At 68.0% G+C, this 100392-nt stretch carries 104 protein-coding genes, 3 tRNA genes and 1 other annotated feature (1 of these 108 cut by a window edge); of the genes, 65 read left to right on the top strand and 42 right to left on the bottom strand.

The window, feature by feature from the left end; all coding sequences use genetic code 11:
* Positions 1–11 precede the first annotated feature (11 nt).
* The 5 genes from gatB to gatC form a co-directional block, all read right to left on the bottom strand.
* The gene (gene gatB / locus LK533_RS07030; protein ID WP_229362065.1) at positions 12–1514 is read right to left on the bottom strand and encodes an Asp-tRNA(Asn)/Glu-tRNA(Gln) amidotransferase subunit GatB; all 1503 of its coding nucleotides are present in this window, start codon (positions 1512–1514) and stop codon (positions 12–14) included.
* Positions 1507–1926 (bottom strand): type II toxin-antitoxin system VapC family toxin, encoded by a 420-nt coding sequence (locus LK533_RS07025; protein WP_229362064.1) that lies wholly within the window; start codon positions 1924–1926, stop codon positions 1507–1509. Before LK533_RS07025 ends, gatB begins: the two co-directional genes overlap by 8 nt.
* A 17-nt stretch (positions 1927–1943) precedes the next feature.
* A complete protein-coding gene (locus LK533_RS07020) occupies positions 1944–2231 on the bottom strand; it encodes an AbrB/MazE/SpoVT family DNA-binding domain-containing protein (protein WP_229362063.1) in 288 nt (95 codons plus the stop codon).
* Positions 2232–2329: 98 nt separating this feature from the next.
* On the bottom strand, positions 2330–3814 hold the full coding sequence (gene gatA / locus LK533_RS07015; RefSeq protein WP_229362062.1) for an Asp-tRNA(Asn)/Glu-tRNA(Gln) amidotransferase subunit GatA: 1485 nt from the start codon (positions 3812–3814) through the stop codon (positions 2330–2332).
* Complete coding sequence (gene gatC / locus LK533_RS07010; RefSeq protein ID WP_229362061.1) at positions 3814–4101, bottom strand: Asp-tRNA(Asn)/Glu-tRNA(Gln) amidotransferase subunit GatC; 288 nt, start codon at positions 4099–4101, stop codon at positions 3814–3816. Before gatC ends, gatA begins: the two co-directional genes overlap by 1 nt.
* A gap of 150 nt (positions 4102–4251) precedes the next feature.
* On the opposite strand from gatC, the gene LK533_RS07005 reads away from it, so the two are divergent.
* Genes LK533_RS07005 through LK533_RS06985 form a run of 5 tightly spaced genes read left to right on the top strand, consistent with a single transcriptional unit; the run spans position 4252 to position 8680 of the window.
* Positions 4252–5361 carry a DUF3089 domain-containing protein gene (locus LK533_RS07005; protein WP_229362060.1) on the top strand — a complete coding sequence of 370 codons (1110 nt, stop codon included), beginning with the start codon at positions 4252–4254 and terminating at the stop codon, positions 5359–5361.
* Positions 5358–5819, top strand: coding sequence for a Holliday junction resolvase RuvX (ruvX, locus tag LK533_RS07000; protein ID WP_229362059.1), 462 nt, complete (start codon positions 5358–5360; stop codon positions 5817–5819). Before LK533_RS07005 ends, ruvX begins: the two co-directional genes overlap by 4 nt.
* Positions 5820–5871: 52 nt before the next feature.
* A complete protein-coding gene (locus LK533_RS06995) occupies positions 5872–6420 on the top strand; it encodes a hypothetical protein (RefSeq protein WP_229362058.1) in 549 nt (182 codons plus the stop codon).
* Positions 6421–6476: 56 nt separating this feature from the next.
* Positions 6477–7466 (top strand): aspartate carbamoyltransferase catalytic subunit, encoded by a 990-nt coding sequence (locus LK533_RS06990; RefSeq protein WP_229362057.1) that lies wholly within the window; start codon positions 6477–6479, stop codon positions 7464–7466.
* The gene (locus LK533_RS06985) at positions 7463–8680 is read left to right on the top strand and encodes a dihydroorotase (RefSeq protein ID WP_420705829.1); all 1218 of its coding nucleotides are present in this window, start codon (positions 7463–7465) and stop codon (positions 8678–8680) included. Before LK533_RS06990 ends, LK533_RS06985 begins: the two co-directional genes overlap by 4 nt.
* Positions 8681–8692: 12 nt before the next feature.
* On the opposite strand, the gene LK533_RS06980 is transcribed toward LK533_RS06985, so the two are convergent.
* On the bottom strand, positions 8693–9949 hold the full coding sequence (locus LK533_RS06980; protein WP_229362056.1) for an SPOR domain-containing protein: 1257 nt from the start codon (positions 9947–9949) through the stop codon (positions 8693–8695).
* 173 nt (positions 9950–10122) lie between these two features.
* Here LK533_RS06980 and LK533_RS06975 point away from each other — a divergent pair, with 173 nt between their 5' ends.
* Positions 10123–11082: an SPOR domain-containing protein gene (locus LK533_RS06975; RefSeq protein ID WP_229362055.1), complete on the top strand. Its 960-nt coding sequence runs from the start codon at positions 10123–10125 to the stop codon at positions 11080–11082.
* Positions 11083–11436: 354 nt separating this feature from the next.
* On the opposite strand, the gene serB is transcribed toward LK533_RS06975, so the two are convergent.
* The gene (gene serB, locus LK533_RS06970; RefSeq protein ID WP_229362054.1) at positions 11437–12378 is read right to left on the bottom strand and encodes a phosphoserine phosphatase SerB; all 942 of its coding nucleotides are present in this window, start codon (positions 12376–12378) and stop codon (positions 11437–11439) included.
* On the opposite strand from serB, the gene miaA reads away from it, so the two are divergent.
* The 6 genes from miaA to leuA all read left to right on the top strand — a co-directional run bounded on the left by miaA (position 12371) and on the right by leuA (position 19539).
* Complete coding sequence (gene miaA / locus LK533_RS06965; protein WP_229362053.1) at positions 12371–13306, top strand: tRNA (adenosine(37)-N6)-dimethylallyltransferase MiaA; 936 nt, start codon at positions 12371–12373, stop codon at positions 13304–13306. The genes serB and miaA overlap by 8 nt on opposite strands.
* 83 nt (positions 13307–13389) lie before the next feature.
* Positions 13390–15135 carry an acetolactate synthase 3 large subunit gene (locus tag LK533_RS06960; RefSeq protein WP_229362052.1) on the top strand — a complete coding sequence of 582 codons (1746 nt, stop codon included), beginning with the start codon at positions 13390–13392 and terminating at the stop codon, positions 15133–15135.
* 53 nt (positions 15136–15188) lie between these two features.
* Complete coding sequence (gene ilvN / locus LK533_RS06955; RefSeq protein WP_229362051.1) at positions 15189–15704, top strand: acetolactate synthase small subunit; 516 nt, start codon at positions 15189–15191, stop codon at positions 15702–15704.
* A 90-nt stretch (positions 15705–15794) separates the two neighbouring features.
* The gene (ilvC, locus tag LK533_RS06950) at positions 15795–16814 is read left to right on the top strand and encodes a ketol-acid reductoisomerase (RefSeq protein WP_229362050.1); all 1020 of its coding nucleotides are present in this window, start codon (positions 15795–15797) and stop codon (positions 16812–16814) included.
* A gap of 172 nt (positions 16815–16986) precedes the next feature.
* Positions 16987–17598, top strand: a complete 612-nt coding sequence (locus LK533_RS06945; protein ID WP_229362049.1) for a YceI family protein — start codon at positions 16987–16989, stop codon at positions 17596–17598.
* A gap of 270 nt (positions 17599–17868) precedes the next feature.
* Positions 17869–19539: a 2-isopropylmalate synthase gene (gene leuA / locus LK533_RS06940; protein ID WP_229362048.1), complete on the top strand. Its 1671-nt coding sequence runs from the start codon at positions 17869–17871 to the stop codon at positions 19537–19539.
* Positions 19540–19789: 250 nt separating this feature from the next.
* Here the strand turns inward: leuA and folE are convergent, their stop codons facing one another.
* Positions 19790–20413, bottom strand: coding sequence for a GTP cyclohydrolase I FolE (gene folE, locus LK533_RS06935; RefSeq protein ID WP_229362047.1), 624 nt, complete (start codon positions 20411–20413; stop codon positions 19790–19792).
* 335 nt (positions 20414–20748) lie between these two features.
* On the opposite strand from folE, the gene LK533_RS06930 reads away from it, so the two are divergent.
* Positions 20749–21027: an SWIB/MDM2 domain-containing protein gene (locus tag LK533_RS06930; protein ID WP_229362046.1), complete on the top strand. Its 279-nt coding sequence runs from the start codon at positions 20749–20751 to the stop codon at positions 21025–21027.
* A gap of 153 nt (positions 21028–21180) precedes the next feature.
* Positions 21181–21236, top strand: a sequence feature (sul1 is cis-regulatory element that is thought to sense ions involved in sulfur or methionine metabolism; They are found in Alphaproteobacteria).
* A 64-nt stretch (positions 21237–21300) separates the two neighbouring features.
* Entirely contained in the window at positions 21301–22794 is a 1494-nt protein-coding gene (locus tag LK533_RS06925; protein WP_229362045.1) for a SulP family inorganic anion transporter, read from the top strand.
* 7 nt (positions 22795–22801) lie between these two features.
* Here the strand turns inward: LK533_RS06925 and LK533_RS06920 are convergent, their stop codons facing one another.
* Entirely contained in the window at positions 22802–23740 is a 939-nt protein-coding gene (locus LK533_RS06920; protein WP_229362044.1) for a DUF4424 domain-containing protein, read from the bottom strand.
* Positions 23741–23941: 201 nt separating this feature from the next.
* On the opposite strand from LK533_RS06920, the gene LK533_RS06915 reads away from it, so the two are divergent.
* The 3 genes from LK533_RS06915 (at position 23942) to LK533_RS06905 (ending at position 25060) form a co-directional block, all read left to right on the top strand.
* Positions 23942–24229 carry a hypothetical protein gene (locus LK533_RS06915; protein ID WP_229362043.1) on the top strand — a complete coding sequence of 96 codons (288 nt, stop codon included), beginning with the start codon at positions 23942–23944 and terminating at the stop codon, positions 24227–24229.
* Positions 24230–24370: 141 nt separating this feature from the next.
* Positions 24371–24733 (top strand): hypothetical protein, encoded by a 363-nt coding sequence (locus LK533_RS06910; RefSeq protein ID WP_229362042.1) that lies wholly within the window; start codon positions 24371–24373, stop codon positions 24731–24733.
* Positions 24734–24826: 93 nt separating this feature from the next.
* Positions 24827–25060 carry a hypothetical protein gene (locus LK533_RS06905; RefSeq protein ID WP_229362041.1) on the top strand — a complete coding sequence of 78 codons (234 nt, stop codon included), beginning with the start codon at positions 24827–24829 and terminating at the stop codon, positions 25058–25060.
* 10 nt (positions 25061–25070) lie between these two features.
* On the opposite strand, the gene LK533_RS06900 is transcribed toward LK533_RS06905, so the two are convergent.
* Complete coding sequence (locus LK533_RS06900; RefSeq protein ID WP_229362040.1) at positions 25071–25529, bottom strand: MerR family transcriptional regulator; 459 nt, start codon at positions 25527–25529, stop codon at positions 25071–25073.
* Positions 25526–27220 (bottom strand): long-chain-fatty-acid--CoA ligase, encoded by a 1695-nt coding sequence (locus tag LK533_RS06895; protein ID WP_229362039.1) that lies wholly within the window; start codon positions 27218–27220, stop codon positions 25526–25528. Before LK533_RS06895 ends, LK533_RS06900 begins: the two co-directional genes overlap by 4 nt.
* Positions 27221–27448: 228 nt before the next feature.
* Here LK533_RS06895 and LK533_RS06890 point away from each other — a divergent pair, with 228 nt between their 5' ends.
* From LK533_RS06890 to LK533_RS06810, 18 genes are all read left to right on the top strand, one after another.
* Complete coding sequence (locus tag LK533_RS06890) at positions 27449–28588, top strand: thiolase family protein (protein WP_229362038.1); 1140 nt, start codon at positions 27449–27451, stop codon at positions 28586–28588.
* Positions 28585–30906 (top strand): 3-hydroxyacyl-CoA dehydrogenase/enoyl-CoA hydratase family protein, encoded by a 2322-nt coding sequence (locus tag LK533_RS06885; protein WP_229362037.1) that lies wholly within the window; start codon positions 28585–28587, stop codon positions 30904–30906. The genes LK533_RS06890 and LK533_RS06885 overlap by 4 nt, the downstream gene beginning before the upstream one ends.
* A gap of 44 nt (positions 30907–30950) precedes the next feature.
* Positions 30951–32741: an acyl-CoA dehydrogenase C-terminal domain-containing protein gene (locus tag LK533_RS06880; RefSeq protein WP_229362036.1), complete on the top strand. Its 1791-nt coding sequence runs from the start codon at positions 30951–30953 to the stop codon at positions 32739–32741.
* A gap of 16 nt (positions 32742–32757) precedes the next feature.
* Complete coding sequence (locus LK533_RS06875; RefSeq protein WP_229362035.1) at positions 32758–33663, top strand: NAD(P)H-dependent flavin oxidoreductase; 906 nt, start codon at positions 32758–32760, stop codon at positions 33661–33663.
* Positions 33660–34409, top strand: coding sequence for an electron transfer flavoprotein subunit beta/FixA family protein (locus LK533_RS06870; protein WP_229362034.1), 750 nt, complete (start codon positions 33660–33662; stop codon positions 34407–34409). Before LK533_RS06875 ends, LK533_RS06870 begins: the two co-directional genes overlap by 4 nt.
* Positions 34406–35341 (top strand): electron transfer flavoprotein subunit alpha/FixB family protein, encoded by a 936-nt coding sequence (locus tag LK533_RS06865; protein ID WP_229362033.1) that lies wholly within the window; start codon positions 34406–34408, stop codon positions 35339–35341. The genes LK533_RS06870 and LK533_RS06865 overlap by 4 nt, the downstream gene beginning before the upstream one ends.
* 123 nt (positions 35342–35464) lie before the next feature.
* Positions 35465–35593, top strand: a complete 129-nt coding sequence (locus tag LK533_RS17795; RefSeq protein ID WP_267495227.1) for a hypothetical protein — start codon at positions 35465–35467, stop codon at positions 35591–35593.
* Between the two features lie 141 nt (positions 35594–35734).
* The gene (sugE, locus tag LK533_RS06860) at positions 35735–36052 is read left to right on the top strand and encodes a quaternary ammonium compound efflux SMR transporter SugE (protein WP_229362032.1); all 318 of its coding nucleotides are present in this window, start codon (positions 35735–35737) and stop codon (positions 36050–36052) included.
* 277 nt (positions 36053–36329) lie between these two features.
* Positions 36330–36740: a DUF2147 domain-containing protein gene (locus LK533_RS06855; RefSeq protein WP_229362170.1), complete on the top strand. Its 411-nt coding sequence runs from the start codon at positions 36330–36332 to the stop codon at positions 36738–36740.
* Positions 36741–36770: 30 nt separating this feature from the next.
* Positions 36771–38072, top strand: coding sequence for an OmpP1/FadL family transporter (locus LK533_RS06850; RefSeq protein WP_229362031.1), 1302 nt, complete (start codon positions 36771–36773; stop codon positions 38070–38072).
* Positions 38073–38260: 188 nt separating this feature from the next.
* On the top strand, positions 38261–39133 hold the full coding sequence (locus tag LK533_RS06845; RefSeq protein WP_229362030.1) for a TorF family putative porin: 873 nt from the start codon (positions 38261–38263) through the stop codon (positions 39131–39133).
* A 110-nt stretch (positions 39134–39243) separates the two neighbouring features.
* Complete coding sequence (gene kdpF, locus LK533_RS06840) at positions 39244–39333, top strand: K(+)-transporting ATPase subunit F (RefSeq protein ID WP_037531783.1); 90 nt, start codon at positions 39244–39246, stop codon at positions 39331–39333.
* A gap of 13 nt (positions 39334–39346) precedes the next feature.
* Entirely contained in the window at positions 39347–41050 is a 1704-nt protein-coding gene (gene kdpA, locus LK533_RS06835) for a potassium-transporting ATPase subunit KdpA (protein ID WP_229362029.1), read from the top strand.
* Between the two features lie 12 nt (positions 41051–41062).
* Positions 41063–43099, top strand: a complete 2037-nt coding sequence (kdpB, locus tag LK533_RS06830) for a potassium-transporting ATPase subunit KdpB (RefSeq protein ID WP_229362028.1) — start codon at positions 41063–41065, stop codon at positions 43097–43099.
* A gap of 12 nt (positions 43100–43111) precedes the next feature.
* The gene (gene kdpC, locus LK533_RS06825) at positions 43112–43714 is read left to right on the top strand and encodes a potassium-transporting ATPase subunit KdpC (RefSeq protein ID WP_229362027.1); all 603 of its coding nucleotides are present in this window, start codon (positions 43112–43114) and stop codon (positions 43712–43714) included.
* Positions 43714–46386: a sensor histidine kinase gene (locus tag LK533_RS06820; RefSeq protein ID WP_229362026.1), complete on the top strand. Its 2673-nt coding sequence runs from the start codon at positions 43714–43716 to the stop codon at positions 46384–46386. Before kdpC ends, LK533_RS06820 begins: the two co-directional genes overlap by 1 nt.
* Positions 46387–47073: a response regulator transcription factor gene (locus LK533_RS06815; RefSeq protein ID WP_229362025.1), complete on the top strand. Its 687-nt coding sequence runs from the start codon at positions 46387–46389 to the stop codon at positions 47071–47073.
* A 63-nt stretch (positions 47074–47136) separates the two neighbouring features.
* A tRNA-Arg gene (locus LK533_RS06810) sits at positions 47137–47213 on the top strand.
* 343 nt (positions 47214–47556) lie between these two features.
* Here the strand turns inward: LK533_RS06810 and LK533_RS06805 are convergent.
* A complete protein-coding gene (locus LK533_RS06805; protein WP_229362024.1) occupies positions 47557–48258 on the bottom strand; it encodes an SOS response-associated peptidase in 702 nt (233 codons plus the stop codon).
* Positions 48259–48394: 136 nt separating this feature from the next.
* Between LK533_RS06805 and LK533_RS06800 the strand changes: the two genes are divergently transcribed.
* Together LK533_RS06800 and LK533_RS06795 are read left to right on the top strand one after the other, a co-directional pair.
* On the top strand, positions 48395–49894 hold the full coding sequence (locus LK533_RS06800; protein ID WP_229362023.1) for an ATPase domain-containing protein: 1500 nt from the start codon (positions 48395–48397) through the stop codon (positions 49892–49894).
* On the top strand, positions 49884–51935 hold the full coding sequence (locus tag LK533_RS06795; protein ID WP_229362022.1) for a PAS domain-containing hybrid sensor histidine kinase/response regulator: 2052 nt from the start codon (positions 49884–49886) through the stop codon (positions 51933–51935). Before LK533_RS06800 ends, LK533_RS06795 begins: the two co-directional genes overlap by 11 nt.
* A 161-nt stretch (positions 51936–52096) precedes the next feature.
* Here LK533_RS06795 and LK533_RS06790 read toward each other — a convergent pair whose 3' ends face one another.
* The 4 genes from LK533_RS06790 to LK533_RS06775 are packed head-to-tail and all read right to left on the bottom strand — an operon-like array spanning position 52097 to position 54373.
* Entirely contained in the window at positions 52097–52534 is a 438-nt protein-coding gene (locus LK533_RS06790) for a DUF1178 family protein (RefSeq protein WP_229362021.1), read from the bottom strand.
* Entirely contained in the window at positions 52531–53355 is an 825-nt protein-coding gene (locus LK533_RS06785) for a carbon-nitrogen hydrolase family protein (RefSeq protein WP_229362020.1), read from the bottom strand. Before LK533_RS06785 ends, LK533_RS06790 begins: the two co-directional genes overlap by 4 nt.
* Complete coding sequence (gene grxC, locus LK533_RS06780; RefSeq protein WP_229362019.1) at positions 53352–53609, bottom strand: glutaredoxin 3; 258 nt, start codon at positions 53607–53609, stop codon at positions 53352–53354. Before grxC ends, LK533_RS06785 begins: the two co-directional genes overlap by 4 nt.
* 32 nt (positions 53610–53641) lie before the next feature.
* Positions 53642–54373, bottom strand: a complete 732-nt coding sequence (locus LK533_RS06775) for a ComF family protein (RefSeq protein ID WP_229362018.1) — start codon at positions 54371–54373, stop codon at positions 53642–53644.
* A gap of 43 nt (positions 54374–54416) precedes the next feature.
* On the opposite strand from LK533_RS06775, the gene LK533_RS06770 reads away from it, so the two are divergent.
* Positions 54417–55253, top strand: a complete 837-nt coding sequence (locus LK533_RS06770) for a class I SAM-dependent methyltransferase (protein WP_229362017.1) — start codon at positions 54417–54419, stop codon at positions 55251–55253.
* Between the two features lie 145 nt (positions 55254–55398).
* Here LK533_RS06770 and LK533_RS06765 read toward each other — a convergent pair whose 3' ends face one another.
* The gene (locus LK533_RS06765) at positions 55399–55812 is read right to left on the bottom strand and encodes a (deoxy)nucleoside triphosphate pyrophosphohydrolase (RefSeq protein WP_229362016.1); all 414 of its coding nucleotides are present in this window, start codon (positions 55810–55812) and stop codon (positions 55399–55401) included.
* Positions 55813–55866: 54 nt separating this feature from the next.
* On the opposite strand from LK533_RS06765, the gene LK533_RS06760 reads away from it, so the two are divergent.
* Both LK533_RS06760 and LK533_RS06755 read left to right on the top strand, forming a co-directional pair.
* Positions 55867–56055, top strand: a complete 189-nt coding sequence (locus LK533_RS06760; RefSeq protein WP_229362015.1) for a Flp family type IVb pilin — start codon at positions 55867–55869, stop codon at positions 56053–56055.
* 132 nt (positions 56056–56187) lie between these two features.
* Positions 56188–56361 (top strand): Flp family type IVb pilin, encoded by a 174-nt coding sequence (locus LK533_RS06755; RefSeq protein WP_229362014.1) that lies wholly within the window; start codon positions 56188–56190, stop codon positions 56359–56361.
* 64 nt (positions 56362–56425) lie between these two features.
* Here the strand turns inward: LK533_RS06755 and LK533_RS06750 are convergent, their stop codons facing one another.
* The 4 genes from LK533_RS06750 to LK533_RS06735 form a co-directional block, all read right to left on the bottom strand.
* Complete coding sequence (locus LK533_RS06750; RefSeq protein ID WP_229362013.1) at positions 56426–57373, bottom strand: acetyl-CoA carboxylase carboxyltransferase subunit alpha; 948 nt, start codon at positions 57371–57373, stop codon at positions 56426–56428.
* Between the two features lie 78 nt (positions 57374–57451).
* The gene (locus LK533_RS06745; RefSeq protein WP_324255268.1) at positions 57452–58366 is read right to left on the bottom strand and encodes a tyrosine-type recombinase/integrase; all 915 of its coding nucleotides are present in this window, start codon (positions 58364–58366) and stop codon (positions 57452–57454) included.
* The gene (locus LK533_RS06740) at positions 58363–60135 is read right to left on the bottom strand and encodes a hypothetical protein (protein WP_229362012.1); all 1773 of its coding nucleotides are present in this window, start codon (positions 60133–60135) and stop codon (positions 58363–58365) included. The genes LK533_RS06745 and LK533_RS06740 overlap by 4 nt, the downstream gene beginning before the upstream one ends.
* Positions 60116–60349 carry a hypothetical protein gene (locus LK533_RS06735; protein ID WP_229362011.1) on the bottom strand — a complete coding sequence of 78 codons (234 nt, stop codon included), beginning with the start codon at positions 60347–60349 and terminating at the stop codon, positions 60116–60118. Before LK533_RS06735 ends, LK533_RS06740 begins: the two co-directional genes overlap by 20 nt.
* Between LK533_RS06735 and LK533_RS06730 the strand changes: the two genes are divergently transcribed.
* Complete coding sequence (locus tag LK533_RS06730; RefSeq protein ID WP_229362010.1) at positions 60335–60874, top strand: shikimate kinase; 540 nt, start codon at positions 60335–60337, stop codon at positions 60872–60874. The two genes, LK533_RS06735 and LK533_RS06730, sit on opposite strands and share 15 nt — an antisense overlap.
* On the top strand, positions 60871–61971 hold the full coding sequence (gene aroB / locus LK533_RS06725; RefSeq protein WP_229362009.1) for a 3-dehydroquinate synthase: 1101 nt from the start codon (positions 60871–60873) through the stop codon (positions 61969–61971). The genes LK533_RS06730 and aroB overlap by 4 nt, the downstream gene beginning before the upstream one ends.
* Before the next feature lie 154 nt (positions 61972–62125).
* On the opposite strand, the gene LK533_RS06720 is transcribed toward aroB, so the two are convergent.
* Genes LK533_RS06720 through LK533_RS06710 form a run of 3 tightly spaced genes read right to left on the bottom strand, consistent with a single transcriptional unit; the run spans position 62126 to position 64687 of the window.
* Positions 62126–62458 (bottom strand): DUF423 domain-containing protein, encoded by a 333-nt coding sequence (locus tag LK533_RS06720; RefSeq protein WP_229362008.1) that lies wholly within the window; start codon positions 62456–62458, stop codon positions 62126–62128.
* A 13-nt stretch (positions 62459–62471) separates the two neighbouring features.
* Positions 62472–64253, bottom strand: a complete 1782-nt coding sequence (locus tag LK533_RS06715; protein ID WP_229362007.1) for a cation:proton antiporter — start codon at positions 64251–64253, stop codon at positions 62472–62474.
* Positions 64253–64687 carry an iron-sulfur cluster assembly scaffold protein gene (locus LK533_RS06710; protein ID WP_229362006.1) on the bottom strand — a complete coding sequence of 145 codons (435 nt, stop codon included), beginning with the start codon at positions 64685–64687 and terminating at the stop codon, positions 64253–64255. Before LK533_RS06710 ends, LK533_RS06715 begins: the two co-directional genes overlap by 1 nt.
* Before the next feature lie 243 nt (positions 64688–64930).
* Between LK533_RS06710 and LK533_RS06705 the strand changes: the two genes are divergently transcribed.
* Positions 64931–65389: a DoxX family protein gene (locus LK533_RS06705; RefSeq protein ID WP_229362005.1), complete on the top strand. Its 459-nt coding sequence runs from the start codon at positions 64931–64933 to the stop codon at positions 65387–65389.
* 10 nt (positions 65390–65399) lie between these two features.
* The gene (locus LK533_RS06700) at positions 65400–65696 is read left to right on the top strand and encodes a hypothetical protein (protein ID WP_229362004.1); all 297 of its coding nucleotides are present in this window, start codon (positions 65400–65402) and stop codon (positions 65694–65696) included.
* Here the strand turns inward: LK533_RS06700 and LK533_RS06695 are convergent.
* From LK533_RS06695 to LK533_RS06685, 3 genes are all read right to left on the bottom strand, one after another.
* The gene (locus LK533_RS06695) at positions 65693–66232 is read right to left on the bottom strand and encodes a CvpA family protein (RefSeq protein WP_229362003.1); all 540 of its coding nucleotides are present in this window, start codon (positions 66230–66232) and stop codon (positions 65693–65695) included. The genes LK533_RS06700 and LK533_RS06695 overlap by 4 nt on opposite strands.
* A 67-nt stretch (positions 66233–66299) precedes the next feature.
* Entirely contained in the window at positions 66300–67670 is a 1371-nt protein-coding gene (gene radA / locus LK533_RS06690) for a DNA repair protein RadA (protein ID WP_229362002.1), read from the bottom strand.
* Positions 67671–67730: 60 nt separating this feature from the next.
* On the bottom strand, positions 67731–67943 hold the full coding sequence (locus LK533_RS06685; RefSeq protein WP_229362001.1) for a DUF2945 domain-containing protein: 213 nt from the start codon (positions 67941–67943) through the stop codon (positions 67731–67733).
* A 90-nt stretch (positions 67944–68033) separates the two neighbouring features.
* Here LK533_RS06685 and LK533_RS06680 point away from each other — a divergent pair, with 90 nt between their 5' ends.
* Positions 68034–69185, top strand: coding sequence for a glycosyltransferase family 4 protein (locus LK533_RS06680; RefSeq protein WP_229362000.1), 1152 nt, complete (start codon positions 68034–68036; stop codon positions 69183–69185).
* 21 nt (positions 69186–69206) lie between these two features.
* Here the strand turns inward: LK533_RS06680 and LK533_RS06675 are convergent, their stop codons facing one another.
* On the bottom strand, positions 69207–69536 hold the full coding sequence (locus tag LK533_RS06675) for a DUF2218 domain-containing protein (RefSeq protein ID WP_229361999.1): 330 nt from the start codon (positions 69534–69536) through the stop codon (positions 69207–69209).
* Positions 69533–70162, bottom strand: coding sequence for a PadR family transcriptional regulator (locus LK533_RS06670; RefSeq protein ID WP_229361998.1), 630 nt, complete (start codon positions 70160–70162; stop codon positions 69533–69535). Before LK533_RS06670 ends, LK533_RS06675 begins: the two co-directional genes overlap by 4 nt.
* Before the next feature lie 111 nt (positions 70163–70273).
* Between LK533_RS06670 and LK533_RS06665 the strand changes: the two genes are divergently transcribed.
* The 4 genes from LK533_RS06665 to xth all read left to right on the top strand — a co-directional run bounded on the left by LK533_RS06665 (position 70274) and on the right by xth (position 74252).
* A complete protein-coding gene (locus LK533_RS06665) occupies positions 70274–71605 on the top strand; it encodes a replication-associated recombination protein A (protein WP_229361997.1) in 1332 nt (443 codons plus the stop codon).
* A gap of 98 nt (positions 71606–71703) precedes the next feature.
* Positions 71704–72633: an ABC transporter ATP-binding protein gene (locus LK533_RS06660; protein ID WP_229361996.1), complete on the top strand. Its 930-nt coding sequence runs from the start codon at positions 71704–71706 to the stop codon at positions 72631–72633.
* Positions 72630–73391, top strand: a complete 762-nt coding sequence (locus LK533_RS06655) for an ABC transporter permease (RefSeq protein WP_229361995.1) — start codon at positions 72630–72632, stop codon at positions 73389–73391. The genes LK533_RS06660 and LK533_RS06655 overlap by 4 nt, the downstream gene beginning before the upstream one ends.
* 84 nt (positions 73392–73475) lie before the next feature.
* Complete coding sequence (gene xth, locus LK533_RS06650) at positions 73476–74252, top strand: exodeoxyribonuclease III (protein ID WP_229361994.1); 777 nt, start codon at positions 73476–73478, stop codon at positions 74250–74252.
* A 61-nt stretch (positions 74253–74313) separates the two neighbouring features.
* Here the strand turns inward: xth and LK533_RS06645 are convergent, their stop codons facing one another.
* Positions 74314–77175 (bottom strand): TonB-dependent receptor, encoded by a 2862-nt coding sequence (locus tag LK533_RS06645; protein ID WP_229361993.1) that lies wholly within the window; start codon positions 77173–77175, stop codon positions 74314–74316.
* Positions 77176–77490: 315 nt separating this feature from the next.
* Here LK533_RS06645 and LK533_RS06640 point away from each other — a divergent pair, with 315 nt between their 5' ends.
* From LK533_RS06640 to LK533_RS06630, 3 genes are all read left to right on the top strand, one after another.
* The gene (locus LK533_RS06640; protein ID WP_229361992.1) at positions 77491–78375 is read left to right on the top strand and encodes a hypothetical protein; all 885 of its coding nucleotides are present in this window, start codon (positions 77491–77493) and stop codon (positions 78373–78375) included.
* 18 nt (positions 78376–78393) lie between these two features.
* A tRNA-Thr gene (locus LK533_RS06635) sits at positions 78394–78469 on the top strand.
* Between the two features lie 48 nt (positions 78470–78517).
* Complete coding sequence (locus LK533_RS06630) at positions 78518–79069, top strand: sugar O-acetyltransferase (protein ID WP_229361991.1); 552 nt, start codon at positions 78518–78520, stop codon at positions 79067–79069.
* 20 nt (positions 79070–79089) lie between these two features.
* Here LK533_RS06630 and LK533_RS06625 read toward each other — a convergent pair.
* Positions 79090–79174 (bottom strand) — tRNA-Leu (locus LK533_RS06625).
* 79 nt (positions 79175–79253) lie between these two features.
* Positions 79254–80759 carry a YifB family Mg chelatase-like AAA ATPase gene (locus LK533_RS06620; RefSeq protein ID WP_229361990.1) on the bottom strand — a complete coding sequence of 502 codons (1506 nt, stop codon included), beginning with the start codon at positions 80757–80759 and terminating at the stop codon, positions 79254–79256.
* Positions 80760–80998: 239 nt separating this feature from the next.
* Between LK533_RS06620 and rpmH the strand changes: the two genes are divergently transcribed.
* From rpmH to yihA, 5 genes are read left to right on the top strand one after another with little or no spacing between them, the layout of a single operon-like run.
* Positions 80999–81133: a 50S ribosomal protein L34 gene (gene rpmH, locus LK533_RS06615; protein WP_229361989.1), complete on the top strand. Its 135-nt coding sequence runs from the start codon at positions 80999–81001 to the stop codon at positions 81131–81133.
* Positions 81130–81456: a ribonuclease P protein component gene (rnpA, locus tag LK533_RS06610; protein WP_267495251.1), complete on the top strand. Its 327-nt coding sequence runs from the start codon at positions 81130–81132 to the stop codon at positions 81454–81456. Before rpmH ends, rnpA begins: the two co-directional genes overlap by 4 nt.
* Positions 81457–81496: 40 nt before the next feature.
* Complete coding sequence (gene yidD, locus LK533_RS06605; protein ID WP_229361987.1) at positions 81497–81709, top strand: membrane protein insertion efficiency factor YidD; 213 nt, start codon at positions 81497–81499, stop codon at positions 81707–81709.
* Positions 81710–81734: 25 nt separating this feature from the next.
* Positions 81735–83435, top strand: coding sequence for a membrane protein insertase YidC (gene yidC, locus LK533_RS06600; RefSeq protein ID WP_229361986.1), 1701 nt, complete (start codon positions 81735–81737; stop codon positions 83433–83435).
* On the top strand, positions 83432–84091 hold the full coding sequence (gene yihA, locus LK533_RS06595) for a ribosome biogenesis GTP-binding protein YihA/YsxC (RefSeq protein ID WP_229361985.1): 660 nt from the start codon (positions 83432–83434) through the stop codon (positions 84089–84091). The genes yidC and yihA overlap by 4 nt, the downstream gene beginning before the upstream one ends.
* A gap of 160 nt (positions 84092–84251) precedes the next feature.
* Here yihA and LK533_RS06590 read toward each other — a convergent pair whose 3' ends face one another.
* Complete coding sequence (locus LK533_RS06590) at positions 84252–84872, bottom strand: exopolysaccharide biosynthesis protein (RefSeq protein WP_229361984.1); 621 nt, start codon at positions 84870–84872, stop codon at positions 84252–84254.
* 65 nt (positions 84873–84937) lie between these two features.
* Between LK533_RS06590 and LK533_RS06585 the strand changes: the two genes are divergently transcribed.
* The gene (locus tag LK533_RS06585) at positions 84938–85612 is read left to right on the top strand and encodes a glutathione S-transferase family protein (RefSeq protein ID WP_229361983.1); all 675 of its coding nucleotides are present in this window, start codon (positions 84938–84940) and stop codon (positions 85610–85612) included.
* Between the two features lie 11 nt (positions 85613–85623).
* On the opposite strand, the gene LK533_RS06580 is transcribed toward LK533_RS06585, so the two are convergent.
* The gene (locus LK533_RS06580) at positions 85624–86067 is read right to left on the bottom strand and encodes a cupin domain-containing protein (RefSeq protein ID WP_229361982.1); all 444 of its coding nucleotides are present in this window, start codon (positions 86065–86067) and stop codon (positions 85624–85626) included.
* Between LK533_RS06580 and dapE the strand changes: the two genes are divergently transcribed.
* Positions 86067–87218, top strand: coding sequence for a succinyl-diaminopimelate desuccinylase (gene dapE / locus LK533_RS06575; protein WP_229361981.1), 1152 nt, complete (start codon positions 86067–86069; stop codon positions 87216–87218). The two genes, LK533_RS06580 and dapE, sit on opposite strands and share 1 nt — an antisense overlap.
* 3 nt (positions 87219–87221) lie before the next feature.
* Here dapE and LK533_RS06570 read toward each other — a convergent pair whose 3' ends face one another.
* From LK533_RS06570 to LK533_RS06555, 4 genes are read right to left on the bottom strand one after another with little or no spacing between them, the layout of a single operon-like run.
* Positions 87222–88907, bottom strand: a complete 1686-nt coding sequence (locus LK533_RS06570) for a putative bifunctional diguanylate cyclase/phosphodiesterase (protein WP_229361980.1) — start codon at positions 88905–88907, stop codon at positions 87222–87224.
* Positions 88908–88957: 50 nt separating this feature from the next.
* Complete coding sequence (locus tag LK533_RS06565; protein WP_229361979.1) at positions 88958–89521, bottom strand: Smr/MutS family protein; 564 nt, start codon at positions 89519–89521, stop codon at positions 88958–88960.
* The gene (locus LK533_RS06560) at positions 89502–90770 is read right to left on the bottom strand and encodes a murein transglycosylase A (RefSeq protein WP_229362168.1); all 1269 of its coding nucleotides are present in this window, start codon (positions 90768–90770) and stop codon (positions 89502–89504) included. Before LK533_RS06560 ends, LK533_RS06565 begins: the two co-directional genes overlap by 20 nt.
* 5 nt (positions 90771–90775) lie before the next feature.
* On the bottom strand, positions 90776–91420 hold the full coding sequence (locus LK533_RS06555; RefSeq protein ID WP_229361978.1) for a Tim44/TimA family putative adaptor protein: 645 nt from the start codon (positions 91418–91420) through the stop codon (positions 90776–90778).
* 171 nt (positions 91421–91591) lie between these two features.
* On the opposite strand from LK533_RS06555, the gene secB reads away from it, so the two are divergent.
* The 3 genes from secB to trpS are packed head-to-tail and all read left to right on the top strand — an operon-like array spanning position 91592 to position 94754.
* On the top strand, positions 91592–92101 hold the full coding sequence (secB, locus tag LK533_RS06550) for a protein-export chaperone SecB (RefSeq protein WP_229361977.1): 510 nt from the start codon (positions 91592–91594) through the stop codon (positions 92099–92101).
* Positions 92102–92142: 41 nt separating this feature from the next.
* The gene (gene murJ, locus LK533_RS06545) at positions 92143–93702 is read left to right on the top strand and encodes a murein biosynthesis integral membrane protein MurJ (protein WP_229361976.1); all 1560 of its coding nucleotides are present in this window, start codon (positions 92143–92145) and stop codon (positions 93700–93702) included.
* Between the two features lie 47 nt (positions 93703–93749).
* A complete protein-coding gene (gene trpS, locus LK533_RS06540; RefSeq protein WP_229361975.1) occupies positions 93750–94754 on the top strand; it encodes a tryptophan--tRNA ligase in 1005 nt (334 codons plus the stop codon).
* 27 nt (positions 94755–94781) lie between these two features.
* Here the strand turns inward: trpS and LK533_RS06535 are convergent, their stop codons facing one another.
* Positions 94782–95843, bottom strand: a complete 1062-nt coding sequence (locus LK533_RS06535; protein WP_229361974.1) for an SDR family oxidoreductase — start codon at positions 95841–95843, stop codon at positions 94782–94784.
* A gap of 99 nt (positions 95844–95942) precedes the next feature.
* Here LK533_RS06535 and LK533_RS06530 point away from each other — a divergent pair, with 99 nt between their 5' ends.
* Positions 95943–96320, top strand: a complete 378-nt coding sequence (locus tag LK533_RS06530; RefSeq protein WP_229361973.1) for a winged helix-turn-helix transcriptional regulator — start codon at positions 95943–95945, stop codon at positions 96318–96320.
* A 22-nt stretch (positions 96321–96342) separates the two neighbouring features.
* Here the strand turns inward: LK533_RS06530 and dnaA are convergent, their stop codons facing one another.
* From dnaA to mutM, 3 genes are all read right to left on the bottom strand, one after another.
* A complete protein-coding gene (dnaA, locus tag LK533_RS06525; protein WP_229361972.1) occupies positions 96343–97785 on the bottom strand; it encodes a chromosomal replication initiator protein DnaA in 1443 nt (480 codons plus the stop codon).
* 440 nt (positions 97786–98225) lie between these two features.
* Positions 98226–98489: a 30S ribosomal protein S20 gene (rpsT, locus tag LK533_RS06520; protein ID WP_229361971.1), complete on the bottom strand. Its 264-nt coding sequence runs from the start codon at positions 98487–98489 to the stop codon at positions 98226–98228.
* Between the two features lie 97 nt (positions 98490–98586).
* Positions 98587–99399: a bifunctional DNA-formamidopyrimidine glycosylase/DNA-(apurinic or apyrimidinic site) lyase gene (gene mutM, locus LK533_RS06515; protein WP_229361970.1), complete on the bottom strand. Its 813-nt coding sequence runs from the start codon at positions 99397–99399 to the stop codon at positions 98587–98589.
* A gap of 59 nt (positions 99400–99458) precedes the next feature.
* Here mutM and LK533_RS06510 point away from each other — a divergent pair, with 59 nt between their 5' ends.
* Both LK533_RS06510 and ubiB read left to right on the top strand, forming a co-directional pair.
* Positions 99459–100205, top strand: coding sequence for a class I SAM-dependent methyltransferase (locus LK533_RS06510; RefSeq protein ID WP_229361969.1), 747 nt, complete (start codon positions 99459–99461; stop codon positions 100203–100205).
* Positions 100206–100236: 31 nt separating this feature from the next.
* Positions 100237–100392 carry the start of a 2-polyprenylphenol 6-hydroxylase gene (gene ubiB, locus LK533_RS06505; protein WP_229361968.1) on the top strand. 1377 nt of this gene lie beyond the right edge of the window, so the window shows 156 of its 1533 coding nt (coding positions 1–156); the start codon lies at positions 100237–100239; its stop codon lies beyond the right edge, outside the window.

Raw genomic sequence — 100392 nt, 5'->3', positions numbered from 1 at the left:
GGTCGCGCGGATCACCCGAGCGTCTTCTTCAGCAGCTCGTTCACCACCGCCGGGTTGGCTTTGCCGGCCATCGCCTTCATCGTCTGGCCGACAAAGAAGCCGAACAGCTTGTCCTTGCCGCCGCGATAGTCGGCGACCTTGTCGGCGTTCTTCTCCATGACCTCGGCGATCACCGCCTCGATCGCGCCCGTGTCGCTGGTCTGCTTGAGCCCGCGCTCCTCGACGATCGTGCCGGCGTCGTCGCCGGTCTCCAGCATGATCTCGAACACCTGCTTGCCCAGCGTGTTGGAGATGGTGCCGTCGGCGATCAGACCGAGCAGTTCGGCACCCTGGGCGGGGCTCACCGGGCTGTCGCCGATGCTCTTGCCCAGGCGGTTAAGCGCGCCGAACAGGTCGGAGATCAGCCAGTTCGCCGTCGCCTTGGCGACCTCACCCTCGCCCTTCTTCTGGACCAGCGCGCTTTCGGCCAGCAGCGCCTCGAACCAGCGCGCTGTCTCGGCCTCGGCCGTCAGCACCGCCGCGTTATAGGCGGACAGGCCCAGCGCCTGTTCATAGCGCTGGCGCTTGGCGTCGGGCAGCTCGGGCAGCGACTGGCGGCATTCCTCCAGAAACGCGTCCTCCAGCACCAGCGGCAACAGGTCGGGATCCGGGAAATAGCGATAATCGTGCGCGTCTTCCTTGGAGCGCATCGAGCGCGTCTCGCCGCGGTCCGGATCGAACAGGCGGGTTTCCTGGACGATGCGGCCGCCCTCCTCCAGCACATCGACCTGGCGGCGTGCCTCATGCTCGATCGCGGCCATGACGAAGCGGACGGAGTTGACGTTCTTGGTCTCGGTGCGCGTGCCGAACGGCTCGCCGGGCTTGCGCACGCTGACGTTCACGTCGGCGCGCATCGAGCCCTCCTCCATGTTGCCGTCGCACGAGCCGACATAGCGCAGGATCGTGCGCAGCTTGCGGACATAGGCGCCGGCCTCGGCCGGCGAGCGCATGTCCGGGCGGCTGACGATCTCCATCAGCGCCACGCCCGAGCGGTTGAGGTCGACATAGGAGCGCGTCGGATGCTGGTCGTGCATCAGCTTGCCCGCGTCCTGTTCGACGTGGATGCGCTCGATGCCGATTTCCTTGGTCTCGGCGTCCGGATCCTTTTCGTCCAGGCTGATCAGCAACCGGCCCTCACCCACCAGCGGGTGGTAGAGCTGGCTGATCTGATAGCCCTGCGGCAGATCGGCATAAAAATAGTTCTTGCGATCGAACCGCGACCATTTGTTGATCTGGGCGTCGATCGCCATGCCAGTGCGCACCGCCTGGCGGATGCACTCCTTGTTGGGCGTCGGCAGCATGCCGGGCATGGCCGCGTCGACCAGCGACACCTGCGTGTTCGGCTCCGCGCCGAATTCGGTGGCGGCGCCCGAAAAGAGCTTGGCGTTGGAAGTGACCTGGGCGTGGACCTCCAGGCCGATCACGACCTCCCAGTCGCCGGTCGCGCCACGGATGCGGTAGGTGGACTCAGTCATTTTCGATGCGATCCGCTTCGGGGGTAATCAGAGGAACGGTAGGGAAATATTTCCGGTATCGATCAGAGTCGCGGGTCAAAATGGTAGCTCCCACAGACTCGGCATGACCGCCGACAAAGAAATCCGGCAGCACCGCCTTGGCTGTGAACGGCTGCTTGTTCTTTCGTCGTTGCTCCAGATAAGCTTGATAGGCCACACCGGCGAGATACCCTGCCTCCACGCTCAGAGCCTCGGTGCGGATCAGCAGCGCGACCATGATCAAGTTGAAGTTCTCAAGCGACCCAACCCATGGCGCAGCCTCGCCGACCACCACCGGATTGATCACCAGATCAGCCCCATAGACGGCGCGCTGCAGATTCACCGACGACCATTCGAACCACTGCGGATCGCGGTTGAACACGTCGATCAGCACATTGGAATCCACCAATATCACGGCTCGCGGTCACCCCGCACTTCACGCATGTAGTCATCTGTACTCTGGCCGGTCGCGTACTTGCCCGCGAGAGCCGCGATAGCATCACGAACCCGCCGCATGCGCTCCTCACCCTCTGCCTGCGTAAAGCCCAGCGGCGTCACCACAACCTGTCCGCCATCGTTGACGGCGACCTTATAGGGCTGCCCCGGTACGAGCCCAACTGCGTCGCGCATCGCTTTCGGAATCAGAATCTGACCTTTGCTGGTCATGGTGCCTGTTTCGATATGGGTTGGCGCGTTCATCATCACACTCCGGTGTTACTGACGTAACACCGTTGAGGTGTAATTGCCATCATTGTTCCGCGCCTTACGTCCATCGCGCCCTTTGGAGCCGAGGATGCTCACCACCAAGCCTCGGGACGTGCGGTGAAGCCCGCGCGCTCTTCGATGGCGAGACCGGCGTTGAGCACGCCCTGCTCGTCGAGCGGCTTGCCGATCACCTGGAGCCCCAGCGGCAGGCCACCTGCGTCCAGTCCGCCCGGCACGCTCATCGCCGGCAGACCGGCGAGCGACGACGGCACGGTGAAGACGTCGTTCAGGTACATGGCGATCGGATCGTCCGACTTCTCGCCCAGCGCGAACGCCGCCGACGGCGCCGTCGGGGTGAGCAGCAGGTCGCACTGCGCCCATGCCCGCTCGAAATCCTGCGCGATCAGCGTGCGGACCTTCTGCGCCTGGGTGTAATAGGCGTCGTAGAAGCCCGCCGAGAGCACATAGGTGCCGATCATGATGCGGCGCTTCACCTCGTCGCCGAAACCGGCGGCGCGGGTGGCGGCGTACATGTCCTGCAGGTTCGCGCCCTCGGGCAGCTCGCGCTGGCCGTAGCGCACGCCGTCATAGCGCGCGAGGTTGGACGACGCCTCTGCCGGCGCGATGATGTAATAGGCCGGCAGCGCGTATCTGGTGTGCGGCAGCGAGACCTCGACGATCTCGGCGCCCGCGTCGCGCAGCCAGTCGATGCCCTGCTGCCACAGCGCCTCGATCTCGGCCGGCATGTTGTCGACGCGATATTCCTTGGGAATGCCGACGCGCTTGCCGGCGAGGTTGGACGAAAGCCCCGCCTCCCACTTCGGCACGGCCAGGTCGAGCGAGGTCGAGTCCTTGGCATCGAAGCCGGACATCGCCTCCAGCATGATCGCGCAGTCGCGCACGTCGCGCGCCATCGGCCCCGCCTGGTCGAGGGACGAGGCAAAGGCGATCACGCCCCAGCGCGAGCAGCGGCCATAGGTCGGCTTGATGCCGCTGATGCCGGTGAAAGCCGCGGGCTGGCGGATCGAGCCGCCGGTGTCGGTGCCGGTCGCCGCCGGGCACAGCCGCGCCGCGATCGCGGACGAGCTGCCGCCGGACGAACCGCCGGGTGCGAGCGGGGCATTCCCGCCGTCGCTGCGCCGCCACGGCGAGATCACGTTGCCAAACGCAGAGGTCTCGTTGGACGAGCCCATCGCGAACTGGTCCATGTTGAGCTTGCCGAGCATGCCGGCCCCCGCGTCCCACAGCCGCTGCGACACGGTGGACTCATAGGGCGGCGTGAAGCCTTCCAGGATGTGGCTGGCTGCGGTGGACGTCACGCCCTTGGTGCAGAACAGGTCCTTCATGCCGATCGGCACGCCGGCCAGCGGCTTCAGCGTCTCGCCGGCAGCGCGCGCATCGTCCGCTTGTTTGGCGGCGGCGAGCGCATGGTCGGGCGTCTCCACCAGGAAGGCGTTCAGCGCCTTGGCGCGCGACACCGCGGTCACGAAGGCGTCGGCGACTTCGCGCGCGGAAAACGCGCCGGAGCGCACGCCGTCGCGGATGCCGGCGACGGTCAGGTCGGTAAGCTCGGTCACTATTCGATCACCTTGGGCACGGCGAAGAAGCCATGTTCGGCCTGGGGGGCATTGGCGAGCACCGCGTCGCGCACGTTGCCGTCGGTGACGACATCCTCGCGCAGGCGCAGCGTGTTGGGGATGACGGCGGTCATCGGCTCGACGGCGGAGGTATCCACCTCCCCCAGTTGCTCGATCCAGCCGAGGATGTTGCCGAGCTCGGGCGCCAGGCGCTCCGCTTCGGCATCGGTGATGGCGATGCGGGCGAGGCTCGCCACGCGCTTCACGGTTGCAGTGTCTACGGACATGCAGTGCGGCTAGCACCCCCGCACCCCCGCCACAAGCGGGCGGCGGCACCTCCGCGCGGTGCGGACGGTTGCGCAATGCGCACGCATGCCGCACGGGAAGGCGGTTGCGTCGGCCTTAGCGATGCTGCACTGCACAATGGAGAGCCCCGGGTGGCCCGCAAGTTCCTCTATGGAGTGGCAATTCTGGTGATGCTCGCGATCGGCGGCACCTTTGCATATCGCATGTTCGGCGCCGAGATCCTGCGCTGGAGCATGGTGCCGAGCGCACGCTTCGCCGAACAGCCGGCCGCGGCGCCCGACGCCTATGCCGACACCGACATGTGGCTGGCACGGCCGGACATTCCGAACAACCCCGCGCGCTGGACGCCGCCGGGCGTGGGCGTGCCCGAGCGTGCAGAGGCGGCGGTGTTCTTCATCCATCCGACCTCCTACCTCCGCAAGAACCAGTGGAATGCGCCGCTCGCCGACGAAGAGGCGAATGCGCGCGCGGCGCTGTTCCTGCGCGGCCAGGCGAGCGCCTTCAACGACATGGGCGAGGTGTGGGCACCCCGCTATCGCCAGGCGACTTTCGGCGCGTTTCTGACCACCGCCAGCGACGCCGAGCGCGCGCTCGACCTCGCCTATGCCGATGTGCTGCAGGCGTTCGACTCGTTCCTGGCGCAGATCGGCCCGAACCGTCCGATCGTGCTTGCCGGGCATAGCCAGGGCTCGCTGCACCTCACCCGGCTGCTCAAGGATCGGGTGGCCGGCCGCCCGCTCGCCCGCCGCATCGTCGCCGCCTATGTCGTGGGCTGGCCGGTGTCGCGCACTGCCGATCTCCCGGCGCTCGGGCTTCCCGAATGCACCGCCGCGGACCAGCCCGGCTGCATTCTGTCGTGGCAGGCCTTCGCCGAGCCCGCCGACCCGCGCCTGATCACCGACACCTTCGATGCGACGACCGGCTTCACCGGCGCCCCCCGCAAGGGCACGCCGCTGATCTGCACCAACCCGGTCACTGGCACGCCGGGTGCGGCCGCGCCGGCGAGTGCGAACCTCGGCACGCTGTTCCCGAACGCCAACCTCACCAACGCGACGCTGGAACCCGGCCGCGTGGCGGCGCGCTGCGACGGGCGCGGCTTCCTGCTGATCGGCGCAAGCCCGCCGGACGTCGGCAGCTATGTGCTGCCGGGCAACAACTATCACGTCTATGACTATAGCCTGTTCTGGGGCAGCGTGCGCGCCGACGCCGCGCGCCGCCTGAAGGCGTGGAAGGCGCAATGATCACCACGGACTCCGCCGCGTTCCGCGCAGCCCTTCCCGACGGCGGCCGCCTCCTCGGCCTCGACGTCGGCACCAAGACGATCGGGACCGCCGCCTGCGACGCCGGCTGGAGCTTTGCGAGCCCGGCCGTGCTGATCCGCCGGACCAAATTCACCAAGGACAAGGCTGCGCTGGTCGCGCTGATCGCGGAACGTCAGACGGTCGGCCTCGTCATCGGCCTGCCCCTCAACCTGGACGGCACCGACTCGCCGCGTACCCAGTCGACCCGCGCCTTTGCCCGCAACCTCGACGACCTGGGCCAGCCGATCCTGCTGTGGGACGAGCGCTGGTCGACCGTCGCGGTCGAGCGCGTGCTGATCGAGCAGGACATGAGCCGCGCCAAACGCGCCGAGGCAGTGGACAAAATGGCCGCCGCGCATATCTTGCAGGCCGCAATCGACGCGCTGGTGAACAGCTGACGCGCACCCGCCTCTGCGCTATGGGGCGGCGGACACAGACAGGATGATACCCATGGCCTCCCGCAGCAGCAGTTCCGCCCGCGACCTCAGCTGGCTCGTCGCGATCGACGGCGCCGCCGTTCTCGGCAGCTTCGCGCTCGCCTGCATGACGCCGTTCGCGGCGCTTGCCGCGGCGTCGGCGCTCACGCTCTCGCGCCGCGCAGGCATCATGGCGGTGCTGGGCGCCTGGCTGCTCAACCAGATCATCGGCTTCGGCTTCCTGGGTTATCCGACCGATCCGATGACGATCCTGCGCGGGGTCGCGATCGCGGTGAGCACGCTCGCCGGCTTCGGCGTCGCCCATGCGGTGCGCGGCTCCACCGGCACGCTCTCGCTCGCGCGCATGGTCGCTGCGATCGCCGGCGCGTTCGTCGCCTATGAAGTCGTGACCTACCTCACCGCGATGGTGCTGGGCGGAACGGAGAACTTCACCCCCGCCATTGTGTGGATGCTCGCCCGCAACGACGCGATGTGGTTCGCCGGCCTGATGGCGCTCTACCTGGCGCTCACCGCCGGTGCGCCGTCCGTATTCGGCCGCCGCCCGCAGCTGCGCCTCGCCTGAACCGAGACCGGGCACGCCTTGCGCGTGCCCGCCGCGGGGATTAGGCGATCCCCTCGATGCACATTTCCGATCACAGCCCCGCCGCCCAGATCCCCGGGGGCGCGGTGTTTCCGCACCGCCACCTGACCGGCATCGAAGGCCTTCAGCCCCACGAGATCCTGTTCCTGCTCGACGAGGCGGAACAATGGGTGGAGGCGAACCGCAGCCGCGCCCAGAGCGACCGTCGGCTGGAGGGCATCACCCAGATCAACGCCTTTTTCGAGAACTCGACGCGCACGCTGCTGTCGTTCGAGATCGCGGGCAAGCGGCTGGGCGCCGACGTCGTGAACATGCACGCCGCGCAATCTAGCGTGAAGAAGGGCGAGACGCTGATCGACACGGCGGTGACGCTCAACGCGATGCGCGCCGACGTGATCGTCATCCGCCATTCCGCCTCGGGCGCGGTCAAGCTGATCGCGGGCAAGGTCGACTGTCCAGTCCTGAACGCTGGCGACGGCTGGCACGAGCATCCGACGCAGGCGCTGCTCGACGCGCTCACCATCCGCCGCCGCACGGGTGCCATCGCCCATCGCAAGGTCGTGATCTGCGGCGACATCCTGCACAGCCGCGTCGCCCGCTCCAACATCCTGGCGCTCACAACACTCGCCGCCGAAGTGCGCGTCGTCGCCCCCTCGACCCTGATGCCGGCCGAGATCGAGCGCATGGGCGTGACGCCCTTCACCGACTTCGACGCAGCCCTCGAAGGCGCCGAGGTCGTGATGATGCTCCGCCTCCAGAACGAGCGCATGAACGGCGGCTTCATTCCTTCCACCCGCGAGTATCACATGCGCTACGGCCTCACCTCCGAACGGCTGAAGCGCGCGGCGCCCGGCGCCCTCGTCATGCACCCCGGCCCGATGAACCGCGGCGTCGAGATCACCTCCGAAGTCGCCGATGACCTTGAGCGTTCGGCGATCACCGAACAGGTCGAGATGGGCGTCGCGGTCCGCATGGCGTGCCTGGACGTGCTGACCCGGCGCTCGCGTGGCGTGGAGGGCTGGGCATGATTCTCGCCTTCGTCAACGCGACGCTCGTCTGCCCCACCAACGGTGTTTCCACTGGCACGCTGCTGGTCGAGGGAGATCGCATCTCGGCGGTCGGCGACGTCGCCATCCCCGAAGGTGCCGAGCGCATCGACGTGCGCGGCAAGCTGCTCGCGCCCGGCATCGTCGACCTCGGCGTGTTCGCGGTCGACCCGGCCGCCTTCCGCGCCGGCGGCATCGTCCGCGTCGGCCTGATGCCCGACCAGTCGCCGGTGCTGGACGATCCCGGCATCGTCGAGCGCGCCGCCAAGGCCGGCAAGCCGGACCTGTGGATCCACCCGATCGCCGCCGCTACGCGCGGCCTCCAAGGCACCGACCTCGCCGAAATGGCGATCAACGCCGGTGCCGGTGCGCGCGCGGTTGCGACCGGTCGCCGCTGGATCGGCGACTCCGGCGTGATGCGCAAGGTGCTGCGCTACGCCCGCGACTGCGGCCTGACCGTGATCGCCCATGCCGAGGACGGCGGCCTCGCCGAGGGTGCTGTCGCGACCGAGGGTGAGACCGCCAGCCGGCTCGGCCTGCCCGCCGCGCCGTCTATGGCAGAGGCGCTGGCGATCGCCCGCGACCTGATGCTGGTCGAAGAGACCCGCGCTGCGCTGCATTTCCGCCAGGTCACCACCGCCGCCGGCTTCGACCTCGTCCGCCGGGCCAAGGCCCGCGGCCTGCCGGTCACCTGCGGCATCACGCCGGCGCACCTGCTGCTCAGCGACAACACGCTCAACGACTATCGCACCTTTGCCCATCTCTCGCCGCCGCTGCGGTCGGAGAGCGACCGTCAGGCGGCCCTCGCCGCGGTGCGCGACGGCACCGTGGACGTGCTCTGCTCGGGCCACGACCCGCGCGGACCGGAGCAGAAGCGCCTACCCTTCACCGATTCGAGCGAAGGCATGGCGGGCGCGGAGACGCTGCTCGCCTTCGGCCTGAGCCTGGTCCGCGACGAGTTCCTCACGCCCGATCGCCTGTTCGCGCTGCTCGCCGTCAACCCGGCGCGGGTGCTCGGCATCGACACCGGCACGCTGGCGGCCGGAAACCCGGCTGACCTGCTGATCGCCGATGCCGACGCGCCCTGGCTGATCTCGGCCGAGCGCATGGCCGCCAAGGCCGGCAACACGCCGTTCGATGGCCTGCCGGTTCAGGGCAAGGCGCTCAGGGTGATGAAGGGCGGCCGCTTCCTGTAAGCGGCCTGCCGGTCAGCGGGCGGCGACCTGCCGCTTCGGCGCTGCCCAGTCGGCAACCCGCTCGCCCGCCTGCTCGCGCACGAAGCAACTGCCTCCCTCGCTGCGCAACCGCGCGCATAGCGCCATCGCCTCTGGCCGGGCGAACCCGCCCACGGACAGGCGATAGAAGCTGCCGCCGCGCGCCCGCGTCTCGCCGGCATAGGGCGTGAGGCTCGCGAGGTCGTGATGCCGGTGCCGTGCGCTGTTCCACGCACCCTGCGCTGCGGCAGCAGACTCATGCGCCCCCAGCTGGACGTAATAACGGCCAGCCGTCACCGAAGCGGCAACTCGGACCCCGCGAGGTTCGGCCCGGGGCGCTGCCTCCCGCACCACGACGCGCGCCGCGATCGGCTGGACGATCTCCTGCCGTGCTGCAAAGCGAACGCCGCCAACGGCCGGCTCGGCAGGCTCGGCAGCAGGCGGCACCGGAACTTCGACGTGCGCCTCCGCAACCGCGACCGACACCGCCGGCTGCACCAGAGCTAGCGCCACAGGCTGCCCCGCATCGGCCACCGCCTTGGTCCCGAGCAGCGACGCGACCTGCTCCGAGGAGGTGGTCGGCCGCACGAATTGAAGCCATTGCGCCATTCGCCGCTCGACCTCGTCCGGCGCCAGGTCGACCGCGGCGACCGCGCGCGCATCCGGCCAATGGCCCGCAAGCGCCAGCGCCAGCGCCAGGTTCTGACGCGCCGTGGCGCTCGCCGCGGCCCCGCGCGCTTCCTGCCCGATCAGCACCGCACCGCCGACAGGGTCCCCAGCCAGCGCCAGCGCCAGCCCGCGGTCGGCCGGCTTGAGGATCTCCGCATAGGTCGCCAGCGTGGCGCGCGCCGCGGTCCAGTCGCCCAGCGCGGTCTGCGCCAGCGCCAGATCGAGCGCGGCGCGCGGGTCGCGCGGGTTGAGCGCCAGCGCGTCCCCCGCCGCCTGCGCCGCCGAGCGGAAGCGTCCGGCCTGCAGATAGGCATGGCCCAGGAGCGCCCGATAGCGCGGGTCCGCCGGTGCCAGCGCCACTGCCTGTTCGGCATAGCGCACCGCCGCCTTGCCGCGATGCTCCGCGATGGCGACTTCGGCCTTGTCGGTCAGCGTGTCGATGCGCGTCTGGGTCCGTTCGGGATCGACCGAGGAAGCCACTCCGGGTGCTCCAGCTGTGCAGCCGGTCCCGAGCAGCACCGCCGCGCCGCCGAGCGCGAGCACGGTGCGGGTCCTCGCCCCCTTGCCCCTGCCGCTCAGCACGTCACACCTTCCCCTTCGCTGGATTACCGGCAAACCCTGTCCCGACCGGCCATAACATCGGGTTAATGCGCCCGGGCGGAGCATGCCGCCGCAGCCGCTCGGGCCGTCGCCGCAAGGGTGGCGCCAGCGCCCGTGCGGCGATAAGCGGGCAGCGACGCGGAAGGATGAAGACGATGCGAGCCAAGCTTTTTCTCGGGACCGCAGCCCTGCTGCTGCTCGGCCAGCCGGCACTTGCCGACGTCAAGGCAGGCGTGGACGCCTGGACCCGCGGCGACTTCGCGCGAGCGGTGAAGGAATGGCGCGAACCTGCGGCCAAGGGTGACCCGGACGCACAGTTCAACCTCGCTCAGGCCTATAAGCTCGGCCGCGGCGTTCCCGCCGACCTGGCGCAGGCCGAGCAATGGTATGCCAAGGCAGCGGCTCAGGGCCATCCGCAGGCGGTGACCAACTATGGCCTGGCCCTGTTCCAGAACGGCCGCCGCCAGGAAGCGGCCAAGTGGCTGGAGCAGGCGTCCTCGCGCGGGGAAGCGCGCGCGCAGTTCGTGCTCGGCACCATGTTGTTCAACGGCGATGCGGTCGCAAAGGACTGGGTCCGCGCCTATGCGCTGATGACTCGCGCTTCCAGCTCCGGGCTTCCGCAGGCCTCGCAAACGCTGGCGCAGATGGACCGCTATGTCTCGCTGCAGGATCGCCAGCGCGGGCTGGAACTGGCCCGCACACTCCAGGCACAGGCGGCACGCACGCCGGTGACGGCGACCAATGTCGCGGCGGCTACACCGGCGGCGGCGGAACCGGCTCCGGCAGTGGCTACGCCTGCGCGTGCGGTGCCGACAACGGCCGCTCCGGCGCGTCCAGCCCCTGTCGCAGCCAAGCCGGCCACCCCGGTGCCGGCCCCGGCTCGCACCGCCACGCCAGCCGCCGGCGGCGCCTGGCGCGTCCAGCTCGGCGCGTTTCGCGAGACCGGCGGCGCCCAGGCGCTATGGTCACAGCTCCGCGGCAAGTTCCCGGGCCGCAGCCCCGAATATGTCCAGTCCGGCGCCGTCACCAAGCTGCTGGTCGGCCCCTACGCGTCGAGCGCAGAAGCCAGCCGTGCTTGTTCGGCCGTAAAGTCCTGCCTGCCGGTGAAGCGCTAGCGCCCTCTTGGGGTCTCGGCGAAGGCCGGGCCCAGTCAGGAAAGCCGCCGACGCCGCACGCCATTGCGCCGTCGCCCCAGCCATCCGCCGGTCTGCTAAAGCTCAAGGATGCCGTTACCTGCTCCCGCGCCGGGGGGAGCCCAGGGCCACATCCAGCGCGAGGCGTTGTTCTGCTTGGCCCTGGATCCCTGCCTGCGCAGGGATACGGCAGGTTTCGAGGCGGTTGTCGCGGGTTATCCGATGGTCCCGCAGACGCCGGACTGCTGGCGGTAAGACCCAGAGGTTGCGCGCGACCGTAGCTGCCCCCCCTCCTGCGCCGGGGTACGGAGCGGTCGCGGAACGTCCCGGCAGCTCCTACGCCACCACCCACCGATCCCGCGCATACCCCAGCGCGTACAGCAGCGCCGAGAGATCGCCATGGTCGATCCGAGCACCCGCTGCGGCCGCGACGATCGGCTTAGCGTGGAATGCCACCCCCAGCCCCGCCCGCCGGATCATCGCCAGGTCGTTGGCGCCATCGCCCACCGCAAGCGTATCCGCCGGATCGAGCCCCAGCGTGGCGATCGCCTCGACCAGTGTCGCCTCCTTGGTGCCTGAGTCCACGATCGGCTTGGCGACCGTCCCGTCCAGCATCCCGTCCGCGATCATCAGTCGGTTGGCGATCGCCCGCGCAAAGCCGATCTGCCGCGCCACCGGCTCGGCAAAGCGGGTGAAGCCGCCCGAAATCAGGATCGTCTCCGCCCCGTTCGCGCGCATGGTCTTCACCAGCGCCTCGGCGCCGGGCGTGATCCGCACCCGCTCGGCAAGGCAGCGTTCGATCGCATCCTCGCCGAGCCCCTTGAGCAGCGCGACCCGCGCGTCCAGCGCTGCGGCAAAGTCGAGCTCGCCCCGCATCGCCCGTTCGGTCACTTCGGCAATCTGTGGCTTGATCCCGGCATAGTCGGCAAGTTCGTCGATGCACTCGACCGTGATCATGGTGGAGTCCATGTCCGCGATCAGCAGCTTCTTCTGCCGGTTCGCGGCGGGCTGCACTACGACGTCGAGCTTCAGATCCAGGCCGAAGCCTTCTTGCACTATCGAGCAAGCCTGCTCCCTGATCGCCTCGGCGATTTCTGCACAATCCGATTGGGTCACGCCATCTGCAGGATCGAAGAGAAGGTCGGCAGCCCAGCCCTCGTCGAGCCAGGACACCCCCGTCAACGTCCCCGCCGTGCAGTCTTGATCGAATTGATGCGCGATCTCGGAGAGAAGCGCTTGATCCAGGCTCCCGTCTGCTATCAGCGTCGCGATGAACATGGTGCATACCCCTTTGCCGAAGGTGGCGCTCATTGCAGGGCCGACCGCGAGCGGCAAGTCCGCGCTCGCGATCGCCGTCGCCGAGCGCCACCAGGGCACCGTCATCAACGCCGACTCCGCTCAGGTCTATCGCGACCTGCGCGTGCTGAGCGCCCGCCCGAGCGCCGAGGAGGAAGCGCAGGTCCCGCACCGCCTGTTCGGCCATGTCGACGGCGGCGCGGACTATTCCGCCGCCCGCTGGGCCGCCGAAGCCCGCGCCACGATCGACGCGACCCTCGCCGAGGGGCGCCTGCCCGTCCTCGTCGGCGGCACTGGCCTGTACCTGCGCACCCTGCTCGACGGGATTGCGCCGGTGCCGGAGATCGACGCGAAGATCCGCACTGCAGTCCGCGCGCTCCCGGTCGCCGAGGCCCACGCCGACCTCGCTCGCCTGGACCCGCCGGCGGCTGAACGCCTGCGCGCCAGTGACACGACGCGGGTGGCGCGCGCGCTGGAGGTGGTGCGCTCGACCGGCCGCCCGCTCAGCGATTGGCAGGCAGCACGCGAGGGCGGCATCGCCGACCGCATCGAGCTGGTGCCGGTGGTGCTGCTCCCCGACCGCGCCTGGCTGTTCGAACGCTGCGACCGCCGGCTCGCGGCGATGTTCGCGAGCGGCGGGATCGAGGAAGTCGCGGCCTTGCTCACCCGCAGCGACCTTTCCCCCGATGCACCGGTGTGCCGCGCGATCGGCGTGCCCCAGATTGCGGCGTATCTCGCAGGAGAAATCACGCGGGAAGAGGCACTTGCCGCCGCCCGCCTCGCGACCCGGCAATATGCCAAGCGCCAATATACCTGGTTTCGCAACCAGCCTCCGCCGACGTGGCAGTTCGTTGCCGAGACGGAAAAATACGACTTCCGCAGTTTTTTTGAACAAAAATTATCAAACTAACCTTGCATCCTCCTGGTGCTGCCGGTAGGCGCGCTCCGTCCGAAGGGCTGCTGCTGCAGCTGCGAAAATGAGGAGGACGTGACGTGGTCGAGAAAAGCGGAGCCGAAATCCTGGTCGAGGCGCTGGTCGATCTCGGCGTGGAGCTCGTGTTCGGCTATCCCGGCGGCGCGGTGCTTCCGATCTACGACGCGCTGTTCCGGCAGTCGAAGATCCGCCACATCCTGGTCCGCCACGAGCAGGCGGCGACTCATGCGGCAGAGGGCTACGCCCGCTCGACCGGCAAGCCGGGCGTCGTGCTCGTCACCTCGGGCCCCGGCGCCACCAACGCGGTCACGGGCATCACCGACGCGCTGCTCGATTCGATCCCGATGGTGGTCATCACCGGCCAGGTTCCGACCGCGCTGATCGGCACCGACGCGTTCCAGGAAGCGGACACGGTCGGCATCACCAGCCACTGCACAAAGCATAATTATCTGGTGAAGGACCCGCAGCGCCTCGGCTCGGTGGTGCATGAGGCATTCCACATCGCCACCTCCGGCCGCCCCGGGCCGGTCGTGATCGACATCCCCAAGGACGTGCAGGTCGCGACTGCGCGCTACAGCACGCCGGGTCCGATCCAGCACAAGACCTATCGCCCGCAGATCGAGCCCGACGCGGTGGCGATCGAGACAGCGGTGGAGATGCTGGCGGCGGCCGAGCGCCCGGTCTTCTACACAGGCGGTGGCATCATCAACTCGGGGCCGGAGGCATCGCAACTGCTGCGCGAGCTGGTGGCGCTCACCGGCGCCCCGGTCACCTCCACGCTGATGGGCCTGGGCGCGCTGCCCGCTTCGTCCGACAAGTGGCTCGGCATGCTCGGCATGCACGGCACCTATGAGGCGAACCTGGCGATGAACCAGGCGGACCTGATCATCTGCCTGGGCGCGCGCTTCGACGATCGCGTGACGGGCCGGCTCGACGCGTTCAGCCCCCACAGCCGCAAGATCCACGTCGATATCGACCGTTCCTCGGTCAACAAGAACGTGCGCGTCGACCTGCCGATCGTCGCCGATTGCGGCCGTGCGCTCGCGGCGATGATCGACCTGTGGAAGGCGCGGGCCTACCCCACGCCGGACCTGACGGAATGGTTCGCTCGTATCGCCGGCTGGCGTGCCAAGCACTGCCTCGACTTCGAGGATCGCGCGGACGAGATCATGCCGCAGCGGGCGATCCGCGCGCTGTACGAGGCGACCAAGGCGCGCGCGCCGATCATCTCGACGGAGGTCGGCCAGCACCAGATGTGGGCCGCCCAGCATTTCGGGTTCGAGGCACCCAACAAGTGGCTCACTTCGGGCGGCCTCGGGACGATGGGCTATGGCCTGCCCGCCGCGATCGGCGCTCAGCTGGGTGAGCCGGACGCGCTGGTGATCGACATCGCCGGCGAAGCCTCGATCCAGATGAACATCCAGGAGCTGGCGACCGCGACCCAGTACCGGCTGCCGGTCAAGATCTTCATCCTCAACAACGAATATATGGGCATGGTCCGCCAGTGGCAGGAGCTGACCTATTCGGGCCGCTATTCCGAGAGTTACAGCGAAAGCCTGCCGGACTTTGTGAAGCTGGCCGAGGCCTATGGCTGGAAGGGCATCCGCATCGAGCATCCGAATGATCTCGACGCCGGGATCGAGGCGATGCTCGCCCATGACGGTCCGGTCGTGGTCGACTGCCGGGTGTCGAAGCTCGCCAACTGCTTCCCGATGATCCCATCGGGGGCCGCGCACACCGAGATGATCCTGTGGGCAAGCGAGGTATCGGGCGAGATGGACGACGAGGCCAAGGCGCTGGTCTGACGGCGGCGCCGCCTCCCCTCTTTCCCACAGATTTCAACCGGATCGGCTGAACCATGCACATCAAGGAAGAAGTGCGCGAGCGGCACACGCTCGCCATCATCGTCGACAACGAGCCGGGCATCCTGGCGCGCATCGCCGGGCTGTTCACGGCGCGCGGCTATAATATCGAGAGCCTGACCGTCACCGACATCTCGGAAGACGATCTCATCAGCCGCATCACCATCGTCACCTCGGCCTCGGCCCCGGTGATGGAGCAGATCCTCGCCCAGCTCGAACGGCTGGTGCCGGTGCACAAGGTTGTCGACCTCACCGCACTTGGGCCCCACGTCGAGCGCGAGCTGGCGCTGGTGAAGGTGGTGGGCGCGGGCGAGCACCGGATCGAGGCGCTGCGCCTCGCCGAGGTCTATCGCGCCCGCGTGCTCGATGCGACCACCTCCAGCTTCGTGTTCGAAGTGACCGGCGGCACCCAGAAGGTCGACACCTTCATCGAGCTGATGCGCGAAGTCGGGCTGGTCGAAGTCGCCCGCACCGGCGTCGTCGCCATCGCCCGCGGCCGCGAGCCCGCCTGATCCTCGTCCGCTCCTGCCCAGGCGGGAGCCCGGAACCACACACATGGCCTCTGCTTGGGGCCGCAAGCAATTGAGTCGAAAGGGAAGAACATGCGCGTTTACTACGACCGCGACGCCGACCTGAACCTGTTGTCGAACAAGAAGATCGCGATCCTCGGCTATGGTTCGCAGGGGCATGCCCATGCGCAGAACCTGCGCGACAGCGGCGTGCAGAACATCGCGATCGCGCTCCGCCCCGGCTCGCCCAGCGCCAGGAAGGCAGAGGACGCGGGCTTCAAGGTGCTTCCCAACCAGGAAGCCGCCGCCTGGGCCGACATCCTGATGATCCTGGCGCCCGACGAGCATCAGGCCGCGATCTATGACGCGGATATCAAGGGCAATCTGCGCCCCGGTTCGGCGCTCGCCTTCGCGCACGGCCTCAACGTCCACTTCGGCCTGATCGAGCCGCCGGCGGATATCGACGTCATCATGATCGCGCCCAAGGGCCCGGGCCACACCGTGCGTTCGGAATATGCACGCGGCGGCGGCGTGCCCTGCCTGATCGCGGTGCACCAGGACGCGTCAGGCAACGCGCATGACGTCGCACTCGCCTATGCCTCGGGCGTTGGCGGCGGCCGTTCGGGCATCATCGAGACCAACTTCCGCGAGGAATGCGAGACCGACCTGTTCGGCGAGCAGGCGGTGCTGTGCGGTGGCGCCACCGCGCTGGTCCAGGCCGGCTTCGAGACGCTGGTCGAGGCGGGCTACGCCCCTGAAATGGCCTATTTCGAGTGCCTGCATGAGCTCAAGCTGATCGTCGACCTGATGTACGAGGGCGGCATCGCCAACATGCGCTACTCGATCTCGAACACCGCCGAGTACGGCGACATCAAGACCGGCCCGCGCATCATCACCGAAGAGACCAAGAAGGAAATGAAGCGCGTGCTCGCCGACATCCAGTCGGGCCGCTTCGTGAAGGGCTTCGTGCTCGACAACCGCGCCGGGCAGCCGGAACTGAAGGCCAGCCGCATCGCCGCCAAGCGCCACCCGATCGAGCAGGTCGGCAGCGAGTTGCGCGCGATGATGCCCTGGATCGGTGCCAACAAGCTGGTGGACAAGGACAAGAACTGAGGCAGCAGACGGGATCGCGCGAGCGATTCCGTCTGTCCCACCCCGTTTGTTTCGAGACAAACAAACGGGTTTGCAAGAACGCTAGCGAAACAACCTGTTTCCTCTTGCATGGTTTGACAGCGAAGGGGCGGCGGCAGACTAATCCGCCGTCCTTTTCGTTGGAGAACTTTCCATGCGCATGCCCCTGATCCTCGCCGGCGCCGCTCTCGCGGTCGCCGCTCCCCTCCTCGCGCAGCAGATGCCGATCCCCGGCACTGCCGACGTCAGCCGTGTCGCGGCTGGCACCTACAAGACCGATCCCGCCCACACGCTGATCGGCTGGCGCGTCAACCACCTGGGTTTCAACGACTACTTCGGCATCTTCGGTGACGCCGACGGCACGCTGGTGCTGGACCCGAAGAAGCCCGCCGCCGCCAAGCTCGACGTGACGATCCCGGTCAGCAAGCTCACCACCGCGAGCGCTGGCCTCACCAAGCACATGATGAGCAAGGACTTCTTCAACGCGGAAGTCACGCCGACTGCGCGCTTCACCTCGACCGCCGTCAAGGTCAGCGGCACCCGTGCGACCATCACCGGCAACCTCACGCTGAACGGCGTCACCAAGCCGGTCGTGCTCAACGCCCACTTCACCGGCGCGGGCGCGAACCCGATGTCCAAGAAGCCGACGATCGGCTTTGAAGCGGATGCCAAGATCAAGCGCTCCGACTTCAACATCGCCTATGGCATTCCGGCCGTGTCGGACGAGGTGGAACTCGACATCAGCGCCGCCTTCGAGCAGGCGTAAGCAGCCACAAGGGGGCGCGACACCGCGCCCCCTTCACACCGCACCCCCTTCACACCGCACCTCGTCTCGCACTCGCGTCAAACCGGCTGGACAAGCCCGCCTCCGCGCGCCATGACGGCGCCCGTGATCGCTGCACTGCGCCTTCTTCGACTTATCCGCCCTTAGGGGCGTGTTGCGCATGCGTGCATGCCCCTAAGGGCTGTCTTTTTCCGACCAACTTGCTGACCGACGCCCGCGCCACGCGTGCGGCGACTTGCCAAAGAGGCTGCGATGCTGCGCGATCCTTCGACCAAATACCGCCCCTTCCCCCAGGTGGACCTGCCTGACCGGCAGTGGCCGTCGCAGACGATCACCCGCGCGCCGCGCTGGCTGTCGACCGACATGCGCGACGGCAACCAGGCGCTGATCGATCCGATGGATGCCGAAAAGAAGACCCGCTTCTTCGACCTGCTCGTAAAGGTCGGCATCAAGGAGATCGAGGTCGGCTTCCCTTCCGCCGGTGCCACCGAGTTCGACTTCATTTCCGGCCTGATCCGCAACGGCCGCGTACCCGACGATGTGACGGTCCAGGTGCTGACGCAGTCGCGCCGCGACCTGATCGAGAAGAGCTTCCAGTCGCTGGAGGGCGCGCCCACCGCGATCGTCCACCTCTACAACGCCGTCTCCCCCGCCTGGCGCCGCATCGTGTTCGGCATGAGCCGCGACGAAGTGCGCGAGATCGCGATCACCGGCGCCAAGATCCTGCGCGACGAGGCGGGCAAGCGCCCCGACACCGACTGGCGCTTCGAATATTCGCCGGAGACCTTCTCCACCGCCGAGCTCGACTTCTCGGTAGAGGTCTGCGCGGCCGTGATGGACGTGCTGCGCCCCACCCCGGAAAAGCCGCTGATCCTCAACCTGCCGGCGACGGTCGAGGCATCGAGCCCCAACGTCTATGCCGACCAGATCGAGTGGTTCTGCCGCAACGTGCCGAACCGCGACAGCGTCGTCATCAGCCTCCACCCGCACAACGATCGCGGTACCGGGGTGGCCGCCGCCGAGCTCGGCCTGATGGCCGGGGCGGACCGGGTCGAGGGCTGTTTGTTCGGCAATGGCGAGCGCACCGGCAACTGCGACATCGTGACACTCGCTCTCAACATGTACACGCAAGGCGTTGATCCGGAGCTGGATTTCTCCAACATCGACGAGGTCATCAACACCGTCGAATATTGCAACCAGCTGCCCGTCCACCCGCGCCACCCCTATGCCGGCGAACTGGTGTTCACCGCCTTTTCCGGCAGCCATCAGGACGCGATCAAGAAGGGCTTCGCCGCCCAGGCGCAGCGCAACGACGGCCTGTGGGACGTCCCCTACCTGCCGATCGACCCCGCCGACCTCGGCCGCGATTACGAGGCGGTGATCCGCGTCAACTCGCAGTCGGGCAAGGGCGGCGTCGCCTGGGTGCTGGAGCAGGACAAGGGGCTGAAGCTCCCCAAGCGGATGCAGGCCGACTTCAGCCGCCACGTCCAGCGGGTGGCGGACGAGACCAGCCGCGAGCTGAACGCCGCCGACATCTGGGGTGCGTTCGAAGCCGCCTATCTGCCGAACGAGGGCGACCGCTTCCAGCTGGTCGATTATTCGGAAAGCCACGGTGCTGCCGGTCAGGCGCGGACCTTTGTGGGCGAACTGCGGCTCGATGGCGAGACGCGGTCGATTTCCGGCAAGGGCAACGGCCTGCTGTCCAGCCTGCTCTCGGCGCTGCGCGACGATTGCGGCATCGACCTCGACGTGGTCGACTATAGCGAGCATGCGATCGGCAACGGTTCGGACGCACAGGCGGCCGCCTATCTCGAATGCACGCTGCCCGACGGCACCCGCGTGTTCGGCGCCGGCATCGACGCCGACGTGGCAACTGCCACGGTCCGCGCGGCGCTCAGCGCGGCGAACCGCGTCGCCGCCTGATCCCTCCCAAGCTGTACCCCGGCGAAGGCCGGGGCCCAGTTGGGAAGGCTTCGCGAGGCCGCGCCAGGCCAGCCAGACCACCGCACCTGGGCCCCGGCCTCCGCCGGGGTACGGTTAGAGTTCAAGCGTAGTTCAACCGCTCCAGTGCTCCTGCGCAGGCAGGAGGCCAGGGCCACAAGCGCTCCGCTCCGCAACCCTGGACTCCCGCTTTCGCAGGAGTACGGCGGCTGGTTTCAACCCGGCGGCAGGCTCATCCCAGCCCCATCAGCGACAGCACTTCCTTGCGGCTGCGGTCGTCCTCGCGGAACACGCCCATCATCCGGCTGGTGGTCATCGTCACCCCTGGGGTGCGCACGCCCCGCGCAGTCATGCAGGCGTGGCTCGCCTCGATCACCACCGCGACGCCGCGCGGTGCCAGCTTCTCCCAGATGCAGTCGGCGACCTGCGCGGTCAGCCGCTCCTGCACCTGCAGCCGCCGGGCAAAGCCGTGCAGCACCCGCGCGAGCTTGGAGATGCCGACGACGTGGTCGCGCGGCAGATAGGCGATGTGCGCCTTGCCGATAATCGGCGCCATATGGTGCTCGCAGTGCGACTGGAACGGGATGTCACGCAGCAGCACGATCTCGTCATAGCCGCCCACTTCCTCGAAGGTGCGCGCCAGGTGGTGGGCCGGGTCCTCGCCATAACCCTGGCAATATTCCTTCCATGCGCGCGCCACGCGCTTGGGCGTGTCGAGCAATCCCTCCCGCTCCGGATCGTCGCCCGCCCAGCGCAGCAGCGTGCGGATCGCGTCTGCGACCTCCTCGGGCACGGGCGGCTTTGATGGAGATGCGACCAGATCGCCGTCGGCGGTCGCGGAGGTGTCGGCTTGCATGCGGTGTTCCTTGGTCGATTTTCGGGTCCGACGCGCGTTTGCGGACCCACAAAACGTCGCACCCGGCGCAGACCGCGTTGACGTCTCGAAGAAGGCAGCGTTAATTCCTCACTGCGCAAAAGGAAACTGCGGCCGTAACGGGCCGCGTGGCGCAGGGGGAACGGACGCGCGCATGGGACCAGGAAACGCCGCAGGCTCGCGATGCGCCGCCGCTGCACGCCCTGCCCGGGCCACGCTCGACCTTCGCAAGCGACAAGCTGCCCGAAACCGCGCATAAGCATGGCAACCGCGCGGCCGCCCAGGGGTTCGGACCGCAGGATTTAAGGAGAAGCAGAATGGCCAAGACGTCGACCACCACCAAGACCGGCGCCGCTCGCGGCGGTATCGCCAAGCCCGTCACGCCGTCGGAAGACCTGGCGAAGATCACCGGCAAGGACCCGCTGCCCCGCAGCGAGGTGGTCAGCAAGATGTGGGAATACATCAAGAAGCACGACCTGCAGAACCCGCAGGACAAGCGCGAAATTCTCGCTGACGAGACGCTCGAGAAGCTCTTCGGCAAGAAGAAGGCTTCGATGTTCGAGATGAACAAGCTGCTCAACGCGCACATGAGCTGAGCCTGTCGGGGCCGTCCGGCCATCCGGACGGTCCCGCAGCCACCGCGTCGGTTTCGCACGCCGACGTCCTCGTTCCTCCCGCCCTGCCCGGCCACAGCCTTCCAGCACGGGCTTGCAAGCGCGGCTGCGCCCCCATAGAGGCGAGGCAACTCGCAAGGACCCGGTGCAAATCCGGGTGGCTATTCCGGCCGCCGATCCGCCGGACAACAGATCACATGGACTGCGAAGACGCTGCACCGGGTGCGGCGCCATGTGCCTGCTTGTGGTTTCTGCATGACCGACATTGTTTCCCGCTTCCGGACCGGATGGTTCACCAGCGTCGGAGAGGCGCGTCGCGACGTCCTCGCCGGTATCGTCGTTGCCCTCGCCCTCATCCCCGAGGCGATCGGCTTTTCGATCATCTCCGGCGTCGATCCGCGCGTCGGCCTCTATGCCTCGGTCGCGATCGCGATCGTGATCTCCTTTCTGGGCGGCCGCCCCGGCATGATCTCTGCCGCGACCGCCGCGGTCGCCGTCGTCGTGACCCCGCTGGTCCGCGACCATGGCGTCGAATATCTGTTCGCAGCCACCATCCTGATGGGACTGATCCAGATGGTCGCCGGGTTGCTGCGGCTCGACCTGCTGATGCAGTTCGTGTCGCGCTCGGTCATCACCGGCTTCGTCAACGCGCTCGCGGTCCTGATCTTCATGGCGCAGCTGCCGCAGTTCGTCGGCGTCACCTGGCACAGCTATGCGTTGATCGCGGCCGGCCTTGCCATCATCTACCTGCTGCCGCGCATCACCAAGGCGGTGCCCTCGCCGTTGGTCGCGATCCTCGTGCTCGCCGCGATCAGCATTGCGCTGGGCTTCCCGGTCCGCACCGTCGGCGACATGGGCAAGCTGCCCGAAGGCCTGCCGAGCCTGGCGCTGCCGAACGTCCCGCTCACCTGGGACACGCTGCGCATCATTCTTCCCTATTCGCTGACCATGGCAGCGGTCGGCCTGCTCGAATCGCTACTGACCGCGCAGATCGTCGACGACATGACCGACACCGACAGCGACAAGCGGCGCGAGTGCATGGGCCAGGGCGGCGCCAACATTGCCGCGGCCCTGGTCGGCGGCATGGGCGGCTGCGCGATGATCGGCCAGTCGGTGATCAACGTCACCTCGGGCGGCCGCAAGCGCCTGTCGACCTTCACGGCCGGCGCCTTCCTGCTGTTCCTGCTCGCGGTGCTGGGCCCCGTCGTTGGCCGCATCCCGATGCCGGCGCTGGTGGCGGTGATGATCATGGTGTCGATCGGCACCTTCAGCTGGAACTCGATCGCCAACCTCCGCCGCCATCCGCCGACCTCCTCGGCGGTAATGCTGGTGACGGTGGCCGTCGTGGTCGCCACCCACAATCTGGCCGCCGGCGTGCTGTCGGGCGTGCTGCTGTCGGGCATCCTCTTCGCCGGCAAGGTACGCCGCATGTTCTCGGTCGAGCGGGAAGCCGGCGCCGACGGCAGTGCTACCTACCGCGTCCAGGGGGAGATCTTCTTTGCCTCGGTCGACCGCTTCACCCGCGCCTTCCAGGCGGAGGACAGCGCTGCCCGCGTCGTGATCGACGTGTCGGCCGCGCATTTCTGGGACATCTCGGGCGTAGGGGCGCTCGACAAGATCGTCGCCCGCCTGCGTCGCGACGGCCGCGACGTGGAGGTGATCGGCTACAACCGCGCCAGCGCCGACCTGGTCGACCGCTTCGCACTCCACGACAAGACGGGCGTCGAACTGGGCGTCGTGCCGCATTGAGGCGAGCTCAATCCGCGTCATAGGGGGTCAGGAACAGGATCGACAGGTCCTGCTCCGGCCGCCAATTGCGCTTGCGCATCTCGAACGTCGTGGCGCCCGTCTTGGTCACGCCTTTGCCGCAGAAGCTTACCAGTGTCGTGGGCGCGCCCTTGTCCACCACCAGTCGGAAGTCGCCGATGGGCTTCTTCCAGTTGCTCCCGGTCACCAGGATGTAATCGACCCAGTTCTCGGCATAGCGCGGACCGTCGCCTCCCTTGGCCGAGCGCGCGACGCTCCGCAGGATCGGCTGCTCCACGCAATAGCTGCGGGCGGTGTCGGTGTCCCAGTCCTGGCCGATGCCGGTCATCACCGTTCCACCCACCGACGGAGTGTAGCGGTGCTCGATCGTCACCGGGCGCCCGGCCGGAAACGTCTGCAGCCAGTGATAGGTGGTGCGCAGCACCCACAACGGCTCGCCCGCAGCATCGATCAGGCCCAGCCTCGCCGCCTCCGCACGCTTGTCCGCAGGCAGCCGCGCGATCGCGGCATCGGCTGCGTCGAGGTGGACCGCCAACGGCACATGGTTGGCGATCAGCCAGGCACTGCGATCGACGTCGCCGACCATTGCCTTCTGCTCCACCTCCATCTTGACCGGCTTGCCGTCGACCAGGGTCGTAAAGCCGAGGATGTTCGCCGGCGCATCGACGGGGATCGACACGTCCCCCACAAAAAAGTCCGGCCCGCCAATGTCAGGCATCGGGAAGGCGACTCGAACCGTCGCGTCGCGACCGCTGCTGTTGAGAAACCGATAGCGAACCCGCACCGCCTCCCGTGAGATGTAGAGGTCTTCGGATTGCATCTCGATCGTGTCGTTCCGGGTCAGCACCAGGCCGCCGGCCGCCAGTTGAGCGGTGGAGTCGTTCGCGTCCGCCGGGATCGCCGCCAGCGCCAGGGCAAGAACGGGCACCACCGCGGCCCGGATCGCCCCCCACCTCTGCTCAGCACGCTGCACCCGGTTTTCCTTCCCTATTCACCGTATGGCTTTGCGCCATGCGGCCGGCCCTACGACGGTGCCTTCGCCCTTGTCTCGATGATGAACGCGCCGGTCCGAAACCGTTCAGGCGACGCGGCATAATTTCTCTTCATCAAGTTCGTGAAGGAGAGCAATATGCGTACGCTGATCGCTTGGGCCGCCGCCGCAACCATGGTCGCTATGCCGACCGTCGCTTCGGCACAGAGCTACCACCGCGGGTATGATCGCGACGTTCGACGCGAAGTACAGGAGTGCCGCCGCGAACTCCGCCGCGCAGATAGCCGCCGGGAGTATCGTCGTGAGCAGCGCGAATGCCGCCGCGAGATTGCCGAAGCGCGCCGGGACGCTCGTCGCGACTGGCGTGATGACCGCCGCGACCGTCGCGACGATTACCGCGACGACCGCCGCGGCTATCGCTGGTAACCAACGTCTGTCGGAGCGGGGCCGAGCCTCGCTCCGATAGCAGGATCCCGGCAGACGCGGGCGAAAACAGCGCTCGCCAGGCACTCGCAACCGCGCGATGGTACGGATTGCACAACGCCCGTTCGTCGTCGGAGGTTGGAATTGAGCCGTACCATCCTGGCCGCTGTCGCTGCCGTGATCCTCGCCGCGCCGGAGGTTAGGGCCGACGAACTGCAGAACCGCGTGCTTGCAGCGATGCGGGCCAGCCGGCCGGACGGATTCCGGTTTCAACGAACCAGCGTCACCGACCGGACCGGCGCAGCCCGCACGACGGTGGTGGAGCAGTATGATCCCGGCCGCCCGGCCGCGCAGCGCTGGCAGCTCGTCAGCGTCGACGGGCGCAAGCCCACCGCCAAGGAAGCAGCGGGATCGCGCAAGGCGAAGCGCGGTCCTGTCCCCGCCTATGCCGAGCTTGCGAAATGGTTCGGCGCGCCCGCCACGCGGAGCGATGCCTCGCCCGGCTAGGTCACCTACCGGTTTGCCCGGCTACCAGCCGGAGCCGTCAAGATCGGCTCTCACGATGCCTCCGCCGACACGCATGCAGAAGCGCTCGTGAACGTGAAGGCCAAGACTCCGTTCGTTGAACGCGTGCGGTTCACGTCCGCCAAGGGCTTCCGGATGATGATGGTAGCGTCGGTGCAGAGCATGGTTGTGGTCAGCCGCTATGCGCTGCTGCCGAGTGGCGAGGTCGTGCCCGCCGCCTCCGACACCAGCCTGACCGGATCGCTGTTCGGAAAGTCGGGGCGCATTCACTCAACCGCCACCTACGGCGGGTTCCAGCCCGCCCGATAGGTTGCCCGGTTTAGCGGCTTTCCTCGGGCTCCACCGGCCGCGCATCGGGCGGCAAGCGCTCCAGCGCCTCGCGCTCGATCCGCTCCAGCTCGCCCAGCGTTTCCTCCAGCGCCTGCTTTTGCCGGCGCAGCCGCTGGATACGGTCGTGCACCCGCAGCGCCAACTGGCGCATCTGCTCATGGTGTTGCGGATCGGCGTCGTAGAGGTCGAGGAACTCCTTAATCTCGCGGATCGAGAAGCCCAGCCGCTTGCCGCGCAGGATCAGCTGCATGCGCGCCACCTCCCGCCGGGTGTAGATGCGGGTTGTGCCCACCCGGCGCGGCTCGATCAGCCCCTGGTCCTCGTAGAAGCGCAGCGTGCGCATCGTCACGCCAAGTTCGGCCGACACCTCCTGGATGCCCGACAGCTGCTCGCCCTCGGCCGGCAGCGCGCCAGCCTCGGGCGCGCGCAAGGACGCAGCCCGGCTCATGCCGCCGCGTCCTCCTGCAACGCCGCTTTGGCGTGTTCCTCGGCCACGAGCTCCTTTTTGGAAAGCTTGCCGATCAGCGTCTTGGGCAGGGTCTCGCGGATCTCGACCTCGCGCGGCATCTCGATCTTGCTGATGCGGGTGCGCAGGAAATCGCACAGCTCCGCCGCGCTGGCCGGGTGGTCGGGCCTGAGCGTCACGAACGCCTTGGGCGCCTGTCCGCGATAGCGGTCGGGCAGCCCGATCACCACGGCTTCGGCCACCGCCGGATGTTCATACAATGCCTCCTCGATCACGCGCGGATAGACGTTGTAGCCGCCGCACAGCAGCATGTCCTTTATCCGGTCGACGAGGAAGAGGTAGCCATCCTCGTCGAAATAGCCGACATCGCCGGTGCGCAGCGCGCCGTCGATGAAGCAGTCCTCCGTCGCGTCCGGCCGGTTCCAGTAACCCAGCATCACCTGTGGTCCGCGCGCGCAGACTTCGCCGCGCTCACCCTGCGGCATCAGCTTCGTCGAATCGATCAGGTCGCGGATCTCCAGCACCGTGCCTGGGAACGCCGGCCCGGCGCTGTTGGCCTTTACCGTGCCGCCGTTGAGCGGATTGCAGGCAATAATCGGCGACGCCTCCGACAGACCATAGCCTTCGACCACGCGGCAGCCGGTGCGTTCCTCGAACGCCTGGCGTACTTCCAGCGGCAGCGGCGCGCCGCCGGAAATGCAGGTGTGGCAGAAATCGAGCCGCGGCACGCGTGCGATATCGAGCTGGTTCACCGCATTGTAGATGGTCGGCACCGCAAAGATCTGCGTCGGGCGCGTCCGCTTCAGGGTGGCCAGGAACTGGTCCATCTCGAAGCGGGGCAGCAGGATCATCTCGGCCGCGGTCTCGACCGAATAGTTGAGCACCGTGGTCAGCGCGAACACGTGGAACAGCGGCAGCACGCCCAGCGTGCGCTCCTGCTGGTCCGGTGGGCGGCCGACATGGAGCACCATCTGCTGGCTGTTGGCGGTGAGGTTGGCGTGGCTGAGCATCGCCCCCTTGGGCTCGCCGGTGGTGCCGCCGGTATATTGCAGCACCGCCAGATCGCTCGGGGATTGCGCGACCGGATCGGGCGCGGCGCGGTTCGACACCAGCCGGCTCCAGCGGACGTGCCGGGGATCTTGGCCGATGCGCGCGAGTTCGCGCCGCTTGAACAGGCGCAAGCCGATCGACTTGGCCCAGGGCAGCACGTCCGCGAGCGAAGCTGCCACCACATGGCGCACCTCGGTTCCTGCACAGGCGGCGAGCAGCTTGTCGTGGATCGCGACCAGGTCCGGCACGATCACCAGCTCGGCGCCCGAATCGACCAGCAGGTGGTGCAGTTCCCGCTCCACATAGAGCGGGTTCATCGCCACCACGACCGCGCCGATCTTCAGCACCGCGAAATAGGCGATCACATAATAGGGCGTGTTGGGCAGGCAGAGGCCGACGCGCGTGCCGGGGCGGACACCCAGGTCCTGCAGCCCGCGGGCGGCGCGCTCCACCTGCTCGGCAATCTCGCCATAGGTCCAGGTGCGGCCCAGGAAGTCGATCGCGGTCCGCTGCGGATACACGGTCGCCGCGCGCTCCAGCAGGCTCGGAATCAGCCGAGGCTCGATCTTCGCCGGTACCGCGCCGAGGGGCGCGCGCTCAGTCACGGGCATCGCCGCGCTCATCGGGCGTGCTCCAGCATCCAATGGGGCTGCGTCAAACTGCACATGCGGCCTTTGCCTCCTCTCCGGCGCCGCCTGCTCTCGTTCCGTCGGACTCGCTTTCACGCGGGCTCTCGACATGTCGGCGCCTGTTCCTACCTTAAACAGAAATCGGTTGACGTATAGGGAAATCTCGCACCATTAGGAACGAAAGGTGCCGTTAGGATGCCCAAAGCCTCGGAGAGGATTGAGATGAAGAGCGTCGTGATCGCGGGCTATGCCCGTTCCCCCTTTCATCCCGCGCACAAGGGCGCGCTGGCCCGGGTTCGCCCGGACGACCTGGCCGCCCAGGTGATTCGCGGCCTGATCGACCGCACGGGCGTCGACCCCAAGGATATCGAGGACCTGATCGTCGGCTGCGCCTTTCCGGAAGGCGAGCAGGGCATGAACGTCGCGCGCCTGGTCGGCCTGCTCGGCGACCTGCCGCTGTCGGTCGGCGGCATGACCGTGAACCGCTTCTGCGGCTCGTCGATGAGCTCGATCCACATCGCCATGGGCCAGATCCAGATCGGTGCGGGCGAGGTCTTCATCTGCGCCGGGGTCGAGTCGATGAGCCGGGTGCCGATGATGGGCTACAACCCCCTCCCCAACCCTGCGCTGGCCGAGAAGATGCCGGGCGCCTACATGGGCATGGGCGAGACCGCGGAGCGCGTCGCCACCAAATACCAGATCACCCGCGAGAACCAGGAAGCCTTTGCGGTCGACAGCCAGAAGAAGGCTGCCGCAGCGCAGGCCGGCGGTCGCCTCAATGACGAGATCGTGCCGATCCAGACCAAGAACGGCGTCGTGAGCGAAGACGGCACCGTCCGTCCGGACACGACCGCAGAGGGCCTGGCGGGCCTGAAGCCCGCATTCGACAAGGAAGGCTCGGTCACCGCCGGCACCTCCTCGCCGCTCACCGACGGTGCGGCAGCGGTGCTCGTCACCAGCGAGGACTATGCGCGCGCCCACGGCCTGCCGATCCTCGCCCGGCTGAAAACGGTCGGCATCTCCGGCCTCGAGCCCGAGGTCATGGGGCTTGGCCCGATCGGTGCCTCGCGCAAGGCGCTGGAGCGCGGCAACGTCGACGCCGGTGCGCTCGACGTCATCGAGATCAACGAAGCCTTCGCCAGCCAGGCGCTCGCCTGCATCCACGACCTCGGCCTCGACACGGCCAAGGTGAACATCGACGGCGGCGCGATCGCGATCGGCCACCCGCTCGGCGCCACCGGCGCGCGCATCGTCGGCAAGGCGGCGTCGCTCCTGAAGCGCGAGGGCGGCAAGTACGCGCTCGCCACCCAGTGCATCGGCGGCGGCCAGGGCATCGCCACCCTGCTGGAGGCAGCCGAATGAGCGAGGCCATCCGTAAGGTCTGCGTGATCGGCGCCGGCACCATGGGTGCCGGCATCGCCGCCCAGGTCGCCAACGCCGGCGTGCCGGTGCTGCTGCTCGACATCGTTCGCGACGAGGCGAACCGCAATGCGGTCGCCGAGGGCGCGGTGGCCAAGCTGCTCAAGACCGACCCCGCCCCCTTCATGTCGAAGCGTGCAGCCAAGCTGGTCGAGACCGGCAACATCGACGACCATCTCGACCGCATCGCCGAGTGCGACTGGGTGATCGAGGCGATCGTCGAGCGGATCGACCTGAAGCAGGCGTTGTACGCCAGAATCGAGGCGGTGAAGCGCCCAGGCACGGCTGTGTCGTCGAACACCTCCACGATGCCGCTCGGCCAGCTGGTCGAGGGGCGCTCGGATCAGTTCCGCCGCGACTTCCTCATCACCCACTTCTTCAATCCGCCGCGCTACATGCGGCTGATCGAGGTCGTGGCCGGCCCCGACAGCGACCCCGAATTGGTGGCGCGCGTGTCGGACTTCGCCGACCGGAGTCTGGGCAAGACCGTGGTCCCCGCGCACGACACGCCGGGCTTCATCGCCAATCGCGTCGGCACCTATTGGCTGGCGGTCGCGATCAATGCGGCGATGGACCTGGGGCTCACCGTCGAGGAAGCCGACCAGATCGGCGGCAAGCCGATGGGCGTGCCCAAGACCGGCATCTTCGGCCTGATCGATCTCGTCGGCGTCGACCTGATGCCGCTCCTGTCCAAGAGCCTGACGTCCACGCTGCCGCAGGGCGATCCCTATTTCGACACCGTGCGCCCGCTGCCCCTCGTCGATCGCATGATCGCGGAAGGCTATACCGGCCGCAAGGGCAAGGGCGGCTTCTACCGCCTCGACCGTTCGAACGGCGGCAAGGTCAAGCAGTCGATCGACCTCAAGACCGGCGAATATCACGACAGCCGCAAGCCCGCGTCGCTGCCTTCAGGCGCCGACCGGGACCTGGGCAAGCTGCTGGCCGCCAAGGGCAAGGTCGGCGACTATGCGTGGACCGTGCTCAGCCATGTGCTGAGCTACGCGGCCATGCTGGTGCCGGAAGCGGCCGACGACATCGTCGCGATCGATGACGCGATGAAGCTCGGCTACAACTGGAAGTTAGGCCCGTTCGAGCTGGTCGACCGCATTGGTGCTGCCAAGCTGGTCGAGCGGCTGAAGGCGGAAGGCCGTCCGGTCCCGGCACTGCTGGAGCAGGTCGGAAGCGGCAGCTTCTATCGGATCGAAGGCGGCAAGCGCCAGTATTTCGGCCTCGACGGCGCCTATCACGACATCGTCCGCCCCGAAGGCGTGCTGATGCTCGAGGACGTCAAGCGCGCCGGCGAACCGCTCGCCAAGACCGGTTCGGCGGCGCTGTGGGACGTGGGTGACGGCGTCGCCTGCATCGAGTTCACCGGCAAGATGAACGCGCTCGACGGCGAGGTCATGAAGCTGATCCAGCAGGCGATCCCGATCGTCAAGGATCGCTTCAAGGCGCTGGTGATCTACAACGACGGCAGCCATTTCTCGGCCGGCGCCAACCTGGGCCTCGCGCTCTTCGCGCTGAACATCGCCGCCTATGGCGAGGTGCAGACGCTGGTCGCGGCCGGCCAGCAGGCGCTGAAGGCGCTGAAATACGCCCCCTTCCCCGTCGTCGCCGCACCTGCGGGCATGGCGCTGGGCGGCGGCTGCGAGATCGTCCTCCACGCCGATGCGGTCCAGGCCCATGCCGAGACCTATATCGGCCTGGTCGAGACCGGCGTCGGCCTGATCCCGGGGTGGGGCGGCAATGGCGAGATGATCGACCGCTGGCAGCAGTCGGGCCAGCTCCCCAAAGGCCCGATGCCCGCAGTGGCCAAGGTGTTCGAGACGGTCAGCACCGCCACCGTCTCCAAGTCGGCGGCAGAGGCCAAGGAACTGATGTTCCTGCGCGCCAAGGACGGCATCACCATGAATCGCAGCCGGTTGCTCGCCGATGCCAAGGCCAAGGCACTGTCGCTGGTCGACGGCTATACCCCGCCGGCCCCGCCGGAGTTCAAGCTGCCTGGCGCCAGCGGCCGTCTGGCGCTGCGCATGGCGGCGGACAGCTTCCACAAGCGCGGCATCGCCACCGACTATGACCTGGTGGTGTCGGACAGCCTCGCAGAAGTGCTGACCGGCGGTGAGGCCGACCTGGTCGACACGGTCAAGGAAGCGGATCTCCTCAAGCTGGAGGTCAAGGGCTTCATGACCCGCGTCCGCGATAGCCGCACGGTCGCCCGCATCGAGCAGATGCTCGAAACCGGCAAGCCGCTGCGCAACTGATTTTGCCGCCGGGCGCCTGGCGCCCGGCCGGAAAGGAGATCGACATGCAAGTCTACGAAGCCCCGCTGCGCGACATGCGCTTCGTGCTGCACGAGCTGCACGGCGACGATGGGTTCGGCGATCTCGCCGCTCACGCCGAATTCACGCCCGACCTGCTCGACGCGGTGCTCGAGGAAGCCGCCCGCATGGCGCAGGAGATTCTGCTGCCGCTGAACGCGCCTGGCGATATCGAGGGCTGCCGCATCGAGAACGGCGTCGTCCGCACCCCCGCCGGGTTCAAGGCGGCCTATGACCAGTTCCGCGAAGCCGGCTGGGCAGCACTTGCCTCTGACCCGCAATGGGGTGGCCAGGGCCTGCCGGAATCGATCAACAAGCTGGTCGAGGAAATGATCTGCGCGACCAACGTGTCGTTCAGCCTCTATCCCGGCCTCACCCACGGCGCGACCACCGCGATCGAGGGCCATGCCTCCGACGACCTGAAGCAGGCCTATCTGCCCAAGATGGTCTCGGGCGAATGGTCGGGCACGATGTGCCTGACGGAGTCGCATTGCGGCACCGACCTCGGCCTCTTGCGCACCCGCGCGGTGCCGCAGGAGGATGGCAGCTACCGCGTCACCGGCTCCAAGATCTTCATCTCGGCCGGCGACCACGACCTGACCGACAACGTCATCCACCTGGTGCTCGCCCGCATGCCGGACGCGCCTCCGGGGGTGAAGGGCATCAGCCTCTTCCTGGTGCCCAAGTTCCTGCCCAACGCCGACGGCACGCTCGGCAATGCCAATGGCGTCACCGTCGCCGGCATCGAGCACAAGATGGGCATGAAGGCGTCGGCCACCTGCCAGATGAACTTCGACGATTCCGTGGGCTGGCTCGTCGGTGAGCCGCACAAGGGCATGGCCGCGATGTTCACGATGATGAACACCGAGCGCGTGTCGGTCGGCGTGCAGGGCCTGGGCGTCGGCGAGGCCGCCTATCAAAGCGCCGTCGCCTACGCCAAGGAGCGCCTGCAGGGCCGTGCGCTCGGCGGTGCCAAGCGCCCCGACCTCCCCGCCGACCCGATCATCGTCCACCCGGACGTCCGCCGCATGCTGATGACGGCACGCGTCTATACGGAAGGTTGCCGTGCGCTGGGCGCCTGGGTCAGCCGTGCGCTCGATGCGGAAAAGGCCTCGGCCGATCCGGAAGTGCGCGCCCGCGCCACCGACTTCATCGCCCTGATGACGCCGGTCGTGAAGGCGCTGTTCACCGACCTCGGCTATGAGTCGGCGAACCTCGCGGTCCAGACCTATGGCGGCCACGGCTACATCCGCGAACATGGCGTCGAGCAATACGTCCGCGATGCCCGCATCGCGATGATCTACGAAGGCACCAACGGCATCCAGGCGCTCGACCTCGTCGGCCGCAAGATGCCGGCCCGCATGGGTCGCAACCTGCGCGCCTTCTTCCACCCGGTGTCGAACTTCCTCGACGCGCACGAGGGCGAAGAGGCGATCAAGCCGATGGCACAGGGCCTGCGCCAGGCGTTCGGCGCGCTCCAGCTCGCCACCGGCATGATCGCGCAGCGCGGCATGAAGGATCCGGAGGAGGCCGGCGCCGCCGCCACCGACTATCTGCGCCTCCTGGGCCTGGTCGGCATGGGCTATTGCTTCCTCAAAAGCGGACGCATCGCCCAGCAGCGGCTTGCCGAGGGCACCGACGAAGCCGGCTTCTACAAGGCGAAGATCGCCACCGCCGGCTTCTTCTTCGACCGCATCCTGCCGCAGGCGACCGCCGCCTTCCTGGCGATCAAGTCCGGCAAGCGTTCGACGATGGCGCTCGCCGAGGACGCCTTCTGAAGCCGGGGCTGACGCGATGATGCCCCCCGCCTGGGAACACCGGCTGGCGATCCCCGCGATCGTCGCGCCGATGTTCCTGATCTCCGGCCCGGCACTGGTCACCGCCTGCTGCCGGGCGGGCCTAGTCGGCACCTTCCCCGCGCTCAACCAGCGCACCACGGAAGGCTTCGTCGACTGGCTCGAGGAGATCGAGACCGCCCTCGACGCCGACAGCGCGCCCTATGGCGTCAACCTGATCGTCCATCGCAGCAACACACGGCTGATGGACGACCTGGCGGCGATCGTTCGCCACCGCGTGCCGCTGGTGATCACGTCGCTCGGCCTGGTGCCCGAGGTGATCGACGCGGTGCACGGCTATGGCGGGCTCGTCTTCCACGACGTGATCTCGACCCGGCACGCGCAAAAGGCGGTCGCGGCGGGCGTCGACGGGCTGATCGCGGTGGCGGCGGGCGCCGGCGGCCACGCCGGTACCCTCAGCCCCTTTGCGCTGGTCGCGGAGATCCGCCGCTTCTTCGATGGGCCGCTGGCGCTTGCCGGCGCGATGTCGGAGGGACGCCACATCGCCGCTGCCCGGATGCTGGGCGCGGACTTCGGCTATCTCGGCAGCCACTTCATCGCCTCGGAAGAAAGCCTCGCCAGCGCGGAGCAAAAGGCGATGATGGTCGGTTCTTCTGCCGCCGACGTCGTCCATACCGCCGCCGTCACCGGCGTCGGCGCGAACTTCCTGCGTCCCAGCCTGGAGGCCAATGGCTGGCAACCGGGCGAGACGCCGACCCTCGACCTCGCCGAAGAGGCGCGGGCGTGGAAAACCATCTGGTCTGCCGGACAGGGCGTGGGCGCCGTCGACGCCATCCGCCCGGCGGCAGACATCTGCACGGATCTGATCGCGGGCTATGCCCGTGCTTGGGAGAGAGAAGCATGAAGCTGTTGGTGCCGGTCAAGCGGGTGCTTGACTATAATGTGAAGCCGCGGGTGAAGGCGGACGGGTCGGGTGTCGACCTCGCCAACGTCAAGATGAGCATGAACCCGTTCGACGAGATCGCGGTCGAAGAGGCGATCCGCCTGAAGGAAAAGGGCGTCGCCACCGAGGTGGTGGTGGTCTCGATCGGCGAGCCCAAGGCGCAGGACACGCTGCGCACCGCACTCGCGATGGGCGCCGACCGCGCGATCCTCATCACCGCGGACATGCGTCCCGAGCCGCTCGGCGTCGCCAAGCTCCTCGCCAAGGTGGCCGAGGAAGAGCAGCCGCAGCTCGTGATCCTGGGCAAGCAGGCGATCGACGACGACAACAACCAGACCGGCCAGATGCTCGCCGCCCTGCTCGGCTGGGGCCAGGGCACCTTCGCGTCCAAGGTCGAGGTCGAAGGCGACACCGCCCATGTCACCCGCGAGGTCGACGGCGGCCTGGAGACGGTGGCGCTGCCGCTGCCCGCAATCGTCACCACCGACCTGCGCCTGAACGAGCCGCGCTATGCCTCGCTGCCCAACATCATGAAGGCGAAGTCCAAGCCGCTCGCGCAGAAGACCCCCGCCGATTACGGCGTCGACCTCACCCCCCGGATCACGATCCTCAAGGTCGAGGAACCCGCCAAGCGCGCCGCCGGCATCAAGGTCGACGACGTCACCGCGCTGGTCGACAAGATCAAGAGCCTGGGAGTGATCGCATGAGCGTGCTGGTACTGGTCGAACAACTCGACGGCCGCGTGAAGGACGCGACGCTCGCCACCCTTACCGCTGCCGCCAAGCTCGGCGACGTGGTCGCGCTGGTCGCAGGACACGGCGACGCCGCCGTGCAGGCCGCCGACGCCGTCGCCAAAGTGGCCGGCGTGTCGAAGGTGCTGCTGGCGAACGATCCGGCATACGCCAACATGCTGGCCGAGAATGTCGCAGCCCTGGTGGTGCCGCTGATGGCCGAGCACGACGCCCTCCTCGCCAACGCCACCTCGATCGGCAAGAACGTCGCCCCGCGCGTCGCAGCGCTGCTCGACGTCATGCAGGTGAGCGACATCGTCTCGGTCGAGGGCGCCGACACCTTCACCCGCCCGATCTATGCCGGAAACGCCGTCGCGACCGTGCAGTCGAGCGATGCCAAGAAGGTCATCACCGTCCGCGCGACCGGCTTCGAAAAGGCCGCGACCGAAGGCGGCAACGCCTCGGTCGAGGCGCTCACCGCGCCGGGCGACCAGGGCAAGTCGCGCTTCGTCGGTGCCGAGACCCAGGAGTCCGCCCGTCCCGAGCTCACCAGCGCCGCGGTGATCGTCTCCGGCGGCCGTGCGCTCGGCTCGGAGGAGCAGTTCCACGCCCTCATCGAGCCGCTCGCCGACAAGCTCGGTGCCGCGGTCGGCGCCAGCCGTGCGGCAGTCGACGCCGGCTTCGCCCCCAACGACTATCAGGTCGGCCAGACCGGCAAGATCGTCGCCCCGGACGTGTATGTCGCGGTCGGCATCTCCGGCGCCATCCAGCACCTTGCCGGCATGAAGGACAGCAAGACCATCATCGCCATCAACAAGGACGAGGACGCACCCATCTTCCAGGTTGCCGACGTCGGCCTGGTCGGCGACCTCTTCCAGATCGTCCCCGAGTTGACCGAAAAGCTGTAAGCCACAGGGGCGGGAGCAATCCCGCCCCTTTCTTTTGCGCGGGACGCCCGCACCCGTCCTTGCAAATTCGCGGACGCCGCACCCCCATGGCAAAAGCCTCGCGTGGCTTGGTTTGCGGAAATCGTGATCGAGGGATTCTGGGAAGGCGCGGTAGAGGCAGCCTACCGCAGATGGGGTTTTCTGGCGGGCGCGGCCGCCCTGTTCGCGCCCTTCCTTGTCCTCGGCCTCCTGACCTGCGTTCTCGCCGGCTGAAGTGCCACACCCACCATCACCGTCTGCCCATTGATCCCGCCCACCCCCGCCGCTATCTCCCGCGTGCGGAGACCACGTTCCCGCCCCGTCATGGGTGTTCAAGACCGGGACGGCCCGGCACCTCACCATCTGGAGGGTGCCTTGGCTTGGATCGTTCTCATCATCGCTGGTCTGTTTGAGGTCGTCTGGGCCTCCGCCATGAAACAGTCGCACGGCTTCACGCGCCTGTGGCCGAGCATCGTCACCATCGCGGGCATGCTGGTGAGCTTCGGCCTGCTCTCCTGGTCCATGAAGTCGCTGCCGCTCGGCACCGCCTATACGGTGTGGACGGGCATCGGCGCGGTCGGCGCCTTTGCGGTCGGCATCCTGGTGCTGGGAGAGGCGGCATCCCCGATGCGCCTCGTGGCGGCACTGCTGATCGTGAGCGGCCTGGTGCTGATGAAGCTCGCCGGCAACTGATCCGCCCCTCGCCCGTCGCGAGATACCGCCAAGACCTGCATCCCGGTCTAACCTTTGCCTAACGTTTTCGCCCTTATGCGGGGTTCGAGCTGTGGCATTTCAGCATGTGCGACCTTCGCTCTGCACATCGGTGTGCGACGATGCTTGACACTTCGAGTGGGTACCGTAGCGTGCAGGTAGTTTCCGCATGCGTCAGCCACCGGCACCTATAGTTCGGGGCGGCGCAGATCGCGGAAGTCGACTTGCCACAAAGGCAAGCGGTAAGGAGAGGATGATGATGCTGACGATGTTGCTCGCGGCGGCGGCGGTCGCTGCCGCACCCCAGCCGCAGGATGCCGCGCTCGGCCGCTGGAAGGCGGAGACCAAGAACGGAATCGTGGAGATCAGCCGCTGCGGGCCGTCGATCTGCGGCCGCCTGATCAGTTCCGACCACCTGCGCACCAACCCGGACCTGAAGGACGTGAAGAACAGCAACGCGGCGCTGCGCAACCGCCCGCTCAAGGGCATGCAGATCCTGAGCGGCTTCACGGCGAACGGCAAGGACTGGGTCGACGGCAAGATCTACAATGCCGACGACGGCAAGACCTATAGCGCCAAGGTGACGCCGGTCGGCGCCAACCAGCTCAAGGTCCGCGGCTGCGTGTTCGTGCCGCTCTGCAAGACCCAGACCTGGACTCGCGTCCGCTGATCCTCACGCTTCATCATCAGGAAATCGCCCATGTCGCCACGTTTCAAGCTTTCGCTGATCGCCTCCGCTCCGCTGTGGCTCGTCGCTTCCAGCGGCATCGCCCATGCCCAGGCCTTTTACCTGCAGGAACAGTCCGCCCGCGGCGCCGGCCGCGCCTTTTCGGGTGAAGTCGCCGACACGGGACCCCAGTCGCTGTGGTGGAACCCGGCGTCGATCGCCGACATGGAAAGCGCCGAGGCGTCGATCGCCGTCTCCGCCATCCTGCCGCGCGGCAAGGTCGTCGATGACGGCACCGTGATCGTCCGCCCGGGCCAGCCGCCGGCGGCGATCGGCGGCCAGTCGGTGTCGAAGAACCCGATCAACAACGGCTTCCTGCCCTCGGGCGCGGTCGCCATGCCGCTCAACGAGCGCGTGTCGATCGGCCTTGCGGTCACCTCGCCCTACAGCTTCACCACCAACTATGATGCCGACAGCTGGGCGCGCTACAGCGCCGACAAGACCCGGCTGCGCACCATCGACATCCAGCCGTCGATCGGCGTGTCCGTTACCGACTGGCTGCGGGTGGGCGCCGCGGTCAACGTCGAATACACCGATGCAGAGCTCGGCAACGCGCTGCCCAACCTCGCCGCAAGCCTGCCCGATGGCCAGCAGGTGCTGAGCGGCGACGGCTGGGATCTGGGGTGGACCGCAGGCGTGCAGATGCACAACGACTGGGCGACCGTCGGCATCAGCTACAAGTCGAGCATCGAGCACACGCTGAAGGGTTCGCTGGAAGTCAGCGGCCTGCTGGGTCCGCTCGCCGGCCAGAACCTTTCGCTGGATGGCATCAAGGCGAAGTTCAAGACGCCCGCGCAGATCATCGTCGGCGGTCGCTTCCGCACCACCGACGCGCTGACGCTCAACGTCCAGGGGATCCGCTACACCTGGGCCGACTTCGACGCGATCCGCCTTGGCGCGCCCGTCAATTCCGCGATCCCGGAGAACTACCGCAACACCTGGAGCCTGGCCGGCGGCTTCGACTATGCCGCGACGCCCGACCTGACGCTGCGTGCCGGTGTCCAGCGCACGCTGACCCCGACCCGCGACGGGGACCGGGATGCGCGCGTGCCCGATTCGAACCGCTGGAACTTCGGCGCGGGCGGCTCCTTCCGTCTCACCCCGGCCTTCACGATCGACGCGGGCGCCAACTATGTCATGTTCAAGGACGAGACGATCGATCGCATCACCGCGGCCTATGCCGGCTCGGCCGCGCAGACGCCGATCGTGACCAACGGCACGCTGGAAGATGCGCATGCGCTGATCTTCACGCTCGGCGGCCACGTTCGTTTCTGATGCCACGGGCGCGCACCCTCTCCTGACGAGGGCGCGCGCCCGCCTTCTTGGGCGAATAAGCGCCTGCACTATGCGGGCACTATGCGCTTCGCCGGAATCGCTCTCGAATTGCTACGCGCATTGCCCCTAATCGCGCATCCCTGAAGGCTTCGTCTCCTTGACGATGGCCTCGTCAAAGGGATGCAAGCATGAACTTCCGTCGCACCTTCGCGGCCCTCGCGTTTCTGACCACGCCGCTCGCAGCACAGGCGCAATCGGCGCCCGCCGCTGGAGACTCGGCAGAGACTGCCCCGCCCGCCCCGCTGACGATCAGCGGCTCGGTTGCCATTGCCTCCGACTATCGCTTCCGCGGCGTGTCGCAAACAGATCGCCAGCTCGCAGTCCAGGGCGGCATCACCGCAACGCATGAGAGCGGCCTCTACGGCGGGGTCTGGGCGTCGAACCTGGCCGGCTGGGGCACCTTCGGCGGCGCCAACATGGAGCTCGACCTGATCGGCGGCTACAAGGCCGCGCTCGGCAACGGCGCGACGCTCGACGTCGGCCTCACCTGGTACATGTACCCGGGCGGCGCCGATAAGACCGACTTCGCCGAGCCCTATGTGAAGCTCAGCGGCACCGCAGGCCCCGCCACGCTGACCGCGGGCGTCGCCTATGCGCCCAAGCAGCAGGCGCTCGGCAAATGGTACGACACCGGCGCGGACGCGGCCGCAGGCACCTACACCCGGCCCGGCGCCAAGGACGACAACCTCTACCTCTGGGGCGATGGCGCGCTGGGCCTCGCCGGCACGCCGTTCACCGCCAAGGCGCATATCGGCCACAGCTGGGGCCAGGATGGTCTCGGCCCTAACGCCACCGCCGTCGCACCCACGGGGGAGTATTGGGACTGGTCACTGGGCGCCGACGCGACCTGGCGCAACGTGACCTTCAACGTCTCCTACGTCGACACCGACATCTCCGGGCGTGAGGCGGCATATCTGCGCCCCAGCTTCAGCAAGGGCCAGGACGGCACCGGCACGATCGCTGGCGGGACCGTGGTCGCCTCGCTGACCGCAGCCTTCTGATCGGGGGAGCAGACAGATGCAGGACCTGATCTGGATCGCGATCCTGGTGGGACTGATCGCGCTGACGCTCGCCTTTGTCCGCCTGTGCGACCACGCGTGAGGAGCACGCCATGACGCTCGACCTCTGGCTGGCGGCGCTCACCGCGCTTGGCCTTCTTGTCTACCTCGTGGCGGTGCTGATCCGCCCCGAACGCTTCTGAAGGGAGCGGCACCATGACCATGCAGGGCTGGTTCCTGATCCTTGGCTTCGTCGGCATCCTGCTGGCGCTAGCCAAACCCGTAGGGCTGTGGCTTCACGCCCTCTACGAAGGGCGGCGTACGCCGCTCCACCTCGTGCTCGGCCCCGTCGAGCGCGGCTTCTATACCCTGTCGGGCATCCGCCCGGACGAGGAACAGGGCTGGCGCCGCTATGCGGTGCACATGCTGCTGTTCAACGCAGTGCTGACGCTGTTCACCTATGCGGTGCTGCGCCTGCAGGCGGTGCTGCCGCTGAACCCGAACGGCCTGCCCGCAGTCGGCGAGCACCTGTCGTTCAACACCGCGATCAGCTTTGCCGCCAACACCAACTGGCAGAGCTATGCCGGCGAAAGCACCATGTCGAACCTCAGCCAGATGCTGGGGCTGACGATCCACAACTTCCTGTCGGCCGCGACCGGCATCGCCCTCGCCTTCGCCCTGTTCCGCGGCTTTGCCCGGCGTGAGGCAAAGACGGTGGGCAACTTCTGGGCCGACGTGACCCGGATCACGCTCTACCTGCTGCTGCCGATCTCGATCGTCTACGCGCTGTTCCTGATCGCCTCGGGCGTGCCGCAGACCCTGGCTGGCAGTGTCGGCATCGATACGCTGGAAGGCGTGCGGCAGACGCTCGCGCTCGGCCCGGTCGCTTCGCAGGAAGCGATCAAGATGCTGGGCACCAACGGCGGCGGCTTCTTCAACGCCAACTCCGCCCACCCGTTCGAAAACCCGACCGCGCTCACCAACTTCGTCCAGATGCTCTCGATCTTCGCGATCGGCGTCGGCCTCACCTGGTGCTTCGGCAAGGCGGTCGGCAACACCCGCCAGGGCTGGGCCATCCTGGCCGCGATGATGATCCTGTTCCTCATCGGCACCGCCGTCACTTATTGGGCGGAAGCCGCGGGCAACCCGATCCTCCACCAGCTCGGTGTCCCGGGCGGCAACATGGAGGGCAAGGAGGTCCGCTTCGGCATCGCCGCATCCGCCCTGTTCTCGGTCGTCACCACCGCGGCCTCCTGCGGTGCGGTCAACGCGATGCACGACAGCTTCACCGCGATCGGCGGCATGATCCCGCTGTTCAACATGCAGCTGGGCGAAGTCGTGATCGGCGGCGTCGGCGCGGGCATCTACGGCTTCCTGCTCTTCGCCATCCTTGCGGTGTTCGTCGCCGGGCTGATGGTCGGCCGCACGCCGGAATATGTCGGCAAGAAGATCGAGGCGCGCGAGGTGAAGCTGGCGGTGCTTGCGATCTCGGTGCTGCCGCTCGTGATCCTGGGCTTTTCCGCACTGTCCTCGGTCAACGCAGCGGGCCTGGCCGGGCCACTCAACAAGGGACCGCACGGCTTTTCGGAGATCCTCTACGCCTTCACCAGCGCGGTTGCGAACAACGGCTCGGCCTTTGCCGGCCTGACCGCCAACACGCCCTGGTACAACGGGCTCCTGGGCGTCGCGATGTGGATCGGCCGCTTCTTCATCATCGTGCCGATGCTGGCGATCGCCGGCTCGCTCGCGGCCAAGAAGCACACGCCGGCCAGCGCCGGCTCCTTCCCCACCACGGGCGGGCTGTGGGTCGGTCTCCTGGTCGGGATCATCCTGATCCTGGGTGGCCTTACCTTCCTCCCGAGCCTCGCGCTCGGTCCCATCGCCGATCATCTTGCGATGATCCGCGGGCAAATGTTCTGATCGGGGGCCATCATGGCAAAGACCCAGACAAAAAGCCTGTTCACGGCCGACCTCGTCGTGCCCGCGATCAAGGCATCGTTCCTGAAGCTCCATCCCAGGGAGCTTCTCCGCAACCCCGTCATGTTCGTCACGGCGGCTGTCGCGGCGCTCGTGACCGTCCTGCTCGTCGTCGGGCAGGATGATCTCTCCACCGGCTTCAAGCTGCAGCTGGCGGCCTGGCTGTGGCTGACGGTGCTGTTCGGCACCTTTGCCGAGGCGCTGGCCGAGGGCCGCGGCAAGGCGCAGGCGGCAAGCCTGCGCGCCGCCAAGGCCGAACTCACCGCCAAGCGGCTGAAGGGCGACGGGCGCCAGTATGACGACGTTCCGGCCAGCCAGCTGAAGATCGGCGACATCGTGCTGGTGGAGACGGGCGACCTGATCCCGTCCGATGGTGAGGTCGTCTTGGGCGTCGCCTCGGTCAACGAGGCCGCGATCACCGGCGAAAGCGCGCCTGTGATCCGCGAGGCGGGTGGCGACCGTTCGGCGGTGACCGCGGGCACCCGCGTCATTTCCGACGAGATCCGCGTCCAGGTGACCGTGGAGCCCGGCAAGGGCTTCCTCGACCGGATGATCGCGCTGGTGGAAGGCGCCGAGCGGCAAAAGACGCCCAACGAAGTCGCGCTTACGCTGCTTCTGGTCGGCCTCACGATCATCTTCCTGATTGCCGTGGCCACCATCCCGGGCTTTGCCAGCTATGCCGGCGGCAGCATCCCGGTCGCGATCCTGGCGGCGCTGCTCATCACGCTGATCCCGACCACCATCGCCGCGCTGCTGTCCGCGATCGGCATCGCGGGCATGGACCGGCTGGTGCGCTTCAACGTGCTGGCAAAGTCCGGCCGCGCGGTTGAGGCGGCAGGCGACGTCGACGTGCTGCTGCTCGACAAGACGGGCACCATCACCATCGGCGATCGTCAGGCGAGCGAGTTCCGCACGGTCGCCGGCGCCTCCGACGCCCAGCTTGCCGAGGCAGCATTGCTCGCAAGCCTCGCCGACGAAACGCCCGAAGGCCGCTCGATCGTCGTTCTCGCGCGCGAGAAGTTGGGTGTCGGTACCGCGGCCCTTCCCGCGGGCGCGGAAGTCATTCCGTTCACCGCCCAGACGCGCATCTCGGGCGTGACCCTTGGCGGGAGCACGATCCAGAAGGGCGCGGTGGACTCGATCCTCCGGGCCAATCCCGGTCTGGGCGAAACCGCGGCTGCCACCGAGTTGCGCCGCATCACCGACGAGATCGCGCGTGCCGGCGGCACCCCGCTGGCGGTGGCGCAGGACGGCAAGCTGCTCGGCGCCATCTTCCTGAAGGACGTGGTCAAGGCCGGCATCCGCGAACGCTTTGGCGAGCTGCGCGAAATGGGGATCCGCACCGTGATGATCACGGGCGACAACCCGCTGACCGCAGCGGCGATCGCGGCGGAAGCAGGCGTGGACGACTTCCTCGCCCAAGCGACGCCGGAGGACAAGCTGGCGCTGATCCGCAAGGAGCAGACCGGCGGCAAGCTGGTGGCGATGTGCGGGGACGGCACCAACGATGCCCCTGCCCTCGCTCAGGCCGATGTCGGCGTGGCGATGAACACCGGCACCCAGGCCGCGCGGGAGGCCGGCAACATGGTTGACCTCGACAGCGATCCGACCAAGCTGATCGAGGTCGTCGGTCTCGGCAAGCAGCTGCTGATGACGCGCGGGGCGCTCACGACCTTCTCGGTCGCGAACGACGTGGCGAAGTATTTCGCCATCATTCCGGCGATGTTCGTGGCGCTCTACCCGGACCTGGGCGTGCTCAACGTCATGGGGCTGGCGACACCGCAGTCGGCGATCCTGAGCGCCATCATCTTCAACGCGCTCATCATTCCGCTGCTCGTGCCGCTCGCGCTCAAGGGTGTGCGCTACAAGCCGATGGCGGCGGGGCCGCTGCTCGCCCGCAACCTCGCCGTCTACGGCCTCGGCGGCCTTGTCGCGCCGTTTGTCGGCATCAAGATCATCGACGTCGTGGTCGGCGGCCTCGGTCTCGCCTAAGGAGTTCCCAACATGGGCAAGGATTTCTCTTCCGCACTGCGGCCCACGATCGTCATGACGATCCTGTTCGCAGCCCTGCTCGGCATCGCCTATCCGCTGGCGATGACCGGCATCGGCCAAGCGATCTTCCCGTCGCAGGCGAACGGCAGCCTGGTGCGCGACTCCGGCGGCCGCGTGATCGGCTCGTCCGTGGTCGGCCAGGCCTTCACCTCCGATCGCTACTTCAACACGCGCCCCTCCGCGGCCGGCGCGACCGGCTATGACGGGCTGGCCTCCTCCGGCTCCAACCTCGGGCCGACCAGCCAGGCGCTGGCCGATCGCGTGCGCACCGACGTCGAGAAGCGTCGCGGCGAAGGCGTTGCGGGTCCGGTGCCGGCGGACCTGGTCACCGCCAGCGGCTCCGGTCTCGACCCGGACCTGTCCCCTGCCGCTGCCCTGGCCCAGGCGTCTCGCATCGCACGGGTTCGCGGCATCCCGATCGAGCGGGTCCGCAGCGTAATCGACGATGCCACGCAGGGTTCGATCCTCGGCGAGCCGCACGTCAACGTACTCGCGCTCAACCGCGCCCTGGACGCCTTGTCGCCCAGCGACGCGGCCGGCGCCGCGCCGCGCTGATGCCGGCAGGCGACGGAAGACCCGATCCCGAAGCCCTTCTGCGCCAGGCGGCGCAGGAGGGTCGCGGCCGTTTGAAGCTGTTCCTGGGCGCGGCCCCCGGGGTCGGAAAGACCTATGAGATGCTGTCGGAGGGCGCCGCGCGGAAACGCGACGGCGTCGACGTGATCGTGGGCGTCGTCGAGACTCACGGCCGGGTCGAGACTGAGGCGCTCACCCGCGCGCACGAGATCGTTCCGCGCCGCCACATCCCCTATGAAGGGCGCACCCTGGCCGAGATGGACCTGGACGCCATCCTCGCGCGTGCGCCGCGCCTGGTGCTGGTCGACGAACTCGCGCACACCAACGCGCCGGGCAGCCGCCATCCCAAGCGCTTCCAGGACGTCGAGGAACTGCTGGCAGCCGGCATCGACGTCTATTCGACGGTCAACATCCAGCATCTCGAAAGCCTGAACGACGTGGTCGCGTCGTTCACCCGGGTGCGCGTCCGTGAGACGGTACCCGACAGCATCCTGGAAGCCGCCGAAATCGAAGTCGTCGACATCCCGCCCGACGAACTGATCGAGCGGTTGAAGGCCGGCAAGGTCTATTTGCCGCAGGAAGCGACACGGGCGCTTTCGCACTTCTTCTCCAAGTCCAACCTGTCGGCCTTGCGCGAACTGGCGCTTCGCCGGGCAGCGCAGGCAGTCGACGCGCGCATGCTCGACGACGTGCGTGCGCTGGGGCTGGGCGGCACCTGGGCCGGAAGCGACCGCATCGTCGTCGCCATCAGCGAACTGCCCGGCGCCGAGGTGCTGGTGCGCGCGGCAAAGCGCATCGCCGATGGCCTGCGCGCGCCCTGGACGGCACTGTTCATCGAGACTCCGCGCGCGGCCCAGTTCACCGAGGCACAACACCAGCGGGTCGCCGCGGCGATGACCCTGGCGACGCAACTGGGCGCCGTGGTCGCCACGGTACCGGCGGCAAACGTGGTGGACGGCATCCAGGCGTTCCTTGTCGACGCGCGCGCAACCCAGCTCGTGCTCGGCAAGTCGCAGCGGTCGGGCTGGTTCGAGCTGCGCCACGGCTCGGTCGTCGACCGGCTGATCCGCACCACGCCCGGGGTCGCGATCCACGTGCTCCCGGTGCTGGCGCAGGCGGCGCCGCCCGAGCGGGCGAGACCGCGCCGCGGACGCTGGGGCAGCCCGGCCGGCTACGCAATCACGACCGCCCTGGTGGCAGCAGTCACCGCCACGGGCAGCACCCTCTCCCACATCCTCGACCTCGGCAATGTGGCGCTGCTCTTCCTGCTGCCGGTGATGGCGGCCGCGAGCCTGTTTGGGCTGCGCACCGGCCTCTACGCCGGGATCGTCTCCAGCCTCGCCTACAACTTCTTCTTCCTGCCGCCGGTCGGCACGCTCAGCATCAACAACCCGGAAAATCTGCTCTCGGTCGTCGTCTTGCTGGCGATCGCAGTCGCCACAAGCCAGCTCACGTCGCGGGTGCGGGCGCAGGCGGATCTTGCCGCCGCAAGCGCCCGGACCAACGCGACGCTTGCCGGCTTCCTGAGCCAGATCACCAGCGTCAACGATCCGCAGCGCGCCGCGCAGATGATCTGCGACGATGTCGCCCGGCTCCTCGGCGTCCAGGCCGTGCTTCTCGCCCCCTCGCCCGGCGCGGGACTGGAGATCCTGGCCGCAAGCGACTCTCGCTACAGGCTGGACACGATCGACACTGCAGCCGCCACCTGGGCGTTCGACACCGGCACTGCCGCCGGCAACGGTTCGGGCACGCTGGCGGCATCCGAGTGGCTGTTCCAGCCGCTCAAGGCGGGCGGCCGCCCGCTCGCGGTGCTGGGCATCGTGCGCGACAGCGGGGGCGAGCCGGTTCGCGCGGACCAGGTGCCGCTGCTCTCCAGCCTGGTCGACCAGTCCGCGCTGGTGCTCGAACGGCTGCGGCTCGAAAGCGAGATGCGGGACGTCGACGCCGTGCGCACCCGCGACCGGCTGCGCGCCGCGCTGCTGTCGTCGGTGAGCCATGATCTGCGTACGCCGCTGACCGCCGTGATCGCCGCGGCGGCGCAACTCCACCACGGCGCCACCCACGAACTCATTGCCACGATCGAGAATGAGGCCGCCCGGCTCAATCGCTTCGTCGGCAATCTCCTCGACATGGCGCGGGTCGAGGCCGGCGCGCTGAAGCTGAACGTCGAGGCGATCGACCTGAGCGATGCGGTGACCGGCGCCGCACATGACGCCCGCCGCGCGCTGGAGGGGCATCCCATCCGGCTCGAGGTTCCACCCGATCTGCCGCTGGTCCGCGGCGACCCGCAGCTGCTCCATCATTGCCTGCTCAACCTGCTCGACAATGCGGGCCGCTACGGCGCGCCGGGGACCGAGATCGTGATCCAGGGAGAGCACCGCTTCGGCGAGCTCCGCCTGGCAGTGCTCGATCAGGGACCGGGCCTTCCCCCCGGCCGCGAGGGCGAAGTGTTCGAGACCTTCCGCCGGTTCGAAGGTTCGGATCGGGTCGTCGGCGGCACCGGCCTGGGCCTCGCGATCGTCAAGGCATTCGCCGATGCCATGGGGATGACCGTGGAGGCGGCCAATCGCGACGGCGCCGCGGGCGCCGTCTTTACGCTGATCTTCCCCTCGCCCCTCGTCGTGCGCGATTTCAACCCTGAAGGCCTGTCCTGAATGCCCGCAAAGATCCTCGTGGTGGACGACGAACCCGCCATCCGTCGCCTCCTGCGCAACACACTAGTGCACGCCGGCTATACGGTGGTGGAGGCGGGCAATGCGCGCGAGGCATTGCACCAGGCCGCAGCCGAACACCCGAGCGCGGTGCTGCTCGATCTGGGGCTGCCCGATCGAGACGGCCTTGGCCTCATCGGCCAGCTTCGCGGGCGGGAGGGCACGGTCGTGCTGGTCGTCTCCGCACGCGATGCCGTCGATGAAAAGGTCGCCGCACTCGACCTTGGCGCTGACGATTTCGTGACCAAGCCGTTCGACACCGAGGAACTGCTCGCCCGGCTGCGGGTCGCCCTTCGTCACCAGGGCCAGGGAGGGACGGCGCCGCAGATCGTGCGCCGAGGCGACCTGAGCATTGACCTCGACCGGCGGATCGTCTGCCGCGGGGGCGAGGAACTGCACCTGACGCGCAAGGAATATGAGGTGCTTGCGGTTCTCGCACGCCACATCGGCCGGGTCGTCACGCACGACCGTGCCCTCGCGGCGGCCTGGGGCGGCGACGAGGACCCGCGCATCGAATATCTGCGCATCGTCATCCGCAACCTGCGCCAGAAGCTGGAGGCGCCCGAGCCCGTCGGCAGCGTCATCGCCAACGAACTGGGCGTCGGATACCGCCTGCGGCCCGACAGCTGATCGTCGGCGGCAGGTCGTGCCGCGTTGACGGACACGCCACGCGAACCTAGGGAATCTGCGGCTGCCCCGATAGCTCAGCAGGACAGAGCAACGGTTTCCTAAACCGCAGGTCGGGAGTTCGAGTCTCTCTCGGGGCACCAGTTTAAACTAGCAACTTGGCGCCATCCGGCCACACAGCGCCTGGGTTCAAATGAACCTCCCGGAGGGGTGCACTTGTATCACCTCGGTATACGTACGGATCGCGTCTACCAGCCACGCTGCCATAATCGACAACTCCTGGTAGCGGAGCTGTCGATGCCATGCGGGGTGATGTTTCTGTTGAAGCGCCTCGGGCGTGGCGAGGACCGCCGAGGGACGCGCAGGCCGCGGACATGCTGCGGCTACCTGTTGAGCGAATCTATGGCCGCAGCCCTGTGACGGGCCAGCCATATCTCCAACCACGTGATGCCTTTGAGGAACAATGTGGGTGATCGCCGGGCTGGGCTAATCTGACCAGGTCAACTCCCGCTTGGGGTCGGGATCTTGCACGACGGTCATCAGCTGCGCCGGAAAAGATGCCACCAGGTCGTCCAGCTCGCCGCGGAGCCAACGCTCTTCGTCCTCTTCATGCAGGATCAGCGGCATCGCCTTGGGGTGCACCGGCGCAACGATGCTGTTCGGTTCCGTCGTCAGAAAAGCGAACATCGCCCTGCCCTTCACCTGTCGCCAGATCCCGGCGAAGCTGAAGATCGGCCGTGACGGCACGTCGAACCAGAACAACGGCCGCGCGCCCTTCGGTCCCGGCCCATACTCGCTGAAGCTGGTAACCGGCACCAGGCACCGTTGCAGCGGACGGGAAAGCGCCGTCCGCCAGAACGGGCTATCCAGGTTGCGGACGTTCGTCACCTGCGTCTCGACCGGCTGCCCCCGCGCGCCCATCACCGACCGCGGAAAGCCCCAGGCCATCGCGTCCAGGCTGCGGCCACCGTCGATCGAATGCGGCCGCACCACGCAGGCCGCGCGCTTCGGAAAAAGCTCAGGCGGCGGGATCGTGATGTCGGAAGGATATGGCGGCTCGACGCCGTAGCGCGCCGCCAGTTCGGCCTGTCGAGCTGTCATGCGAAAGCGATTACACATGGCCCGACCTTGCCACGGCACATCCTCCTCCGCCACATACCAACCGGCGGCCATGATCTGAGTGCCCATCTTTGGCCTCTCTCGGGGCATCATTCCCGGTCAAAGGTGCGCGGCAGCACATCGGCGGCGCCCTTCATCTGTGCGCTGTGCGCGCCCGGAAGACGGTGATACACGGGCGCCACCGCTTCTGTTGGACGCCCGCTACATGAACGAAACTGCCGCACTGATCCCATCCGGAAACGCAGGATTGGACCAGATCCTCAAGGGCGGACTACCGGCCAATCGGCTTTACCTGCTCGAAGGCGCACCAGGTTCCGGCAAGACCACCCTGTCGCTCCAGTTCCTGCGCGAGGCCGCCCGGCGCGGGGAGCGCGCGCTCTATGTCACCCTGTCGGAAACGAAGGAAGAACTCGCCATTGTGGCCGCTTCCCATGGCTGGGACATCGACGAGTTCGACGTCTTCGAACTGAGCATGGCGGACGAAGTGCTGGGCGCCGGGCGCGAGCAGTCGATCCTGCACAGCTGGGAAATGGAACTCGGCGAGACGATCAAGCTGATCGAGACCGAGGTGGAGCGCGTGCAGCCGTGCCGGGTGGTCTTTGACAGCCTTTCCGAAATGCGCCTGCTGGCGCAGGATCCGTTGCGCTACCGCCGCCAGGTTCTGGCCCTGAAGCAGTTCTTTGCCGGGCGCCAGACGACCGTGCTGCTGGTTGACGATCTGACCGCCTCCCACGGCGGTGGGGACGGCCACCTCCACAGCCTGTGCCATGGCGTGATCACGCTGGAACGGGTCACGCTGGAGTTCGGCGCGGCGCGGCGGCGGCTGCAGGTCCAGAAGCTGCGCGGCGTCGATTTCACCGCGGGCTTTCACGACTTCTCGATCCGCAAGGGCGGGCTGGACATCTATCCGCGGCTGATCGCCGCGGAGCACCTGCGCGCCTCGGTGGGGGAGCCCGTCCCAAGCGGCGTTCCCGAACTGGATGCCCTCATGAGCGGGGGTCCCCTGCGGGGCACCTCCACCCTGATCACGGGCCCTGCAGGTACGGGCAAGACGACCATCGCGCTGCAATATGCCTATGCCGCGTGCGAACGCGGCGAGCGGGCGATCATCTACCAGTTCGACGAGCGGATCGGGACGCTGCTGGCCCGTGCCCGTGCGTTCAGCCTCGACCTTCAAAAGCATCTCGACGGGGGACTGCTGATCATTGAGCAGATCGATCCGGCCGAGCTGTCGCCGGGCGAGTTCACCGCCCGCGTCCGCCGCCAGGTCGAGGAGGACGACGCACGGTTGATCGTGATCGACAGCCTCAACGGCTATATGGCCGCTATGCCGCAGGAACAGCAATTGATCCTCCAGATCCACGAACTGCTGTCGTTCCTGAACCAGAAGGCGGTCGCCACCTTCCTCATCAACCCGCAGGAGGGCCTGCTGGGAACGATGCAATCCAGCCTCAGCATCTCCTATGTAGCCGATGCCGTGCTGCTGCTGCGCTTCTTCGAGGCGGATGGGCGCATTCGCAAGGCGATCTCGGTCCTGAAGAACCGGGCGGGTGCGCATGAGGACACGATCCGCGAGTTCCGGGTCGATGCAGAGGGCGTCCGCGTCGGCGCACCGCTGGTGGCGTTCCAGGGCGTCCTGACCGGCACGCCCGAATATACTGGAGAGCGTTCGCCGCTGATGGAGAACCGCGCGCGTGGGGCATAGAACCGCCGCGGAGGGCCACCGCGTCCTGGTCGTGGCACCGTTCGGGCGCGATGCCGAAGCGGTGGTGGGGCTGCTGCGCGGGCAAGGCTATGATGCGGACGCGTGCGCGGACCTGAGCGACGTCGCTGAGACGCTGGACGAGCATGTCGGCGTGGTGCTGCTCACCGAAGAGGCCATGCGTTTTGGAACGGGTGCGTTGCAAACCAGGCTGGCCGCGCAACCAAGCTGGTCGGACGTGCCTTTCATCCTGCTCGCGGCGCGCCCGCGAAGCAGGCACAGCGCATCCGAACTCCTGCGCGCACGATTGCTCGGGCTGACGAGCAACGCCATCGTTCTGGAACGGCCATTGGGCGCGGCCTCGCTGCTGAGCGCGACCGATTCCGCGATGCGCTCGCGCCAGCGCCAGTTCGACACCCGCGACCGGATGCGGGAACTCGAAGTAAGCCAGGCCGCGCTCGCGTCCAGCGAGGAAGAGCTCCGCAGGATCGCGGATGCGCTTCCCGTGCTGATCGCCTTTGTCGATCGCGAAGGGCGCTATCGCTTCGCCAATCGGCTCTACGAGGACTGGTTCTACACCTCGCCCCAGCAGATGATCGGGCGCCACATCTCCGAGATCCTGGGCGAGGATGGCTATGCGGTCCGCAGGGCGAACATACGCCGCGCCCTGGCCGGAGAGGTCGTGCGGCTGGAAGTGTCGATACCGCACCGGGACGGGCGGCGGCGTGATGCGGAAATCCGCTACCTGCCGCGACGAACGGCGAGCGGCGAGATCGACGGCTTCCATATCTTCGCGATCGACATCACCGACCGCAAGCAGACCGAAGAGGAGCTTGCAGCGCGGGTGGCGGAACGCACGGCCGCCCTTCAAACGGAGATGGAGAACCGCGCCCGCGCCGAAGCTGCGCTGCTGCAGAGCCAGAAGATGGAGGCCGTTGGCCAGCTGACCGGCGGCATCGCGCACGACTTCAACAACATGCTGACCGGCGTAATCGGCGCAATGGACATCATGAAGCGGCGGCTGGCGACGGGCCGCACCGATGATCTCCAGCGGTTCATGGATGCGGCGTCGTCCTCTGCGCAGCGCGCCGCCGGGCTTACTGCGCGCCTCCTCGCCTTTTCCCGGCGCCAGTCGCTGGACACCAAGCCGGTAGAGATCGACCAGCTCATCGGCTCGCTGGAACAGCTGCTGCAGCGTTCGATCCGCGAGAACATCGCGCTGCACATCGTGCCGGCCGCCGAGCCGCTGTGGGCGGAAACGGACGCCAACCAGCTCGAAAACGCCATCCTGAACCTGACGATCAACGCCCGCGACGCGATGCCGGAGGGCGGGCAGCTGACGATCGAGACACGCGCGGTCGAACTCGACGAGGCCTATGTCGCCACACGGCCGGACGTGGAGCCCGGTCGCTATGTGGTGGTCGCCGTGTCCGACACGGGCGTCGGCATGCCGCCGGAGCTGCTCGGCAAGGTCTTCGACCCGTTCTTCACGACCAAGCCGATCGGCCAGGGCACCGGCCTGGGGCTGTCGATGGTCTACGGCTTTGCACGCCAGTCCGGCGGACAGGTCCGCATCCACAGCCAGCCGGGCGCCGGCACGTCGGTGTCGCTGTACCTGCGCGCGGTGCAAGCGCCGTCCGACCAGGATCTGGCTGCCCCGCCCGCCGCCGTGGCCGAGGGCAGCGGCCAGACCGTGCTGCTGGTCGAGGACGATGCTTCGGTCCGGCTGCTGGTGCGCGAGGTGCTGGAAGAGCTCTCCTACGCCGCTTTGGAGGCCGAGGAGCCGAACGCCGCCATCGCGATCCTGCGCTCGGACCGGCACATCGACCTGATGGTCTCCGACGTCGGTCTGCCGGGCATGAACGGCCGCCAGCTGGCCGAGATCGCGCGCCAGCACCGGCCCGATCTGCCGATCCTGTTCGTGACCGGCTATGCCGAGAACGCCGCCATCCGTGCGGACTTCCTGGGCACCAACATGGCGATGATCACCAAGCCGTTCGCCATACACGACCTTTCGGCAAAGATCCGGGAGATGCTCGCCTAGCGCGCGCAGACATCAGGAAGAACCGCTCGTGCTGAGTAGAGGCTGAGCCTGTCGAAGCCTCGTATCGAGGCACTTGGACGCGGCCCTTCGATACGCCATTTCGACTGCGCTCGATGGCTACTCAGGACGAACGGGTTTCTCCACCTCACCCTCTCCGGCGCTCAGTTGCGGGCGGAGGGCGGCACCACCGGCAGCGGGAGCGGCGCGACGGAAACCCCCTCGTCCACCAGCGCCCGTGCTTCCTCGATCGTCGCCTGGCCGTGGATCGGCGCGGTGGTCTCCTCGCCAAGATGCATGGCGCGGGCGCGATCGGCGAACCGGCTGCCGACCCATTCGGAACCCTCCAGCGCCTTGGCCTGGGCCTTCGCCAGCGCGGCGAGTGCGGCCTTCATCGCGTCGGGCACCGCCGGCTCGGCCGGGCTGCGCTGGTTGCCCTTGGCCGCGACGTTCGGCGCCATCACCGCTTTCTCGACCGTGGCGCTGTCACACAAGGGGCAGCGCACCAGCCCGCGCGCCTGCTGCTCGGCATAGTCGGCGCTGGAGCCGAACCAGGCTTCGAAGACATGGCCGCCGTCGCAGCGCAGGTCGAACACGATCATGCGAGCCGCTCGACCGGAGGGATGGGACGGCGATGCTGCAGCACCGGCAGCCGTCGGCGCACGTCGGCAAGCACCTGCCGGTCGAGTTCGGCAAAGCCAAGGCCGGGCGCCTCTCCCATGTCGAGCAGCACCCTGCCCCAGGGATCGACCACCAGCGAATGGCCATAGGTCTGGCGTCCGTCTTCATGCACGCCCGTCTGCGCGGCCGCGACGACAAACCCAGCCCCCTCGATCGCGCGCGCGCGCAGCAGCACATGCCAGTGAGCGGCACCGGTCGGTCGGGTGAAGGCAGAGGGCACCGACAAGAGTTCGGCGCCGGCATCGCTCAACGCGCGATACAGGTCCGGGAAGCGCAGGTCGTAGCAGACCGACAGGCCGAGCGGCCCCGCCGGTGTGTCGACGACCACCGCCGCGTCCCCGGGCGCATAGGCGGCCGACTCCTGCCAGCGCTCCCCGTCCGGCAGGGCGACGTCGAACAGGTGAAGCTTGTCATAGCGGGCCGCCACGCTGCCGTCCGGGGCGATCACGAAGCTGCGGTTCGCGAGCCGCCCGTCGGCACGCCGGATCGCGAGCGATCCGATCTGCACCCACAGGCGATGCTCGGCCGCAGCCGTACGCACCGCCGCCAGCACTGGGTCGCTGGCCTCTTCAGTGATCGAGGCGGCGGCGCGCGCCCGGTCGCGATCAAGCAGGCCGGACATTTCGGGCGTGAACAGCATCGCTGCGCCACCGGAAGCGGCGTTGCGTACTGCATCGGTCAGTACGGCCGCATTGGCGAGCGGGTCGATCCCGCTCGTCATCTGCAGCAAGGCGATCTTCATTGCGCGAGCAGCGGGTCCAGTCCCCCCTGCCGGTCGAGCGCGGCGAGATCGTCCGACCCGCCGATGTGGCGGTCGTCGATGAACACCTGCGGCACCGTCGTGCGGCCGTTCGCGCGCTGGATCATCTCTGCCCGGCGCTCGCCGCCCATGCTGATGTCGACTTCCTCGAACGCCGCGCCCTTGCTGTCGAGCAGCCGCTTGGCGCGGGTGCAATAGGGGCAGAACGCCTTGGTATAGATTTCGATCTTTGCCATGCGCGCTGAGGTGTGGCGGCGAGGGCCGCTTGTCAATCTTGCGCCGCGTCCAGCACCCGCGCCCAGCACAGCACCGTGACCTGCCGCGCGCCCGCGCCCAGCAGCCGGCGTGTGCAGGCCTCCGCCGTCGCGCCGGAGGTATAGACATCGTCGACCAGCACGATCGACCTGCCCTTGAGGCGGGGCTTGGCATGCGCGGGTACGGCAAAGGCCCCCGCCAGCGTCCTGGCACGCGCACGCCGCCCCAGGCCGCGCAACGGCGACGTCGCGCGGGTGCGGACCAGACTGTCCACCGACACCGGAACCCCGCCGATCCGCGACAAGGTGCCTGCGATCAGCACCGCCTGGTTGTAGCCGCGCGACCACAGCCGCCGCGGGTGGAGCGGCACCGGGACCAGCAGCTCGGCATCGTCCGGCATCAGCCGCAGCATCAGCCGCGCCATCGTCTCTGCCGCTGCCAGCCTGCCGCCATATTTGAGCTTGAGCGCCACATCGCGTGGCACCGGGCCGTACGCCACCGCCGCACGGGCACCGGCATGGGCAGGCGGCGTGTCGAGGCAGGCCGCGCACCACGCATCCTCCCCGCGATCATGGTCGAACGGCAGCGCACAGGCAGCACACCACGGCGGCCCCAGGAAGCGCAGGCCCGCCCAGCAGGCTGCGCAGAACCGGTGGTCCGCCTCCGACACCTGCCCGCAGGCCGGGCAGCGCGGCGGCAGCGCCAGCGCGATGCTGCGTCGGACCAGGGCGGCGACGGGGTTCACGCAATCCTTGTCGCCGCGTCCGCGAAGGCGCACAAGCGCCCGCGTGCAACCGCCTGAAATCTTCCACCGCGCCGCCCGCCGGCTGCGTCGCGACCGCATCGCCAACCGCTTCGCCGAAGCGAACTTCCTGCGCCAATTCATGATCGAGGGGCTGAGCGAACGTCTCGACGCCGTCACCCGCGAATTCAACGACGTGCTGGACCTCGGCTGCTTCGATGCGGGGCTGCCGCTGCCGGGCACGCGGATCGTCCGGGCCGACCCAGGCTTCGCCTTTGCGCGTGCCGCAGGGGGCGTGCAGTGCGACGAGGACCGGCTGCCGTTCGCCGACGGCTCCTTCGACCTGATCGTCTCGGCCGGCACGCTGGACCAGGTCAACGACCTGCCCGGCGCACTCAGCCTGATCCGCCGCGCGCTGCGCCCGGACGGGCTGTTCCTGGCGGCGTTCACCGGCGGGGCGACGCTCGCCACGTTGCGCGCCACGCTGATGGAGGCCGAGGGGGATCGCCCCGCCGCCCGGGTCCACCCGCAGGTGAAGCTGCAGTCCGCGGGCGACCTGCTGATGCGCGCCGGCTTTGCGCTGCCGGTGGCGGATGCGGAGACGCTCAACGTCCGCTATGCGGGCTTCGGCCGCCTGATCGAGGACTTGCGCGGCATGGCCGGAACCAGCTTGCTGGTGGACCGGGCGCCCTTGTCGCGCGCGGCCTTTGTCGAGGCCGCCACCCGCTTTTCTGAGCGCGCCGACGACGGCGGCCGCGTGGCCGAGCAATACGAGGTGATCTACCTCACCGGCTGGGCCCCCTCCTCCGACCAGCCCAAGCCCGCTCGCCGCGGCAGCGCGACCGTGTCGCTGGCAGAGGCGCTGCGCCCGAAGCGGGATTAATCGTGCTCCTGCGCAGGCAGGAGCCCAGGGCACAGCAGACCAACGGCAGCGCCTGGAACCCTGGACTCCCGCCTGCGCGGGAGCACGGGATGCGGTTGAGGGGCGTGTCTCATCGTCATCCTGACGAGACTTGCTATTCGCCGCCTCAGACCAGCGCCTCCAGCAGGCCGATCAGCGGGCGGTCGGCGGGGGGCATCTCCAGCCGGTGCAGTTCGACCGGCCGCACCCATTTGAGCGCAGTCGCATGCCGCGCCTCGACCACCCCCGACCATTTACGCAGCGCATAGAGCAGCAACAGCAGGTGGCGCTCGCCCAGCGGCTCGCTCGCAAAGGTCGCGGGCGCGAGACAGGCCTGCTCGACCTCGATGCCGAGTTCCTCGTGCAGTTCACGAACCAGCGCCGCCTCAGGCAGTTCGCCGGGCTCCACCTTGCCGCCGGGAAACTCCCACAGGCCTGCCATCGGCAAGCCCTGCGGCCGCTGCTGCACCAGCACCCGCCCGTCGCCATCGACCAGCGCGGCGGCAACCACCATCAGCAAGTTGTTCGTCTTGCTCAGCATTTCTTTACCTCAGCGCGCCTAGCTTCGTCGGCCAAGCGAGCGAAAGACCAGTGTATGCGTGTCATTGCAAGCCTCGCCCGCGTCCTGTGGCGCGACAGGCGGGGGGCCACAGCCGTCGAATATGGGATGATTGTGGCAGTCATCGTGATCGCAATGATGATTAGCCTCGCGCCTGTTGCCGACCGAGTTGTCGACATTTGGAATAACGCCGCCAAGGACATCAAAGCGGCCATTCGCCTGTGAGCCCGCCGTTCGCCGACACCTCCGTTCGCCGCTTAAACCTTTATCAACAATCACATCAGTAAAATCACGGTGCTGAACCGGGTGTGACCTGGTTCAGCCGGGTATGTTGAAGCACGAACGTCGGAGATACAAATGCAGAAGATGCGCGAATTCCTGAAGAACTCCAAGGGCGCAACGGCCATCGAGTACGGCCTGATCGCAGCGCTGATCGCCGTTGCGCTGATCGCCGCCATGTCGAGCCTCAGCACCTCGATCAACGGGACGTTCACTCGGGTCGGCGATCAGATGGATAACGCCGCCGACTAACTCATAACGGCGGTTGAGGAGAAGGCGGGGCATGAGCCTCGCCTTCTTCACATCGGGACGTGAGTTACCCCCGCCCCATCTCCAGGAACTTCGCCCGCCGATCACGCCGCAGCTCATCCGCGCCCAGCCCCTCCAGCTCTCCCAACGCACTATCCAGCGCCGCACCCAGCGCCGCAATCGCCTCGCCCGGCGCACGATGCGCACCACCCAGCGGTTCCGCCACGATCGTGTCGATCACGCCCAGCGCGTGCAGGTCTTGCGCGGTAACCTTCATCGCCTCCGCCGCATCGGCTGCGCGGTCGGCGGTGCGCCACAGGATCGAGGCGCAGCCCTCGGGCGAGATCACCGAATAGATGGCATGCTCCATCATCAGCACGCGGTTGCCAGCCGCAAGCGCCACCGCGCCCCCGGAACCGCCCTCGCCCAGGATCGCCGCCACCATCGGCACGCCCAGCGCCAGGCTCGCCTCGGTCGAGCGCGCAATCGCTTCCGCCTGTCCGCGCTCCTCGGCCTGGATACCCGGGAACGCGCCGGAGGTGTCGACCAGCGTCACCACCGGCAGGCCGAAGCGGTCGGCCAGCTGCATCAGGCGGATCGCCTTGCGATAGCCCTCGGGCTTGCCCATGCCGAAATTATGCTTCAGCCGGCTGGCGGTGTCGTCGCCCTTTTCATGGCCGATCACCATCACCTTGCGGCCGTGCAACCGGCCCAGGCCGCCGATGATCGCGGAATCATCGGCAAAGGCACGATCGCCGCCCAGCGGCATGAAGCCCTCGATCAGGCTGGCGACATAGTGCTTGAAGTGCGGCCGCTCGGGGTGGCGCGCGACCTGGGTCTTCTGCCACGGGGTGAGCTTGGCATAGGTCTCGCGCAGCTGCCGGTCGGACTTGGCCTGGAGCCTGGAGATCTCCGCCTCGATGTCGACGGTGCCTTCGGCTGCGGTGTCGCGCAGCTCGTCGATCCGGCCCTGCAGCTCGGCGATCGGCTTTTCGAAATCCAGGAAAGTGGCCATCAACTCGGGTTCCGTCTCGAATGAATTTGCTGCCGTCCCTCGCCACAAGGGCGCGGCGGGCAGATCTTTGCGTGTCGGTTACGGTGCGCGGCGGAGGGCGTCAACGAGCGGATGGCGTGCGTTGACCAGCTCGACCAGCCGCTGGCTGTCGACATGGGTATAGATCTCGGTCGTGGCGATGTCGGCATGGCCCAGCATCGCCTGCAGCGCGCGCAGGTCCGCCCCGCCCTCCAGCAAATGGGTGGCAAAAGCATGGCGCAGCACGTGCGGGCTCACCCGGTCGGGCGGGATGCCGGCCTCTGCCGCCAGCGCCTTCAGCAGCTGGAACAGGCGGATACGCGACAGATGGGTCTTGCCCGAGGGGAACAGCCACGGCTTGTCCGCCGGCGCGTGCGCGCGCCACGCGGCCACTGCCGCGCGGGCGCGGTCGGAGACCGGCACCATCCGCTCGCGCCCACCCTTGCCGCGCAGGATCAGATAGGGCCGGTCGGAGGCGACCGCGTTGCGGGGCAGGGACACCAGCTCCGTCGCGCGCAGGCCCGAGCCGTAGAGCAGCTCCACCAGCGCGGCGAGCCGCAGGTCGAGCGGGTTCGGCGGGTCGCGGCCGATCCGTGCCTCGATCGCATCGAACAGGCGATCGACGTCCGCGGTCGACAGGATGCGGGGCAAGGGACGTGCGCTTCCCGGCCGCGGCAGCGCGGTGCCGGGATCATCGGGCCGCAATCCCTCGTCCGCCAGGAAGGCGAAGAAGCGGCGGAGCGCTGCCGACTTGCGCGCAACGGTGGCTCGTGAAAGATCGCCCCACCCCTCCGCAAGCCGCTCCAGCGCCGCTCGATCCGCATCGCCAAGCCGCCCCGCCAACGCGTCGGAGGCGAGCCGCAGGTCGGTGCCATAGGCCAGGAGCGTGTTGCGCGCCGCCCCGGCTTCTGCCGCCAGCATTTCCAGGAAGCGGTCGATCAGGATGCGATCGCTTCCGCCTCCCGCCCCGCTCACGCGCGTGCGATCGCCTCGGCAGCGATCATCCGCGCCTCACCCTCCAGCCCGACCGCGCGCAGCGCCGCGACGATGTGGAAGAGCGCCTGCGGGGACACGCCACGCCAGTCGGCGGTCTGCATGCCCGCGGCGGCAAGCACCAGCACTGCACCCGGCTGGTCGCGACCTGCGGCAAGGGAGATGGCTCGTGTCCACGCGTTCTCGGCGCCGACCGGAACCTCCAGCGACTGGGCGAGATCGGCCGCGGCATCCTCCGGCAAGCGGCCGAGACCGGCGAGACCGGCAAACAGCAGCTGCCCCTTGCGCGCGTCGCCATCGGCGTAGCGCGACACTGCTTGCTCCGACACCTGCCGCGCGCGTGGATCGGCGAGCGCAAGCATGGCCCAGGCGTCGCCGCCCTCCGGCGCAATGGTGCGCCAGCGCAGTGCCCGCAGGTCCATGCCCGCCGACAGCATCGAGGCGACCAGCGCATCCGCGTCGCCGGCATAGTCGGCCGCAGGCGGGATCGCCGCCGCGGCCCGTGCGGTCAGCACGCGTCGGGCATAGCTGCGCCGCGCGCCGGTGCCTCCGGTCCACAGCTGGCGCAGCGCCGTCATACGGTCGGCCACCTGGCCAGCCGCATAGGACTCGCGCAGGTCGCGCGACACGGCGCTCAAGTCGCTTGGCGAATCGTCGAGCTCGCCGATGGTGGCATAGAGGTCGACCAGGGCGGCGCTCGACAGCACGCCCTGTGCCGCGGCAAGCTCCGCATCCGGCGCCCGCCGCTCCGGCGGCACCATCGGAAGCAACGCGTTCCAATAGCGCAGCTGCGGACCGGCGGTGTCGAGCAATGCATCCGGCACCTCGACCGCGGTGGCATTGGCGAGCCCCCAGCGCCAGGCGCTGATCCGCTCGACGCCGTCCCACTCGATCGTGACCGAACGGCGCCCCTGGGCGCCGGCGCCAAGCACCTTTTCGGCGAGCTTAAGGTCGATGTCGGCGCCGATCGCGCGGCGGCGGAACGCCTTGCGCGCCTGGTCGAGCAGCGTGCCTGCCTGCCTGGGCTCACCGGCGAGCCCCGCGCACATCGCGCGTGCCAATTGCCATCCGCGCTCGTTCGACACGCGCTGTGCCGGCTCGACGATCCCGCACACTGCGGCCGGATCGGCGGTCGCCAGCGCCGCCTGCAAGGCGACCTGGTACATCTTGGGCGTATAATTCTCGGCATCGACCGACTGCACCACGGCGCGCGCGGTGGGTGCCTCGCCCATGCGCAGCAGCAGCCAGGCGCGCTCGGCGGCGAAGTCCGGGCCGTTGACCCGAAGCGGCGTATCCACGTCGGAGGCGAGCGCGCGGCGCAGCGCGATCGACAGCCAGCGCGACGCAACAGGCGCATCGAGCCGGCGCATCAGCGTCTCCAGCATCCGCCCATCGGCGCTGCCGAACGCATTGCGGCCCAGCCCCGCCCCATCGATGCCGATGTGCGCAATCGAACGCCGCGCATATTCGGGCAGCTCGTAGCGGGCGAGCAGCCTGGGATCGATGGGCCTTGGCGTTGCGGTGGCGGTTGGCGTGGGCGTTGGCGTCGGGATCGGCACGACCCCCGTGACGGGCGCCTGCGGCACGCCGGACGGCCGCACGACCGGCTGCTGCGGAGCAGGCGCGGGCGCGACGGGATCGTTGAAACCCGGAGGCAGCAGCGATTCGGGAACGTCCTGGCCCAGCGCCGGCAGGCCGACGCCCGCCAGCACCAGAACCAGAGCGAAGCTGCTAGTTCTGGAGATTTTCAAGCGAGACCGCCTTTTCGACCTGCACCGGCTGCTTTTCCGTCTGCCGGCCGGCCAGGAAGAACAGCCCGCCGATGACAATCAGCAGGACGACGATCAGAATGACGAGCGATCGGGACATGGCGAACGAAAACTCACGATTGCGAAGCGGACGCACAAGCTTTTTGCCCGCGCGCCGCCACGCTGTATAGCGCCGGCCACGATGCTGCAAACCCATGCCTCAACACCGCACTGGAGCGGAAAGCCGATCGTGCTGGTCGGGCTGATGGGCGTGGGCAAATCCACGGTCGGGCGCAGGCTGGCACACCGCATGAACCTACCCTTCGTGGATGCCGACAACGAGATCGAGCGCGCGGCCGGCATGACCATCGCCGAAATGTTCGAACGGTTCGGCGAAGCGCATTTCCGGGACGGCGAACGCCGCGTGATCGCGCGGCTGATCGATGGTCTGCCCAAGGTGATCGCGACCGGCGGCGGCGCCTTTATCAACGAAGAGACGCGCGCGCTCATCCTGGAACATGGCCTGGCGGTCTGGCTGGACGCAGCGCCCGCGGTGCTGGCCGAGCGCGTCCGCCGCCGCGATCACCGCCCGTTGCTGCGCGGCAAGGATGCCAAGGCGGTGCTGACCGAACTCGCCGCCGTCCGGAACCCCTTCTACGCCATGGCTCCGATCCATGTGGTCAGCCAGCAGGCGCCGCACGAAGCCACCGTCAACGCCATCCTGGAGGCGATCCGCCCGTGACCACCATCCCCGTCCCGCTCGGGCCCCGCAGCTATGACGTCGTCGTGGAGGCCGGGCTGCTCGCCCATGCCGGCACCCTGCTGGCCCCGATCGCGAACGGTCGGCCTATGCCGATCGTGGCGGACGAGGCAGTGACGCCGCACCTGGACACGCTGCGCGGGTCGCTTGCCGCAGCCGGCATTGCAAGCGAGGCGATCGTGTTGCCGGCGGGCGAAGGTTCAAAAAGCTGGGCCACGCTCGAGGTGCTGATGGACAGGCTGCTGGCGCTGGGCGTCGAGCGGCGCGACCACATCATCGCGCTCGGCGGCGGCGTGATCGGCGATCTCGTCGGCTTTGCGAGCGCCATCCTGAAGCGCGGCTGCGGCTTTGTGCAGATCCCCACCACGCTGCTGGCGCAGGTCGATTCGTCGGTGGGCGGCAAGACCGGCATCAACACGCGCGCCGGCAAGAATCTGGTCGGCGCATTTCACCAGCCGGCGATCGTGCTGATCGATCCCGCGACGCTCGACACGCTACCCTTGCGCGACGTGCGCGCCGGCTATGCCGAAGTCGCGAAATACGGGCTCATCGACGATCCCGAGTTCTTCGTGTGGTGCGAAGGCAACGCCGACCGGCTGCTCGCCGGCGATCCCCAGGCGCGGGAATATGCGATTGCGCGCTCGGTCGCCGCCAAGGCGCGAATCGTGGGCGAGGACGAGCGCGAGACCAGCGGGCGCCGCGCGCTCCTCAACCTGGGCCACACATTCGGCCATGCGCTGGAGGCGGAAGCAGGTTTCGACGGATCCCTGCTGCACGGCGAAGGCGTGGCGGCCGGCATGGCGCTGGCCTTTGCCTTTTCCGCAAGCCGCGGCCTGTGTTCACCCGAAGATGCCGCGCGGGTCGCCACCCACCTGCGCGCAGTCGGGCTGCCGGATGGCCTTGCGGCGGCCGGCATCCGGGCGAGCGGCGCGCGACTGGTCGAGCATATGCGCCACGACAAGAAGATGGAGGGCGGCACGCTCGCGCTGCTGCTCGCCCGCGGCATCGGCCAGACCTATGTCGATCGCAGCGTCGGATTGGACGAGATCGCCGCGTTCCTTGACGCCCAGCCGCGCTGACCTCTCCCGCTATCCCCTACCCCGTTTGTCTCGATCAGGGATCAAGCTTGTCGAGAGCCCGTATCGAGGGCGCCACGCGCGCCGCCCTCTCGACACGCCGTCTCGACAAGCTCGACGGCTGCTCGAGGCAAATGGAAGGGAGCAAATCGGGGTGTTACCCGCGAACCGCCTGCCACCCCAGCCACAGCCAGCCGGCGATCAGCAACGTCCCACCGATCGGCGTGATCGCTCCCAGCCAGCGCGGTGCACCCAGCGCCATCGCATAGAGGGTGCCGGCGAAGATCAGCCCGCCCGCCACGAACAGCCATCCCGGCCCCCGCGCTTCCAGCCGCAACGCCACCAGCGCAGCCACTGCGTGGACCAGCTGATAGTGGCCGCCGGTCTGCAGCCACTCGCGTGCAGTCCCTTCCGCGCCATGGGCACCAAAGGCGCCGGCTCCGACCGCCAAGGCACCGGACAGCGCCGTCAGCAGCATCAGCAGGTTCATCGCTCCCCTCCCCTCATGCTTCGCGCGACAGGCCGTCGCGGGCGGTACTGCCGCGCTCCTGGCTGAACATGCCCTCGCGCCCGGCGTAGAGGTCCTGTGCCTCCAGCTGCTGGCTCAACCGCTTCGTATCGAGATCGCGGTACGCATCCTCGGTCCGGTCGATCTCGGCGTCATCGACGCCCACGCAGGCCATCGCCTTGCGCGCCATGACCACGGCGGAATCGAGCAGCTCGCGGACATAGCCCTCCACCGGCGCACCCTTGAGCTGAAGGATCGAGCGGCGGTCGAACACGCGCAGGAAGATCACGGCGTCCGGGAACGCCTGTTTGACGGCTTCCAGGTCCGCCAGCTCCATCTGCTCGCCGTCCATGCAGAACAGCAGAAGCTGCGCTTCGTCGGCGCCCGCGCGGCGCAGCATGTCGATGCGCGTGCCGTCACCGTAATACACCTTCATGCCGAAATCGCCGGCGCGCTGGATGGTCTCGGGATCGGTGTCGATCAGTGACACGCTGATGCCCTGGCCGATCAGCATCTGCGCCACGGTCTGGCCGAAGCGGCCATAGCCGATCACCAAGGCGCTGGCGCCGTCCTGCCGCGGGCCATCGAGCCCGTCGGTGCTGGGCTTGGGCTCGGCCCGGAAGCGGCGGGTCAGCATCATCAGGAACGGCGTCGTCGCCATCGACAGCGTCACCACCGCGCCGAACACGCTTGCGGCCTCGGGCGCGATCAGCAGCGCGTGCTGCGCCTGGGCGAACAGCACGAAGCCGAACTCGCCGCCCTGGCTGAGCAGCAGCCCCAGCGCCATCGCCTTGCGCCAGTCCATCCCGAACAGCAGCGCGAGGAACCCGATCACCACCGCCTTCGTCGCGATCAGCGCCAGCGCCACGCCCACGACGAACACCGGCCGCTCGGCGATGGCGGACAGGTCCAGCAGCATGCCGACGGACAGGAAGAACAGGCCGAGGAGGATTGAGCGAAACGGCTCGACATCGGCCTCCAGCTCGTGGCGATAGGGACTGTCGGCCAGCATCACGCCCGCGATAAAGGCGCCCAGCGCAGTCGAGAGCCCCAGCGTCTCCATGATCGCGGCGGAGGCGATGACGGTGAACAGGCCGGCGAACACGAACATCTCGCGCTCGCCCAGATTGCCGATCAGCCGGAACATCGGCCGCAGCAGGAACCGCCCGGCCAGCACCAGCCCGGTGATCGCCAGCACCGTGTACAGCGCCAGCAACCATCCCGGCGGGCCGCTCGCATCGTCCGGATTGCGCGACATCGCCGCGACGATGGTGATGAGCGGGACGATCGAGAGATCCTGGAACAGCAGGATCGAGAAGGCGCGCTCGCCATAGGGCGTCTTCATGCGTCCGGCCGACTGCAGCATCGGCAGCACCTGCGCGGTAGACGAGAGCGCGAGCGGCAGGCCGAGCGCAAGTGCTGCGGGAATGGTGAAGTGGGTGAACAGCCAGACGACGCCCGTAATGGCGACGCCGCACAGCGTCACCTGGAGCAGGCCGAAGCCGAAGATGTCGCGCTTCATCCGCCACAGTCGGGTCGGGCTCAGCTCCAGTCCGACGAGGAAGAGCAGCAGCGTGATGCCGAGTTCGGCGATGCCCATCTTCGCCTCGGCATCCCCGGCCAGGCCAAGCACCTGCGGGCCGACGACGACGCCGGCGACGAGATAGCCCAGCGTCGCACCCAGCTTCAGCTTGCGGAAGATCAGCACGAAGAACAGCGCCGCGCCCAGCAGCGGGGCGAAGTCGTGCAGGAAGGATCCGGAGGCGTGCGCTTCCATCAGCCTGCCCGCCCTTGCCGTGCCGCCTGCGCGGCCTCAGCCGCCGCCTCGAACGCGAGGCGGATCGAGGCGTGGCGGGCACTATGCGGCAACGCAGGCTCGAACAGGGCGAGCCCCGGCCATTCGGGTGGCGCCTGGCCGCCGGCCAGCCACGCCGTAAGCGCATCGCGTGCTTCGGCCAGTTCCTCCGGCGACCGCCCGAGCGCGTGGGCGGCCATCAGCGACGACGATGCCTGACCCAGGGCGCAGGCCCGGACCAGGAGGCCAAGCTCCGACACGCGGCCTTCCGCGTCGAGGTTGAGGTCGACCGTCACGCGACTACCGCACACCGGCGAGCGTTTCTCCACGCTCGCCATCGGCGCCTCCAGCCGCTGCTGGTGCGGGATGGTTGCGGCAAGCCGCAGGATTTCGGTGTTATACAGCGGCGCAGTCACGCGCCTGCATGTAGCCCCCCGACGCTGCGTGCGCGAGGGGCAAGGGGCGGCAAATTACCTAGGTTTGTTTTTCCCGGCAGGGCGCCAACCGCGTGAGGCCCCCGTGGAAACGGCGGAAATCGGCCAGTTCCGGTGCCGCGTCGCGGAAGGAGCCGCTGGGGACAAGCAAGAGACGCCTCACCCCCATGTTGTCCGTACCTATCCGCAGGCGCTAGCCTCGCGTGGTCAGCGTGGAGGTTCGCCATGAATATGATCGAGCGGTTGCTGCGTCTGAACGCCCTGCAATGGGTCGCGCGGGTCCTGTTGACCTTTCCGTTCTGGGGCAGCGGCCTGGCCAAGCTGATCGACTTTCGCGCCGGCGCGGCAGAGATGGCGCACTTCGGGCTGCAACCGGCAGCGGCGTTCGCGCTGGCGACCGTGGTCGTGCAGCTTGGCGGCTCGCTGCTCATCATCCTGAACCGCTTCGCATGGGCGGGCGCCGGGGCGCTGGGCATCTTCACCGCGCTGACCATCCTGATCGTGCACCGCTTCTGGGCGATACCGGCCGAGCCGTTCCGCACCATCGCCTTCCATACCGCCACCGAGCATGTCGGCATGATCGGCGGCTTGATCGCCATCGCCATCCTCGGCGAGCAGACCCGCATGGGGAAATGGAGCGCCAAGAGACGAACGGACCGTGACGCTGCCGCGTTCAAGCGGTAAGCCGCACGGAATGATGGTCGATGCGCGCGCCTTCCTGATCGCGGCTCTTCGCCGTGTGGCGGACGGAGGCGACATCGACAACGCGGAACTCGATGCTGCCGTGCCGGATCCTCTCTCCCTTGCCCGCTGCGAGAAGGATGCGTGGGAAGCGCTGAGCCACTGGGCGGACGATGATGATATCCGGGCGCGCGACCCGCGCTATGCTACATTGATGCGGGACACCGTGCGTCGGTGCCTCGCGAACCTCACCCAAAGCGACAGCGGACCACCGAGCCACCCGGGCCACCAGCCGATGCTCAAGCGCTAGTCGGCGACGTTCGCGGCTCCACCAAACATCGGCTCACCGCGCCGGCGGCGGTCGACCAGGTCGGCGATGCTGCGGCTGGTGGTGTCGAGCAGCAGATAGGTGCGGGACTGGGTGATCCAGTCGGGGCGGCGCTTCGGCCCGCCGGAAAGCGTGTCGATCACCAGCACCAGCAGCAGGAAGCCCAGGCTGCACAGGATAAGCCCCTTCACCGCGCCAAAGCCAAAGCCAAGCGCCCGATCGACGGGACCCAGGATGGAGGTGCGGGTCCGCGTGCCCACGCCATTGGCGACCATCCGGCCGAGGAAATAGACGACACCCGCGATCAGCGCGAAGGCGAGCGTCGCAGCGCCCGCGGAGGTGCCGATCACGCCCAGCAAGGCGGCACTGACCGGCGTGTGGAACAGCTTGATCGCGAAAACCACGAAGATCCACGCCATCAGCGACAAGACCTCGGTGACGAAGCCGCGCTTGAGCCCCAGCAGGGCGGCACCGCTCACCACCAGCAGCACCAGGATATCGAGTGCAGTCAGTTCCATCGATGCCCTCCCCAGCGCATGGGCCCGCCCTATCGGTGCGGGTCGACGAAGTCGAGCCGCCTGCCGCTCAGCGGCCCAGCATGTGGTCCACGAACGCCGGCAAGCTGCGGAAGGTGGAAAGCGTGAGGCTGCTCCCGTCCGCCGCCTGCGCGCCCGGCACCATGGCGCGGCCAAAGCCAAGCTTGCCCGCTTCCTTCAGCCGCAGCGCGCCGTGGGCGACGGGCCGCACTTCGCCCGACAGCGCCACTTCGCCGAACGCGATCGCGTCGGTCGCGACCGGCCGCTCCGACAAGGCCGACACCAGTGCCGCCGCGACCGCCAGATCGGCCGCCGGGTCCTGCACCCGATAGCCGCCGGCGATGTTGAGATAGACTTCGGAAGTTGCGAAGGCGAGGCCGCAGCGCGCCTCCAGCACGGCCAGGATCATCGCGAGCCGCCCGGAGTCCCAGCCGACCACCGCACGCCGGGGCGTGGCGCCCGAGGCGAGCCGTACCGTCAGCGCCTGCACCTCCACCAGCACCGGCCGGGTCCCCTCCAGCGCGGGAAACACCACGGTCCCGGTCACGCTCTCGTCTCGGCTGGTGAGGAACAGCGACGACGGGTTCGACACCTCCGCCAGCCCCTCGGTCGCCATCGAGAAGACGCCGATCTCGTCGGTGCCGCCGAAGCGGTTCTTGACCGCGCGCAGGATGCGGTACTGGTGGCTGCGCTCGCCCTCGAACGCCAGCACCGTGTCGACCATGTGCTCCAGCACGCGCGGCCCCGCGATCGAGCCGTCCTTGGTGACGTGGCCGACCAGCACCAGCGCGGTGCCGCGCTCCTTGGCGAACCGGATCAGCTCGCCCGAGGAGGCGCGGACCTGGCTGACGGTCCCGGGCGCGCCCTCGATCAGGTCGGAGTGCATGGTCTGGATCGAATCGATCACCAGCAGGTCGGGCGCCTCTCCCTCCCCCAGAGTCGTGAGGATGTCGCGCACCGAGGTTGCCGCGGCGAGCTGCACCGGCGCGTTGCCCAGGCCCAGCCGACGCGCGCGCAGCCGCACCTGGTCGGCCGCTTCCTCGCCCGAGACATAGGCGACCGACTTGCCCGCAAGCGCCAGCTTGGCGGTCGCCTGAAGCAGCAGGGTCGACTTGCCGATGCCGGGGTCGCCGCCGATCAGCGTCGCCGATCCCTCGACAAAGCCGCCGCCGAGCGCGCGGTCGAGTTCCGAGATGCCGGTCGCCATCCGGTCGGGCAGCGGGATGTCGCTGTCGAGCCCGGAAAGCTGGATCGAGCGGCCGCCCGATTGCAGGTTGTGGCGCGCCTGAAACGGCGTGGCGACCGCGCCCGCATCCTCCACCAGCGTGTTCCAGTCGCCGCAGTCGCCGCACTGGCCCGCCCATTGCCCGGTCACCGAGCCGCATTGTTGACAGACGTAACGCTTCCGGGGCTTTGCCATGCAACGCCCGTAGCACGCGCGGAACGAAAGGGGAATATCAACCGCGCGACAGCGGCGCCGTCACTGCAATTCGGAGCCTTCCTTCAGCACCGTGCCGCCGTCCTCCTGCACGATCAGATAGGCGGGGTTCTCCTTGGTACCGTTCTTCACGATCTTGCTGCCCTTGATCGTGCGCTGGACGCGGCGTTCGAACTTTTCCTCGATCTTGCCATGGGCGGTTCCCGTGCCCCACTTCCAACTGACACTGGCGCCCTTCGAATAGCTGTTCGACATGCAGATCTCCCGGGTGACGCCAAGCCAAGCGCGAAAGCCCGCAAATCGTTCCGGTGGCGTGGGAGAGGCGGCAGGGCTATGGGCTGCGCGATGCAGCCATCCGACCTCCGCGTCGCCCTTTTCAGTGGCAACTATAATTATGTGCGCGACGGCGCGAACCACGCCCTGAACCTGCTTGCCGGGCATCTGCTCGAACAGGGCGTGACGCTGCGGGTCTATTCGCCGACGGCTGCCAAGCCGGCGTTCGCGCCGGTGGGCGAACTGGTAAGCGTGCGCTCGTTCGGCCTGCCGGGCGGGCGCGGCGAGTATCGCATGGCGCTGGGGCTGCCTGGCGCGATCCGCCGCGACCTGGCGGCGTTCCGGCCGAACATCGTCCATGTCTCGGCGCCCGACGTGCTGGGCCATCGCGCGGTCAGCTGGGCGCGCCGCCACGACGTCGCCTGCCTTGCCTCGCTCCACACCCGCTTCGAAACCTATGCCAGCTACTATGGCATGGGGTTCCTGGAGCCGATCTTCACCGGCCTGTCGCGTCGCTTCTACAATCGGACGGACCAGGTGATGGTCCCCACCCCTTCGATCGAGGCGCTGATCCGCGGCTGGGGCGTAACGACGCCGATCGGGCTGTGGGGACGCGGTGTCGATCACAGCCGCTTCCACCCGGGCGCGCGCAGCCCGGAATGGCGCCAGTCACTCGGCATCGCCGACGACGAGGTCGCGATCGGTTTTCTCGGCCGGCTGGTGCTGGAAAAGGGCCTCGACATCTTTGCAGAGGTCGTGGCGCGCCTGCGCGAGCGCGGCGTGCGCCACAAGGTGCTGGTGATCGGCGAAGGACCCGCGCGCGACTGGTTCGCAGAACGTGTCCCCGACGCGGCCTTTGCCGGCTTCCAACGGGGTGAGGCGCTGGGGCGCGCAGTCGCGTCCATGGATGTCCTGTTCAACCCGAGCGTGACCGAGACCTGGGGCCAGGTGACGTCCGAGGCGATGGCGGCCGCCGTGCCGGTGGTCGCCGCGCGCGCGACCGGCGCGGTGGACCTGATCGACGATGGCGAAACCGGCGTGCTGGTGCCGCCGCGCGACGTCACCGCCTATGCCGACGCCTTTCAGCGGATCGTCGACGATGCCGAGCTTCGCCGCGCAATGGGCGCGGCCGGTCGTGCCAAAGCGCAGCGCTATCGCTGGGACACGGCCAACCAGGCGGTGCTCGACGCCTATCACGAGATGCTGGAGCGGCGCGGGCGCTGATCGCGCGCCCGTGCCGTCCGGTCATGCCGTCTGCCAGTCGAAGGCGAGCGGCGCCTCGCGAAACGCAAAGCGGTCCAGATGCGATGCGACCACCTTCTTGAGGTTGTCGAGCTGCTCGGCCGAGGTGGCCTCGATCCGCACCGTCAGCACCGCCTCTCCGGCCTCGAACAGCGCGCGGCCGTCGCCCGGATAGTCGGCACCCCGGGCATTGTGCGGGAAGACGACGCTTCCCTGCTCCGGCGTGAACTCGACCTGGAGGTTGTGGCTCCAGTGCTTGCACAGCTGCTGGAGATAGCGGCTGCCTTCCGCGGTCGGAACCTGCGCGACCGCACCATATGCCGCGGCGCTCATGCCAGGCGCTCGATGCGCTGGGCGGCCTCGTCGAGGATCGCGGCCACGGCATGCAGCGTCTCTGGCGCAACTTCCTCCCCGCCGAGCCGCTGGCCCAGCACTGTCCGCAGATTGCCCATCGCGCGTTTCACCGGGCCGCCGCTGGTCCGCGCCGTCATCGAGCCGACCGCAGTCAGCCGTGCCAGCAGCGCCTCGACCAGCTCGCGCTGTTCGTCGAGGTGGGCGATGCCCGCCTGCGTGATGGCATAGGCCTTGCGCGCGCCGTCCTCCGCCTGTTCCTCGACCAGCGCCATGTCGGCGAGCAGGGTCAGCGTCGGATAGACCACGCCCGGGCTCGGCGCATAGACGCCGCCGGTGCGCTCCTTGATCTCGCGGATGAGGTCGTAGCCGTGGCGCGGCTGCTGCTCGATGAGCGCGAGCAGCACCAGCCGCAGGTCGCCCCCGTCGAACAGGCGACGCCGACCGCCGCGACCGCCCCGCTCCTCGCCGTCACGGCTCCAGCCGTCGAACGGCCTGCCGCCGAACGGCCCCGCAAAAGGGCGCCCGCGGCCGAACCCGCCATGGGGGCCGCACCCGCCGCCCCGCAGCCCGTGCCGATGTGAATGATGATGATGCATGCCGAACATGGTCGCTCCTGTACGTTCTTCGATAGCGCAAAGATATATCTCAGATTGCATCACGCAAGGGGGAGGAGGCGCGATGCTGCGCATTTTGTTTTCGGCGCCTATATCCGCGGCATGGCCGATCTCTTTGCCGCCTTTGATCCACCCGCTCCGTCCTCGGCCGCCGCCGTGGACGGCCCGCTCGCCGATCGGCTGCGCCCGCGTCACCTGGACGAGGTCGTCGGGCAGTCGCACCTGACCGGGCCGGAAGGCGCGATCGGCCGGATGGTGGCCGCGGGCAAGCTCTCATCGATGGTGCTGTGGGGACCGCCGGGCACCGGCAAGACGACGATCGCCCGGCTGCTCGCCGACGCGGTGGGCTTGCGCTTCGCCTCGATCTCGGCCGTGTTCTCGGGTGTTGCCGACCTGAAGAAGGTGTTTGCCGAGGCGCGCGACCATGCCCGGCTCGGCCGGCGCACACTGTTGTTCGTGGACGAGATCCACCGCTTCAATCGCGCGCAGCAGGACGGCTTCCTTCCCTACGTCGAGGACGGCACGGTGACGCTGGTCGGGGCGACCACCGAGAACCCGTCGTTCGAACTGAACGCCGCGCTGGTTTCGCGCGCGCAGGTCTTGATCCTGCGCCGCCTGGATGCAGAGGCGCTGGAAACGCTGCTCGCGCGTGCCGAGGAGGCCGAGGGCCGCCCGCTCCCCCTCGATGAGGATGCCCGCGCGGCGCTGGTCGCAAGCGCCGATGGCGATGGGCGCTTCCTGCTCAACCAGGCGGAGACGCTGTTCTCGATCCAGCTCGACGCACCGCTCGATCCCGCCAGCCTGTCCGCGCTGCTCCAGCGTCGCATGGCGATCTACGACAAGGATCGCGAGGGGCATTACAACCTCATCTCCGCGCTCCACAAATCGCTGCGCGGGTCGGATCCACAGGCCGCGCTCTACTATCTCGCGCGGATGCTGACGGCCGGTGAGGAACCGCTCTACGTGCTGCGGCGGATCACGCGCTTTGCGAGCGAGGACATCGGTCTCGCCGATCCGCAGGCGCTGGTGCAGTGCCTGGCCGCCAAGGATGCCTATGACTATCTGGGTTCGCCCGAAGGCGAGCTCGCGATCGTGCAGGCCTGCCTCTATTGCGCCACCGCGCCCAAATCGAACGCTGCCTACATGGCGCAAAAGGCGGCGTGGCGACTGGCCAAGGAGACCGGCTCGCTGATGCCGCCGCACAACATCCTGAATGCCCCTACCAAGCTGATGAAGGAGATCGGCTATGGCGAGGGCTATGCCTATGACCATGACAGCGACGGCGGCTTTTCCGGCGCGAACTATTGGCCCGAGGAACTGCCGCCGCAGCACTTCTACGCGCCGACCGAGCGCGGCTTTGAAAAGCGGCTCAGCGAACGCATGGCATGGTGGGACGCCCGCCGCCACGGCCGCACCCCCGACGACGCGGATTGATCCTCCGGTTGTTCGGCCGCAACGCAGTCATCCAGTTTGGCCCCCGGCTTTAAGCGGCCCCTTCGCTCTCCTATCTACGCGCGACCAAAGGGGGGCTCATGCCGGAACCAATTCTCGCCGTGACGGGCGTGTCCAAGACGTACAAGGGCGGGTTCACCGCGCTCCACAGCGTTGATCTTGCAATCAACAAGGGAGAGATCTTCGCGCTCCTCGGCCCTAATGGTGCCGGCAAGACGACGCTGATCAGCATCATCTGCGGCATCGTGACTCCCTCCAGCGGCACGATCCGGGTAGCGGGGCATGATGCGATCGCCGACTACAAGGCGGCCCGGTCGCGCATCGGCCTGGTCCCGCAGGAACTATCGGTCGACATGTTCGAAACGGTGCTCGCCACCGTTACCTTCTCGCGGCGGCTGTTCGGGCGCTCGGGCCATAGCGCCTATATCGAGCAGGTGCTGCGCGACCTGTCGCTGTGGGACAAGCGCAACGCGCGGATCATGGAGCTTTCCGGCGGCATGAAGCGCCGCGTGCTGATCGCCAAGGCACTCGCCCACGAGCCCGAGATCCTGTTTCTCGACGAACCCACCGCCGGTGTCGACGTGGCGCTGCGCCGCGACATGTGGCAGCTCGTCCATCGCCTGCGCGAACGCGGCACGACGATCATCCTCACCACCCACTATATCGAGGAGGCCGAGGAAATGGCCGACCGGGTGGGCGTCATCAACAAGGGCAGGTTGCTGCTGGTCGACGACAAGTCGGCGCTGATGCACAAGCTGGGCAAGCGCGAGCTCGACCTGAGCCTGGTCGATCCGATCGACGCGGTGCCCGAGGGGTTGGAGCGCTGGCGGCTCAGCCTGGTGAACGAGGGCAAGACCCTGCGCTACGTCTTCGACGCCACCGAGGAGGATACGGGCATTCCGTCGCTGCTGCGTGCGCTTGCAGACCGGCACATCGCGTTCAAGGACCTGGAGACCTCCAAGTCGAGCCTTGAGGACATCTTCGTCGACCTGGTGGAGGAACGGGCATGAACCTGCACGGCATCTGGGCGATCTATCGCTTCGAAATGGCCCGCTCGCTCCGGACCCTGTGGCAGAGCCTCGTCGGCCCCGTGCTGACCACCAGCCTCTATTTCATCGTCTTCGGCGGTGCGATCGGCAGCCGCATGCAGAGCGTCGATGGCGTCGGCTATGGCAGCTTCATCGTGCCCGGCCTGATCATGCTGTCACTGCTGACGCAGAGCGTCGGCAATGCCTCGATCGGCATCTATTTCCCCAAGTTCACCGGCACGATCTTCGAGCTTCTGTCCGCTCCCATCTCCTCGATGGAGCTGGTGCTGGGTTATGTCGGTGCGGCGGCCACCAAGTCGGTGGTGATCGGTGCGATCATCCTGGCGACCTCGGCCTTTTTCGTTCCCATCCGGGTGCTGCATCCCGGCGCCATGATCGCGTTCCTGCTGCTCACGTCCATCGCGTTCAGCCTGTTCGGCTTCATCCTGGGCATCTGGGCCAAGAGCTTCGAACAGCTGAACTTCGTGCCCATGATGCTGATCACCCCGCTGACGTTCCTGGGCGGCAGCTTCTACTCGATCGACATGTTGCCGCAGCCGTGGCGGACGATCAGCCTGTTCAACCCGGTCGTCTATCTCGTGAGCGGCTTTCGCTGGAGCTTCTTCGGCAAGGGCGACGTGGACATTGCGGTCAGCTTGGGCGTGACGCTGGGCTTCCTGGTCCTGTGCCTCGCGATCGTTGCCTGGATCTTCAAGAGCGGCTGGCGACTGAAGAACTGAGCCCGCCGCGGGTCCCGCGCCATGGATCGGGACCTCCGGCCGGTAGCGGACGTTCGTTCCGCTATCGAGACGCGGGAGGCCTGGATGAAGATCGCGACGTACAACGTGAATGGCGTCAACGGCCGCCTTCCCGTTCTCCTGCGCTGGCTGGAGGAAGAACAGCCCGACATCGTCTGCCTCCAGGAACTCAAGGCGGCGCAGGACAATTTCCCGGAAGGTGCCATCCGAAACCTCGGCTATGATGTCGTCTGGCACGGGCAGAAGAGCTGGAACGGGGTCGCGCTCCTCAGCCGCGTAGGCAAGATCCACGAGACGCGTCGTGGCCTTCCCAATGATCCCGATCCGTCGCAGAGCCGCTACCTTGAGGCAGCCGTCAACGGCGTGCTGATCGCCTGCCTCTATCTGCCGAACGGCAATCCGCGGCCCGGACCCAAGTTCGACTACAAGCTCGTCTGGTTCGACACGCTGATCGACCACGCCGCGACGCTGGCCGCGTCCGGCGCTCCGGTGGTGCTCGCCGGCGACTTCAACGTGATGCCGGCCGAACGGGACGTCTACAAGCCCCAGCGCTGGGTCGACGACGCCTTGTTCGCGCCCGAAGTGCGCGCCGCCTTCTTCCGGCTGCTGGACCAGGGCTGGACCGATGCGCTGCGCACGATCCATCCCGACGAGACGATCTACACCTTTTTCGACTATTTCCGGAACGCCTTTGCCCGCAACGCCGGGCTCCGCATCGACCATTTCCTGCTCAGCCCCGCCCTCAAGGATCGACTGGTGGACGCCCAGGTCGATCGTCAGGTCCGCGGGTGGGAAAAGACCAGCGACCATGCGCCGGTCTGGATCGTGCTTGCGGATCGTTGATCCACGAACGTTCCGGCACTGAGCGGATCCGCGGCGGGGCAGTTGCCCCGCCGCGAACGGATCAAAGCTTTGCGCGGATGCCGAAGTTGTAGCGCGCGCCCGTGTCCTGCAGCAGCAGGAAGCGGTCCTCGATCGCGGACCATTCATGGACGCGCTCGTTGGTGACGTTGACGCCCTGTACGTACAGCTGGAAGTTCGGTGTGACGTCATAGGCCAGGCTGAAGTCGAACTGGCCATAGGCCGAGCGGTTGCGCGGGCGGCCCTGATCCGAACGACAGGCGCGCAGATAGTCCGAGCGCCAATTGTACGAGCCGCGCGCGGAGATGCCGAACTTCTCGTAGAACAGGCTGCCGTTCGCCGAATGCGGCGACAGGCCGTTGTAGCCGCATTCATAGTCGGTGAGCGCCTGGTCGCGTTCGGCCTTGCTCGCGACATAGGTGTAGTTTCCGGTCACGCCAAAGCCCGACAGCGCCCCCGGCAACCAGTCGAACGCATATTGCCCGCCGACCTCTACGCCGCGGATGTTCCCGGTCTGCCCGTTGCGCGTACGGGTGTCGTTGAAGACACGTCCGAAGCGCTCCACCGGCAGCGTCTGGAGCTCAAGGAAGTCGCTGAGATCCTTGTAGAAGGCGCCGACGCTCAAATAGCTGACCGAGGACAGATACCATTCCAGCGACAGGTCGTAGTTGGTCGACTTGAACGGCTCGAGCGTCGGGTTGCCGCCGCTCGACAGCGGTACCGAAACGCGCCCGCCATAGCTGTTGTCCACGCCCAGATCGGTCAGCGTCGGGCGAGTCACCGTCTGGGAAAAGGCCGCGCGCGCGATCAGCTTGTCGGTCAGGTTGACCTTGATGTTGGCCGAGGGGAGCGCGTTGACATAGCTGTTGCGCACCGTGATCGGGCTCGCCTCTCCGAACGTATATTGCAGGGTGTCGTCGCCCGGCGTCTGCCGGATCGCGAGCACCGGCAGCTCGAACCCGCGTGAGATCGTCTGGGTGCGCACCACCCGCACCCCGGCATTGCCGCTCCAGCGCTCGCCGCCGAACTGCATCGAGATATAGCCTGCAAGCACCCGCTCGGTGACGTCCAGGCGGCTGTTGAGGTTTTCGCGCACCCCGAACGGCCCGCCCGGAAGGGCAAGCAGCCGGGCTGCCTCGGCCGCCTGTTCCTCCGCGGTCCGTCCCGAGCGCGGCAGCGCCAGCCGGGCGGGATCGGAAAGATAGGCGATGATCGCGTCGGGATCATAGGTGAAGAACTGCCCTGGCACCGACTCCGCGCCCGAGGCGCCCGACAGGAAGCCGTCGAGCTCGAACGCCTGGATCAGCGAGGGATCGATCGGGATCTCATAGCCGCAATAGGCGCATTGCCCGTCCTGGTTGTTGCGCGAGAAACGCTGCTTCTGGCGATCGGTGTAGCCAAAGCCGATGCTCACCCCGCGCAGCACGCTGTCGTGCACCTTGTAGTTGGTGTCGAAGTGATATTCCTGCCCGTCGTCGCGCGCGCTGCCGTTCGACACGTCGAGATAATGGGCGGTGGCGATCGCCGGGTCGGTGATGTCGCCCAGGTTGGAGACGATCGGCAGGTCGCCGCCCTTGTTGAGGTCAAACGCCGGCGCGGTCTGGGTGCGGGCGCCGACCACCACGAACTGGCCGGGGTTGCGCAGAGTCGCGCGCGTCTTTGACACGTCGAGCCGCATCTCGACATCCTCGGTCGGGTTCCACTTGAGGTTGCCGCCGACCTGGTAGGTCTGGGTGAGCCGGTGGGTCGGGCCGGTGATGTTGTCGATCACGCCCGCGGGATAGCCTCCCGCCGCGATGTCAGGGTTGGCGGCCAGGAAGTCGAGGCCGAACCGGTTGAAGTTGGTGACGGTGCCGTTCTCGTCGGCCTGCAACCCGATGAAGGGCTGGGCGAAGAAGGTCACGAAATAGTTGCGGTCGGTGAAGACGTCGAAATCGGAAAAGACGCCGTCCACCGTGAGCAGCAGGCTGTCGGTGAGCTGCGCCTGCACCGCGCCTGCGACGTTGATGCGGCGACGCCGCTCCTTGAACCGATCGAACTGCACGTTCTGGGGCGTGTGGATCGGGTCGCTGACCGTGACCGCGCTGGCAGGCAGCCCAGTCTGGTCCGGCGTGCCGGCGACGATCTGCTGCGGCCCGAACAGCCAGCCTTCCGTCTGCACGAAATCGAGCTGGCTGTAGCGGTCGGTGTAGGAACCCGACAGCACGACGCCAAAGGTCTTGCTGTCGTTGGTCCAGGACGCCACCGCCGACGCATCCGGCCCCATCTTGTCGCGCAGCGTGTCGTAGATCGCGCCCGCCGAGGCCGCGAAGTTGAACCCGGCCTCGCCATCCAGCGGGCGCGCGGTGATGATGTTGACGGTGGCGCCGATGCCGCCTTCCTGCAGCTCCGGCACGCTGGATTTGTACACGTCGGTGCGCTGGATCATGTTCGACGACAGCGTGTCGAACGAGAATTCGCGACCTGGATTGTCGGTCGCCATGACGCGGCCGTTGACCAGCACGGTGTTGAATTCGGGTCCGAGCCCGCGCACCGTGATGAACTGCCCCTCGCCGCCCGAACGGTCGATCGCGACGCCGGTGATGCGCTGAAGCGATTCGGCGATGTTCGCGTCGGGGAACTTGCCGACATCTTCTGCCGAGATCGTGTCGACGATCTGTTGCGAGTCGCGCTTGATGCGCGCCGAAGCGGCAAGACTGCTGCGGATGCCGGTAACGACGATGTCCCCGCCCGCGCCGGTGGTGAGATCGTCCTGCCCCACCTCTGCACTCGTCGGCGTCGGTTCCACCGGACCGGGTGCACTGCCGTCCTGCATCGCCGTCCCGGGCGCTGCTACCTGTGCGAGCGCAGGGCTACCTGCGATGATGCTGCCAAGCAGCAGACACACCTTGAGCGATGGTCGCATAGTCGTTCCTCTCCCGTGAAACGCTGCCGTTGTTCGGCTTGGTAATCTTGTTATTTTCTAATGTATCTGAAAACCAATTTAGTAAATCAAGTGGGTCGGGATGCCTAAAAGGGCGTTCTGTCGCAATTGGATCATCCAGGACTTGCTCCAACCTAGTCTTGGGCAAAGTTATTGTCGGAGTTTTACGGTCTTTACAAAGCGTCCGGCCGCAGCAACTCTCGTTGTTTTACGCTGGGACTGTGGGCACTTTGCAGGTGCCAGCGGCCTCAAGGCGGCGGGTTGGAACTCCGCGCAAGCCGCGCTTATGTCTGCCGCATGACCGAAACCAGGGCTTCCGCCCCGCCGCCTGGACACTTCACCCGGTTCGCCGCGATCGACTGGTCGGGCGCCAAGGGGCATCGACACAAGGGGATCGCCGTTGCGCTATGCGGCGCAGGAACCGCCGCACCCGAGCTGGTGCCGCCGCCGCGTGGAGTCTGGTCGCGCACCGACGTGCTCCACTGGCTGAAAGCGCAGGCGGACACGCCGCTGCTGGTCGGCTTCGACTTTAGTTTCGCGCCGCCGCTGGTCGAGCGCGGCGCCTATCTGCCGGGCGAGGCGACGCCCAGCACCGCGCGTGCCTTCTGGGCCTATGTCGATGCCGATTGCCCGGACGCCGATCTGGGCGCCGCCTCGTTCCTGGAACGGCGGCGCGGCGTGCACTTCTATCTGGGTGCCCGCGATGGTCCAAAGGCGCAGTTCCTGCACATCCGCCAGTGCGAGGCGGCCTATAACGCCAGCGGGATCGGCAAGGCATCCACCCTCTACGACGCGATCGGCGCGGCCCAGGTTGCCAAGGCGAGCTTTGCCGGCATGCGGCTGCTCCACCATTTGGGACCCGCCGTTCCCGTCTGGCCGTTCGATCCCGTGCCGACGACAGGTGCCCTGGTGGTGGAGATCTACACCACCGTAGCGGCGCGTGCCGCCGGGCTGCGCAAGGGGTTGAGCAAGGTGCGCGACGGCGCGTCGCTGGATGCCGCCCTGCTCGCGCTTGGCAGCGATCGGCACACCCCCATCGCCCGCTACGACGATCATGCCACCGACGCCATCATGGCCGCGGCCTGGCTCCGGCAGGTCGCACCCGACCCCGAGCTCTGGCGCCCGGCGGCGCTTACACCCGCAATTCGGCGCAGCGAAGGCTGGACCTTCGGCGTTCTCTGACGCAAAGGGCAGCGCAACGCCGGTTTAGCTCAGCTGGTAGAGCAGCGGTTTTGTAAACCGAAGGTCGCGGGTTCGATTCCTGCAACCGGCACCATATCTGCGGGCCGCCCCCGCGGCGCCTATGGTCACACGGAGAGGCGCGATGCCTGCCCCTTCCGAAAAACAGAAGATGCTGGCGGGTGAGCCCTACCGCGCCAGCGACCCGGAGATCGTGGCCGATCAGCGCGCCGCCGCCGAGTGGATGCAGCGCTTCAACGCCACGGTCGGCGAAGCTGAGCGCGCGGCATTGCTCCGCATGGGGCTGGGTTCGGTCGGCGCGGGTTCCACCATCCGCCCGCCCTTCCATTGCGACTATGGCACCAACATTCATCTGGGCGCCGGCGTGTTCCTGAACTTCAACTGCGTCATCCTGGACGTGGTCGAGGTCCGCATCGGCGACGGAACGCAGATCGGGCCGGGGGTGCAGATCCTGGCCGCCGATCATCCCCGCGATCCGGCGGAGCGTGCAGCCGGACTGGAATGGGGTCGCCCGATCAACATCGGCAGCAATGTCTGGATCGGCGGCGGCGCCATCCTGCTGCCGGGCATCACGATCGGCGACGATGCGCTGATCGGCGCCGGCAGCGTGGTGACGCGGGATGTGCCTGCGGGCGCGACCGCGGTCGGGAATCCGGCACGCATCCTGGAGCGCTGAACGAGAGATAGGATCGTCGTTGGTGCGGGTGGTCGGACTCGAACCGACACTCCTTGCGGAACCGGATTTTGAGTCCGGCGCGTCTACCGATTTCACCACACCCGCACGGTGCGAGCCGCCTTCCGGCGGCCGGTCGCGGCCCTATACGGCAGCCGATGCGTAAATGCCAGCACCTGGCGCCACTTCAGGCGCGCGGTGGCTGGCGGCGGTAGCTGAGGGCTTCTGCTACATGCACGCGCCCGACCGCTTCCGCACCCGCCAGGTCTGCAATCGTGCGCGCGACGCGGAGCACGCGGATATAGCTGCGCGCGGACAGCCGCATCGCTTCGGCCGCCTGGGCGAGCAGCCTGGCACCGGCGGCGTCGGGCGTGGCGGTCGCCTCCAGCACGTCGCCGTCCGCCTCGGCATTGGTGCGTGCCGAAGCGTCACGATAGCGCCGCGCCTGGACTGCGCGTGCTGCCGCGACGCGGGCGCCGACTTCAGCCGAACCCTCGGCGGCGGGCGGCAAAGCGAGGTCCACGGCGCTGACGGGCTGCATCTCCAGGTGAAGGTCGATGCGGTCGAGCAGCGGCCCGGAAACGCGCGCCTGGTAATCGGAGGCACAGCGCGGTGCCCGCGAACAGGCGAGCGCCGGATCGCCGAGATGCCCGCACCGGCACGGGTTCATCGCCGCGACCAGCTGCACGCGCGCGGGGAAGCTCACATGCGCATTGGCCCGCGCCACGCTGACGTTGCCGGTCTCCAGCGGCTGGCGCAGCGAATCGAGCACCGCGCGCTGGAATTCCGGCAGCTCGTCGAGGAACAATACGCCCAGATGGGCGAGGCTCACCTCGCCCGGCCGCACGCGCAGCCCGCCACCGACCAGTGCAGCCATGGAGGCCGAGTGATGCGGCGCGCGATAGGGCCGCGCCCGTGTCATCCGCCCGCTCGTCAGCGTGCCTGCGACCGAGGCGACCATCGACACCTCCAGCGCCTCGCCCGAATCGAGCGGCGGCAGGATGCCGGGCAGGCAGGACGCCAGCAGCGACTTGCCCGCGCCCGGCGGCCCGACCATCAACAGGTTATGGCCGCCGGCCGCCGCGATCTCCAGCGCGCGCTTGGCGGTCTCCTGCCCCTTCACCCGGCGCAGGTCGGGGCCTGCGACCCATTCTTCCGCCTCGCCGGGGGCAGGTTCGGGCAGCAGCTGCGTGCCTTTCAGGTGATTGAGCAGGCCGATCAGGTCGGGCGCGGCGACGATGCTGCCCCCCGCCCAGGCGGCCTCTGCGCCTTGCGAGGCGGGGCAGATCAGCCCCAGCCCACGTTCCGACGCATGCAGGGCGGCGAGCAGCACGCCCGGCGTTGCCGCGATCCGCCCGTCCAGCCCCAGCTCGCCGACGACGACATATTCGGACAGCGTCTCCGCATCGACGACGCCCATCGCCGCCAGCAGCCCGAGCGCGATCGGAAGGTCGTAGTGCGATCCCTCCTTGGGTAGATCCGCCGGCGACAGATTGACCGTGATCCGCTTGGGCGGCAGCGAAAGTCCGATCGCCGCGATGGCGGCGCGGACTCGCTCGCGGCTCTCGCCGACCGCTTTGTCGGGCAGGCCCACGACCACGAACGCCGGCACGCCCGGTGCCAGCTGCACCTGCGCCTCGACCGCGCGTGCCTCCAGCCCCAGATACGCCGCCGTCGACACGATCGCGACCATCGCTGCCCCCCCTGATCCCCGCACCTGCATAGCCGGTTTGGGGGCGAGGGAAACTGCGTCTGTGTCTTGCGTCGGCAACACACATGTCCCACATCGCGGCAATGGCGGGAACCACCTCCCTTCGGGCGCAGCCGCGTTGACTTGGGGAGGCAGCTTGCCTATGGGCTCCCGGCACACGGCCGCCGGTTTGGGCGGCTTTTTCTGTTATTGTAGACGTTCGATATCCCGGGGAATGAGTGATGAAGCGGACCTTTCAGCCGAGCAACCTGGTACGCACGCGCCGTCACGGCTTTCGCAGCCGCATGGCGACGCCGGGCGGCCGCAATGTGATTCGCGCTCGTCGCAACCGCGGCCGCAAGAAGCTGTCGGCCTGACCCGCCTTACCCGTCGCAGCGAGTATCTCGCTGCGAACGGAGGCAAGCGTGCGCCGATGCCGGGCTTCGTGCTGCTGGTGCGCGCACGCGAGGATGCCGATCCGACCATTCGGATCGGCATCACCGTATCCAAGAAAGTCGGCAACGCCGTCGCCCGCAATCGGGTGAAGCGGCGTTTCCGTGCGCTTGCGCGTGAGGTCCTGCCGGAGGCGGGTATTCCCGGCGCGGACCATGTGCTGATCGGTCGCAACGCCGCGATCGAGCGCCCTTATGAGTCGCTGAAAGCCGAGCTTGCCAAGGCGTTGCGCAAGGTGACGCGGTGAGCCCGGCGCGGCTCCTTTCCCAATCGTTCGGCGGCGTGCGGTGATCGCACGCCTGCTGATACTCGTCGCGCGCGGCTGGCAACTGGGTCCCTCGGTGATCCTACCCCCCAGCTGCCGCTACAGCCCCAGCTGTTCGGCCTATGCAATCGAGGCGCTTCGCCGCTATGGCGCGATCAAGGGCAGCTGGCTTGCGGCGCGACGGATCGGGCGCTGCCATCCGTGGGGCGGCCACGGCTACGATCCGGTACCATGACGACCGAGCACACAGGGATTAGTCGGTGAAGAACGACCAGAAGAACTTCGTCCTCTTCGCGGTGCTGGCCGCGATCATCCTGTTCGGTTGGCAGCCGATCGCGAGCTACTTCTTCCCCGCCGCCAATCCGCCGGCGACCAAGGTCGTCAACGGCAAGAGCGAAGTCGTGCCGAACCCCGGCGCCGACCCCGCTGCCGATTCGCCCGCCGCAGTTCGCGACCGCGCGCTGGTGCTGCGCGAAACCCCGCGCGTCATCATCGACACGCCGCGGCTGAAGGGCTCGATCAACCTCAAGGGCGCACGCATCGACGACCTGGTGCTGACCCGGCACAAGGAAACGATTGCCAAGGACAGCGCGCCGATCCGCCTGCTGTCGCCTTCGGGCAGCGGCGACGCCTATTTTGCGAGCTTCGGCTGGTCCGGCAACGGCGTGCAGGCGCCGGGCACCGACACCGTGTGGCAGGCAAGCGGCACCCGCCTGACCCCCGCCACCCCGGTCACGCTCACGACCCAGGTCGGCAGCCAGCGCTACCAGATCCAGATCGCGGTCGATGATGGCTATATGTTCACCGTCCGCCAGACGCTGGGCAATGCCGGCCCGCAGCCGGTCCAGGCGGCCACCTATGGCCTGCTCAGCCGCCGTGCGCCGCCGCGCGACAAGGATACCTGGAGCATTCACTCGGGGCCCATCTATGAGGTCAAGGGCGGCGTGAACTTCGACGTCGACTATAAGGACGTCGACGAAGCCCCGCAGAAGTTCGATACCCAGGGTGGCTGGGCCGGCTTCACCGACCACTATTGGCTGACCGCGCTGGTGCCGGACCAGGCCAAGAGCAACGTCATCCAGTTCCGCGACACCGGCGACAATGTTCACCAGGCGGACTACCGCCCAGCGGGCCTGACGACAGTGCAGCCGGGTCAGCAGTCGACCGCAACCGCCCGCTTCTTCGCAGGCGCCAAGGAAGTCGATCTGCTCGACCGGTATGAGGATGCAGGCGTCGTCCAGTTCGGCAACTCGATCGACTGGGGCTGGTTCGGCATCGTGGAGAAGCCGATCTTCGCCTATCTCCACTGGCTGTTCCGGATGGTCCAGAACTTCGGCGTGGCGATCATCCTGCTGACGCTGACCATTCGCCTGCTGATGTTCCCGATCGCCCAGCGCCAGTTCGCCTCCATGGCGGCGATGCGCGCGCTTCAGCCCAAGCTGAAGGTGCTGCAGGAGCGCTACAAGGACGACAAGCCGCGCCTCCAGCAGGAGATGATGGCGCTGTACAAGCAGGAGAAGGTGAACCCGGTCGCGGGCTGTCTCCCGACGCTGCTGCAGATCCCGGTGTTCTACGCGCTCTACAAGGTGCTGATGCTCACCATCGAAATGCGCCACCAGCCGTTTGTCGGCTGGATCAAGGATCTGTCCGCGCCCGATCCGGCGACGATCCTGAACCTGTTCGGCTATCTGGACTTCACGCTGCCGCACTTCCTGGCGATCGGCGTGGTGCCGGTGCTGCTGGGCGTGTCGATGTACTTCCAGTTCAAGCTCAACCCGCAGGCGATGGACCCGGCGCAGAAGCAGGTGTTCGGCCTGATGCCCTGGGTGATGATGTTCATCATGGCGCCGTTCGCGGTGGGCCTGCAGGTCTATTGGATCACGTCCAACCTGCTGACCGTCGCGCAGCAGCAGCTGCTCTATTCGCGGCATCCGGGCCTGAGGGCGGCGGCATCCAAGTGACGGACGTCCCTGCCCCCATCGAGGCGTTCGATCCGGAAGCGATCGAAGCGGCCCGCAAGCTGTTTGCCGGACCCATCACCTTCCTGCGCTCGGCGCCCGCGCTCCAGCACCTGCCGGACCCGGTGGTGCCGGAAATCGCCTTTGCCGGCCGCTCGAACGTCGGCAAGTCGTCGCTGCTGAACGCGCTCACCGGCCGCAACAGCCTGGCGCGCACCTCGGTGACGCCCGGCCGAACGCAGGAGCTGAACTTCTTCGACGTGGGCGATCCGCTGCGCTTCCGGCTGGTGGACATGCCCGGCTACGGCTTTGCCAAGGCGCCCAAGGACGTGGTCCGCAAGTGGCGCTACCTGGTGAACGACTATCTGCGTGGGCGCGTGGTGCTCAAGCGGACGCTGGTGCTGATCGATTCGCGCCACGGCATCAAGGATGTCGACCGCGAGGTGCTGGGGATGCTGGACAAGGCAGCGGTCAGCTACCGCGTGGTCCTGACCAAGGCCGACAAGATCAAGGCCAGCGAACTTGCCGCCGTGTACGAAGCGACCGTCGCCGAGGCGCGCAAGCGCCCGGCCGCGCACCCGGAGGTGCTCGCCACCTCGAGCGAAAAGGGCATGGGGATCCCCGAGCTTCGCGCCGCGGTGGTCGAGTCCATCGACTAAAAGGCAGGGGGGCGCTCTGAGCGTAATCCGCCGGTCGTCCTGAGCAGCCGTTGAGCGAAGTCGAAACGGCGTATCAAAGGACCGTCACCCGTACTTCGATACGCGGCTTCGGCTGCGCTCAGCCCCTACTCAGCACAAACGGTTCTTCAAAAGTCCGCCGCTAGCCGCCCTGGCCGCTGCGGTTGAAGAACCAGCCTAGCCCGCCACCGATCGCCGCGACCGACAAGCCGCAGGCGATCAGCATCAGCAGCCCGTCGCGCACCAGCAGCGCGAGGCCGAACGACAGGATCGCCACCATCGGCAGCGTGCTCGCGAACGGCAGCAGCTCGAGCGGCGGCACCGTGGTGCACAGCGCGATGATCGCGACCGCGGCAACCTTGATGATCGGGCCCTTGGTGAAAGCCGGCATGCGGTCATGGAACCAGCGGTCCAGCCATTTGGCGACCGGGCGCATCTTGTTCGCAACCGTCACCAGCTTCTTGCCCTTCAGCCCGCGGTTCGCAAGAAAGCCCGGCAGCCACAGGTCCTCGCGCCCGAACAGCAGCTGAAGCGCCAGCAGCGCCATCACCAACGCCATCGCGGTCGGCAAGCCGGGGATGCCGCCCACCGGCGAGATGTCGATCAGGGGAAAGAGGATAAAGAACGGGCCATAGGCGCGGTGCCCCATTGCCTGGATGGCGTCGCCCAGCTTCGCCTTCTCGTCGCCAGCCTCTTCGCCGAGTTGCTTGAGCCGGTCGAGCACGTCGCCGACGCTTTGCGGGTCGTTTTTCTGGTCCGTCATCGTTGCGCCAACGGAATTATCGCAAGGCGGTTCCGTTGCGGCGAGCGGGAGGCTAGACCGCGGCCATGCTCAAGCTCATCCTCGGCAACAAGGCCTATTCCTCATGGTCGCTGCGCGGCTGGCTCGCCGCCAAGCTTTCCGGCCTGCCGTTCGAGGAAGTGGTCGTCCCGCTTTACGACGCCGAATGGGACCGCAGGCGTGAAGGCGACGAGTTCGCTCCCTCGTCGGGCAAGGTGCCGATCCTGTGGGACGGCGACGTGGTGGTGTGGGACAGCCTCGCCATTGTCGAATATCTGAACGAGAAGTCGGGCGGCGACCGCTTTTGGCCAGCTGACCCGGCCGCGCGCGCAATGGCACGGTCGATGGCGGCGGAGATGCACTCGGGCTTCCAGGCGCTGCGCCGCAAGCACAGCATGAACATTCGCCAGGTCTATCCGCCGGCCCGGCTCGACAATGACGTCGTGCACGATGTCACGCGGGTGCTGGAGCTCTGGGCACAGGCACGCGCGCGCTTCGGCGGCACGGGCGAGTTCCTGTTCGGCGAATTCGGCGCCGTGGACGCCATGTACGCGCCGGTCGTCACTCGCTTCGTCACCTACTCGATCCCGGTGCCCCCCTTCGCTGCTGCCTATATGCACGCCCTGCTCTCGCACCGCTGGATGCAGGACTGGATCGCCAGCGCCCAGGAAGAGGATTGGGTGATCGAGCGCTTCGAGCAGCCGGCGGACGCCGCGGGCTGACCGAAGGGCAGTCAGGCGGGCTTGCCGCCGACGCGATAGCCCTTGCCCGGCGTCAGCAGCATGTCGATGTCGGGATAGTGGCAGCGAGTCGCCGCCGGGCGCCCGACCGCGATGAACACGCACGTCGTATCGCTGCGGTTCTGCAGCACGTGGCCGTTGCCATCGTTCTTGGGGAACGCCGCGCAATCGCCCGCCCGCATCACCGTTTCGCCCGAATCGTCCACCAGCACCGCTTCGCCGGACAGCATCACGACGAACTCGTCCTCGCCCTCATGCCAGTGGCGCTGCGAGGACCAGGCACCGGGGCGCAGCACGACATGGCTGACGCCGAAATCCTCCAGCCCACCCACCGGCGCCAGCCGCCGGTACCAGCGTCCCTGCACCGCGCTCCGGAACGGCTCCGGATAGCCCGTCGCATTGGTCTGCGGGATTGTATCGAGATCGAGCTTGGGCAATGCCCCCTCCATCATTTCAGGGGGCCAGCGTGGCAGACGTCGTCGAACTTACCAAGGCACTGATTGCAGCCGAAAGCGTCACCCCTGCCCGTGGCGCGGTCTTTGACGTGCTGGAAGCAGCGCTCCGTCCGCTCGGCTTCGCAATCGACCGCTTCACCTGCGGCGAGGCACCCGACGGCCCGGTCGAGAACCTGATCGCGGTGCGCGGCACCGGCGGTCGCCACCTGGCGTTCGCCGGCCATGTCGATGTGGTGCCAGCAGGCGAAGGCTGGACGGCAGGGCCGTTCTCGGGCGAGGAGCGCGGCGGCCTGGTCTACGGCCGCGGTGCGGTGGACATGAAGGGCGCGGTTGCCGCCTTTGTCGCCGCCTGTGCCGCAGTGCCGGCGGATGCAGGCACGGTGTCGCTGCTGATCACCGGCGACGAAGAGGGTCCGGCCGTGTTCGGCACCCGCGCGATCATCGACCGCATGGCCGAGCGCGGACTTGCCCCCGACTTGTGCCTGGTCGGCGAGCCCACCTCTACCCACCGCCTGGGCGACATGATCAAGATCGGCCGCCGCGGTTCGGTCAACATCTGGATCGAGGTGACCGGCCGTCAGGGGCATGTCGCCTACCCACACCTCGCCGACAACCCGATCCCGCGGCTGGTCGCGGTCCTCGCCGAAATCGATGCGCTGGTGCTCGACACGGGCACCGACTGGTTCCAGCCGTCGAACATCGAGGCGACGGACCTGACGGTCGGCAACCCAGCCACGAACGTGATCCCCGGCCGCGCGGCGGCGCGTCTGTCGATCCGCTTCAACGACCAGCACCGCGGCGACGATCTGGTCGAGCGGATCCGCGCCATCGTCGAGCGCCACGCGCCCGGCGCCAGCGTGACCGGCCGCGTTTCGGGCGAGGCGTTCCTGACCCCGCCTGGCGCCTTTTCGTCGCTCGTCACTGAAGCGATTCGCACCCACACGGGGCTGGAGCCGGAACTGTCGACCACCGGCGGCACCTCGGACGCCCGCTTCCTCTCCCGGCTTTGCCCGACGGTCGAGTTCGGCCTGCTCAACGCGACGATGCACAAGCTGGACGAGGCGGTGGCGGTGGACGACCTGCGCGCCCTGCAGGCGATCTACGCGATGCTGGCCCGCCGCGCGCTCGATTGAGCGTCAGCCCGCCAGCCGGCGTTCCGTGGCGGATGATTTGAACCAGGCGAGCAGCGCCGCCTCCGCCATCGGTTCGGCGATGGCATAGCCCTGGAGCACGTCGCAGCCGATCACGCGCAGCATCCGGGCCTGTTCGACGCTCTCGATCCCGGCAGCGATGGCGGTGCAGCCCAGGCCGTGCATCAGCCCTACCAAGGATTGCGCGATCGCCCGTGCCTCCTCATTGCCGGCGACATGCAGGGTCAGCAGGCGGTCGAGCTTCATGCGATCGATCGGCAGCTCGCGCAGGCGGGCGATGCTGGAGAAGCCGGTGCCGAAGCCGTCGAGCGCGATGCTCGCCCCGTCCCGGCGCAGCAGCGTAACCGTGTCCAGCGTGTTCTGGCTGCACTTCATCAGCAGCGCTTCCTTGAGTTCCAGCTCGAGCATCGAGGCAGGAGCACCGCTCTCCGCAACCGCATCGCGCAGCTTGCGCACAAAGCTCGCATGGTCGAGTTCGGGCGCGCTGATGTTGACGCACAGCCGGTGGCGAAAGCCGCTTGCGTGCCAGCGGCCCATCGTGGCCGCGACCTGCTGCACGATTTGATCGCCGATCTCGACCATCAGCCCGGTTTCCTCCGCACAGGCGAGGAAGCTGCCGGGCAGGCGTACGCCGTCGGGGTGGTGCCAGCGCAGCAGCGCCTCCGCGCCGCAAGGCTGGCCCGTCGCCGCCAGCACCTGAGGCTGGAACACCAGCCCGAATTCGCCGGTGTCGATGGCACGGCGCAGTTCCTGCTCCAGCGTCCGGCGCGTGACGATTGCCGACGCAAGGCTGTCGTCAAAACCGTGCGCCTGCCCGCGGCCCTCCGCCTTGGCGACATACATGGCAGCGTCCGCCGCGCGCGTGAGGTCGTCGAAGCCGGTGCCGTGCCGCGGCCACAGCGCAACGCCGATCGAGGCGCTGGCCTGGATTTCGCACCCAAGGATCTGGTGCGGTGCCTCCAGCACGTTGAGGACGCCGCGCGCGACGCGCTGCGGCTCGGCCGCCGCGCGGCCGCACAGGAGGATGGTGAACTCGTCGCCGCTCAGCCGCCCCACGATCGCGGCTTCCTCTGCGCTGTCGGCCGGCAGGTGCTCGACCGCACGCCGCAAGCGCCTACCCACCTCGGCCAGCAGCAGATCGCCGGTGGCATGGCCATAGGTGTCGTTGATGGCCTTGAACCGGTCGAGGTCCACGAACAACAGCGCTGCCGTCGCGTCGGAGCCCCGCTGTGCCAGCCGCTCCAGCCGCACCTCGACCAGCTGCTGGAAATATGCGCGGTTGGGCAGTTCGGTGATGCTGTCGATCTGCGCCGCGCGTTCGACTGCGGCGAGCGTCGCCCGCAACTGCTCGAACAGCGCCTGCATCGCACGCGCCAGGCTTGGGACGCAGGCCCACACGCTGCGCGGAATCGGGCTCTCCAAGTCGCTGCGAGTCGCCTTGCTGAGACGCAGGATGGCGTCGTCGACGGCGCCCGCAGTGGTGGAGACATGCCGCTCGGCAGACGCCCAGCACATCGTCGCGCAGACGATGGCGGGGATCAGCGCACTGGACGCGGTCAGCGCATCCAGCCGCCCGTGTGTGGTCGCCAGAAGCGCCAGAAAGAAGCTGACCGCACCGGTGCAGGCGGCGAAGACGATCGCACGACGCTTGAGCGACTTTGCCTCGAGCAACCCTTCCCCCCGTCCATGCCCCTCTTGTGGTGCATCGTGCCGCAAAAGGGTTAAAGTTTCTGTGCGCGTCCCTGCGGGCGGCGAAGCACCACATAGAGCGCGCCCGCACCGCCGTGGCGCGGGTGCGCGTGGCGCACGGCCGCGATGCGGTCGGCATGGCGGGACGCCGCCAGCCAGTCCGGAACCGCCGCCCGGATCGCACCGCGCGCAAAGGGCCGCTCGGCCTCCGGGCGCGGCGCCTTGCCCGTCACCAGCAACAGCACGCGGTCGCCGCGACCGATCGCCCGCTCCAGGGCGCGGTCGAGCAGTGCGTGAGCCGAGGCGAGGCTATGGCCGTGCAGGTCGATCATGCTGTCCGGCGCCACCAGCCCGCGCGCGATGCGCCGATCCCAGCTGCCGTCGAGATGATTGGAGGGGGCCTGGGAGGCAGGCGCGGGTGCGGCGCGCACCAGCGGCGCGGGCACGCGCCCGCGCGGCGGCTTTGCGGCGACGGGCTCGGGCGGCGGCGGCGCAACCGGCTTTGCCTTGGGGCGCGAGGGGTGCAGCGGCCGCAGGCCCGCGGTCACCCGCGCCCACAGGGCCGACTCGCCCTCGCTAAGGCGTCGTCCGGCCACCGCGCCCTGCGTTCAGCCGCGCCAGCACGCCGCGGGGCAGCAGCACAAAAGCAGTGCCGCGCGCGGACATGCCGCCGGCGATCGCCCGCGCCTCGTCCCCTGCGCCCCAGAAGGTGTCGAAGCGATTGGCGCCCTTGATCGCGCCGCCCGTGTCCTGCGCCACCCAAAGGCCGGTTGCGTCGGTGCGGTCCATCGACAGGAACACCGGCGCGCCCAAGGGTACGAACTTGGGATCGGCCGCAACGCTGCCCTGCCCGGTCACCGGCACGCCCAGCGCACCGAGCGGCCCCGCCCCGGTCAGCTCGCGAAAGAACACGAAGCTCTTGTTCTCGCGCATGATGGCGCGGCCTTCCGCCGGGTGCGCGCGCAGCCACGCCACGATGCCCTGCATCGATGCCTGGCCCGGGCCCAGCAGCCCGCGATCCTTCATCAGCTTGCCGATGCCGGTATAGTCGCGGCCGTTCTGCCCGGCATAGCCGATGCGCATCACCGATCCGTCCGGCAGGCGCAGGCGTCCCGAACCCTGGACCTGAAGGAAGAAGAACTCGATCGGATCCGCCGCCCAGCCGATCTCCAGCCCGCGGCCGGCAAGCGCGCCTTCCTCGATCTGGGTGCGGTCGTAGAAGGGCACGAAGCCGCTGCCTTCCACCCGGCCGCGGATGCGCTTGCCCTTTAGGTCGTTCGAGAACAGGCCCAGATCGACCTCGATCAGGTCGGCGGGCTTGGCATAGACGGGCACGTCATAGCCGCGCTCGCGCCGCCGGGAGCCTGCGATCTCCGGCTCGAAATAGCCAGTCGCAAAGGCGCGGCCTTCACCCACCTGCACCGGTTCGAACTGCGTGGCGAAGAACTGCATCGCGCCGCCCGCAGGGACTGCCGACGCCGCAGTGCAGGCGGGCGACCAATCGCCGGGCTGGGTCAGGCCGCTCGCATCGGCGCGACGGACCAGCGAAGGGCAGCTGATGCGAAACGCCGCCAGCGCGCGCTCGGCGCTGTCCGGCGTCATCGGCAGCGTGGCCGGTCCTGCGGCGACGCCAGCGGTGAGCGCAGTTGCCGCACCCGCGACCGGCGCGACGGCCATCGGTGCGATCGGCGTCGCGGCAATCGGCTGGCGGACCGGCAACCCGGCCGACGGCGGGCGCGTGGACGAAGGCCGCGCCGGCGGCGGGCTTCCCACGCCGCGCGGCACGATGGTGCTCGAACAACCCGCCAGCAGCACCGCCAGTGCTGCCGCCCCCCACATTCGCATCGAGGTCACGCCTCGTCGGTGTCGGCAAGCTTCCAGTTCGGATCGCCGCTCTTGAGCGTCCGGGCGAAGGTCCACACGTCGTGCGTCTCGACCGCGTCGGTAAGCGACCCGGCGATCACCTGGCCATCGGCGTCGCGCGTGACAGCAGCGATGTCGGCATCGAAGCGCACCGTGATGCGGGCAAGGCCGGAGGAGAGGGTCGCGTCGGAGATCACCGCGCGCTCGATCGAAACCAGGCGATTGTCGAGCGTGTGGCCCGCCGCCTCGCGTTCGTCGATCGCGGCCGCAAACGCAGACTGCACCTCCGCATCGGTCAGCCAGGCGAGCGTCTCGCGGTCGCCCTTCCAGAACGCCTCCAGGATCATGCGATAGGCGCTCTTGGCGCCCTCCAGGAACTCGGCGACGTCGAAGCTCTGGTCCGCAGCAACGATCGTGCGCAGTCCGGATTCCGCAGCCGGCTCGACGTGGCGCTGTGCAACGTCGCGCGGCTCTGCCTGCACGTCGATGGTGCGCGGCACTGCCGGAACGCCGACGCGCTCTTCGGCGGGGCGGACGAGGGGCTGTTCGTGGCCGGTGCGCTTGCCCAGCACCGCGTACAGACGCAGTGCGAGGAACCCCGCGACCATTCCCAAGAGAACAACAACCAGCACTTCGCCTCCCAAATCTGACACTTGGTACATAGGAGCATGCGCGGCCAGTTTCAAATGGCTGCCATCGTCCCACCGCACAGGCGCCGCCGTTGAACTGGCGCGGATCGCCTGCTAGGCGCCGACCCGAAACGCGGCGCGCCGCAACGCACTCCTTTAGCCAGGGAAATTCTCATGGACGAGCAGAACGACGCCGCCGGCGAAACCTTCAACGGTGCCGACAACCAGCCGCAGGTCGGCGTGCTGTCGCAATATGTGAAGGACCTGTCGTTCGAAAACCCGAACGCGCCCGCCATCTACCAGGTGCAGGGCCAGCCCAAGCTGGACGTGCAGTTCAACATCGGCGCCACCACCGTCGGTGAGGACGTGCACGAGGTCGTGCTCAAGGTCGAGGCGCGCGCCGATGTCGAGGGTCAGGCGCTGTACCTGATCGAGCTGAGCTATGCTGGCCTGTTCGGCCTGCGCAACATCCCGGAAGAGCATCTGCAGCCGTTCCTGCTCGCAGAAGCGCCGCGTATCCTCTTCCCGTTCGCCCGCCGCGTGCTGGCCGATGCGGTTCGCGACGGTGGCTTCCCGCCGCTGATGCTGGAGCCGATCGACTTCGGCGCGCTCTACATGCAGCAGGCCGCGGCTGCGGCCGGCGAACTGTCGGGCAACGCCGCCGGCACGATCGGCCACGCCTGATCCAGACCTGCGGACGGGCTGACCAGAACGGCTGACCGGGCATGAAGCTCGTCCGCACACTTGGCTCGGTCGGTGGGCTCACGCTCGCCAGCCGGGTGCTCGCGCTGGGGCGCGATTCGCTGCAGGCGCGCTATGTGGGGGCAAGCTTCGCCTCCGACGCCTTCACCATCGCGTTCCGCCTGCCCAACATGTTCCGCGCGCTGTTCGCAGAAGGCGCGTTCAACGCCGCCTTCATCCCGATGTTCAACCGCAAGGTCGGGGAGACGGGCGAGCTGTCGGCCGGCCTCGACTTCGCCGAGCGCGCGCTGTCGATGCTGTTTGCGGTGCTGCTGGGCTTCACCGCGCTGATGCTGCTCGCCGCCTGGCCGGTCACCTGGGCGATGTCGCTGGGCTTCAACGGCGCGAGCCATGACCAGTTCGCCTTTGCCGTCGAGCTGTCGCGGATCACCATCCCCTATCTGATGCTGATCTCGCTCGCCTCGCTATTGGGCGGCATCCTCAACTCGCTCGACAAGTTTTGGGTCAACGCGGCCGCCCCCATCCTGCTCAACATCGCGATGGTGACCGCGCTCGTCTTCTTCAACGGCGATCCGTACGAAACCGCGCGCGCGCAGGCGATCGCGGTTCCGGTCGGCGGGTTGCTGCAGCTCGGCTGGCTGGCGCTCGCCTGTCGGCGTGCCGGCGTATCGCTGCGCCCCCGCCTGCCCCGCATCGACCCGGAAGTGCGGCGGCTGATGAAGCTGATCCTTCCTGCCGCCATTGGCGCCGGGGCATCGCAGGTGAACCTGCTGATCTCCAGCGCGCTGGCGGGGGGCCTGCTCGCCTCAGGATCGCTGTCCTACATCTATTACGCAGACCGCCTGAACCAGCTGCCGCTGGGGCTGATCGGCATTGGCCTGGGTACCATCCTGCTTCCCACCATCTCCCGCCTGCTGGGTGCAGGACGCGAGGTGGAAGCGATGGAGACACAGAACCGCGGCACGGAGCTGGCGCTGTTCTTGACGCTGCCGGCGATGGTCGCGCTGATCGTCGCGGCCGAGCCGATCGTGCGCGGCCTCTTCCAATATGGCGCGTTCGACGCAGCCGACACGCGTGCCTGTGCCCAGGCGCTGATCGGCTTCTCGGTGGGCCTGCCCTCCTATGTGCTCGTGAAGGTGCTCACCCCGGGCTTCTATGCGCGGCAGGATACGCGCACGCCGGTGCGCTATGCGATGTGGTCGGTGGGGGTGAACATCGCCGCCAATATCGTGCTGATCCCGCTGCTCGGCCATGTCGGGCCGCCGCTCGCGACGGCGCTCGCCTCGACCATCAACGTCGCGATGCTCTACCGCACGCTCCACAAGCGCGGCCATTTCGCCGCCGACGCGCAGCTGCGCCGCCGCCTGCCCCGCCTGGCGGTCGCCGCGCTGCTGATGGGCGCCGCGGTGTACGGCCTTGAAAGCCTCCTCGATCCGTATCTCGGCGGCCCGATGGCGATGCGCTACGGCGCGCTGGTGGTGCTGGTCGGAACCGGCTGCGCCATCTATGGGCTGGCCTGTTTCGTCACCGGCGCGTTCGGTGTGGCGGACGTCAAGGCACTGCTGCGCCGCCGCGCGGCCTGAACAACCAAGCTGCGCCGTCGCGCAGCCTGAACCATCAAGGAACTCTCATGCGTGTCGTCTCCGGCATCCAGACCACCGGCAACCTGCACCTCGGCAACTATCTGGGCGCGATCAAGCAGTGGGTGGCAATGCAGGATGCGATGCAGCCGGGCGACGACTGCCTGTTCTTCCTGGCCGATCTCCACGCCCTGACCGTCACCCAGGATCCCAAGGAACTGGCGGACAACACCATCGGCATGGCCGCGACGCTGCTTGCCGCCGGCATCGATCCCGATCGCTCGATCCTGTTCAACCAGGCGCGCGTGCCCGCCCACAGCGAGCTGTGCTGGCTGCTGATGGGCACCGCCCGCATGGGCTGGCTCAACCGCATGACCCAGTGGAAGGACAAGGCCGGCAAGAACCGGGAGGGCGCAAGCGCCGGTCTGTTCACCTATCCGGTGCTTCAGGCCGCCGACATCCTCGCTTACAAGGCGACGCACGTGCCTGTGGGTGAGGACCAGAAGCAGCATCTGGAGCTGGCCCGTGACATCGCGACCAAGTTCAACACCGACACCGGCGTCGAGCTCTTCCCCCTGCCCGATCCACTGATTTCCGCCGCTGCCCCGCGCATCATGTCCCTGCGCGACGGCACGGCCAAGATGTCCAAGTCCGACCCGTCGGACATGAGCCGCATCAACCTGATCGACGACGACGACACGATTGCAGCCAAGTTCCGCAAGGCGCGCACCGATGCCGACCCGCTGCCCGACAGCTTCGACGCGCTGGAAGGCCGCGCCGAGGCGCGGAACCTGGTCACCATCTATGCAGCGCTCGCCGATCAGAAGCCGCAGGCGGTCGTCGAGCAGTTCGCCGGCCAGGGCTTCGGCACGTTCAAGCCGGCGCTTGCCGATCTCGCGGTGACGGTGCTCGGCCCGATCCGCGATCGCCTGAACGGCCTGCTCACGGATCGCGACTCGGTCTCGGCGGCGCTTGCCAAGGGCGCGGGCAAGGCGACCGCGCTTGCCGCGCCGACGCTGCGCTCGGCTCAGGAGGCACTGGGTCTTCAGGTCTGAGCCGCGCGCGAGCCCGGCCGGCGTCCCTTACGGGATCAGCCGGTCGGCGCGCAGCCGCGCGAACAGGTCGAAGAACGCGTCGTCGGTCGGCTGGTAGCCCGTGAAGCCGAGCCGGCGGCTCTTGCCCATGTCGGTCATGACCTCGATCGGCCGACCCAGATCGGCATCGGTGTGCCAGGCCGACGCGAGTCGCGCGAGGTCCGGCTCCACGAGCCCTTCACGCGTTGCGATCGTGCGCCACAGCTCCGCATCGCCCGCCATCTGCGCCTCCAGCGGCTGGATGCTGCCGTCGAATGGTGCGGGCTCAATCCCGAACCAGTCGGCGATTCGGCGCCACATCCATTTCCAGCGGAAGACGTCGCCGTTCACGACGTTGAACGCCTCGTTGCGCGCGGCCGGCGTCGTGGCAGCCCAGAGCAGGTGCTGCGCGAGCAGCCCGGCATCCGTCATGTCGGTCAGCCCCTCCCACTGCGCAGAGGATCCGGGGAAGCGGAACGGGCGGCCCGTCTCCTGCGCCAGCGTCGCATAGACCGCCAGCGTCGTCCCCATGTTCATGGCATTGCCGACCGCCTTGCCGATCACGGTGTGCGGGCGGTGAACGCTCCAGGAAAAGCCGTCGCGCGCGGCGGCCTCGAACACCGCATCCTCCTGCGCATAATAGAAGTTGGGGATGTCGAGCCGCCCCTGCTCTTCGCGAAACGGCGTCTGCGGCAGCGTGCCCTTTCCATAGGCCTCGAACGGGCCGAGATAGTGTTTGAGCCCCGTGACCAGCGCGACATGGCGCGGGCCGGTCGCTGCCGGCAATGCATCGAGCAGGTTGCGCACCATCGCGCCGTTGACCCGGATGTTCTCCGCCTCGCTATCCTGCCGTGCCCAGGTGGTGATGAACACCGCATCCGGCTGCACCCCGGCGAGCGCGGCTTTGGTTGAACCCGCATCGGTCAGGTCAGCCGCCACCGGCGTCACGCCCGGCCGTGCCTGCGGGCGTCGCGCGAGTCCGTGGACGTTCCAGCCGTGCGCCAGCAGCAGCTCCGTCGTTGCGCCGCCCACGATCCCGCTTACGCCTACCACCAATGCCGTCTGTGCCATGTTCCGCTTCCTTGTCTGCTTGGCACCCCAGCTAGGCAGCCGCAGCCACAGCTTCTAGACGGCACCATTCAGGGACATAGGCACCGGGAGGTACCCACCATGGACGTCGGATCGGTTGAAGAGGAATGGCGCGAGGATTGCGCGCCACGCCGGACGCTGGAACTCTTTGCCACCAAGTGGACGAGCATGGTGCTGCACACGCTGCACGTCCGCCACGGCGGCGCGGCGCGCACGGGCGTGCTGCTGCGGAGCCTCCCCGGCATTTCGAAGAAGATGCTGACCCAGACCCTGCGCGAGATGGCCGACAGTGGCCTGATCACCCGCCATGTGCAGGGCACGATCCCGCCGGCAGTCGAATATCGGCTGACGGAACTGGGGGAGCGGTTCGTGGAGCCTGTGGAACTGCTCTATGCCTGGGGGCGCGACAATGCCGATGCGCTCGACGCATTGCGGCCCCGCCCTACGTCGCGCCGCTAGACCCGACCTGGGGCGCGAGCGCTCACGCGCCCTCGAGCTGCCGCATCAGCTGGCGCACCGCGCCGTCGATCTCTCCGTCCAGCCCGCGCAGCGACTCGATGCGCTTAACCGCATGGATCACCGTCGAATGGTCGCGGTTGCCGAACTTGCGGCCGATCTCCGGCAGCGAACGGGTGGTCAGCCGCTTGGCGAGATACATGGCGATCTGGCGCGGGCGCGCGATCGCAACCGCACGGCGCGCGGAGATCAGGTCCAGCTGCTTCAATTCGAAGTGACTGGAGACCGCGCGCTGAATGTCATCGATGGTGATTCGCTTCTTCGGCCCCTGCAGCATTTCGCCAAGGGTCTGGATCGCGAAGTCCATGGTGACCGGCTGGCCGATCAGCTGCGCATAGGCGACGACTCGGTTGAACGCGCCCTCCAGCTCGCGCACGCTGCCATGGATGCGGCTGGCGAGCAGGTCCATGACGTCCGCCGGCACCGGCACGGCCGTGTTCTCCGCCAGGCGGCGCGACAGGATCTCGTGGCGCAGTTCAAGCGCGGGGGCCTTGATGTCCGCAACCAGCCCGGCGCCCAGGCGCGAAACCAGCCGGCTCTCCACGCCATCGAGCAGATGCGGGCTGCGGTCGCACGCGATCACCAGCCGCTTGCCCGCGTCCATGAACGCGTTGACGGTGTGGAAGCATTCCTCCTGAGTCGCGTCCTTGCCGGCCACGAACTGGAGGTCGTCGATCATCAGCAGGTCGACGGCACGCAGCCGCGCCTTGAAGCTGTGCGTGTCGCGCGCGCGCACCGCGCTCACGAACTCGAACATGAAACGCTCGGCCGGCATGTAGATCGCCGTCGCCTGCGGATTGGCCGCGAGGAACGCATGGCCGATCGCATGCATCAGGTGAGTCTTGCCCTGTCCGGTGCCGCTGTGGAGGTAGAGCGGGCTGAACCGCGGCACGCCGGGCTCCGCCAGTAGCTGGGCGGCGTTGCGGGCAACGCGGTTCGAATCATGTGCGACGAATCGGTCAAAGGTGAAGCGCGGGTCGAACTGCGACCGCTCGGGCGCGCCGATCGGCTGGGCGGGGACGCTCGGCACAGCCGCGGGTGCAGCAGCCGTGGGCGAATCGGCGAGCAGCGTGGCGCCCGGGACCGGAGCTGCAGCAGCGATCGATTCGCCGGTCAGCACGCGCGCGGGCTCCAGCGTGCTGGCGGTCTCGACTGTGACGGTGCGGATCTCGGGCAGGCAGGCGCGGAACTCGAACAAAAGCCGGTCGGCGTAGTGGCTCTTCACCCAGTTGGTCATGAACGCCGAGGGCAGCCCCAGGCGCACCATGTCGGCGTCGCTGTTCGGCAGCAGCACCATCGGCTTCAGCCAGCGGTCGAACAGCCGCTGTCCCGCGGACAGGCGCAGGTTCTGGCGCACGCGCCCCCACGCGGCTTCCACGACTGCTGCGGTTTCCCCCGTTCCCGTCACGCGAACACACCTCTCCCGTGGCTGAAAGCACCGCTTTCAGCCCTTCAATCCAACTAGCGATAAGCTCCAGCGGTACCCCGGCCTAAAGGTCGGGACCGCTCGCGAAACTCCGCGAACCAATGCCCCGGAGCCGGGGCGTCGGGCTGTTTAGAAAGCTGGCGGAAGGAAGATCAAGAGCCGGGCGCGGCCAAAAAAATAATATAGAGCATTGACACCCCGAACCCCTCGGAAATCCTTGGGTTCTTGTTTTTCCTCAATGAAAACAGGTGCTTAGCTGGGGCTGGCAGCTTGAGGGTCGCTCGAATCGTGACAAATTCGTGACTTGTCCGTGACTTGGCCGAGCGTACTTGATTCGTCCCACGCGGGCCGGTTTCGGGCACAAAAAAAGGGCTCCGCCGGCACTCCGGCGAAGCCCTTTTTTAACCTGTTGGTGCGTGCGCTCAGGCGAGCGTCGACACCGCCTTGGTCAGGCGTGCGAACTTGCGCGAAGCCGTGTTCTTGTGAAGCACGCCCTTGGCAACGCCGCGCGCCAGTTCCGGCTGCGCTGCGGTCAGGGCAGCCGAGGCCGCCTCACGATCGCCAGATGCCAGCGCCGATTCCACCTTCTTGATGAAGGTGCGAATGCGGCTGACCCGCGCGCCGTTGATTTCCGCGCGACGGTCGTTGCGCCGGATACGCTTCTTCGCCTGTGGCGTGTTCGCCATGTGCCGTCCTGATCCTGTGCTGCATGAACGGGCGCAGAAACTCCACGGCCCGGGAAAGCGGCGCCTCTATCGCGGGGTACTCAAAAGGTCAAGCTTTTCAGCGCTGGCACTTGGGGCACCAGAAGGTGGAGCGTCCTCCCTCGGTCCGGCGCTGCACAATGCCCCCGCACGGGCACTCGGCGCCTTCGCGCCCATAGACCCGCCACTGTTTGGAGAAATAGCCGAGTTCGCCATCGGGCCGCGCATAATCGCGCAGCGTCGAGCCGCCCGCCTCGATCGCGGCAAGCAGCACGGTTCGCACCGCCTCCACCAACCGATCCAGCCGAGCGCGTGCAATCTGGCCGCCGGCGCGCGAGGGAGCGATTCGCGCCAGGTTCAGCGCTTCGCACACATAGATGTTGCCCAGCCCCGCCACGACACGCTGGTCGAGCAGCATCGCCTTGATGGGGGCGATTCGCCCCGCCAGCGCCCTGGCCAGGCCAGCGCCGGTGAAGTCCGGGCCGAGCGGCTCCGGCCCCAGCGCGCGGAACGGCGCCCAATCCTTCACCGAATCGGTCCGCAGCAGGTCGAGCGAGCCGAACCGCCGCGGGTCGTTCAGCGCCAGCGACCGTCCCGCCTCCGTTTCCAGGATCAGGTGATCGTGCGGCAGCAGCTCGGTCGGATCGACTCGCCAGCGCCCGGACATCCCCAGGTGAAACACCAGCGTGTCGCCGCGGTCGGTGGCGATCAGCCCGTATTTGGCGCGTCGGCTCAGCCCCGCGACCGTCGCGCCGGTGAGCCGCTGGCCCAGATCCTCGGGGATGGCGCGGCGCAGGTCGGCGCGGCGCGGCACGACGCGCGCGATGCGCTGCCCCTCCAGCACGGGGCGCAGGCCGCGCACGGTGGTTTCGACTTCGGGAAGCTCGGGCATGATGCATGGCAGCTAGGCAGGGTTTGCCCGGGCCACAAGGCTTGGCTAAGGCGGCTGGCATGAACAGCACCGAAGCGTCCGCCACCGTCTCGTTCGGCTATGAAGAAGTCGCGCCTGAGGAAAAGACCCGCCGAGTCGGGGACGTTTTCGCCAGCGTCGCCTCAAAATACGACCTGATGAACGACGCCATGTCCGGCGGCATGCATCGGCTGTGGAAGGATCGCTTCGTGCGCCGGGTGAAGCCGCGGCCGGGCGAGCAGATCCTCGACATGGCCGGGGGCACCGGCGACATCGCGTTCCGCATGGCGGCCAAGGGCGCCTCGATCACCGTCGCCGACATCAACCCCGCGATGCTGGAAGTCGGCATGGGCCGCGCCCAGCAGCGCGGCATCGACGGGCTGGTGTGGACCGAGGCCAATGCCGAGACGCTCCAGTTCCCCGACCGCTTCTTTGACGCCTACACCATCGCCTTCGGCATCCGGAACGTGACGGACATTCCCAAGGCGTTGCGCGAGGCACATCGCACGCTGCGCCGCGGCGGTCGCTTCTTCTGCCTCGAATTCTCGACCACCCAGTGGCCGGGCTTTGCCGAGGTGTACGACGCCTATTCGCACAAGCTGGTGCCCAAGCTCGGCAAGCTGCTCGCCGATGACGAGGACAGCTACCGCTATCTGATCGAGTCGATCCGCCGCTTCCCCGACATGCCGACTTTTGAACGCATGATCGGCGAGGCCGGCTTCGTGCGCACCCATGTCGAGCCGCTCCTGGGCGGGCTGGTCGCGATCCACAGCGGGTGGAAGATCTGAGCGCCCGTCCCCGCCGCATCGAGGACCGGGCATGACCTCCACGACGACTCATCTCTGGCGCCTCGTGAAGTGGGGCCGCACGCTGGCGCGTCACGGCGCGCTGCGGGGCCTGGAACGCGATCCGGCGACGCCGGCTGGTGTGCGGCGGCTTGCGCGCATCGCTCGCTTCGGCGCGTTCGTGCCCAAG

It is taken from the genome of Sphingomonas sp. PL-96 (assembly GCF_020707215.1).
GTDB lineage: Bacteria > Pseudomonadota > Alphaproteobacteria > Sphingomonadales > Sphingomonadaceae > Sphingomonas.
Note: the sequence above shows the minus strand (reverse complement) of the source record. Positions and strands in the feature narration are given on the sequence as shown.

What these genes read in the sequence shown, in the direction of transcription:
- kdpA (WP_229362029.1), top strand. Translation starts at nt 39,347, where the DNA reads ATGACCATGCAGGGCTGGTTCCTGATCCTTGGCTTCGTCGGCATCCTG.
- LK533_RS06945 (WP_229362049.1), top strand. Translation starts at nt 16,987, where the DNA reads ATGCGCATGCCCCTGATCCTCGCCGGCGCCGCTCTCGCGGTCGCCGCT.
- serB (WP_229362054.1), bottom strand. Translation starts at nt 12,378, where the DNA reads ATGTTCATCGCGACGCTGATAGCAGACGGGAGCCTGGATCAAGCGCTT.
- gatC (WP_229362061.1), bottom strand. Translation starts at nt 4,101, where the DNA reads ATGTCCGTAGACACTGCAACCGTGAAGCGCGTGGCGAGCCTCGCCCGC.
- LK533_RS06620 (WP_229361990.1), bottom strand. Translation starts at nt 80,759, where the DNA reads ATGGTCGCGATCGTGTCGACGGCGGCGTATCTGGGGCTGGAGGCACGC.
- LK533_RS06530 (WP_229361973.1), top strand. Translation starts at nt 95,943, where the DNA reads ATGGACGTCGGATCGGTTGAAGAGGAATGGCGCGAGGATTGCGCGCCA.
- LK533_RS06785 (WP_229362020.1), bottom strand. Translation starts at nt 53,355, where the DNA reads ATGAAGATCGCCTTGCTGCAGATGACGAGCGGGATCGACCCGCTCGCC.
- LK533_RS06730 (WP_229362010.1), top strand. Translation starts at nt 60,335, where the DNA reads ATGCTGCAAACCCATGCCTCAACACCGCACTGGAGCGGAAAGCCGATC.
- LK533_RS06855 (WP_229362170.1), top strand. Translation starts at nt 36,330, where the DNA reads ATGCTGACGATGTTGCTCGCGGCGGCGGCGGTCGCTGCCGCACCCCAG.
- LK533_RS06765 (WP_229362016.1), bottom strand. Translation starts at nt 55,812, where the DNA reads ATGCTGAGCAAGACGAACAACTTGCTGATGGTGGTTGCCGCCGCGCTG.
- LK533_RS06645 (WP_229361993.1), bottom strand. Translation starts at nt 77,175, where the DNA reads ATGCGACCATCGCTCAAGGTGTGTCTGCTGCTTGGCAGCATCATCGCA.
- LK533_RS06755 (WP_229362014.1), top strand. Translation starts at nt 56,188, where the DNA reads ATGCAGAAGATGCGCGAATTCCTGAAGAACTCCAAGGGCGCAACGGCC.
- LK533_RS06720 (WP_229362008.1), bottom strand. Translation starts at nt 62,458, where the DNA reads ATGAACCTGCTGATGCTGCTGACGGCGCTGTCCGGTGCCTTGGCGGTC.
- LK533_RS06735 (WP_229362011.1), bottom strand. Translation starts at nt 60,349, where the DNA reads ATGGGTTTGCAGCATCGTGGCCGGCGCTATACAGCGTGGCGGCGCGCG.
- LK533_RS06875 (WP_229362035.1), top strand. Translation starts at nt 32,758, where the DNA reads ATGATGCCCCCCGCCTGGGAACACCGGCTGGCGATCCCCGCGATCGTC.
- LK533_RS06820 (WP_229362026.1), top strand. Translation starts at nt 43,714, where the DNA reads ATGCCGGCAGGCGACGGAAGACCCGATCCCGAAGCCCTTCTGCGCCAG.
- kdpB (WP_229362028.1), top strand. Translation starts at nt 41,063, where the DNA reads ATGGCAAAGACCCAGACAAAAAGCCTGTTCACGGCCGACCTCGTCGTG.
- LK533_RS06655 (WP_229361995.1), top strand. Translation starts at nt 72,630, where the DNA reads ATGAACCTGCACGGCATCTGGGCGATCTATCGCTTCGAAATGGCCCGC.
- radA (WP_229362002.1), bottom strand. Translation starts at nt 67,670, where the DNA reads ATGGCAAAGCCCCGGAAGCGTTACGTCTGTCAACAATGCGGCTCGGTG.
- LK533_RS06750 (WP_229362013.1), bottom strand. Translation starts at nt 57,373, where the DNA reads ATGGCCACTTTCCTGGATTTCGAAAAGCCGATCGCCGAGCTGCAGGGC.
- ilvC (WP_229362050.1), top strand. Translation starts at nt 15,795, where the DNA reads ATGCGCGTTTACTACGACCGCGACGCCGACCTGAACCTGTTGTCGAAC.
- murJ (WP_229361976.1), top strand. Translation starts at nt 92,143, where the DNA reads ATGAAGCTCGTCCGCACACTTGGCTCGGTCGGTGGGCTCACGCTCGCC.
- gatB (WP_229362065.1), bottom strand. Translation starts at nt 1,514, where the DNA reads ATGACTGAGTCCACCTACCGCATCCGTGGCGCGACCGGCGACTGGGAG.
- dapE (WP_229361981.1), top strand. Translation starts at nt 86,067, where the DNA reads ATGCCCCCTCCATCATTTCAGGGGGCCAGCGTGGCAGACGTCGTCGAA.
- LK533_RS06925 (WP_229362045.1), top strand. Translation starts at nt 21,301, where the DNA reads ATGACCGACATTGTTTCCCGCTTCCGGACCGGATGGTTCACCAGCGTC.
- kdpF (WP_037531783.1), top strand. Translation starts at nt 39,244, where the DNA reads ATGACGCTCGACCTCTGGCTGGCGGCGCTCACCGCGCTTGGCCTTCTT.
- ilvN (WP_229362051.1), top strand. Translation starts at nt 15,189, where the DNA reads ATGCACATCAAGGAAGAAGTGCGCGAGCGGCACACGCTCGCCATCATC.
- ruvX (WP_229362059.1), top strand. Translation starts at nt 5,358, where the DNA reads ATGATCACCACGGACTCCGCCGCGTTCCGCGCAGCCCTTCCCGACGGC.
- LK533_RS06560 (WP_229362168.1), bottom strand. Translation starts at nt 90,770, where the DNA reads ATGCGAATGTGGGGGGCGGCAGCACTGGCGGTGCTGCTGGCGGGTTGT.
- grxC (WP_229362019.1), bottom strand. Translation starts at nt 53,609, where the DNA reads ATGGCAAAGATCGAAATCTATACCAAGGCGTTCTGCCCCTATTGCACC.
- LK533_RS06585 (WP_229361983.1), top strand. Translation starts at nt 84,938, where the DNA reads ATGCTCAAGCTCATCCTCGGCAACAAGGCCTATTCCTCATGGTCGCTG.
- LK533_RS06870 (WP_229362034.1), top strand. Translation starts at nt 33,660, where the DNA reads ATGAAGCTGTTGGTGCCGGTCAAGCGGGTGCTTGACTATAATGTGAAG.
- LK533_RS06670 (WP_229361998.1), bottom strand. Translation starts at nt 70,162, where the DNA reads ATGTTCGGCATGCATCATCATCATTCACATCGGCACGGGCTGCGGGGC.
- LK533_RS06685 (WP_229362001.1), bottom strand. Translation starts at nt 67,943, where the DNA reads ATGTCGAACAGCTATTCGAAGGGCGCCAGTGTCAGTTGGAAGTGGGGC.
- LK533_RS06895 (WP_229362039.1), bottom strand. Translation starts at nt 27,220, where the DNA reads ATGAGCGCGGCGATGCCCGTGACTGAGCGCGCGCCCCTCGGCGCGGTA.
- LK533_RS06675 (WP_229361999.1), bottom strand. Translation starts at nt 69,536, where the DNA reads ATGAGCGCCGCGGCATATGGTGCGGTCGCGCAGGTTCCGACCGCGGAA.
- LK533_RS06880 (WP_229362036.1), top strand. Translation starts at nt 30,951, where the DNA reads ATGCAAGTCTACGAAGCCCCGCTGCGCGACATGCGCTTCGTGCTGCAC.
- LK533_RS06865 (WP_229362033.1), top strand. Translation starts at nt 34,406, where the DNA reads ATGAGCGTGCTGGTACTGGTCGAACAACTCGACGGCCGCGTGAAGGAC.
- LK533_RS06975 (WP_229362055.1), top strand. Translation starts at nt 10,123, where the DNA reads ATGCGAGCCAAGCTTTTTCTCGGGACCGCAGCCCTGCTGCTGCTCGGC.
- LK533_RS07020 (WP_229362063.1), bottom strand. Translation starts at nt 2,231, where the DNA reads ATGAACGCGCCAACCCATATCGAAACAGGCACCATGACCAGCAAAGGT.
- rpsT (WP_229361971.1), bottom strand. Translation starts at nt 98,489, where the DNA reads ATGGCGAACACGCCACAGGCGAAGAAGCGTATCCGGCGCAACGACCGT.
- LK533_RS06665 (WP_229361997.1), top strand. Translation starts at nt 70,274, where the DNA reads ATGGCCGATCTCTTTGCCGCCTTTGATCCACCCGCTCCGTCCTCGGCC.
- LK533_RS06790 (WP_229362021.1), bottom strand. Translation starts at nt 52,534, where the DNA reads ATGATCGTGTTCGACCTGCGCTGCGACGGCGGCCATGTCTTCGAAGCC.
- LK533_RS06695 (WP_229362003.1), bottom strand. Translation starts at nt 66,232, where the DNA reads ATGGAACTGACTGCACTCGATATCCTGGTGCTGCTGGTGGTGAGCGGT.
- LK533_RS06985 (WP_420705829.1), top strand. Translation starts at nt 7,463, where the DNA reads ATGATTCTCGCCTTCGTCAACGCGACGCTCGTCTGCCCCACCAACGGT.
- secB (WP_229361977.1), top strand. Translation starts at nt 91,592, where the DNA reads ATGGACGAGCAGAACGACGCCGCCGGCGAAACCTTCAACGGTGCCGAC.
- LK533_RS06700 (WP_229362004.1), top strand. Translation starts at nt 65,400, where the DNA reads ATGATGGTCGATGCGCGCGCCTTCCTGATCGCGGCTCTTCGCCGTGTG.
- LK533_RS06805 (WP_229362024.1), bottom strand. Translation starts at nt 48,258, where the DNA reads ATGGGCACTCAGATCATGGCCGCCGGTTGGTATGTGGCGGAGGAGGAT.
- LK533_RS06680 (WP_229362000.1), top strand. Translation starts at nt 68,034, where the DNA reads ATGCAGCCATCCGACCTCCGCGTCGCCCTTTTCAGTGGCAACTATAAT.
- LK533_RS06640 (WP_229361992.1), top strand. Translation starts at nt 77,491, where the DNA reads ATGACCGAAACCAGGGCTTCCGCCCCGCCGCCTGGACACTTCACCCGG.
- LK533_RS06930 (WP_229362046.1), top strand. Translation starts at nt 20,749, where the DNA reads ATGGCCAAGACGTCGACCACCACCAAGACCGGCGCCGCTCGCGGCGGT.
- trpS (WP_229361975.1), top strand. Translation starts at nt 93,750, where the DNA reads ATGCGTGTCGTCTCCGGCATCCAGACCACCGGCAACCTGCACCTCGGC.
- LK533_RS06900 (WP_229362040.1), bottom strand. Translation starts at nt 25,529, where the DNA reads ATGAGCCGGGCTGCGTCCTTGCGCGCGCCCGAGGCTGGCGCGCTGCCG.
- rpmH (WP_229361989.1), top strand. Translation starts at nt 80,999, where the DNA reads ATGAAGCGGACCTTTCAGCCGAGCAACCTGGTACGCACGCGCCGTCAC.
- LK533_RS06890 (WP_229362038.1), top strand. Translation starts at nt 27,449, where the DNA reads ATGAAGAGCGTCGTGATCGCGGGCTATGCCCGTTCCCCCTTTCATCCC.
- LK533_RS06715 (WP_229362007.1), bottom strand. Translation starts at nt 64,253, where the DNA reads ATGGAAGCGCACGCCTCCGGATCCTTCCTGCACGACTTCGCCCCGCTG.
- LK533_RS06800 (WP_229362023.1), top strand. Translation starts at nt 48,395, where the DNA reads ATGAACGAAACTGCCGCACTGATCCCATCCGGAAACGCAGGATTGGAC.
- LK533_RS06535 (WP_229361974.1), bottom strand. Translation starts at nt 95,843, where the DNA reads ATGGCACAGACGGCATTGGTGGTAGGCGTAAGCGGGATCGTGGGCGGC.
- LK533_RS06630 (WP_229361991.1), top strand. Translation starts at nt 78,518, where the DNA reads ATGCCTGCCCCTTCCGAAAAACAGAAGATGCTGGCGGGTGAGCCCTAC.
- LK533_RS06510 (WP_229361969.1), top strand. Translation starts at nt 99,459, where the DNA reads ATGAACAGCACCGAAGCGTCCGCCACCGTCTCGTTCGGCTATGAAGAA.
- LK533_RS06815 (WP_229362025.1), top strand. Translation starts at nt 46,387, where the DNA reads ATGCCCGCAAAGATCCTCGTGGTGGACGACGAACCCGCCATCCGTCGC.
- LK533_RS06990 (WP_229362057.1), top strand. Translation starts at nt 6,477, where the DNA reads ATGCACATTTCCGATCACAGCCCCGCCGCCCAGATCCCCGGGGGCGCG.
- LK533_RS06705 (WP_229362005.1), top strand. Translation starts at nt 64,931, where the DNA reads ATGAATATGATCGAGCGGTTGCTGCGTCTGAACGCCCTGCAATGGGTC.
- leuA (WP_229362048.1), top strand. Translation starts at nt 17,869, where the DNA reads ATGCTGCGCGATCCTTCGACCAAATACCGCCCCTTCCCCCAGGTGGAC.
- LK533_RS06660 (WP_229361996.1), top strand. Translation starts at nt 71,704, where the DNA reads ATGCCGGAACCAATTCTCGCCGTGACGGGCGTGTCCAAGACGTACAAG.
- LK533_RS06915 (WP_229362043.1), top strand. Translation starts at nt 23,942, where the DNA reads ATGCGTACGCTGATCGCTTGGGCCGCCGCCGCAACCATGGTCGCTATG.
- mutM (WP_229361970.1), bottom strand. Translation starts at nt 99,399, where the DNA reads ATGCCCGAGCTTCCCGAAGTCGAAACCACCGTGCGCGGCCTGCGCCCC.
- miaA (WP_229362053.1), top strand. Translation starts at nt 12,371, where the DNA reads ATGAACATGGTGCATACCCCTTTGCCGAAGGTGGCGCTCATTGCAGGG.
- kdpC (WP_229362027.1), top strand. Translation starts at nt 43,112, where the DNA reads ATGGGCAAGGATTTCTCTTCCGCACTGCGGCCCACGATCGTCATGACG.
- LK533_RS06590 (WP_229361984.1), bottom strand. Translation starts at nt 84,872, where the DNA reads ATGACGGACCAGAAAAACGACCCGCAAAGCGTCGGCGACGTGCTCGAC.
- folE (WP_229362047.1), bottom strand. Translation starts at nt 20,413, where the DNA reads ATGCAAGCCGACACCTCCGCGACCGCCGACGGCGATCTGGTCGCATCT.
- LK533_RS06760 (WP_229362015.1), top strand. Translation starts at nt 55,867, where the DNA reads ATGCGTGTCATTGCAAGCCTCGCCCGCGTCCTGTGGCGCGACAGGCGG.
- xth (WP_229361994.1), top strand. Translation starts at nt 73,476, where the DNA reads ATGAAGATCGCGACGTACAACGTGAATGGCGTCAACGGCCGCCTTCCC.
- LK533_RS06995 (WP_229362058.1), top strand. Translation starts at nt 5,872, where the DNA reads ATGGCCTCCCGCAGCAGCAGTTCCGCCCGCGACCTCAGCTGGCTCGTC.
- LK533_RS06845 (WP_229362030.1), top strand. Translation starts at nt 38,261, where the DNA reads ATGAACTTCCGTCGCACCTTCGCGGCCCTCGCGTTTCTGACCACGCCG.
- LK533_RS06885 (WP_229362037.1), top strand. Translation starts at nt 28,585, where the DNA reads ATGAGCGAGGCCATCCGTAAGGTCTGCGTGATCGGCGCCGGCACCATG.
- LK533_RS06850 (WP_229362031.1), top strand. Translation starts at nt 36,771, where the DNA reads ATGTCGCCACGTTTCAAGCTTTCGCTGATCGCCTCCGCTCCGCTGTGG.